Source organism: Devosia sp. FKR38 (assembly GCF_005222805.1).
Classification (GTDB): Bacteria; Pseudomonadota; Alphaproteobacteria; order Rhizobiales; family Devosiaceae; genus Devosia.
In genome coordinates this window covers 720,456-834,022 of the sequence record NZ_STGC01000005.1, presented here as the reverse complement: position 1 = coordinate 834,022, position 113,567 = coordinate 720,456, and the positions used below count along the sequence as shown (strand labels likewise).

The following is a 113,567-nucleotide window of genomic DNA, read 5'->3' as shown; positions in this document are numbered from 1 at the left end:
AATGAGAAGACGCAGATCCGCACCATGCCGGGCGTCGAGCGGCTGAGCATTGACCTGTGCGTCGAAGCAGCCCGCGCGGCACGCGATGCCGGCATTCCGGCGCTGGCGCTGTTTCCCAATACGCCGGACCATCTGCGCAGCGAGAACGGGGCCGAGGCATATAATCCGGACAATCTGATGTGCCGGGCGCTGAGTGCCATCAAGAGCGCCGTGCCTGAGATCGGGCTGATCGCCGATGTGGCGCTGGATGAATACTCCAGCGACGGCCAGGACGGACTGGTGCGCGACGGCGAAATTCTCAACGACGAGACGGTCGAGGTGATGATCAAATCGGCGCTGGCGCAGTCGCGCGCCGGGGCTGACATCATCGCCCCCTCCGACATGATGGACGGGCGCGTGGCCGCCATTCGCACGGCGCTGGATGACACTGGCTTCGAGCAGACACAGATCATGGCCTATGCGGCCAAATATGCGTCCTTCTATTACGGCCCCTTCCGCGAAGCGGTGGGGACCGGCAGCCGCCTCAAGGGCGACAAGCGCACCTATCAGATGGATTATGCCAATTCCGATGAGGCGCTGCGCGAAATCGAGCAGGATATTGCCGAGGGCGCCGACAGCATCATGGTCAAGCCGGGCATGCCCTATCTCGACATCGTCCGTCGCGCGAAAGACAATTTCAACATTCCCATCTACGCCTACCAGGTGAGCGGGGAATACGCGATGATCGAGTTCGCGGCGGCGGCCGGCGCCATCAACCGCCAAGGCGCGATCCTGGAAAGCCTTTATGCCTTCAAGCGGGCCGGCGCCAATGGCGTGCTGACCTATTTCGCGCTGGAAGTGGCGCGGGAGCTGGGGCGCTAGGCCACATTTTTGTAACCGACCTCTTGCACCCGGGCCTGGTCGTGACAATTTCTTGGGCATGGACCAGACCCAGACTGACATCCCTGCCCTGCCCGACCCGCAAACGGCGCCCGAGCTGTTCGAGGGCCTGCTGACGCGGCGCGTCTTTGCCTTCGTGATCGACGTCATCGTGATGAGCATGATGATCGTGGCGTTCTCGCTGGTGGGGCTGATTGCCGGCTTTCTGACCTTCGGGTTGGGCTGGCTGGCGCTGACCGTGGTCGTGCCGGCGAGTATCGTGCTCTATTATGCCGCCACGCTGGGTTCGCCGCGCCGGGCCACGCTGGGCATGCAGGCCATGGATATCGTGCTGACGCCGACGCGCGGGCAGCCGCTTGATGGCTGGATGGCCTTCATCCATGCGGGCGTGTTCTGGATCACCACCTGGATTTCCTGGCCGGTGTCGCTGCTGTTCGCGCTGTTCACGCCGCGCCGGCAGATGATCCATGACCTGATCACCGGCACGCTGATGCTGCGTCGCTCGCCCATGGTGCGGCATTGGAATGCACAGTCCGCGCAGCACCGCAGCGCTTTTTGAGCAATTGCGGCGGCTGGCCGGCAGGCGTACAATGGCCCGGCAGCAGCCAAGGGTCCTTGATGACCGACCAATCGCCTGAGACGACGCAACTCTTTCTGACGGCCTCGATGCCCTGTCCCTACCTGCCCGGGCGGCAGGAGCGGAAGCTTTTCACGCATCTCACCGGGCGCCGCGCGTCGACCCTGCACCATTTGCTGAGCGAGAACGGCTTTCGCCGCAGTCAGAACCTGATCTATCGCCCGGCCTGTGAGGGCTGCAATGCCTGCCAGTCGGTGCGGATCGTGGCCAATGATTTCGTGCCCTCCAAGCGCTTCCGCCGCGTGCTGCGCAACAATGACGATCTGAGCATCGAAGTGCGGCCCACTGCGGCGACTGAAGAGCAATATGCGCTGTTCAAACGCTACCTCGACTCGCGCCACGCCGGCGGCGGCATGACGCAGATGAGCATGATAGACTATGAATATATGGTCGAGGATACGCCGGTGCAGTCCGTGCTGGTGGAGTACCGGCTGCAGCACCATCCCGGCCAGCCGCTGGTGGCCGTGGCGCTGACCGATGTGATGCAGGATGGGCTGTCGATGGTCTATTCCTTCTACGACCCCGACCTGGCCCATCGGAGCCTGGGCACGTTTCTCATTCTCGACCATATCGAGCAGGTTCGTTCGGCGGACCTCGACTATGTCTATCTCGGCTATTGGGTGAAGGATTCGCCCAAGATGGCCTACAAGGCCGAATACCGGCCCCTGGAAGTGCAGCGCGGCCCGCTCGGCTGGTGCCCGCTCTAGGGCGCGCCGCACGGCTGCGACGGACGCCTCAGTTCATCTCGAGATCAAAGACAATCAGGCCATCGACGCCGCCTTCGAGCGCGGCGACAAGGCGCGCGCCGGCGGCCTGGTGGGCGGGATCGACCAGATAGCGGTCGCGCGCGGCGGCGTCGGCCAGGTCCATGATGAAGCCGTCGTTGAAGCCCTTGGACACGCCCTCGGGCGAGACATTGGCGCCGAAATCGGCGCGCAACAGGCCGTCGATCTGGCCCACCAGATCCCCGAGCTGGGCATAGATGCCGGCGCGTTCTTCAGCGGAGACGTCGGCACGGAACTTCACAAAGACGCAGTGGCGGATCATCCGACAAACCTGTTGTTGCGGGGGAAGCCATTGGGGGGCTGGCGGCCGGCGGTGGCGCGATCGGCCAGCCAGTCGGTCAATTCCTCAGTGGGCTTGGTATAGGTGCGGCCCGAACTATCGGTCCAGGTCAGGCCATCGGCGGCATAGAAGGTTTTGAGATCGGAAATCTCGCCATCCTTGTAGCGCTGCAGGCGCACGCCCTTACCGCGGCTCATTTCGGCCAGCTGGGTCAGCGGGAAGACCAGCAGCTTGCGGTTCTGGCCGATGACGGCGACCCGGTCGCCCTGTACTGGGACCAAGAGGCGCGCTTCGTCGGGGGCAGTGACATTGAGGATCTGCTTGCCCTTGCGGGTATTGGCGATCATCTCGTCTTCGCTGACGATGAAGCCATAGCCATTGGACGAGGCAATGATGCGCTTCTGGCCGGGGCGGTAGATGAAGAGATCGACAATGTCCTGTCCCTCTTCCATGTCGACCATGATGCGCACCGGTTCGCCCTGCCCGCGGCCGCCGGGCAGCTTGTCCCCGCCCAGGGTATAGACCTTGCCGCCGGTGGTGAGCATCAGCAGCTTGTCAGTGGTCTCGCATTTGAGCGTCAGCTTGAGCCGGTCGCCGGCCTTGAAGCCCTTGTCATCATTGACGTCGATGGCATGGCCTTTGGGGGCGCGGATCCAGCCCTTTTCGGAGAGGATGATGGTGATGGGCTCGCGCTCGATAAAGGCCTCGGTGACCTCGGAGAGATCGGCATCGGGGGCGGCCTTGAGCTCGGTCCGGCGGCTGCCCAGGGCATGGCGGGTGACGCCATCGGCCTCAAACAGCGGATAGGCCTTTTTGAGCGCCTCGATCTGGGTGCTGATGACGCCCCACTGGCGCTTTTCGGAGGCGAGGAGCGCATCGAGATGGCCCTTCTCGTCGGTGAGGGTCTCGTGCTCCTTGCGCAGTTCCATTTCCTCGAGCTTGCGCAAAGAACGCAGGCGCATGTTGAGAATGGCTTCAGCCTGCACGTCATTGAGCTCGAAGGTGGCCATGAGGCTCGCCTTGGCATCATCCTCCTCGCGGATGATGCGGATCACCTCGTCGAGGTTGAGATAGGCAATGATATAGCCGGCCAGCACGTCTAGGCGATGGGCGATCTGTTCGAGGCGGTGGCGCGAGCGGCGGACCAGCACTTCCTTGCGGTGTTCGAGCCAAGCCTTGAGCACTTGCGGCAGGCCCATGACCTTGGGCACCGCGCCCTTGTCCAGCACGTTCATGTTGAGCGGGAAGCGGGTTTCAAGGTCGCTGACCTTGAACATCTGTTCCATCAGGATGACGGGATCGACGGTGCGGGCGCGCGGCTCGAGCACGAGGCGGATATCGTCCGAGCTTTCGTCGCGCACGTCCTTGAGCAGCGGCAGCTTTTTGGCCAGCAGCAGTTCGGCGATCTTTTCGACCAGGCGCGACTTCTGGATGCCATAGGGAATTTCGGTGACGACGATGAGATAGACGCCGCGGCCGGTTTCCTCGATCTCCCATTTGGCGCGCAGGCGGAAGGAGCCGCGGCCGGTCTCATAGGACTGGGCGATGGAGGATGGCGATTCCACCAGAATGCCGCCGGTGGGGAAGTCGGGGCCCTTGACGTATTGCGTCAGGTCATGGGCGGTCGCCTGCGGATTGACGTTGATCAGGTGCAGGGCCGCGTCGCACAGCTCGGAGACATTGTGCGGCGGGATGGAAGTGGCCATGCCCACGGCAATGCCGGTGGAGCCATTGGCCAGCAGATTGGGGAAGTTGGACGGGAGCACGACGGGCTCTTCGTCTTCCCCGTCATAGGTGGGCTTGAAGTCGATGGCATCCTCGGCGATGCCATCGAGCAGGCGCATGGCCACATCGGTCATGCGGCTTTCGGTGTAACGCATGGCGGCAGCGTTATCGCCGTCGATATTGCCGAAATTGCCCTGGCCATCGACCAGGGGGTAGCGCAGGGCAAAATCCTGCGCCAGGCGGACCAGGGCGTCATAGATCGACTGGTCGCCATGGGGATGGAACTTACCGATGACGTCGCCGACGATGCGGGCGGATTTCTTGTAGCCTTGGCCCGGATCGAGCTTGAGCAGGCGCATGGCGTGGATGATGCGGCGGTGCACGGGCTTGAGCCCGTCGCGAGCATCGGGCAGCGCGCGCTGGGTGATGGTGGACAGGGCATAGGAGAGGTACCGTTCCTCAAGCGCCTGCTTGAGATCGACGACGCGCTGGTCGTCGGCAGGCGGCAAGGTATCGCTGTCGGCCATCGGCGGGCATTCCAAAGAGAACGAATCAGGAAATCAGTATAGCCGCTGGGGATCGCTTGCGGGCGGAGTCAGTTGGTTTTGCACGGGTTTGGGCGTGTCAAAGCGCCGCCTGCGGTGCGGTTTTCATGCGCTGGACGGACCCCGGGGCGGATTTCGCCTCTGGTGAATTCTTGAAGTGAGACGACAACCGCCCCGGAGCGCCGGTTTTTGGAGCCGAACGAGCGGCAGAGGTCGCTCGCCCCTACACTGGCAACTCGCCCGCAAACCTGTGGAGAAGGCGTTCCCCACCCGGCTCACCCCACCACTGTTCGCCTGCAGGCCGCCCGTGCGGGGTGATGGGGTCAGTGTGGCACAGGATTTTGGGGGTGGGGAGAAGGGGGATAAGCCGCGATATCGGGGCTCCCTGTCACCCCTCCCAACCTCCCCTGAAGGGGGAGGGGCCGCTCCGAGGGTGGAGAGGCAAAGGGCACAAGCCCAAACACTGGTCGGACCTCTCAGCGCCGAACGTCACCCTCGGGCTTGACCCGAGGGGCCTTCACTTGACCATCGCTCCGCCAGTGCAGAGCCCTCGGGTCAAGCCCGAGGGTGACGCGCGGTCGGTGAGGTGAAACCGTGCCCCGACACACACGGTGTCATCCCCGCGTAAGCGGGGACCCATCCTGAGATAGCGCCACAGCCGCAAGGTGGACTGTCCGGACCACCTCGCGGCAGGCCCACAATCTCAGGATGGGCCCCGGCTCAAGGCCGGGGTGACACCGTGGGTGGGGAGGGCTTTGCGGTCGTTCTGAGGGGCGGCGTGCTTCGGTCGGTGCCCGCCCGCCTCACTCCTCGCGGCTTAAAACCTCGCTCAGGATTTCGCGGGTCGGCGATGGCTGGAGTTGCCGTGGGCCCCAGACCTGGGTGTCGAGGAAATGACTGGTCAGGCGCAGGGCGTCGGCGATGTCGTGGGGGCTGGCGTTGCCGCGGGCGGTGAGGAAGCTGGGGAGCGGCAGCAGGCGGTCGAGATAGGGCGCGGCGGCAGCGCGGGAGACGGCGCGGCCCGATTTGGGCGAGACATGGGTGAGATCGTCGGTGACGCCGGTGACGGCGCATTGGGTGAGGTCGAGGCCGTAGCCGAGATCGTCCAGCAGCGCCAGCTCGAAGCGGGCCAGGGCGACGCCGTCGGGCGGGCTGTCGATCAGGCGCAGGGCCATGCCGAGCAGGCGATCATGCGGATCGCGCTCGGGCAAGAGGCGCAGGTGTTCGCAGACCAATTGGCTGAGATAGAGCCGCGTGCGATCCTCGATCAGGGCGGCGGCGCGGGCCTCTAGGAGTTCGACGGTGAACATGCCCAACTGGTCTTCAAGGCGGGCGCGCCAGGTGAGCTGGATGGTATTGCCCGGCTGCAGCACGGGCGAGAGCCGCCGTGTCCGTCCGCCACGCACCAGGCCCAAGTGACGCCCCCTGCCCGCCACCATGGCCTCGGCAATCACGCTGGATTCGCCGTGACGCCGGACGCCGATCAGCAGGGCTTCACCGGTCCATTCCATGGCATCAGACCTGTTGCGGCGGGACCGGGTGGCGGCTGGACATCAGTCCTTGCCATGCGGGTATTCCAGCCCCATTTCGCGGTAGCGCTCAGGGTCGTCGCCCCATTTCTCGCGCACCTTGACGAACAGGAACAGGTGGATGGGGACTTCATACATCTCCATCAGCTCCTTGCGGGCTTCCTGGCCGATGGTCTTGATGGTCTGGCCGCCGGCGCCGAGCACGATCTTCTTGTGGCTGTCGCGGGTGACATACACCACCTGGTCGATCTTGTAGGAGCCATCCTTCTGGATCTTGAAGCTCTCGGTTTCGACGGTGCAATTGTAGGGGATCTCGTCATGCACGCGCAGGAAGAGCTTTTCGCGCGTGATCTCGGCGGCGGTGATGGCCATGGTGAGATCGGTGAGGTGATCCTCTGGGAAATGCCAGGGCCCGGGCGGGATGTGCTTGACGCACCAATCCATCAGATCGCCGACGCCATGGCCCTTGAGGGCGGAAATCATGAAAGTGGCTTCAAAGCGCAGGCGCTCATTGAGCGTCTGGCTGAGGGCCAGCAGCGCCTCGTTCTTGATTGTGTCGATCTTGTTCAGGATCAGGATGCGCGGATGATTGATATTGGCCAGGCCCTCGAGGAGCTTGTCGATATCGGGCGTGATGCCGCGCTCGGCGTCGATGATGAAGCCGACGATATCGGCATCGCCTGCCCCGCCCCAGGCGCTATCGACCATGGCGCGATCGAGCCGGCGCTTGGGGGCAAAAATGCCGGGGGTGTCGATGAAGACCACCTGAGCCTTGTCGGTGGTGACCACGCCGCGCACCTGGCTGCGGGTGGTCTGCGCCTTGTGGGTGACGATGGACACCTTGGTGCCGACCAGGGAATTGAGCAGCGTCGACTTGCCGGCATTGGGCGCGCCGACCAGGGCAATGAAGCCACAGGATGTATCGGTCGGCTGGGTGAGATCGATCGGTGTCGTTTCGGTCATGGGGTTCCTGTCAAAGGGCGGGCCACACCTTCTGGGAGATCAGGAACAGTTCGGCGGCCTTGTGTTCGGCGATCTTTTTGGACGGGCCGGTGGCGCTCAACGGTTCGAAATCACCCAGGGTGACGGCGATGGTAAAATTGGGGGCGTGGTCAGGCCCGGTGCGTTCGATCTGGGTATAGGTGGGGGGCTCGAGGCCGCGGGCCTGGGCCCATTCCTGCAGCGTGGTCTTGGCGTCGGCCTTGTTGGCCTGGCCGTCGGCGAGGAATTCCTCGAACATGCGCTCGACGAAGTCATAGGCCTTGCCCATGCCGCCGTCGCAATAGATGGCGCCGATGACCGCTTCGGTGACGTCGCCGAGAATGGCTTCCTTTTCGGCGCCGCCGGTGCGGGCTTCGCTTTCGCCCAGGATCATTTCGGACCCCAGATTGAGCGTGCGGGCGATGATGGCGCAGGTTTCCTTGCGCACCAGGGTATTGAGCGTGCGGCTCAGCTCGCCTTCATTGGCCTTGGGATAGCGGCGATAGAGCATGTCCGCGACGACCAGGCCGAGCACCCGGTCACCCAGGAACTCCAGCCGCTGATAGGAGCGCTCGATGCGCTTGGCCGGGGAGACGGCGCTGGAATGGGTGAGCGCACGATTGAGCAGGTCCGGGTCGGCGAAGCGATAGCCCAGTCGGAACTGCAGTTTTTCGTGATCGCGCGCGCCTCGACTCATCTGTCGATCGTCTGGAACATGCGGTCCCACCGCACATTGGCCGGCCACTGCCAGATCTGCCAGGGCGGAATATTGTCCTTGATGGAGAAGAAGCGGGCCTCGGCCTTGGCGATCAGGTTGATGGCCGGGACATAGCCGACCTGGCTGAGCACGCGGCTATCGGCCGAGCGGTCGCGGTTGTCGCCCATCATGAAATAATGGCCGGCGGGCACCACATATTCGGAGGTGTCGTCGAGCGGGCCGGCGTCGGAGATTTCCTGGATGGTGTGGACAGTGCCCTCGGGGAAGGTCTCGCGATAGACGGTGACGTCGACGGTGCGGCCTTCGCTATCGGTATCCTGGGCCTTACCGATCTCTTCGCGCTCGACCATGGTGCCGTTGATATAGAGGCGCCCGGCCTTCATCTGGATGGTGTCGCCCGGCAGGCCGACGACGCGCTTGATGTACTCGATATTCTGCGGCACGGGGCGGAACACGGCGATGTCGCCGCGATTGGGCTCACGGCCGAAGATGCGGTTGGCGATGGGCAGCTCGAAATCGAGCGCGGTGAAATCGCCATAGCGGCCCAGCGAGAAGGAATGCTTGCCGTAACCCCAGACAAACTTGTTGGCGACGAAATAGTCGCCGATCATCAGGGTCTGCTGCATGGAGGCGGTGGGGATGGAAAACGGCTGGTAGAGAAAGGAGCGCAGCACAATGGCGATGAGCAGGGCTTCGACCACCACGACGATGGTATCGAGCCACTCGCTGGTCGCAGACTTGGGTGCAGGCTTGTCAGCAGGCTGGCTCATGAAATTCCCCGAAATGCTAGCGACGCAGGGTTAGTCCGTTGCGGTCGCCGGGTCAATTGCGTTGCCCGGCGGGCAAAATGGAAAAGGCTAGATGGTTTGTGGCGCCGCGTCGGGCAGCGCCTCGATGATGACGAAGGCCTGGGCCAGGCCCGCATCGTCGGTGATGGTGAGGTGGATGTGGGGCGTGTGGCCGGGCGGCACAAGACGCGCCAGGGCCTTGGCGGCGCCATTGGTCAGCACCATGGTGGGCTTGCCCGAGGGCAGATTGACCACGCCCATGTCGCGCCAATAGACGCCCAAGGAAATGCCGGTGCCCAGGGCCTTCGAACAGGCCTCCTTGGCGGCGAAGCGCTTGGCATAGGAGGCGGCGCGCTGGGCGCGGCGGTCGGACTTGCGGCGCTCGATCTCGGTGAAGCAGCGCTGGGTGAAGCGCTCGCCGTATTTTTCCAGCGTCTGCTCGACGCGATGGATCTGGATGAGGTCCGAGCCCAGGCCGAGGATCACTTGACCCCCTGAATGCCACGGCTGCCGGGCTTGATGGCGGGAATGGCGGCCAGTTCGGGCGGCAGCTGGTCGGCGGGATAGGCGGGAACCTTGAATTCGATGAGGCTCACCAGCGGCACGCCGACATCGGCCTCGCCGCCCGAGCGATCGATCAGGCAGGCGGCGGCCACGACATTGGCGCCGATACGGCGCAGGGCCTCGACGCATTCGCGGATGGAGAGGCCTGTCGAGACAATGTCCTCGACGACAATGACCTGATCGTCCGGGCTGATCTCAAAGCCGCGGCGCAGCTCGAACTGGCCCTCGACGCGTTCGGTATAGAGCGCCGGCAGGCCAAGGTGGCGCGCGGTCTCATAGCCGGGGATGATGCCGCCGATGGCGGGCGAGACGACCTTGGTCACGCCGCCGAAGCCGTCAGCACGGATCTTGTCGGCCAGGGCGCGGCAGAGCTTTTCGGTCTGGGCGGGATACTGGAAGACCTTGGCCTTCTGCAGGAACACCGGCGAGCGCAGGCCCGACGACAGGATGAAATGGCCTTCCAGCATGGCCCCGCAGGCGCGGAAAATGTCGAGGACCTCATCTTTGTTCATCGCTAAACCTCTTGTCGATCTTGCCGTCCCATTCGAGCGTCGAAATCATCGAGGCTTCGCGGATGCCGGCGCGCTGCACGGCGCTCAGGCCCGGACTACGCTTGAGCGTTGCCAGAACATCGGTGAGTTGCGCAAGGTCACGCACCTCGATTTCAAAGATCATCTGGTGAAAGTCGGGCGAAATCATCCGCATCACCAGATTGTTGATGTTGGCGTCGCAGGCAGCGATGGCCGAGGAGATCTGGGCCAGCGAACCGGGCTTGTTGACCGATTCCATGGAAATGACGGTGGGATAGAGCCGGTCTTCCCGCCCGTTGAGGTTCCAGCGCACATCGACCCAAGCGACATCGCTGTCGTGCAAGTCGATCAGCGCATCGGAATGGATGGGATAGACCAGCATGGGGCTGTCGGGCTGCAGAATGCCGACCAGACGATCGCCGGGGACGACGCCCTCCCCTGAGACGGCCACGGGCATGTGGAAATCGAGCTGGGCGAGCGCTGTCTTGGCCCGTGGACCCGAGCGCTGGCCGCCGGGCACGCGGAAGCGGTAGAGGTCGGTCGAGCGCAGGGCGAACCAGCCGTCGGCGGTGTCGGCCACGGGCAGGTCGAGCTTGCGGCGGCGCTTGTTGAGCCCCTTGATGCGTGCCAGTTCGGTGGTCAGCGCCTCGGCGCTGATCTTGCCCTCGCCCACGGCGACCAAGAGGTCACGCCGATTGGCCGAGCCCAGGGCTTCGGCCAGGGCCAGGGCCTCGCTGTCGTCCAGCATGACGCCTTCGCGCTCGAGCAGCATGTTGATGACATGCTCGCCCAGGGCCAGGGTGCGCTGGGCGGCGGCATTGCGCACGGCACGGCGAATGGCGGCGCGGGCCTTGCCGGTGGCGGCAATGCCCAGCCAGTTCATGGGCGGCAGATGGTTCTGGTCGCGGATGATCTCGACTTCGTCGCCGCTGCGCAGCTGGGTGACCAGCGGCAGGATGGCGCCGTTGATCTTGGCGCCCACCGTGGTGTCGCCAATGTCGGTGTGCAGCGCATAGGCGAAATCGATGGGCGTGGCGCCGCGCGGCAGGGCAATCAGGCGCCCGCGCGGGGTGAAGCAGAACACCTGATCCTGAAACAGCTCGAGCTTGGTGTATTCCAGGAAATCCTCGGTGGAGGAATTGCCGGTGGTCAGGTGCGCAATGGTGGAGCGCAGCGAGCCATAGGCCTGGGATTCGTTCTCGATGCGGCTGAGATCAGCCGAAGCGCCGTCCTTATAGAGCGCATGGGCGGCAATGCCGAATTCGGCCACCCGATCCATCTCTTCGGTGCGGATCTGCAGCTCGGCGCGCTGGCGACCGGGGCCGACGATGGTGGTGTGGATGGACTGATAGTCATTGTGCTTGGGGACCGAGATATAGTCCTTGAAGCGTCCGGGCACGACCTTCCACTTGGTGTGGACCACGCCCAGCGTGCGATAGCACTCGGCCAGTGAGCCGACGATGACGCGGAAGCCGATCATGTCGGAGAGCTGTTCGAGGGCAATCGACTTGCGCTCGATCTTGTTGAAGATCGAGAAGGGCGACTTCACCCGCGCCTTGACGCGGGCGGCTATGCCCTCGGTCGCCAGGCGCTCGGTGAGTTCGCTGGATATGGTGGCAATGGTCTCGTGATAGGTGACCTGCATCTCGTCGAGCCGGGCGACGATGGCATTGTAGTGCTCGGGCTGCAGGATGCGGAAGGAAATGTCCTCCAGCTCATTGCGCATATCCTGCATGCCCATGCGGCCGGCGAGCGGTGCATAGATGTCCATGGTTTCCTGGGCAATACGGGTGCGCTTTTCGGGCGGCATATATTGCAGGGTGCGCATGTTGTGGAGGCGATCGGCCAGCTTGACCAAGAGCACGCGCACGTCCTGGCTGATGGCCAAGAGCAGCTTGCGCAGGTTTTCGGCCTGGGCCTCCTCGCGGGACACCAGGTTGAGGCGCTCGATCTTGGTCAGGCCATCGACAATGGCGCCGATCTCGGCGCCGAACAGCTGATCGATCTCGGCGCGGGTGGCGTCGGTGTCCTCGATGGTGTCGTGCAGCAGGCCCACGGCAATGGAGGCGTCATCGAGCTTGAGCTCGGTGAGAATGGCCGCCACTTCGAGGGGGTGGTTGAAATAGGGGTCGCCGGAGGCGCGCTTCTGCGAGCCATGCTTCTGCATGGCGTAGACATAGGCCTTGTTCAACAACTGCTCGTCGACGTTCGGGTTGTAAGCCTGAACGCGTTCGACCAGCTCATACTGACGCATCATGGAAGTGTCGCCGCTCGCTCTAAGTTTTTAGCTTAGCGCATTGAAAGAAAATGGGAAGGGTCGGGGATGGAGGAAGTGACGCCCGGGCTTGCATGCCCCTGCTCCACCCCCGACCAGCGTAATGGCGCTGCTAGCGCGCATGTGTGGCGGGATTGTGCGCAGCCCTGCCTGTGGCTGAGAACAAAACACCCCCGGCGCGGGCCGAGGGTGCAGAATGGATGGTGCCTGCGGAGGACCTGGGCCATTCGAGCTTAGCTCTCATGGCCTAGCCGCCTAAAATCGCTCCACTGGAGCGATTTTGCGCCAGAGCGCCGGCGTCTAGTCGTCGCGACGTTCCGGCGGCGCCAGGCTCTCGATGCCGCGCAGCAGTTCTTCTTCGCTCATGGTGTCGAAGCTGTCGGCATCGTCGCTGCCCGAACCCTCGATCATGGGGGCGGCATGGCTCTCGGGCTCGTCGACTTCGACATATTTCTGCAGCGAATGGATGAGGTCTTCACGCAGATCGTCGGGGGAGATGGCGCCATCGCCAATTTCACGCAGCGCCACGACGGGATTCTTGTCGTTGTCACGCGAGACGGTGATCTGGGCGCCGGACGAGATCATGCGCGCACGATGCGCAGCCATGAGCACGAGATCGAAACGGTTCTCGATCTTTTCAATGCAGTCTTCAACGGTGACGCGGGCCACGGACGTCTCCAAAATTTATGGAATGAGCGCTCCCCATACACGAGCATGACGCTGGGCACAAGGATAGCGTGGGCCACAGCCGGACAAACTGCGGCACAACTTGCCAGAGCCGCGAAAACATGTCATCAAAACGAAATTAAATGATCCTCTGTGGAATTTAAGAACCCCGGACAGTCATTCGTCGCCGACGAGAGACGGGCCCGTTTTGAAGGCTAGAGCATGACAATTGATCCTCGCGAGAAGATCGCGCTGTTTATCGATGGTGCCAATCTCTATGCGGCCTCGAAGGCCATCGGAGTCGACATCGACTATCGGCGCCTGCTGGCGGAGTTCAAATCCCAGGCCTATCTGCTGCGCGCCAATTATTACACGGCGCTAGTGGAAGATCAGGAATATTCCTCGATCCGTCCGCTGATCGACTGGCTCGACTACAATGGCTTTAATGTCGTGACCAAGCCGGCCAAGGAGTTCACCGACGCCGGTGGCCGCCGCAAGATCAAGGGCAATATGGACATTGAGCTGTGCGTCGACGCGCTCGAGCTCGCCCCCTATTACGATCACATGGTGCTGTTTTCGGGCGACGGCGATTTCACTGCGCTGGTGGCGGCGCTGCAGCGGCTGGGCAAGCGGGTGACGGTGGTGTCCACCCTGACCACCTCGACGCCGATGATCTCCGATGACCTGCGGCGCCAGGCTGACTTCTTCCTCGACGTGGCCGACCTGGCCAAGACCGTGGGCCGTCCGCCCAGCACGCGGCCACCCGTGGTGGCCCCTGCCCCCGTTACGGTCGCGGCGGACGAGGACTAGCCCCGCCCACCCTCCTTCATGATGCGGGACTTGTCGCGATTCCAGTCGCGATTGCGCTCGGTTTCGCGCTTGTCATAGTTCTTCTTGCCCTTGCCGACGCCGATGAGCAGCTTGGCAAAGCCCTTGTCGTTGAAGAAGAGCTTGAGCGGCACGATGGTATTGCCGGCGCGGGCGACTTCCTGATCGAGATGGGCCAGCTGCTTGCGCGAGACCAGGAGCTTGCGCGGCCGCTTTTCCTCGTGATTGAAGCGATTGGCCTGCAGATATTCGGGGATATGGGCGTTGATCAGCCACAGCTCGCCCTTTTCGGGCGAGGCATAGGATTCGGTGATCTGCGCCTTGCCCAGACGCAGCGACTTGACCTCGGTGCCGGTCAGCACGATGCCGGCCTCGAGGGTTTCACCGATTTCGTAATCGTAGCGCGAACGGCGGTTTTCAGCCACGAGACCGTGGCTGATCACACCGTTTTTCGCTTTGTCGTTCTTGGGGGCCATGAGGCTTAGATAAGACCTGCGCGCGCCATTGCAATGTTCATGGCGTCTTGGGTGGCGCTGGAGACCGGCACAAGCGGCAGGCGCAGCTCATTGGCGCAGAGGTTGAGCCGGTTGGCGACATATTTTGCCGGCGCCGGATTGGGCTCCATGAACAGGTCCTTGTGCAGATAGACCAGCTTGTCGTTGATCTCGAGCGCCTTGCGGAAGTCGCCGGCGAGCGAAGCCTCCTGCATGTCGGCGCAAAGACGCGGCGCGACATTGGCGGTGACCGAAATGCAGCCATGGCCGCCATGAGCATTAAAGCCCAGGGCCGTGCTGTCATCGCCCGAGAGCAGGATGAAATCGCTGCCCAGGCGGGCCCGCTCCATGCTGGCGCGCTCCATATTGCCGGTGGCATCCTTGACGCCGATGATATTGGCATGGGCATCGCGCAGGCGGGCAATGGTGTCGACGGTGAGATCGACAATGGTGCGGCCGGGCACGCTGTAGAGAATGACCGGAATGCCGATGGCGCTGGCCACGGCGGAGAAATGCTGGAACAGGCCTTCCTGATTGGGCTTGTTGTAATAGGGCACAACCGAAAGCACGGCGTCGGCGCCGGTGTCTTCGGCAAAGCGGGCCAGAGAGACGGCTTCGGCCGTGGAATTGGACCCTGCCCCGGCGATCACCGGAATGCGCTTGTTGGCAACTTCGATGGCGATCTCGACCACGCGGCGATGCTCGTCATGGCTGACAGTGGGGCTTTCGCCCGTGGTGCCAACCGGCACGATGCCATGGGTGCCCTGGCTGATCTGCCAATCGACAAAGCTGGCGAAGGCTTTCTCATCGACCAACCCATTGCGCATGGGAGTGATGAGTGCCGTAATCGATCCTCGCAGCATTTGTCGTCATTTCCTCAAACTGGTCGCCGGGCAGAGGCCCTGGCGAATAACAAGACACGGTCATAGCGCCGTTTTTACGCCCGGCACCATAGTTTTTATCCGATCGCTTCACAACGGCTTGTTCGCGCCGGTCCGCCAAGGCAAAGCCCCAAAGGAGCAGAAATGGCCTTGAGGCGGGCGTGACGCTGACGCTAGATGGAGGCAACACAGGATCACGCGCCTTGGCCCGAGCCCGAACCCTTCCGCCTGACCATGCCGCCTTTGCCGAGCTGCCCATTCAGCGGGTGACGCTGCCGCATGGACTGGCTGCGGCGGTGCATGTGAGCGGGCGGCTGTCGCGGCATCGCCTGCCGGTGGTGTGCCTGCCCGGCTATCAGCGCAACATGAGCGACTTCAGCGGATTTTCCGGCCACTTCAACCATTTGGGCGTGAGCGACTGGCCGGTGGTGCTGATCGACCTGCCGGGGCGTGGCCGGGCCGATGACCGACTGCGCGCCGAGGACTACAGCACGCTGACCGATGCGCAGGATGTGGCGGCAGTGTTGGCGGCGCTGGGCATTGGCCAGGCGGTGATCCTGGGCCAGGGCCAGGGCGGACAGGTGGCCATGGCGCTGGCGGCGGACCATCCGCTGCTGCTGGCGGGAACCGTGCTGGTGGATGCCGGGCCTGTCGCCGATTCCCGCGGAATTGTGCGTTTGCGCAACAATCTGGCGCATGTGGAGAGCCTGCGCGGCGAAAAGACGGTGCGCGCCGGCTTCCGCCGCATGCTGGCCGGGGACTATCCGGGGCTGGCCGAGGACAGACTCGACCTGTTGATGGGTCGCACCCACTACCTGGACAAGCGCGGACGGGCGCGGCCGCTTTATGACCCACGGCTGGTGGCGGCGCTGGCCGAAATCAATTTTGACGATGTGCTGATGGCGCAATGGCCGCTTTATGACGCGCTACGCTGTGCGCCGCTGATGATCCTGCGGACGCAATTGAGCGATCAGGTGCGGCGGGAGACGTTTGACGAAATGGTGCGGCGGCGGCCCGACGCCACGGCGCTGACGATTGCCGGACAGGGCTCGCCGGCCCTGTTCGAGGATACGGACGAGGCCGGGGCGATCGTGCGATTCGTCATGGAGCTCAGCAGCCGCAAGCTGGGGCGCGCGGCTTAGTCCCTAGCCAGAACGCGGTCTGGCGCGGAGAGCAGGCGCTCGGCCTGGGCCACCCATTGCTCGCGGCGAATGCGGCCCTTGAAGGCCAGGCGCGCATCGACCCAATCGATATTGGCCCGGTCCCAGGCGGCAATCTGATCGAGATGATAGATGCCCAAGGCATGCAGCGACGCCTCGATCTTGGGGCCGATGCCCTTGATCTGCTGCAGCTTGTCGGGCGTGCCGCCACGCGGCGCTGACAAAGCCGGCGGGCGCGGATCGGCGGGCGGCGGCGGTGGGGCCGCGATGGGCTGGGGCGGCTCGGGCGGATCATCGGATGCGGCAGCGGCGAGGCGCGCGGCCGGGGTGGGCACACGGCGCGGAGCCGGTTCGGGCACGGGTTCGGGCGGCTGGGGCAGCACGATGCGGGTGCCCTGTGCGGCATGCAGCAGGCGATGGAGGCCATAGCCAAGCGCGCAGCCCAGCACATAGGCGATGAGCACAAGCAGGGCAGTTTCGGCGATGTGGGCGAGATTGGTCATGGCATGATTCAGCGCCCGGGCGGGCTGAAGCTCCGCCAGCCGACCACGGCCCCGATGAGGAGCGCGACCGCCAGATAGGGCCAGTAGTAGCCCAGGAGGAACACGACGCCGGCCCAGCTCATGGTCGGCGTCCTAGCGGCAAATGGGGGTCACGGGGCGGCATTGCTCACCGTGACCACAATGCGGCGGTTGAGGCGTTTGCCGGCGGCCGTGTCATTGTCGGCGATGGGGCGCGATGCGCCATAGCCGACGGCGTAGAGCAGGCCAGGATCAACACCGCGCTCGATCAGGGCGGCGACCACGGCCTCGGCGCGGGCGACCGATAGCGCCAGGTTTTGCTGCGGATCGCCATCGGCATCGGTATGGCCTTCGACATGGATCTGGGCGCGCGGGCAGCCCTTGAGATCGAGCGCCAGTTCATCAAGCGCCAGGCCGGATTCGGCAGAGATCAGCGCCGCACCGGACTGGAACAGGATGGCATTGCGGCCCGAGAAATCGGCCAGAATGCCGACGCAGGCCGCCAGATCTGGCGATGCCGGCGTTTCGGGCACGGGTTCGGTGGCCGCAACGGCGGGCTCTTCCGCGGGCGGCGGAACGGCGATATCGAGCGTCCAGCTGGCTGTGGCATCGGCGGCGATGGCGCTCGCAATGGCCTCATTGGTCACCGGATCGGGCGCCGTGCCGCTGAGGCGCCAGGCGCCGTTGGCAAAGTCGAGCTGGCCGGCGCTGAGGCGCTGCAGCGCCTTGAGGCCGATTTCTGCGCTGGCGAGGAAGCCCTCGGGCGCGCCTTCAGCGAGGCTGACTGCGGCGGCATCGCCCTGGGACAGCGCAGACAATTGCTTAAGGGCGGCGTCATCGGGCAGCTGACCGCTGAGGATGACGGCGCCATCGGCGGAACGGCTGGCCGAGAAGGCATAGGCGGGGTCGACCGCAGGCGGCGTCGGCTCCGTCGGCGGGGTTGCGGGTGTTTCCGCCACGGCGGCTGGTGTTTCGGCGGCCGGTTCGATTGCAGCGGGCTCGGGCGCCACGGCTTCGGCGGCGGCATGGGCCAAAGTCACTTGCCAATCGGCGGCCGGCGTGCGGGCGGTGGCGAGCAGCGCGGTGACGGCGGCGTCTTCGATGCCGGCGGGCAGCGTGCCTTCGATGGACCAACGGGTGCCATCAAAGGCGGCCTTGCCTTCGCTGAGCGGCGCGAGCGCATCGAGCCCTGCGACGACATCGTCAGCAAAGCCGGCGGGCGCCTTGGGATCGACCACGGTCTGGTCGATGGCCCCTGCCCCGGCGCGCACGCTGATGAAGCGCTTGAGCGTATCGGCGGGCACGAGACCAGCCAGGGTCACGACGCCATCGGACGATTTGGTGGCCGACCAGACATAGGGCGCGACCGGCAGGGCCGCCGGCGCTTCAATGGCAATGGTCCAGGCGGCGGTGTCGGTGGTCCTGGAGAGCGCCGCGAGCATGGCATCGCGCGCCTCGGTGGAGGCGGCATTGCCGCTGAGCGACCATGTGGTGCCGTCGAATTCGGCCTTGCCGGTGTCGAGCGCGAGAAGCGCGGTCAGAGCAGCGCGGGCGGTGGCGTCGAAATTTTCGGGTTCGCCGGTGGCGACGGCGAGGCCATCGCTGGCGCCGGCACCGGCCTGACGCAGCAGCGCCTGGCGCATGGCGGGGCTGGGCACTGTGCCGGTGAGGCTGATGCCGGCCGCCGTGCGCGCCGCCGACCAAAGATAGGGCGAGGCGACGGCCAGCACCGGCTCGGGCTCGGCCAGCGCCATAGACCAGCCAGACGCGGCCAGCTTGCGGGCGGCGAAATCGGCTTCGGCGGCGGCCTTGTCAATGGCCGATTTGGGCGTGCCCGTGAAGAGCCAGCCCGAGCCATCAAAGCTGATCTGGCCCTGACTGAGCCATTGCAGCAGGCCCAACCCGGTCTGCACCGTGGCCATGAAATTGGCCGGCTCGCCCGAGGCATAGGTGGTCGTGGCACTGGCGCCGGCCCCGGCAGCCTGGGTCAAAGTGGCCTGAGCCTGCGGATTGGGCACAAGACCGGTCAGGGCGATGGCGCCCGAGGGCTGCTTGATGGCGGCGAACTGATACTTCGCGGCGCGCGGCGGCAGGATGTCGCCCGCCGTCAGGGTCAACCCCTGCGGCGCCTGTTCGGCCACGGTGGCGAGAAGCGCCTGATAGTCCGCGCCGGTATTGGCCGTGCCGGACAGGGTGATGACGTCGCCATTGAGCGCAAAGCGGCCCTCGCTCATGCGATCGAGCACGGAGAGGCCGAAATCAACAGCGGACTGATAGCGCTCGGGGGCGCCGCGACCAAGCTTGAGGAAGCTGACATCAGCGCCAGCATGCGTGGACAGCGCGGTGCGGGTCGCCTCATCGGGGGCGTAGCCGTCAAAAACAATGGTGCCGCCGGGCTGGCGCGTGGCGGAGACCCAATAGTCGGCGATGCGCGGCGGCTCGAGGGTGACGATGGAGCCGGCGGGCGTGACTGCTTCGACCACGGCCTGGGCCACAGCCTCGCTGGGCGGGGCGCCGGTCAGGGTGCTGGTGCCATCCACAATGCTGGCAGAACCATATTCAAGACGTGAAAGCTGCTCGATAAGCGTCTGAGATAGCGATTCAAATCCCTCCGGCGCGCCGGAGCCGAGGGCGAGGCCGGTGGAGACGCTGAGACCCGATGCAGCGGCGGTGCGCAGGCGTTCGGCCTGCTGATCGTCGGGCACATAGCCGGAGATTTCAATGGTCTTGCCGTCCGAAACGGCCTTCCATTCATAGGGCGAAACTAGGGCGGGTTCGATATCGACCTGGCCAAGCGCCGTGCCGGCGGGGGCGCCGGCGCGCATGACGATCAACAGGTCACGATAGTCGCGCACGGATTTGGCGCGGCCGGCGATATTGACGGTGAGGTCTGAGACCTCGATGCGGCCCTGATCGAAATACTGCAGGCGATCGATGGCAAATTCGGCGCCGGCCATCCAGGCCTGGCGGTCGGGCTGGCCGGAACTAAGGACGAGATCGCCCTGCCCCACACCGGCATGGGCCAACAATTGGTCCCGCGTGGTCACATCCGGCACGCCGCCGGACACGGCGATGGTGCCATCAACGATCTTGGCTTCGAAATGATAGGGCGACAGGACCGGCGCCAGCGTCACCGCAGTAGCGACGCTGCGCACACCGGCCAGGCTGGAGAGCTGCGCGACAGCGGAATCGACGCGGGCCTGATCGGTGGTGGTGCCGGCTAGGGACAGGTCGCGCATGTCGACGGACAATTCGGCCCAATCGACACCGGCGCGATCCAGCACCGCGCGGGACTGGGACGCGATATCGTCGGCGATCCGGGACGAGGTCATGGCCAGACAAATGGTGGTGCCACCAAGGACTGTGGCCAGCCCAGGCACGACCCACTTCAGAAGGTCCCTGATCATTGAATATCCAGTGAGAAGTCCGCAACTGCGGCAAAGCTAGAGCATTTCATGCGGCGATGGAACGGAATTTGCCGCGCTAACGGCCTGTTCTCAAACGCATTTTGGAGAGCGATCCGCGCGCAGGGCCATAGGTGGGGTGTTGCCGCAAGAATCAGTGTCGCGCCGAGCGCCCGATTGGCTGCGGCTTTGGGCGTGATCAGGCGCTATGGAGCGCAGCGCTGGAGACAGCGGGCCGGAAGACCAGCCGTAAAAGCAGAAAGGCCCGGCGAGAGCCGGGCCTTTCCGTAGTGGGTCGTAATCCGAGGATTACTGGAAGGCCTTGGCAGCCTTGAAGGTGACCTTGTAGGCACCGTTCTGCTGGACAGTGGCGCCAACCGACGAGGTGAAACCACCGCCAGGAGCCCAAGCCAGGGTTGCGCTGCCGTAGACGTCGGACAGAGCGGGAGCCACGACTGCGATGGTGCGTTCGGTCTTGCCGTACACGCCAACTTCGCCGGTGACCGTGATGGTCTCGGAGAGAGCAGCAACGAGCTGAGCTGCGACCTGGTAGCCAGCGCCCGAACCCGAAACGTCCTGACCGAAGTAACGGCCGCCGAGGTTGACAGACACGCCTTCCGACACCTTGGCGCCGATGGAGCCGCCGAAACCGTAACCGGTCGAGCGGACGCCAGCAGCAGTGGTGCTGCTCAGGACTTCAGCCGAAGCTGCGATCGTGAACATGTCGAAGGTGCCCTGAGCCGACACGAGGCCGTTCAGGTAGCTGGTCTGGTCGCCAGCGAGGGTCGAACCACCGGCAGCCAGAGCGCCGCGGATCTTGAAGGCGTCGAACGTGCCGGTGAAGCCGGCATGGATCGCATAGGTGTCAGCGGCGGTAGCGATACCGTCGAGGATGCCACCAGCAGCGGCGCTGATGTGCGCGGTGACGGTGTCACCCGAGTACTGCAGAACGCCAACCAGGGTGCCGGCTGCGTCGATCTTTTCCAGACCGATCTTGCCACCGATGCCGTTGCCGAAATCGGACTCGAGCTGGATCACATGGCCGCCGGTTGCGGTGAAGGCCTTGTAGTATTCATCCGAACCGATGACGCCCTTGTCTTCCTTGGAAGCGGCGAACAGGCCAGTGAAGTTGAAGGGCTCGTCGTCGCCCTTGTTGAAGATCGAGCCCTTCTTACCAGCGGAAAGAACGGTCGCATCGCCAACCTGCACGTAGGCTTCGTCCATGAAGAACAGGTTGTTCTTCTGGTCGCCAGCAGCGCCCAGGATGCCATTCACGAAGACCGACTTGTTTTCGTTCTTCAGCTTGATCACAGCGCGAGCAGGACCGAAGTCGCTCGAAGCGGTGCCAACGAACTTCAGCCAGGACTCAACCTTCGAGTTCCACTCGTTGGTGCCGCCGGCGACTGTGTCGGGAGCGTCGATGTCCTTGATGACAACAACGCCAGCATTGCCCAGGGGCAGGCTGGAGATGACGGTCTTGCCGTTGAAGTTGCCGAAGTTCATTTCATAGGAAACGGAACCCGAGATCTGCAGGCAGTTGTCGGCAGACGAGATGGTCAGGCCGGACAGGCCCAGGTCGTTGCAGAGGTCCATCGAGGTGAGGACGCCGAGATCGGCAGCGAAGCCCGAAGTCGAGAGACCGGCAGCAGCAACAGAACCGAGGATAAGGCTCTTGAGTTTCATTAGTTGACCTCCAAAGTCAGTCATTCTTGGTGCCGGCAGAGCGGCGGTTTGTCGTAACGCGACCACACTATTCGTGGTGCAGTGTGTTGCCGTCGCGTTGCGACCGACAAACGATCCCATGCATGGATTCGCAAGACCCACTCTACGCATGGGAGAAAAGGACGCAATCGCGCAAAAGCCGTTTTGTCGGGGCCGCAATATGGTTGCCATGCGTATGTTGCAGATTCAGCACACAGATTGAAACCTCTTGTTAACCCGACTGAACAAGCCGTTAAATTTCCCCGATTTCCGGGCTTTTTGGGACCAGTTCAGCGACAGAGTCCATCGCGTCGCCCGCCCCGGCTGCGCGGACGCCTCGCTTCCGAGGCACGGGGGATTGTGCAGATTTTGGGATGGAACTGTGGCGGCCGGCGTGATGCAACTGAACCCGATAGAGGAGTGAAAAGTGATGCATACCAAGGTTGCAGTGGTGACAGGCGGCGGTTCGGGCATTGGTAAGGCGGCCGCCCTGGGCCTGGCGGCAGCGGGCTATCAGGTGGCCATTTGCGGACGGCGGCAGGATGCGCTCGATGCGGTGACCGCTAAGACCGGCGGCTACGGCGCCGCCTGCGACGTGACGCAGCCTGAATCGGTCGCGGCGTTCTTTGAAAGCGTGATGGCGCGCTTTGGCCGGGTGGATGTGGTGTTCAACAATGCCGGCCGCTTTGCGCCGGCGGCGTCGGTGGGGGATCTGGCGGTCGATGTGTGGCGCGAAATGATCGACACCAATCTCAACGGCGCCTTCTATGTGGCGCGCGAGGCCTTCCGCATCATGCGTGACCAGAGCCCCCAGGGTGGACGCATCATCAACAATGGCTCGATCTCGGCGCATGTGCCGCGGCCGCAGGCGGCGTCCTACACCACCTCCAAGCATGCCATCACCGGGCTGACCAAGGCGATCTCGCTCGATGGCCGCCCCTATGGCATTGCCTGCGGACAGATCGATATCGGCAATGCCGCAACCGACATGACCAGCCAGATGAACAGCGGCTCGCTGCAGGCCAATGGCAGCGTGGTGCCAGAGCCGACCTTTGACGTGCGCCATGTGGTGGACGCTCTCGTCTATATGGCCGAGCTGCCGCTGAGCGCGAATGTCCAATTCATGACCGTGATGGCGACGAATATGCCCTACATCGGGCGTGGCTAGGCGCTGAAGACCTGACGGCCGCTGATCCAGGTGGCGCTGACGCGGCGCCTGGAATCGAGGTGGACGAAGCTGGCCAGTGCGCCGGGCTGCAGATGGCCGTGCAGATCGGCAACGCCCATCGCCTGGGCCGGATAGAGCGCTGCCATGCGCAGGGCCTCATCGAGCGCGAGCCCAATGGTGCTGTGCATGAACTCGACGGCGTTGATCATGTCGAGATCTGCGCCGGCCAGCGTGCCGTCGGCCAGGCGCAGGGCGCCATCGGCACGGGTGATGGTGCGGCCATTGAGGGTGAAGCTGGTGAGGTCGGTTCCGGTCTGGGACATGGCATCGGTGACCAGGAAAATGCGCCCCGCGCCCGCCTTGGCGCGCAGAGCCATGCGGATCACGGCGGGATGGACATGAATGCCATCGGCAATCAGGCCGGCATAGACATCGGGGGCGGCCAGCACAGCGCCGACGACGCCAGGCTCGCGATTGCCCAATTGGCTCATGGCATTGAACAGATGCGTCGCCATGGTGGCGCCGGCCTCAAAGGCGGTTGTGGTGACATCAAAGCTGGCGTCGGAATGGCCGATGCTGACCACGATGCCAGCGGCGCGCAGGGCGGCGATCATGGCGGGATCAACGGTTTCGGCGGCGACGGTAACCAGCAGATTGGGCAAATCGGCGCGCGCCGCGATTAGCCGGGCACAATCGTCGGCCTCCATAGGGCGGATGAGCGCGGGGTGATGAGTGCCCTTGCGCGCCTGGGACAGGTGCGGCCCTTCGAGATGGAGGCCAATAAAGCCGGGTACGGCGGCCTCGGCGGCGGCCTTGCCGGCCGCGATGGCAGCAATATTGACCGGCACGGTGTCGGTGATCAGCGTGGGCAGCAGCGCGGTGGTGCCGAACTGGGCATGGGCCGCGCAGATGCTGCGCAGCCCCGAAAGGGTCGGATCATTGTTGAACAGCACACCGCCGCCGCCATTGACCTGGAGGTCAACAAAGCCGGGGACCAGCAGGCCACCATCGAGCGCGATGCGCGTGGCATGGGCCGGCACGCCTGCGGCATGGACAATGCCCGAGACATGGCCGAACTCGGTGAGGAGGGCCGCATCGTCGTGCCAGGCCTGGCCGTCGAAAATGCGCGCCCCGCTGATGGCCTGCAGATCGCTCATACCGTTTCGGTGACCTTCTTGAGGGCCGGCGGCAGATCGGGATTGAAGCCGCGATGGCGCGAGAGCGCTTCGACGAGGCCATAGAAGGAGACGATCAGAGCCAGCGGATCGGTGATCGAATGGCCGGTGGCGGCGAAGGGCAGCGCGCGGGCGGCGCCCGGCAGGCTGCTGGTGAGGAAGCTCAGCGCCCCCTGCCCGGCCAGCTTGTGCGTCATATCGGCCACCGAAGCCTCGGCAGCGTCGCGGGCAGCAAGGCCCAGCACGGGATAGCCGCGGGTCACGATGGCCACCGGGCCGTGCATCACTTCGGCGGCGCTGTAGGACTCGGCCTGGATATTGCAGGTTTCCTTGAACTTGAGCGCGGCTTCGTTGGCGATGGCAAAGCCGGGGCCACGACCGAGGACATAAAGCGCATTGTGGCCGTCGAGAGCGCCGATCATCTCGGACCAGTCGCAATGCACGGCGCGCTCGAGCGCCTCGGGCAGATCATTGACGGCGGCCAGAAGGGCCTTGTCGCCGCTCCAGCGGGCGATGAGCGCGAGGCCCGCCACGACGGAGGCGACAAAGGTCTTGGTGGCGGCAACGCTCTGCTCGGTGCCGGCATGCAGATCGATGGTGAAGTCCGAGGCCTCGGCCAGCGGCGAGCCGGCGGTGTTGGTGATGGCGATCGAGAGGGCACCCGAGCGGCGGGCCGACTGGGCCATGCCGACGATATCGGGCGACTTGCCGGACTGCGACACGGCGATGGCCGCGCCACGGGCCAGCTTGACGTCCTTGCCATAGATGGAGGCAATCGAGGGACCGATGGAGGCCACGGGCAGGCCCAGTGTCAGCTCGGTGGCATATTTAAGATAGGCGCAGGCGTGATCTGACGAGCCGCGGGCGACGGTGGCGACCACCAGCGGATCGCGCTCCCGCAGGGCAGCACCGGCGGCGTCGAGCACCGGGCCGCTCTTATCCAGAAAAGTGGCGATGACGCCGGGGATCTGGTTGATTTCGCGGCGCATATGGGTCTGGTCGGTCACGTCTTGCTACTTCCGGTCGTTGGGGAGTCGCCCAGCCGAAGCTCGGCGACGAAGTCATAGGTGTCGCCCCGATAGATGGAGCGGGTGAATTCGATCACGCGCCCAGACGCGAGATAGGAGGTGCGCTCGATATTGAGCCCGGCCGAGCCGACCGCCACCTGCAGCAGTTGCGCGTCGGCCGCATCGAGATTGGCCGCCCTAATGCGCTGGATGGCGCGGGTCGGGCGATTGCCGGATTTGTCGAGGTGGCGATAGAGCGAATCCTCGATAGCAAGGGGATCGGGCAGAACCTGGGCCGACAGCGACGCACGCTCGATGGCCAGCGGCATGTCGCCGGTGAGGCGCAGGCGCGAGATACGCGCCACATGGTCGCCAGCCGACAGGCCCAGGATCACGGTTTCCTCCGGCGAGGGCAGATAGATGCCGCGATCGAGCCATTCGGCGCGCACAGCCATGCCGCGGCGGGCCATGTCTTCTGTAAAAGAGGTCAGCTGGGACAGGGACTGTTCGACGCGCTGAGTCTGGGGGGCAACGAAAGTGCCCGAGCCATGGCGCTGCACCAGAATGCCATCCTGCACCAGCTGCAGCACGGCCTTGCGCACGGTGACGCGAGAGACATCGACCTTGGCGGCCAGATCGCGTTCGGAGGGGAGCGCATCACCGGCGCCAATATCGCCGCGGTGGATGGCGTCCTCGATCCAGCGTTTTAGTTGCAAGTAGAGCGGGCCGCCCTGGGGCAAGACGACTGGACCGGCGGAAAAGAAACTGTTGGACAGCTCAGTCACTCATTTCCCTCTTGTAACAAACGATCATGGTGACCTGCATATCATCGATCCCCGGGGATCGGGCAAGCGCTGTCCCGCGCAACATAATACCAATAAAATACCATTCACCAAGCGCAAAACCAAGCCCCTGTGGAATTCGTCGCAGCCCATTGAACCGGCTGCATTAAGTGGCGCAGAACGGGGATGGAATGGTCGTCATGCAGGGGGCATTCTGGACAAGTGGTATTTTTTTGGCATTATCGCCATGAGCGGAGACAGGCATGACTGCAGCGCAGACCGAGATGAGACATCCCAGCGCCGCCGGCCTGGACATGCAGACACCGCAAGCGATTCTAGAGGCGCTGGCCACGGCTCAGGCCGATGCAGCGCGGGCCGTGCAATCGGCGGTACCGGAGATTGCCGCTGCTGCCGAACTGGCGGCCAAGGCACTGCAATCGGGTGGCCGGCTGATCTATGCGGCAGCGGGCAGCTCGGGGCTGATGGCGCTGGCCGATGGCGCGGAACTGCCGGGCACCTATGGCATCGGGCGGGACCGCATCGTGGTGCTGCTGGCCGGCGGCCTCGGCCAATTGCCGGGCCTGCCGGGCGGGCCGGAAGATGACGCAGAGGCAGCGCGACGGGAACTGGCCGAGGTGGCTGTGGGCCCCAAGGACTGCGTGATCGCGCTGACGGCCAGCGGCTCGACGCCCTACCCGCTGGCGGCGGTGGAAGCGGGCCGGGCCGCCGGCGCAAAGACCATTGGCATTGCCAACAACCCCAATGTGCCGCTGTTTGCCCTGGTGGATGTGGGCATCTGCCTGCCGACGCCACCAGAGGTGATCGCCGGATCGACCCGCATGGGTGCCGGCACGGCACAGAAGATCACGCTCAACATGCTGTCCACCCTGGTGGCGATCCATCTGGGACATGTGCATGACGGCTATATGGTCAATCTGGTGGCCGATAATCTCAAGCTGCGCGGGCGGGCCCGGCGTATCGTGATGGCTGTGGCCGGGGTGAGCGACGTCGACGCGGAGCGCTGGCTGGGCCTGGCGGATGGCTCGGTCAAGATCGCGGTTCTGCTGGCGCGAGGCGCAAGTGACGCCGCGACGGCCGCGCAGCTGCTGGAGCATGCCGGCGGACGCCTGCGCGTCGCCCTACAGGCGCTGGGCGGTTAGCCCAAGATAGAATTTTCATTTCATTGTGACGATGCGCGGCTGCCGACGTCCGCAGGGCGCCGTGACGCTGGCTCGACGTCGGGCGGCAAGGCTGCCATGCACGCGGCCTGGGCCGCAATGGCGGCCAGCCCGGCAGGCTCCGCGCTAACCAAGTCGCAACAGCTCCGTTACCCATTGGCAGCACTAAGTATTTCATAATTCGCATGTTTTCGGAACACGCCTGCGGATTTCGGCGCGGCCTGACGACCGTCATCCCCGCGACTCAGCGCTGTTACACAACTGTCGCAGAGCTGTGATTTGTACCGCGCAGTCGCCGCAATCCGCGCCGCAGGCTCGCTCATTGAGTGTCGAGAGGGCTGGCGTTTTGCTGATGTTCGGATGCGGTTGACGGAGAATCGATGAAACCCAGGAGCAGGAAATCCTGCTCTTTAGAACATCTGTTCCGTGAACAGATTCAGGGAGATACTGAATGAAACGTCGCGCTTTTCTGATTTCCGCTGGTGGTGTGGCCGCCGGCATGGTCCTGCTGCCGCGCATGTCTTTTGCCGCTGAAGGCAAGATTGACTGGTACACCTCCTCGGACACCAACATTCTGGACTTCTGGACCAATGTGGTCGCTCCCAAGTTCGAGGCCGCCAACCCGGGCCTGAGCATCAACCTGATCGACGCCGGCGACGGCGCTGGCCAGGACGCCATTGCCGATCGCGCGCTGGCTGCCCTGCAGACCAAGACCGATCCGCAGGCCGACTACTTCGAGACCGCCGACCCGATGAGCCCCAAGGGCGCCATGGAAGCCGGCCTCTATGTGAACCTCAAGGACAGCCTGTCGAACTGGTCCAAGGTCAATCCGCTGGCCGTCGAGACCGACTTCGCCGTTCCCTATCGCGGCAGCCAGGTGCTGCTGGCCTATGACACCACCAAGCTGCCCGCAGCCGACGTTCCCAAGACCTGGGCTGACCTGGTCACCTGGATCAAGGCCAACCCCGGCCAGTTCATCTACAACCGTCCCGACAAGGGCGGTTCGGGCGGCAATTTCGTGCGTCGCGCCATCCATGAAGCCAATGGCCGTGACCCGAGCCTGTTCACGCTCGACAACTTCACCCCTGAGTATGCCGAGAAGACCCTGGCTCCGGCCTGGGAAATCCTCAACGACATCGCTCCCTCGCTGTTCGACAACGGCGCCTATACCTCGGGCAACACCCAGTCGGTGCAGCTGCTCGGCCAGTCGGCCGTGACGATGATCCCGGCCTGGTCCGATCAGGCCCTGCAGGGCATCTCCACCGGCGTGCTGCCGGAGACCACTGGCCTTGTCCAGCTGACCGATCTCGCCTTCTCGGGCGGTTTCTCGCGCGGCGTGGTGCTGGCCAATGGCGCCAACAAGGACGCAGCCATCAAGCTGGCCGACTTCGTGCTGACCGAAGAAATCCAGAGCGCGATCATTGTCGAACTGGGCGGCTTCCCCGGCGTGTCGTGGGACAATGTCGCTGAAGACCTGCGCAACAAGTACAAGGACATCGTTCCCTCCACCATCCCGACCTTCCCGGGCGGTGACTGGGGCGCGGCCATCAGCGACGGCTGGTACCGCAGCGTTGCTCCCAACGTCGATCGCAACAGCTGATTATGACCGCTAGACCCGTATCCGGGGTCCAGTCGAGCAGGGGGCTAACCGGCCTCCTGCTTGTTGCTGTGCCTGTACTGCTGTTTGCGTGGATGACCATCTGGCCAATTCTGTCGGGCCTGGCCCGGGCGCTGACGCCCGAACAGGCTGATGGCTCACGGCCCGTCTCCTTCGCCAATTTTGTCACCTTTTTTTCCGATCCCTACAGCCTTGCCAATCTGGGCATTACGCTGTGGACCTGTCTGGTCACGCTGGGCCTGTTGCTGGCGATCTGCATTCCGCTGGCGCTCTATCTGCGCTTCGCGCAGGGGCGGCTGGCCACCTATGTGCAGACCATGGCGATGTTTCCCATGTTCGTGCCCTCGATCATCCTGGCCTTCGCGTTCATCCGCGTGCTGGGACCCAATGGCACTGTCGACCTGCTGCTCAATGCCGTGGGCCTGCCCAAGATCCGCTCGCCCTATCTGACACCCTGGGGGCCGGTAATTGGCCTGGTCTGGGACAATATTCCGCTGACCGTGCTGATCCTGGTGTCCGGGCTCGGTGCGGTATCGAACCAGGCTGTTGAAGCTGCGCGCGACGTCGGTGCCAAGCCGCTGGCGCTGTTCTGGCACATCATCCTGCCGCGCATGTGGACCTCGGTGGCCGTGGTGGTGAGCTTCACCATGCTGGGCCTGTTTGCCTCGTTCACCCTGCCCTATGTGCTGGGTCCGGCTTCGCCCGAAATGATGGGACCGTTCATGCAGCGCACCTTCCGCGACCTGCGCAACCCTGAAATGGCGCTGACGCAGGCGACCGTGACCATGCTGTTCTGCATTGCCTTTGGCCTGTTCTATGTCCGGGCCGTTGCCCGCAACCGGGAGAGCTGACCATGGCTGATCTTGTACTTGCCAAGCCCCGCACGGACTGGGTCGGCATTGGCTTTGCCTTTATCCTGACCGTGGTGATCGTGGTCCCCATGCTGGTCGTGGTGATCTGGTCGGTGTCCAATGTCTGGCGCTTTCCCTCGGTGCTGCCGCAGGAATTCGGCTTCAAGTTCTGGCAGATGACGCTGGCGCGCTCGGATGTGTGGAGTGCGCTGACCATGTCGCTGTCGCTGTCGGCGGTGGTGACGGGCCTGTCGGCGCTGATCTGCCTGCCGGCGGCCTATGCCTTTGCGCGCATGGAGTTCCCGGCGCGCACGCTGCTGTTCTTCTCGTTCCTGGCCGGCCAGGCCTTTCCCAAGTTTGGCCTGTTGGTGGCAATTGCCGCCATTTTCCTCCAGCTCAACCTGATCGCGACCTTCTGGGGCGTGGTGCTGATCCAGCTGGTGGGCACGCTGCTGTTCATGATCTGGATCCCCGTGGCCGCCTTCCAGGCCGTCGACCGGCGCATGGAAGAGGCGGCGCGCGATGCCGGCGCCAAGCCGCTGCGGGTGTTCTGGTCGATCACCCTGCCCCAGGCGGCGCCGACCATTGGTGCGGCGGTGCTGCTGTCGTTCGTGGGCACGTTCTATGAAACCGAGGGCGCCTGGCTGATCGGCGCCCCGCAGATCCGCACCATGCCCGTGTTGATGATCAGCTTCATCAACAACCAGCCGGTGATCCAATATGCAGCCGTGCTGTCGGTGCTGCTGTGGGTCCCCTCCCTGATCGCGCTCGTCTTCACGCGCCGCGTCGTCAATTCGGGCAGCTTTGCCCGCGGCTTTGGAGCCTGATGTCTTATGTCCAATCTGTCGATCTCAAACGTCTCCAAGCTGTTCTCGACGACCCTGGCGGTCGATGATTTCTCGCTCGATGTCGCCGATGGCGAACTGGTCTGCCTGCTCGGCCCCTCGGGCTCGGGCAAATCCACGCTGCTGCGCATGGTGGGCGGCTTTGAAATACCCAGCCAGGGCTCGATCCGCATCGATGGCGAAGAGGTGGTGCATCTGCCGCCCGAAGAGCGCCCGACCGGCATGGTGTTCCAGAGCCATGCACTGTGGACGCATATGAATGTGTTCAACAATCTGGCGTTCGGGCTCAAGCTGCGCCGCATGCCCAAGGCCCAGATCCGCGAAAAGGTCGAGGCCGTGCTCGAGTTGGTCGGCCTGGGCGGCTATGGCACGCGGGCGGTCACCCAGCTGTCGGGCGGGCAGCAGCAGCGCGTGGCGCTGGCGCGTTCGCTGGTGCTGGAACCGAAAATCCTGCTGCTCGACGAGCCTTTTGCGAGTCTGGACCAGCACTTGCGCGAAAGACTTCGCGAAGAAGTGCGTGACATCCAGCAGCGGCTCAAGATCACCACCCTGTTCGTGACGCATGGCCAGGACGAAGCCCTGTCGATGGCCGACCGCATCGTGGTGATGCGCGACGGCAAGACCGAGCAGATCGATCGGCCCGACATTGTCTATCGCGAGCCGCAGACGCCGTTCGTCGCCGGCTTTATCGGCACGATGAACCTGATCGAAGGCGTGGTGCAGAACGGCGTGTTCTCCAAGGCTGGCTACTCGACCCCGGTGCCGGTGGCCGATGGCCCGGCGACCCTGGCCATCCGCCCTGAGGCGCTGGAGCTGACCGTGGCGGGCGAAAATGCCCAGGGCCAGGTGCATCGCGTCACCGACTATGGCACGCATGGCCTGGTCGATCTGGTGCTGCTCGATGGCACGCGCATCAAGGCCATGGTGTCCCATCCGGACCTGTTTGCCGCCGGCCAGGGTGTGTCGCTGGCGCCCAAGGCCATTGCCGCCTATCGCGACAATGTGCTGATCCATCGCGTGGCGCTGGGCAAGGACACGGCCGCGCTTCGGCAGCTGGTCGACGCCTGAGCTTTGGCCGGCCCGCCGGGCCGGCCCCTCCCCCTCTTGCAGGACTATTGCCATGACCGACCCGCTTTTCATCGCCCGTGACGGACACCGCAGCTGGCTCAAATGGCATCGCGGGCGGCGCAAGGCGAGCGACCCGGTGTTCACCGGCGCGCGCATCGTGGAGGCCATGCGGCTGGGCGCCAGCGTCGAGGTCGACCTGGTGCTGACCGCTGACGGCGGCATGGCCGTGCTGCATGACATGACGCTGGACCGCGAGACCACCGGCAGCGGCCCGGTGGCGGCGGCCAGCGACGCCGATATCCGCGCGCTGCATCTGCGCGGCAATGACGGCGCGCCGATTGCCGACCGGGTGATGCTGCTGGAAGATCTGTGCGCGATCATGACCCAGGGCAGCGTGCATCCCGATGCGCTGCTGCAGCTCGACTACAAGCAAGACGAGACGGTGCTGACGCCGGCCGTGCTGGAAAAGTTCGCGCGGGCCACGGCGCCGGTGGCCGGAACAATGATTGCCTCGTCGGGCTCGGCCCAGGCGGTGCGCCTGCTGACAGGCGCGGTTCCGGGCATGCGCAGCGGCTTTGACCCGAGCGACGAAGTCCGGTTCAAGGCGGCCATGGCCAATGGGACGCTGCAGGGCTTTGTCGACGACGCCGTCGCCGCCCTGCCCGGCACGGACATGATTTACCTGTATTGGGAGATCGTGACGCTGGCCGCCGATGCAGGTTTTGACATGGTCGGGGCCTTCCATGCCCATGGCAAGCGCATCGACGCCTGGACCATCCGCGAGGCCAGCGCCGCCACCAAGCCGGCGGTGGAGAAGCTGCTGGCGCTCAAGGTCGATCAGATCACCACCGACGACCCAGAGGGCCTCGTGGCCCTCATGGGGTGACGCAGGCGGCGGGCTTTAGTGCCCGCCGGTCTCTGGATCTTTCTTCGGCACATCCTTGAGCTGCTCGAGCAGATAGGCGTGCGTGGCCTTGTTGGCCACGATCAGCGTGCCGGTGCGCTCATAGACCTCGGGGCCGCGCCCCCACCAATCGGTCACCACGCCACCGGCTTCCTGCACGAACAGGATGCCCGCTGCGGTGTCGACAAAACCGGTTTCCTCGAAATAACCCGTCAGGCGCCCCATGGCGACATAGGCGCAGCTATTGGCAGCGCTGCCGACCACGCGGACCGAGCTGATCGGCGCGCGAATGGCGTCGAGGCGCTGGTAGAAGCCAGGATAGGTGTGCATGCCGGGCGTGGCCATGCCGGTGCCGATGTTGAACATGCCGGGATCGGCCTGCTCGCTGACCTTGAGCTTTTCGCCATTGAGGAAGGCGCCCTGCCCGGCCACGGCGGTGAACATCTCGTCGGCCGGGGGATTGTACAGCACGCCACAGACCGTCTCATTGCCGCGGCGCAGGGCCAGCGAAATGGTGTAGTGCATGCCATTGATGAAATTGGTGGTGCCATCGATCGGGTCGACCAGCCAACGATGCTCGTTGTCATTGTCGACCGGGGCGAATTCCTCGCCGGTGAAGCTGAAATCGGGGTAGCGCTCGAAGAGGAACTTGCGGATGAGCAGCTCGCTCTCCTTGTCCGCCTCGGAGACGAAATCGGCCGGGCCCTTGATGCCGATTTCCAGATCACGAAAGCGGGCGAAATAGCTCTGGGTCAGAGCGCCGGCCTGGCGGGCAACGGCGATCATGTCATCGAGGACGGATTGGTAGTTCATGCTGGCTCCGGGAGGGCGACCCGGCTGATGCGGCAGGTCGTATTGATGGGCCGCTTACACCATGCACCCTGTTACAGGCATGTGACAGGCGGCGGATTTGCGGGGGAGAACCGCGCGTCCGCCGCCTGTGGGATCATTCCTTGGCGGCGCCGGCCATCAGGCCGTTCATCAAGGTCTTCTGCAGGGCGATGAACATCACCAGCATGGGCAGGACGGACAGGACCGAGATGGACAACAGGCGCGGCCAATCGATGCCGAAACGGCCAACGCTATTGGCCAGGGCCAGCTGAACGGTCCATTTCTCCTGCTCGGTGATGATCAGGAAGGGCCAGAGATAGTCGTTCCAGCGATAGACCAGGTTGAAGGCCAGCAGCGTGCCGATGGCCGGCAGGGCCAGCGGGACGATGATGCGCAGCAGGATGCGCCACTCGGGCGTCTTGTCGATGCGGGCGGCCTCGAGCAGGCTGTCCGGAATGGTCAGGATATACTGGCGCATAAGGAACACGCCGCTGGGCGTGGCGGCCGGCGCAATGATCAGGCCCGCCAGCGTGTTGAGCAGGCCGAGGTCGCGCAGCACCAGGAACACCGGGATGAGCACGATCTGCAGCGGCACCATCAGGGCGGACATGATGAGCAGGAAGAAGACCGTATCGCCCTTGAAGCGGAACTTGGCCAGGGCATAGCCGGCCATCACGCTGATGGTGACGGCCAGCACGGCCGAGAGCACGGCCACGATGGCCGAGTTCTGGAAGTAGAGCAGGAAATTGGCGCGGCTGAAGGTGTCGTAATAGCTCTGCAGCGTCGGCGCCTGCGGCCACAGCGAGGGCGGCCACTGGAAGATTTCGGACTGCGACTTCAGCGACGACAGGAACAGCCAGATGGGCGGCAGCGCGAACAGCAGCAGGACGACAGCGATGCCGACATAGCGCCAGGGGGACTGGGTTTGGGTCATGACCGCTTCCTTGCGAACCGCAGCTGCAGAATGGTGAGAACCATCAGGATGACGAAGAGCACGACCGACTGGGCGGCAGCGGCGCCGGCCTGGTTAACGGTGCGGAAGGCCGTCTCGTAGATGTTCTGGATGAGGTAAACCGTGGCGCGGCCAGGGCCGCCGGTGGTGAGCGAGACCACCAGTTCATAGACCTTGAACGCCTCGATGATGCCGAGAACCACGACCACCACGATGGAGGGCTGCAGCAGCGGCACGGTGATGCGCGTGAACTGTCGCCACTTGCTGGTGTTGTCGATGGCGGCGGCCTCATAGAGGTCGTTGGGAATGGCGGTGAGGCCGGCGATGAGCACCATCATGTTGAAGCCCGCGCCGCCCCAGACCCAGACGATGACCACGGCGATCTGCGCCAGCAGCTCATCTTCCAGCCACGGCACGGCGTCGATGCCGAACAGGCTCAGCACATAATTGATCAGGCCGCTGTTGCGCCCGAACAGCCAGGCCCAGATGACGCCCACGATCAGCATGGAGATCATGGACGGGAAAAAGACGATGGTGCGCACAAAGGCGTTGACGCGCGATTGCGGTGCCAGCAGCACGGCCAGCGCCAGCGACACGGCCAGTTGCAGCGGCACGGCGACGACCACAAAGCCGATGGTCTTGAGCAGGGCGACCTGGAAATTCTTGTCGCCCAGCAGATGGGTGTAGTTGTCCAGCCCGATGAAGACGGGATGGGTGCTCTCCACCTGTGGCACCACGACGATGCCACGGGTGAAGAAACTCATCAGGATCCCCTGGAGGAGGGGATAGATGGTGAAGATGAACAGAAGGGCGACCGTCGGGAACAGCAGCAGGTATGGCCAGGCCACACGGCCCAGTCGACCCAGGGACCAACGCTTGGGCGTCGGCTGCGTTTGCGCGGGAGTTGCCATCGGGTCGCCCTCGTTCATTTAGCGGCCAGCCGCGATTGCGGCTTCAGCTGCGGCACGGATACCGGCAACGGCGTCCTTGGTCGTGATCTGACCAACGTAAGCCTGGGTGATGCCAGCCTTGATCGAATCCCAGGTCGCCTGCATTTCCGGCCAGGCCTGGTCGGTGGCAGCATAGCGCGGGCTCAGTTCGAGTTCCTTCTGGAAGGCCACAACGGCCGCCTGAGCGTCGGCGCTGGCGTAGTCGACAGCGGGGGCGTTCTTGTTGGCGGGCAGCAGGCCGAAGGTCTTGGCGTAGACGGCCTGGATTTCCGGCGAGGTCATCCAGTTCACAAAGGCGGTGGACTCTTCCAGGTGCGCGCTGGTGTTGAAGGCGAGCAAATAGTTGCCGCCCACGTTGGACGAGGCCACGGTACCCTTGGGGGTCGGACCGGCAACCCACTTGAACTTGGCGTTGTCGCCGAAGTTGCCGATCTGCCAGCTGCCCGACATATAGGCAACCGCCTGCTGGTTGACGAACATGTCGACCGGGCTGTCCGAGCTCGCGCCAGACCACAGGCCCGGGGGCATGTACTCATTGGCCATGGCAATGAACTGGTCCATGGTCTTTTCCCAGGACGCATCGTCCATGGCCACGGTCAGCGGCTCGTCTTCGGAGAAGACGTGGTTGCCGTACTGGAACTCATAGGTCAGGAAGCGGTGCGCCGAGACGTCCCAGACCAGCGGGAAGCGGACGCCGGCCTTTTCGGCGACTTCCTTGAACTTGGGCAGGGCTTCGTCCCAGGTCCAGCCATCGGCCGGGATCTCGACGCCGGCCTTGGCGAAGGCGTCGGCGTTATAATAGATGCCCACGGCGGTGACATCGAGTGGCGCCGCGATGACCTTGCTGTCGAGCTTGGCGCCATCGGCCCAGCCGGCGACGAACTGGTCGATCCATTCCGGACCATTGACTTCAGCCCAATCGACCAGGAAGGGACGAATGATGGGCGGCATGGACGAGCTCAGCGAGACGTCGGGGAAGCTGCCGGAGGCGGCGAACTGCTGGAACTTGGTGCCCGTGGTCTCGTAGGGCACGATCTGCAGGTCAAACGTGGTGTCGGGATTGGCAGCGGTGTACTGGTCGAGCAGGCCGCGCAGCTTGGCTTCCTGCTCGTCGCCGTCGACATACCACATCAGCTTGAGTTCGGACGCGAAGACCGGCGACAGCATCGCCGTGCTCAGCGCCAGGGCAATGGTGCCCAGCTTCATCAGTTTCATTTGCAGTTCCTCCTAGTGTCCGCAAGCGGACGTTACGTTATCCCTCGTCTGACAGGCCGATGGCATCGCGGTAGCGCACCGCGACATCAGCCGGCAGGCCACTCCATCCCTGGAGCAGCGATCCACGCCCAAAGGGCGGTGAATAGTATTCAATGGCGCCGGCCCAGCCGCTGCTGAGGCAGGCCTGCCACCAGCGCGTCAGGGCATAGCGCGCACCGGGCAGACCCCGGCGCAGGCGCTCTTCGGCATAGACACCGTCCCAATAGGGCCAGTCCGAACCATTGTGATAGCGGAAGGCAAAGGCCGACTTGGCACGGGTGTGCGCCGGCTTCTTGTAGGGCGGGAAGGCGCAGAGCACGCCCCAGTCGCCATAGGGCTGAATGGGGTTATTGCGGCTTTCGAGCTTGGTGGTCGCGGTTTCCAGCGAGGTCAGCGCATGGGCCGTGCTGATGGCGTCGTAGCGCAGCAGCGTCAGGCTATCGAGGGCGAAGTGGTCTTCCACAAAGCCGTCGGTGTTGCGGTATTCGGCGACATGGCCCAGCGCGGGCTGCCAGAGGGCCGCATCGATGGACGCGCGGGCCGTCTTGGCCAGTTCACCAGCCTGCTTGGCCAGATCGGGATCGATGCTGCCGCCCATGGCGACAATGGCGTCGAGCGCGCCGACCCAGAGGCCGAGATTGTAGGAGACCAGGCCCTCGCGGAAGACGTTGTCGGCCCAGTCGCGATCATGATCGGGCTTGCGCGGCAGGCCATCGGGGCCAGACGCCGCGACATAGCGGGCGACGATGGACTTGACGTGGGCCCAGTGGAGGCGGGCCTCGGCGCTGTCGCCGGTGGTGCGCACATAGTCGCCCAGCGTCAGGATGAAGAACAGCGGGCTGTCGAAATGGTCGCTCCACCAATCCTGCGGCCGGGCATGCTCAAGCACGTAAGGATGGGTGGTGCGGCGGAAAATGTCCCAGGCGGCAGACTGGGCGGGCCCGGAGAGAATGATGGCGCTGGGCGCTTCGCCATCGGGCTGGATGCCCTTGGCGAGCAGGCGGATCTGGTCGCGCACGGCCTCGGGCGCCAGGGTCAGCAGCGGCTGCAGCGTCCAGTAGCCATCGCGGTAATAGGTGCGGGCGGGCGAACTATAGCCCTGCCCGGCTGCAAGACCGGCGAAGCTGCCATCGCGCGCCTGGCGCATGGCGGAGAGCGCGGCATGGGTGCCCTGGATGACCATGGAGCGCATCAGGGGATCAGCCTCCGGCAGGCGATCGCAACGGCTCAGATAGGCCTTGGCCTCGGCAACGATGGCATCGACGGACAGGGACAGCGCGGCCTGGGCCTCATCGAGATCAGCGCCGCCGGCGATGACCAGATCATTGCCGCGCTGTTCGATGGCGACGGCCCCCCACTCCAGCACCAGGGTGCGACGGATGCCGCGGCGACTGGACTTGGGCTTGGGCGTGGCGGCATCGGGCGTGTGCCACCAGGCGGCCTTGGTCTTGGCGGCGAGGCGCTGCAACTGGGTGCCGCGAATGACCATGACCGGCAGGGACTGGGCGACATAGACGCCGCCATTGGCGGCCTCGATCAGATTGGGGCCATAGGCAAAAGGCGCGGCCAGCGGCGTGAAGGAGAGCGTGGCAATGGCGCCCACGCCCCAGACGGAGACAGTGATGCGGCCATCAGGCTCGCAATCGGCCTGCAGGCGCGGCGCCATGATGGGCAGCAGCACCGGGGTATCGGTGCCGGCCAGGCCACTGGCGAGGGGCCACATGACATTGCCATGCTCATTATAGGTCATGGACCGGGTCATGCGGCGGCTCCCTTGTCGGCTGTGTCGGCGAAAAAGCTATCGGCCACCAGCGCCGCCCGGGCGAGACGCCGGGCCTGCGCCAGAGCGCCAAGAAGGCCGGCCTTGTCGCCGAGGCGACTGCGCTCGACCGTGCAGGGTGTCGGCACCAGGCGCTTGAGCCAGGCGGCGACCTGTTCAGAGACCCCGGGACGCGCGCCAATACCGCCACCCAGCACGATGACGCCAGGATCAAGCAGGGCCACGACAGCCGCAAGACCGATGGCCAGATCGCGCAGGCTGGCGTCGATGACGGATTTGGCCAGGGCGTCGCCCTTGTCGGCGCTATCGAACAGCGCCCGCACGGTGATGGCGCTGGCGCCGGCAGCCCGGGCACGATGCAGAATGCCGCCGGTGGAGACGACTGCCTCAAAGGACCCGCCGGGATTGGCGGCAATGGCGGCCAGGGGATCGGCGCCAAAAGGCAGAATGCTGATCTCGCCAGCCGCGCCGCTGGCGCCGCGCAGAATGGCCGAATCCACGATCAGGCCCATGCCAATGCCGGTGCCCAGTGCGACAAAGGCCAGCATGCCGGACTGCATCTGGCGGGCGGCATATTCCCCGACGGCGGCGATATTGACGTCGTTTTCGACAAAGACCGGCAGGCCCGTGGCATCACCCAGCGCCTTGGCGAGCGAGACACCGGCCGGGAACGGCACATGAGGGGAGAGGCTGACCGAGCCGTCGGGCGCGACGACGCCGGGCACGCCGACGACGATCTGGGCCACCTGGGCGGGCTTGGCGCCGGCGCGGGCCATCAGGTCATTGACCATATCGACCATCTGGCCAAGCACGCTATCGACGCTGGCGGTTTCGGTGGCGCCGGTGCCTTCGGCAAGCACGGCGCCCTGCGCATCGCCAATGGCGCCATGGAGCTTGGTGCCACCGAGATCGAGGCCGATCACCAGCCCTGCCCGATTGGTCTGGGAGAGCCAGCCGGCCTGCTGCAAGCGGTCGCCGGCCACTTCGGCAAGGCCATGGCGCGCTGCCGCTGGATCGGCAAGCACAGCATCGATGGCGGTGAGCAGGCTGGCAGCGGACAAGATCAGACCTATTTGTTCGTAAGCATGACGAATGAAATGAAATTGTGACAGGCTTGTCAAGCGGCTTCCCGTGTCCCCTCCCCAGGGGCTTTGATTGGGGCTTTGATGGGCGCGCTTGACAGGCCCTCTAAAGGCGTCGAGTTAGGCAGTGTCCAGAACAAATGCACGTGGCTGAAGTGAATCATCGTCTCGTTGCCTCGCCGGTCCTGCGCCAGCTCTCCGTTCGGTCCGTGATGGAGCGGCTGCTGCTCGATGGCGCCACCTCGCGCGCCAGCCTGTCGCGGGCAACGGGCCTGTCCAAGCAGACGATTTCGGAAGTGATGCTGGTGTTGACCGAGCGCGGCTGGGTCAAGGAAAGCGGCATGATCTCGGGCGGCGTCGGCCGAACCGCCGTGCGCTATGAGATCGACGCGACGGCCGGCTTTGCCCTGGGGCTGGATCTGGGCGCCAGCACGCTGCGCGGCGTGCTCGCCGATATTTCGGGCACGGTGGTGGCCCAGCATGAGCTGGCGGCCGATGGCCAGGGCGGGCAATTGCCGGCCCAGGCCAAGCGATTGAAGCAAATCCTGCTCGACGCGGCCAAGGCGCCGGCCGAGCGGCTGCAGGTGGCCACGGTGGCCACCCCCGGCGTGATGAGCCCGCAGGGCCGACTGGACCTGGCGCCCAACCTGCCGGGAATCGGCGAGCTGGATCTGGCCGGGCAATTGCGCAGCGCGCTCGATTGCCAGGTGATGTTCGAGAACGACGTCAATGCGGCGGCGCTGGGCGAATATTGGGAAGCCGGCGAGAATGCCGACAACCATTTCGCCTTTGTCTCGATCGGCACCGGCGTGGGCCTGGGCATTCTGGTCGACGGGCAATTGCTGCGCGGCAGCAGTCTGGCCGCTGGTGAAATCGGCTATCTGCCGCTGGGCGGGGACCCGTTTGCACCCGAGAGCCTGGAACAGGGCGCGCTCGAGACCAGCATTGGCGCCACCGGCATTGTGCAGCGGCATCAGCGTCTGGGCGGCACGGCGCAGACGGTGCGCGCAATATTTGACGCCCTTGAGGCCGGCGACCGCATTGCCGAAGAGACCATCAACGAGACGGCGCGCATTGCGGCGCTGCTGGTGCTGACAGTCACCTCGGTGATCGACCCCGACCGCGTGGTGTTCGGCGGCAATATCGGCGGACGGCCCGAACTGGTGCGGCGCATTGGCGAGTGGATGCCGCGCGTGCAGAAGCGCCCCATTCGCGTCGAGGCCAGCCGGCTGGGGCCGCGCGCCACGGTGCTGGGCGCCGCCGCCATGTCGCTGGGCCAGATGCACAACTCGCTGTTTTCCACACTCGAAGTGCCCGGACGTCTGGGCCTGCCGACGCTGCGGCAGTAGGGATTGCAGCGAAGTCATTCGTTCGTCATATTGACGAATGAAGTGCGGTCGGGCAGATTTCGCCGCCAAAGGACGGGATTTTGGGTCCCGCCACGTTTGCAGGAAGATAGATCATGGCCTCTTTGCAGCTCGATGCGGTGTTCAAGTCATTTGGCGATGCCGAGATCATCAAGGGCGTGGACCTTGAAGTGAAGGACGGCGAATTCGTCGTCTTCGTGGGCCCCTCGGGCTGTGGCAAATCCACCCTGCTCCGCCTGATTGCGGGCCTCGACAAGGTCAGCGGCGGCCATATCCGCATCGGCGGCAATGATGTGCAGGCCCTCTCGCCCGGCGAGCGCGGCATCGCCATGGTGTTCCAGAGCTATGCGCTTTATCCGCACATGACGGTGCGGGAAAACCTGTCGTTCGGCCTGCAGAACTTCAAGCTCTCCAAGGAGGTCATCGAGGCCAAGGTGCTCGAGGCCGTGCGCATGCTGGCCATGGAACCCTATCTGGAGCGCCGCCCGCGTGACCTCTCGGGTGGCCAGCGCCAGCGCGTCGCCATCGGCCGCGCCATTGTGCGGGATCCGCAGGTGTTCCTGTTCGACGAGCCGCTGAGCAACCTCGATGCTGCACTGCGCGTGCAGACGCGCGCCGAAATCACCCGGCTGCACCAGCGGCTGAAGGCCACCATGATCTATGTGACGCATGACCAGGTGGAGGCCATGACCATGGCCGACCGCATTGCCGTGCTCAATGCCGGCAAGCTCGAACAGTTCGGCACGCCCGAAGAGCTGTTCATGCATCCGGCCAACCGGTTTGTGGCGCGCTTCATCGGCTCGCCCAGCATGAATGTGTTCCCGGCAAAGCTCAAATCTGGCGGCGCGACGGCCGAGATCGAAGCCGCCGATTTCGGCACACTGACTCTGCCCGTCGATGCTGGCGACCTGCCCTCTGGCACGGCGCTCGAAATCGGCATCCGGCCGCAGCATCTGCGCCCCACCGAGGGCGCTGGCGCGGCCTATACCGTGTCCTATGCCGAAAGCATCGGCACGGAAACCTATGTCTATGGCAATATGGCCGGCACCAGCGACGAGATCATCCTGCACATTCCGGACCACCGCAAATTCGTGCCCGGCCAGGTAATCAGTGTCGCTGTTGACCCCAGCCTCGTGCATGTGTTCCGCGCCGACACCGGCGTGACCCTGCCGGCACGCCCATGAGCCTGATTGCTGGCAGTTCGGCCCTGCAAACGGCCGAAATCCAGGCCGCCATCGATACGGCTGCAGCCGCCGGTGGCGGTCGCGTGGTGCTGGGCGATGGCGAACATGCCACCGGCGGCCTGCTGCTGCGCAGCGGGGTAGAACTGCATCTGGCCGAGGGCGCCATCCTGCGGCCGGTTGCCGATTATGATGCCTATGCCGACAATGTGGTGACGGTGATCGCCGAAAGCTCCAACCGCGCCATTATCCGCGCCAAGGACGCCCATAACGTCGCCATCACCGGCAAGGGCCGCATCGTGGCGCCGGGCGCCGCCTATATCATCGGCGAGGACGCCAGCGTGGGCACCTATACGCCGGCGCAGTATCGCCCGCGCGTGCTGGTGTTCGAGGGCTGCACCGGCGTGCGGCTCGACGGCATCACGGTGGAAGATTCCCCGATGTGGACGCTGCATCTGGTAGCCTGCACCAATGTGTCGGTGACCCATGTCCGCGTCACCAACAATGAGCGCCTGCCCAATACCGATGGCCTCGTGATCGACAGTTGCAGCAATGTGCTGATCGAACACGTCAGCATTGCCACCGCCGATGACGGCGTGTGCCTCAAGACCTCGCTGCAGGGCCAGACCATCGGCGCCTGCCGCAATGTCACCGTGCGCCATTGCGACGTGGCCAGCCAGAGCTGTGCGCTCAAGCTGGGCACCGAGAGCTTTGGCGATTTCGAGGACATCGTGTTCGAGGATTGCCAGGTGCTGCGCTCCAATCGTGGCCTGGGCGTTTTCTCGCGCGACGGCGGCAAGGTGCGCAATGTGCGCTTCTCGCGCATCACGCTGGACTGCCACGAAACCGCCGACGGCTTCTGGGGCTCGGGCGAGGCGCTGACCATTACGCTCGACGACCGCCGCGCCAGCCGCCCGGCCGGCGCCGTCAGCGGGATCGTCTTTGAGGATATTTCCGGCTCCATGGAAGGCGCCATCAACCTGGTCTCGACCGGCACGGCTGATATCAGCGACGTGCGCATGGCGCGCGTCCACCTCACGCAGGTGCCCGGCAAGCTGGGCACCGGCCGCACCTATGACATGCGCCCCACCTCGGCAGACCTGGCCCCGGCCGCCCATATGGCCGGCCGCGCCAACGCCTGGGTCCGCGGCGCCGACGGCGCCATTGTGGGCCTGGTCCCCTACCCCGGCGGCATGCCCGGCCTCTACGCGCCAGCCATTGCCGGCCTCGTGCTCGACGACGTGGTCATCACCCGCCCGGCCAGCCTGCCCGAAGGCTGGAACGTGGCCGTGGCCGTGACCAGCTAAGGGCTCGTCGGCGACGGCCCAGAGCGATGAAACATACAAATGGCGGCCTTGGTGGCCGCCATTGGTGTTTTGGGGTTACGATTGACGTGCAGACAGCGCTGAATGGCCTGCGGCGTCAGATCGATGCCCAACCCGCTCCAGAAAGCCGGCAACGGCCTGCCCGACGCGATCCGTCAGCATCTCTGTCGGCAAGACACCTTCGGCAGCGGCATTGATCAGCGATCGCGCGATAATCACGCCGGTCACCAGGTCGCTTGGCGCCAGGGCGCCGAACCGGGCCACCAGGCGCTGCGCCGACAGATCGGCAATCTGCTGCGCCATTTCGGCGGCCTCGCTGTCGAGCGCCAGCATGGGCTCAAGCCGCTCGATGGCCAGCGCAAGCCTGGGGCGGGCAAACTGGTGGCCGATCGCCTCGGCAATCATGGCATCGAACGCATCGGCTCCATCGGCCGGAATAGCCTGTAGCCGGCCCAGAAACATTTCGCGTTCGCGCCGGACCAAAGCGACCAGAATGGCCGTCTTGTCCGGATAATATTGGTAGAGCGTGCCGATGCTGACGCCGGCAACCTCGGCCACGCGATTGGTGTTGAGCGCGGCCTCTCCCTGAGCCTCAAGAATGCGAGCCGCCGCCTCGACAATGGCCGCACAGGTGGCCAGCGCGCGCTGCTGCCGCGGGATTTTTCGCTGTTCTGCCGGGGACTTGGCGACCTCTTGCGGCATGGCACGCCTATGCGAGTTGGAAAACCGAGTGATTGCTCGATTATAGGCGTTGTCGCCGCAACAGCAAGCACTGAAAGGCTCCATCCATGGCACAGACTGACAAGAACCAGGCTCTCACCGTGTTCATCCTCGTACGGGCCCTGCCCGCCTGGCTCGCCCTGCCGCACGCCGAACGGCGCAGCATCGGCGCCACTGCGGCTCCGATCGAACCCGATGTCACCTTTCGCCAGTTTGACTGCGAAGCCTTTTCGGCCATGTGTTCCGATATCTGGATGCTCAGCGTGCCCTCCCCCCGCGCGCTCAACCACACCATCGAGCGCCTGCGCGACACGGCGCTGTTCGCCCAGCCCTTTTTCGAGCTGATCGCCATCCTGCCCGCCATCGAGGATGGGTGGCAGACCTACGAGGCGGAGACGCACCATGATTGACGCACGCCCGATCATCGTCACCGGCGCCAGCCGCGGCGTCGGCTACGCCTTGGTGCGCCAATTGCTGGCCCAGGGCACCAGCGTTGTCGGGGTTGCCCGGGAGCGCCCCGACCTTGCCGAGGGGCCGAACTTCCAGTTCGTCTCATGCGACCTGTCCGTCCCCGACGATGTGGCAGCGCTGGTCGCGCGGCTGATCCCCCTGCACCCTAGCGGGCTCATCAACAATGCGGCGCTTCAAACCGAAGCGGATCTCACCCGGTTGGCGCCTGCCGACCTGGCCCGGCTGGTACGGTCAGAGGTCGCTGTCGATCTAGTTGCCCCGCTGATGCTGGCCTATGGGTTGTTCGACACGATTGCCCGCCGTCCGGGCGGTTTCATCTGCAACATCAACAGTGCGCTGGCATTTGCGCCGAAGCTGTCGGCAGGTGCCTATTGCCCGGCAAAGGCGGGGCTCGCCAATGCCACCATCGCCCTGCGCGCACTTGCCCGGAGACAGACAGATTGCCTCGTCAGCCAAGTGGTCTTGCCACTGGTCGACACCGACATGACCGTTGGGCGTGGCAGCGGCAAAATATCGGCCCAGAAGGCTGCATCCGCCATCCTTGACGGCTTGCGCAGGCGCCGCGCGGAAATCTGGGTGGGGCAGGTCCGCATGCTGCGGCTTCTGCAGCGCCTGGCGCCCGGAGCCACCTCCCGCATGCTGCTGGGCGTGCCAGCGCAGACTTCCTCAGTCTAGGAGATGCGGGCGCAACCTGAGACTGCCATGGCCCAAACCAGTGGCGACCGCGACTGCATGTCTCTGCAATGGGGGAAAGTGGCGGAGAGGATGGGATTCGAACCCACGAGACCCTTTTGAGATCTGCGCCCTTAGCAGGGGCGTGCCTTCGGCCACTCGGCCACCTCTCCGTCAGGGCGTGGATAACGGGCATGGGGGGCGATGGCAAGCGGTTTTTGGCCGGAAAGCCTGACTGCCCCCAGCCGGTGTGCGCGGGGGCTGCGCAGCGGGGTTTCGGGCCCTGCCGATGGCTAGGCAGCGCCGGGATTTGACGGCAAGACTGGCGGGAAATGGGCGGGCCCCGAATCGTCGGGGCCGGCGCGGCGGTGCGTGAGGGATTGGCAGCAATGGGTGTGGCGGCAAGGGCTTGGGGGACTTGGTCGACTTGGGGCGCTGTGGCGCTGGTGAGCCTGGGGAGCACAGCGCCGGCGCTGGCGCAGACCGGTATAGAAGGGTTGTGGCGCACGGAGAAGGCCGCGGAGGTGCGCATCGCCCCCTGCCCCGAAGGGCTGTGTGGCACGCTGGCCAAGATCGTGCTGCCGCCCGGCGAGACGCGGGCTGATGGCACGCCGGCGTCGCCGGAGACCTTGACCGATGTGCACAATAGCGACCCGGCGCTGCGCGACCGACCGATGCTGGGGCTGCAGATCGTGACACTCACCGGCGAGAGCAAGCCGGGGGTGTTTGCCGGCACAGTCTATAACCCGCAGGACGGCAAGACCTATGAGGGGTTTGTGGAACTCAAAGGCCCCGACACGCTGCGGCTGAACGGGTGTCTGCTGTTCAACGTGGTGTGCCGGGGCGAAGATTGGGTGCGCGTCGGCCCGTGAGGGCTTAGCGCTGGTTGAACAGCACCTTCTGGGCGTCCTTGTCGGTGGCGAGGTTGGAGCTGGGCGCGTCCTTGCCGACATTGAGGCCCTTGGCGACGCCCGGGCGGGCATTCATGCGGTCGAGCCAGGCGCCGAAGGCGGAGAATTCGTTGCGGTCAATGCCGTAGCGTTCCCAGGACTGGGCCCAGCCGATGCTGGCGATATCGGCGATGGAGAAATCGCCGGCGATATAGTCCTTGCCCTTGAGCTGGTCGTTGAGCACGCGGAACAGGCGATGGGTCTCGTCGCTGTAGCGCTTGATGGCATAGGGGACTTTTTCCGGCGCATAGACGCTGAAGTGATTGTTCTGGCCCAGCATGGGGCCGAAGCCGCCAACCTGCCAGAACAGCCATTCATCGACCTGCACCTGCTTGCGCGGATCGGTGGGATAGAATTGGCCGAACTTGAGGCCGAGATATTTCAGGATCGCGCCGGATTCAAAGATCGAGATCGGCTGACCATCGGGGCCCTCGGGATCGACAATGGCCGGGATCTTGTTGTTGGGCGAAATGGCCAGGAACTCGGGCTTGAACTGGTCGCCCTTGCCGATGTCGATGCGGTGATAGACGTAGGGGACACCGAGCTCTTCGAGCATGATGTGCACCTTCTGCCCATTGGGCGTGGGCAGGGAATAGACGTCTATGGGCTTGGTCTGGGTCGTCATCGCGATTCCAATCACGGTTGCGGTTACGGCCATTATATCGGTGCTTTACGATGATAGGCAAGGCAACCGCGCGGGATTGCCTTGCCTCGTGTGACGCATCTGCGGCACAAATGTTGCGCGCATGCGGCGCAGTTCAGGCGCGCTTGAGCACCATCTGCGGCCGCCCATTGCCGCGCATGGCGGGCGAGACGCCATGCAGGTCCACAGTGGCCACCACGCGCTGGCGCAAGGCAGCGAACATGAAATCGGGCGTCACATTCACCGGTTCGTCGAACATGATGGTGACCGTGCTGTGCTGCATATCGCCCAGCAGCTGCACGCCGATCAGCTTGCCGGTGAAGGGCTGGTCCAGATAGGTGCCGGTGACGCGCTGGCCGACCTGGAAGGCGATGGGCGCCCGGTCGGGCAGCATGGCGCGGGCGGTGTTCCAGTCCCGGAAGCCGTGGGTGCGGGCCACGCGCTCGAGCGCAGCGCCATGGGTGATGGATTCCCCAGCAGCGGCAGTGCTTTCGCGCAGCGCCTTGGCTTCGGACTTCAATGTCTGGACGGATTGGATATCGAGTGAAAACGACATGACAGGACCTCTCATTTGCATGAGGCGACTGTTGCATGGGTGCTCGCATTGCCATGAAGCGCCTCGCAAAGATGAACCTGATCAGTTCGTCTGCTCGGGACTGGACTTCACCGTCGGAATGACTTCCGGCGAGCGGCAGGTGCCAGCAACCGAGGGCGGATATGCGCCTGAAGACCGGCTTTGTCAACGGCACAGCGCGCCGGCCGATCAGCAATGGTGATGGGCGCGATCACACAAATCGGTTGGGCTTGGGCGCCGCAAGCGCGTAAGCAGCAGGCATGCGCGACAGAGCAAGAGCCCGTTGGGGGCCGGCGCGCGGGGAGAGACTATGATCGAAACGCTGTTCCTGCTGCTGGCCGGGCTGGTCGGTGGCGCGCTCAATTCGCTGGCCGGCGGCGGCTCGTTCATCGTGTTCCCGGCGCTGCTGCTGGTCGGCGTGCCGCCGGTGATCGCCAATGCCTCCAACACCTATGCCGCCCTGCCCGGCTATATGAGCGGCGCGTTCGGCTATTGGCATGCCATGGCGGCGCATAAGCATCGCCTGGTGGTCTATGGGCTGGTGGCGGCGGTGTTCGGCTATGTCGGCGCGGAACTGCTGCTGGTGGTGTCCAACGAGCTGTTTAGCCTCGTGGTCCCATGGCTCATGGGTTTTGCGGTGCTGCTGTTTGCCTTTGGCAACAAGATCAATGGCTTTGTGGCGGCACAGGGTGGCGGGCGGCGCGGCATGAAGCTGGCCGGTTCTGCGCTGCTGCTGGCGTTCCTTGCCGCGGTCTGCGTCTATGGCGGGTTCTTCAATGCGGGGCTCGGCATATTGCTGCTGGCGTTCCTCGCCACAGCGGGGCTGACCGATATTCACGCCATGAACGGGCTCAAGCTCTATGTGTCGAGCATTGTGGCGCTGGTGGCGGTGGCGCGCTTTGCAGTCAGCGGCTCCATCGACTGGTATCACGGCTCGATCGCCCTGGTGGGGGTGGTGGTGGGCGGCTTCCTCGCCGCGCGCAATGCCCACCGCATTCCCGCCAAGTGGATCCGCCTCGCCGTGATCGTCTATGGCGTGTTCATGACCGGCTATTTCTTCTGGGGCGCCTATCGCTAGGCCGTATCGGCCCGGCGAATCCACACCGCTGCATCGTGAAACGCTGCGCCGCCAAAGGGCGGCGCGGGCGTGGCATTGGTCAGCGTATTGATGCCCCAGCCGCCGCGATGCGCCTTGTTCTGGTGCAGGCCCTCGGCGATCAGCACGCCGGTGGGCAGGCCCGTGCGGATGCGTGCGGTAAGATCGACCTGGCCGCGACGATTGCCCAGCGTGACGAAATCGCCCTCGGCAATGCCCAGCGTCGCTGCATCATCGGGATGGATGAAGACCGAGGGCGCGCCTTCGCGCTTCTGGCTGCCGGGGGTCTCGTTGAAGCTCGAATTGAGGAAAGCCCGCGCCGGGCTGGTGGCCAAGCGGAAGGGGTGCGTTGCGTCCGTTGCTTCGGTGATGGCCCAATGGTCAGCAAAGCGCGGCATCTCGGCGGGGTCGCAGACCCATTGATATTGCTTGCGATCGGCAGCGCCCTGCCAATCGGGCGCAAAGCGGAAGCGCTTGTCCGGCCAGGCAAAGCCATCGGCAAAGCGGGCCTCGGCATCGGGGCGCTCGCGATCGACAAAGCCGGTGTTTTCGACTTCGTCGAGCGCGGGATAGCCAGAGCGGCGGAAGGTCTCGGCGACAATGTCGCGGTCGCTGGCGTGGAAGCTGGGATCCTCGAGCCCGAGGCGCAGCGCCAGGGCATTGATGACCTCGTGGTTGGAGCGCGTCTCGCCCGGCCGCTCGATGACGGCCGGGCCATAGAGCACGCGGGTGTGGCCGCCACGGGTGTAATAATCATTGTGTTCGAGGAACATGGTGGCCGGCAGCACGATATCGGCCAGCGCGGCCGTTTCGGTCATGAACTGCTCATGCACCACCAGGAACAGGTCTTCGCGGGAGAGACCGGCGCGGGTCAGCGTCTGGTCAGGAGCGACGGAAGCCGGATTGGTGTTCTGCACGATCATTGCCATGACCGGGCCGCCGCCCTTAAGCGCCTTGGCGTCGCCGGTCAGCACCGGGCCGATCTCAGACATGTCGAGCCAGCGCGGATCGCCCTTCTGGCTGGCCGCGCCGGTGATGGCGGATTTGTCGAGCCGCCAGGTGCCCGAATTGGAATGGAAGGCGCCGCCGCCACGGTGCTGCCAGGCGCCAGTCATGGCCGGAATGCAGAGCGCGGCGTGCATGGCCGTGGCGCCATTGCGCTGGCGGGTGAAGCCATAGCCCAGGCGGAAATAGCTGCGCGGCGTGGTGCCGACCAGATGGGCGAATTGGGTGATCTCGGCGACGCTGAGGCCAGTGATCTCGGCGGCCCATTCGGGCGTGCGGCTGGCCAGATGGGCCTCGAAGTCCGGGCTGAAATCGGTGTAGCGGGCCATATAGGCGCGGTCGGCGAGATTGTCGCGCAGCAGGATGTGCATCACGGCCACGGCCAGGGCGCCATCGGTGCCGGGGCGCAGGATAAGGCCGAGATCGGCCTGGGCCATGGTGGCCGTTTCATAGATATCGATGACCACGACCTTGGCGCCACGTTCCTTGCGGGCCCGCATGGCGTGGGTCATGACATTGACCTGGGTATGCACGGCATTGGTGCCCCAGATGACGACACAGTCGCTCTCGGCCATTTGCTCGGGATTAACGCCGCCCAACAGGCCGGTGCCGGCGATGAAGCCGGGCCAGGCCAGGCCGGTGCAGATGGTGTCATACTGGCGGGAATAGCCCTTGGCGGCGCGCAGGCGGTCAATGCCGTCGCGGTGCACATGGCCCATGGTGCCAGCATAGTAATAGGGCCAGATGGCCTCGGCGCCGTGTTCGGCCTCGATGGCGGCAAAGCGTCGCGCGATTTCGTCGAGGGCTTCGTCCCAGCTGATGGGCGCATATTGGCCACTGCCCTTGGGGCCGGTGCGCCGCAGCGGCTGGGTCAGCCGGTCGGGATGATGCACGCGCTCGGCATAGCGGGCGACCTTCTCGCAGATGACGCCCGCCGTATAGGGATCGTCCTTGGCGCCGCGCACACGACCGATGGTGCGGCTATCGATGACATCGACATCGAGCGCGCAGGCGGAGGGACAATCATGCGGGCAGACCGAGCGAACGGTGCGGGAAACAAGCGTGGTGTTCATAGCCGAACGGTAGCTGAGCCGGGCATTGGCCTCAATGCAATTGCAGTGATGTGAGCCATCGCGTTTGGGAATGGGCGGCGTTCATGCTTTGGTTCAGCGGGTGCGAATTTTGAGTCCGCCGCGCCGGCCAAGACTTTGTAATTGAACGGATTTTTTGGCCAGAGCCGACGCCAGGTCCAAGATTGCCAGGGGGTGATCGGCGCTGGACCCGCGGTGGACGGGTTTTTTTGCGTTCGGTTCACCCGAGTGCGAAACCAATCGCACCCGTGTTCCGTAACTGCTTGATGAGCACAAATAATCCACAGAAGCCGCGGTTCTACCGCGTTCCCAAAACCAGTGCCGATAGCAATGCTATCGCGGTGCGCATCTTTGCCGACCGGGCGGGCGTGGTCTGCGTGGTCAGCGCGCCGGTGCCCCAATGGGGACTGCGGGTGTTCACACCCACGCCCATCTCTCCGGACACGGCACTGGAGGCCCTGCCCTATGCGCTGTTTCTGATGGGGTTTCTCAATGCCGAGCGGGTGGAAGTACAATTGGACGCCGATGTCGACTGGCAGGCCGACTGGGGCGAACTGGTCGCGGCGGACGAAACTGCCCCAGCGGCCAGACCATAGAAAAGGGGGCCGAGGCCCCCTTTATGTCGATCAGATCTGCGGCTTGCGCTTGGGCTTGTGATCCTTGACGCGCGGGGCGCCATCGGCAGCCTTGCCGGCCCATTTGGGCTTGCCCTTGTCCTTGCTGACCGGGGCCTTGGTGACCTTGGGCGGACGCGGCTTGTCAAAATCAGCCTTGGGCGGACGCGGGGCGCTGTCCGCAGCCGGGTTCCAGGCACCGGTGGCGGGAGCCTCGAAATCATCAGGGCTCAGTGCAGCCGAGCCATAGCGGGCCTTGCGGTCAGCGCGCTCGGGGCGCGGGGCATTGGGATCGTAGCGTTCCACCGGGCCGGGCGGACGGCGCTGCGAAGGTGGCGGGCCAACGCGGCGCTCGCCGGGACCATCGACCGCCGAGATGGTGACGCCACGCTCGCCGGAGCCGTTCTTTTCAACGCTGCGGGCAAAGGCATCGGCCTTGGGGGCCGCGACTTCAAAGATGGATTCGGTATCGAAGATACGGATCGAGCCAATGGCCGTCTTGGTGACATTGCCGGCCTTGCACAGCATGGGCAGCAGCCAACGCGGCTCGGCCTTGTGCTTGCGACCAACCGAGACCTTGAACCAGGTGCCGCCCTCGAACTTTTCGCGGACGCGCGGATCGCTATCGCCAGCGGCGCCCTGGACCGGGGATTCGGTGACATCCTCTGGCGCTGGACGGGCCGCCAGCTGCTGGCGCAGATAGGCGGCGGCGATGGCCTCGGGGGTGTAGCGGGCCAGCAACTGGCCGACGAACTCGGCCTCTTCCTCGGCCACGGGCAGGGTCAGCGCTTCGGCCGACAGGATGCCTTCGCGGAAGCGGGCATCGATTTCGGCGGCCGAGGGCGGCGACATGGTGGTGACGTCGAGCTTGGCGGTGGCCAGCACGCGCTTGGCGACATTGCGGCGATGCAACGGAGCGATGATGACGCAGGTGCCCTTGCGGCCGGCGCGACCTGTGCGGCCCGAGCGGTGCAGCAGCGTATCGGCATTGGTGGGGAGATCGGCGTGGATGACCAGGTCGAGATTGGGCAGATCGATGCCGCGGGCGGCCACGTCGGTGGCCACGCAGATGCGGGCGCGACCATCGCGCATGGACTGCAGGGCATTGGTGCGCTCGGCCTGGCTCAGTTCGCCCGAGAGCGTGACCACGTCAAAGCCACGGTTGTGCAGCCGGGCGGAGAGGTGTTTGACGCCTTCGCGGGTCGAGGCGAAGACGATGGTGTTGACCGATTCAAAGTAGAGCAGCGTGTTGATGATGGCGTTTTCGCGCTCGGCGGTCGGCACCAGCATGAGCTTGTAGTCGATGTCGGCATGCTGCTCGGTGGCCGAAGTGGCCGCGACGCGCAGGGCATTGCGCTGGAAGGTCTTGGCCAGCTGGGCGATGGGCTTGGGCACGGTGGCCGAGAACATCAGCGTGCGGCGGTCTTCCGGGGCGGCGTCGAGGATGAATTCGAGATCCTCGCGGAAGCCGAGGTCGAGCATTTCATCGGCTTCGTCGAGCACGACGGCGCGCAGGGCCGACATGTCGAGCGCCCCGCGCGTGATGTGATCGCGCAGGCGGCCGGGCGTACCCACGATAATATGGGCGCCGCGTTCCAGGGCGCGGCGTTCGGTGCGGGCATCCATGCCGCCCACGCAGGAGGCGGTCTTGGCGCCGGCATCGGCATAGAGCCAATCGAGCTCGCGCTGCACCTGGAGGGCCAGTTCGCGGGTGGGGGCAATGACCAGGGCCAGCGGGGCGCCGACCTCGGTGAAGCGTTCCGCCTCGCCCAGCAGGGTGGTGGCGATGGCCATGCCGAAGGCAACGGTCTTGCCCGAACCGGTCTGGGCCGAGACCAGCAGGTCACGCCCTGCGGTTTCATCTTCGATAATGGCGGACTGCACAGGCGTCAGCGTCTCATAGCCTTTGGCGGCCAAGGCGCGAGCGAGCGGAGCAGGAATAGTGTCAGGCAGGGACAATGGGATTCTTTCGGGTGGGTGAGAACCCCCACCCTGCCCTCCCCTTGATGGACGGGAGCGCGCGAAGGAGTTCCGGATTTTGGTGCATCATAGCACATACAAGCAAAAAAGGCCGCCCGGCGGGCGGCCTTCGCATTTCAGGGGTGCAGCGGTGTCAGTCCTTGGACTGCTGACGCAGTTCGGCGACCGATTTGCCCTTGTGGCCCCAGTTTTCCAGCGGCACATCCTCGATGACGATATGCGTGGTTTCCGGGTTCTTGCCGAGCACCTTGACCATCACATCCGTAATGCCGGCGATGACGGCGGATTTCTGTTCCGCCGTGGCACCCTCGACAATGCGAACGCTGATGAAAGGCATTAGCCGACCAGTTCAGCGTCGGTGAAGAAGAACTTGATTTCTTCGGCAGCGGTTTCCGGAGCGTCCGAACCGTGCACGGAGTTTTCGCCGATCGAGAGGGCGAATTCCTTGCGGATGGTGCCTTCAGCGGCGTTGGCCGGGTTGGTGGCGCCCATGACTTCGCGGTTCTTCAGGATGGCGTTCTCGCCTTCCAGGACCTGCACGACGACGGGCGAGGCAATCATCTGCTCGACCAGTTCGCCAAAGAAGGGGCGTTCCTTGTGGACCGCGTAGAAGCCTTCGGCCTGGGCGCGGGTCATGTGGATTTTCTTGAGGGCGATCGGGCGCAGACCGGCTTCCTCGAACTTGGCGACGATCTTGCCGATGAGGTTGCGACGGACGGCATCCGGCTTGATGATGGAGAAGGTGCGTTCGAGCGCCATGGGTAGATCCTTGAATGGGTCTGTTGGAAAGGTCGCGCCTTGTAACGGGAGACTGCGACACAGGCAAGACGGCTGAGTGCCGCAATCGCTGGCATGGTTGACCGGGGACAGAGCCAGGGCGAACCCGGGCGTTTTTGACCACGGTTTGGCCGCGACTTTGTGCGGGCATGGCGTGCAGCGGGCGGCAAGCATGCGGGAATGCTGGTTGCCATTGCGCCCGCATGACTTTATCGGAGCACAGAGACTTCTTTTGCAGGGCCCGAACCGGGCTGCCCGGTGTTTCGGGCGCCTGCCCTCTTCCATAGATTGCCGCTCGCCATGCTGACCATCAACAACCTCGTCTATCGCATCCAGGGCCGCGAACTGTTCGAGGACGCCTCGGTGGTGCTGCCGACCGGCTCCAAGACCGGCTTTGTAGGCAAGAACGGCACGGGCAAGACCACGCTGTTCCATCTGATCCAGGGCCATATCAACGCGGATGCGGGCAGTATCGATCTGGTCAAGAAGGCGCGTATCGGCGCGGTGGCGCAGGAAGCGCCGGCCGGCAATGAAAGCGTGCTCGATGTGGTGATGGCCGCCGACAAGGAGCGCACGGCGCTGCTGGCGGAATCGGAAACTGCGACCGACCCCGATCGCATCAGCGAGATCTACACCCGCCTGGCCGATATCGACGCCTATACCGCCGAAGGCCGCGCCTCGGCGATCCTGAAAGGCCTCGGCTTCGAACAGGACCGGCAGAATTCGCCGACCCATGAATTGTCCGGCGGCTGGCGCATGCGCGTGGCGCTGGCCGGCGTGCTGTTCAGCCAGCCCGATCTGCTGCTGCTGGACGAGCCGACCAACTATCTCGATCTCGAAGGCACGCTGTGGCTGGAGAAATATCTGGCAACCTATCCCTATACCGTCTTCATGATCAGCCACGACCGTGACCTGCTCAACAAGTCGGTCAATTCGATCATCCATCTCGAACACAAGAAACTGACCTTCTACAAAGGCAATTACGACACGTTCGAAAATACCCGTCGCATGCAGATGGAGCTCAACAACAAGGGCCGCGACAAGGCACTCGACCAGGTGGCGCATCTGCAGAAGTTCGTCGATCGCTTCAAGGCCAAGGCCTCCAAGGCCCGCCAGGCGCAGTCGCGCATGAAGATGATCGAAAAGCTCAAGCCGCCGGCGGCGATGTTCGACGAATATGCGGCGCCCTTCACCTTCCAGCAGCCCAAGGCCGAGCAGGCGACGCCGATGATCTCGCTGGACGGCGTGTCGGCGGGCTATGGCACCAAGACCATTCTGCGGCAGATCAACATGCGCATCGATCCCGGTGATCGCATCGCGCTGATCGGCGTGAATGGTAACGGCAAGTCGACCTTTGCCAAGCTGTTGGCTGGCGACATCAAGCCGATGGGCGGCAGCTTCAGCAAGGGCAAGAAGCTCGAGATTGCCCATTTCGCCCAGCACCAGATGGACAAGCTCAAGCCGGACTGGACGCCGTTCGAGCATGTGGTGGAGCTGATGCCCACCGACAGCGAGGCGCGTCGCCGCTCGCGGCTGAGCCAGATGGGCCTGACCAAATCGCGCATGGATACGCTGGCCAAGAATTTGAGCGGCGGCGAGCGCGCACGCCTGTTGATGGGCCTGATCACCTTTAGCGGCCCGGGCATGATGATCCTGGACGAGCCGACCAACCATCTGGATATCGACAGCCGCGATGCGCTGGTACATGCGCTCAATGATTATGAAGGCGCCGTGCTGATCATCAGCCACGATCGCCATCTGATCGAGGCGACCTGCGACACGCTGTGGATCGCCGAGAACGGCACCATCCGCGAGCTGGACGAGGATCTGGACAGCTACCAGGCCAGCATCACCTCGAGCAAAGAGGGCAAGGGCGGCACCAAGGCCGAGCGCAAGGCCAACAAGGCCGAAGCTGCAGCCCGTCGGGCCGAGATTGCGCCGATCAAGAGCGCCATCAAGGATGCCGAAGCCAAGATGGCCCGGCTCAAGACCGAGCTGGCCAAGGTCGATGCGCAGCTCGAAGACCCCAAGGTCTATAATGGCAATCCGGAGCGCGTGATCGCCCTGGGCAAGGACAAGGCGCGCTACAGCGCCGAGATCGAGAGCCAAGAAGAAAAATGGCTGGAGCTGAGCGCCCAGCTGGAAGAGGCTGAGAGCGCATGAGCAAACTGACCGCCGAGCAGGTGATCGCGAGCCTGGGGATGCAGCGGCATCCCGAGGGTGGCTGGTATGTGGAGAGCTTTGTCGATCCGCAGACGGTCGATGGCCGCGCCCGCTCGACGGCGATCTACTATCTGCTAGCGCGCGGCGAAGCCTCGCACTGGCACCGCATCGACGCTGTGGAAGTCTGGCACTATTACGCGGGCGACGCCCTTTTGCTGTCGATCTCGGACAGCGTGACCACGGTGGAGCACCGGCTGGGCAGCGACCTTGCCGCCGGCGAGCGGCCGCAGGTGGTGGTGCCGACCATGGGCTGGCAGGCGGCGCGCAGTGCGGGCGAGTGGACGCTGGTGGGCTGCACCGTCGCGCCGGGGTTCCATTTCGCCGGCTTTGAGCTGGCCGCACCGGGCTGGGCGCCGAAAGACGTTTAGCCTGTTTGCGTGCCGACGTTGACAGGGACTGGGCGTTACTCTTGTCTGGTCAGCGATCGGCACGAGAGTAGTTCATGCGTCTGGTTTCCCCATTTCTGCTCGGCTGTGTGCTGGCGATTGCGCTGAGCCTGACGGGGCTGGCGCAGGCGACCGATCTCAGCAAGGCGGACTATCGGGACCAGCGGCGCTTTGCGGCCAACAATAGCCTGTTCGTGCTCTACCATGAGATGGCCCATCTGCTGTTTGACCAGCTCGAGCTGCCGGTGCTGGGCCGCGAAGAAGATGCCGCCGACAATGTGGCCACCTGGACGCTGCTCAACAAGGGTACGGACCGGGCCAACCAGGCGGTGCGCGACGCCGCGCGCGGCTGGTTCCTCTCCGGCATAGCCTATGACAGTGGCGGTGTGGAGAGCGACTATGCCGCCGCCCATGCGCTGGACAAGCAGCGGGCCTATCAGATCGTCTGCCTGATGGTGGGCAAGGATGAACCGACCTTTCGCCCCGTGGCCAATCTCTATGAGCTGCCGGTCGACCGGGTAGAGAGCTGTGCCTGGGACTATGGCATCGTCGACCGCAGCCTGCGCCGGCTGCTCGACCGGGGGCCGGACGCCACGGACCAGCAGACACGGGTGCGAGTGACCTACAAGCCGGCTGGCGGTGCGCTGCGCGAGGCGGCCGATGTGTTCAAGTCCAGCGGCATATTCGACCAGCTTGCCGATGAGCTGCGCCAGCGCTTCCGCCTGCCCCGGCTGGTGCAGCTGAACGCAGAACGCTGCGGCGAGCCCAATGCATTCTATGATCCCGAGACGGTGGAAATCATCTTCTGCTATGAGCTGATGCAGGATTATATGGAGCTATATGCCGCCGAACTGCCCAAGACCGGGGCGACGGAGGGGCAATCGGGGACCGGCAAGCACAAGCCGCCCCGCAACTGAGGGCGTGGCCGCGTGGGGTGGCCGGGTGGAGAGACACAGGATGAAAAGACTGATCGTAGCGGCGACCCTGTTGGGGGCGGCGGCGCTGGGATGTGGGCAGGTCGGTGCGCAGGAGCTGGACGAGCAGCAGATGCAGGATGCGATGACCTTCGCCATGCACGATGCCGTGTTCACGACCTATCACGAGATCGGTCATCTGCTGGTGGGCGAACTGGAGCTGCCCGTGCTGGGCAAGGAAGAGGATGCGGCCGACGCGCTGGCCACCATCCTGCTGCTCAATGATGACGCCGACGAGGACAGCTACAATGTGTTGGTCGACGCAGCCGACGGCTGGTATTTCAACGCGGTGAGATCGACCGGCGCGGGGGTCGACGATTTCTCCTATTACGACGAGCATAGCCTGGACATCCAGCGCGCCTATGCCATGGTCTGCATGATGGTGGGCAAGGACCCCGAAGCCTTTGCCCAGACCGCCGATGCCTATGATCTGGACCAGGACCGGCGCGACGGCTGCGTTTATACCTATGAACAGGCGCTGACATCGTGGGTAAAGCTGCTCGAGCCCCATGAGGTCAAGGACAAGCCCGGCGCCAAGATCACCGTGGTCTATGATGATGCCGGCGATTACGAGGTCTATGCCCAGGAGCTCAAGGACCGGCAAATCCTGGAGCGGGCGGCCGAAATGATCGAAAGCAGCTATGTGCTGCCCCGCCCTATCACCTTCCGCGGCACGCTGTGTGGCGAGGCCAATGCCTATTACAGCACGTCCAATAGCGAATTGACCTATTGCTATGAGTTGGCCGACGACCTGTACGGTCTTTATGTCAACGATATCATGGGCTTGGTGGCCGAGAACGCAAGCGATGATTCCGGAGAACAGGCCAGTGCCGATACCGGCGAACCGCAGCAGCGGCAGGTGTTGGGCAATGGCAAGAAGACCGACCTCAGCGGATCGCTGAAAGACGCCAAGCCGGCTAACTGAAGCCGACGTAGCGGCCGGGCTTGTGATTGGTGGCGATGATCAGATTGAGCACCAGCGCGCCGAGCAGTGAATAGGCGACCCGGTCGAGCGGCAGCACGAAAAGCGCCGCGACCATGATGACGGCATCCACGCCGAGCTGGAAATAGCCGGCGCGGATGCCAAAATTATCCTGCAGGTAGAGCGCCAGGATATTGATGCCGCCCACGCTGGCCTTGTGGCGGAACAGCGAGAGAATGCCCAGACCCATCAGTCCGCCGCCCGCCAGGGCAGCAAAGAGCGGCGCGATGGACGAGATATCGAGCCAGTGCGGGATCTGCGCGGTGAACAGCGACACCAGCGCCACGCACACAATGGTCTTGAGGGCAAAGACCCAGCCCATACGCAGCACGGCCAGCACATAGAACGGCAGGTTGATGGCAAAGAACAGCCACCCGAACGGCAGGCCGGTGGCATATTGCAGCAAGAGGGCCAGGCCCGCACTGCTGCCGGTGGTGAGCGTGGCATGAGCGTAAAAGACAATACCGAGCGAGACCAGCATGGTGCCAATCAGCATGGCGAAGATGTCTTCATCCAGCCGGTGGCGGCTGGGCGTGGCGAGATCGGGCGTCATCCCTTCTTGACCCAGCGCCCCTCGGGCTCCTGCTGCCAATAAGTCAGCTGGCTGGTGCCCCTGAGGGCCTTCCAGGCGAGGCGCGCCTCGGCGACCGCGTCGGGATCATGGCCGGAGAACATATAGACGATGCGCTCATAGCCCTCGGCGGATTGCGGCACGGCGCGATCGACATAGAAGCGGCAGGCGGCGGCATTGGCATTGTCGGTGGTGGTGGTGATCAGCACGGGCTGATGCGCATCGGCCGGGCCGCCATCGAGCCCGTGGGGCAGGAAACTGTCGTCGCGATAGGTCCACAGATGGGCATCGAGCGCCTGGGCGCGCTCGGGCGAGCCAACCTCGACAATCGCCCGCCAGCCGCGCTCCAGCGTCTTTTCGAGCAACTGCGGCAGGACGGCTTCGAGCGGGCGCGGCTCGAGATGATAGAACAGGACATCGGACATAGTGCGACCTTAGCCCTGGTAATAGTCCCTGACCAGCCGATCGAGCAGGGCCACGCCGAAACCGGGGGCCCAGGAGGTGTTGACCTCGGTGTTGGCGGCGCCAAAGGCCGTGCCGGCAATATCGAGATGGGCCCAGGGCGTGTCATTGACGAACCGCTGCAAGAACTGCGCGGCGGTAATCGAGCCTGCCGGGCGGCCGACCGAATTGCGGATATCGGCGAACTTGGACTCGATGAGCTTGTCATAGGCCGGCGACAGCGGCAGGCGCCACAGCTTCTCATTGGCACTGAGGCCGGCGGCCAGCAGGCGCGTCGCCAGTTCGTCATTGTTGGAGAAGAGCCCGGCATGTTCATGGCCCAGGGCGACAACGATGGCGCCGGTGAGCGTGGCCAGGTTGATCATGAACTTGGGCTTGAAGCGATCCTGCGTGTACCAGAGGGCATCGGCGAGCACGAGCCGGCCCTCGGCATCGGTGTTGATGACCTCGATGGTGGTTCCGCTCATGGCCTTGACGATGTCGCCGGGGCGCACTGCGCTGCCCGAGGGCATGTTTTCAACCAGGCCAATGACGCCAACCACATTGACGGGCGCCTTGCGGGTGGCCAGGGCCAGCATGAGACCGGTGACCGCCGCGGCGCCGCCCATGTCGCCCTTCATGTCTTCCATGCTGGCGGCGGGCTTGATGGAGATGCCGCCGGTGTCAAACACCACGCCCTTGCCAACAAAGGCCAGCGGGGCCGCATCGGGATTGCCACCGCGCCATTGCATGACCACCAGCCGCGCCGGGCGATCAGAGCCCTGGGCGACGCAAAGCAGCGAGCCCATGCCGAGCTTTTCGAGCGCCTCGGGCTCGAGAACCTCGACCGTGACACCAAGATTGGACAGCTCAGCCGCGCGGGCAGCGAATTCGACGGGCCCAAGCACATTGGCCGGCTCATTGACGAGATCGCGGGCCAGCAGCGTGCCGTCTACCGTGGCGCCACGGTCGGCGATGGCCAGATCAGCCGCAGCGGGATCGGCAATGCGCAGGGTGATGGTGAGGCTGGGCGGAGCATCGTCGGGACGCGGCGCCTTGTAGCGGTCGAACTTGTAGTGGCGCAGGCGGATGCCGGCAGCCAGCTCGCCGATCGCCTGGGGCGTGGCGCTGGCTTCGTCGATGACGACAGAGACCAGCGTGGCGCGCGTGGCGGCGATCTTGGCGAGCAGCGAACCACCGCGGTCGGTCCAGGCATTGAGCGGGGTATCGGCATTGGGCCGGCCACTGCCGAGCACCAGGACACGAGCGCCGCCGGCGCCGATGATGTCGAGCGACTGGCCCGGGCGGCCGCGGAAGGCACCAGCGGCAGCGGCAACAGTCCAATCGAGCCCGGTCGACGCCCAGACGGGGGCGGCAGCCCCGGTCGGCGCCTGGTCCTCCCCGGCATAGATGACGGTCAGGGCGGCCGACGCGCCGGCAAAAGCGGCGGTGCGGAGATGAAGAGTCTGGGACATCAAAGGGGCCTTGGTGGCGAAGGAAGGTACGGCGCGGGCAATGCCCTTACATTGAGATGTTTAGCCGTCGCGTCAATCCCGCAACAGGCGGGGAAGAAATCCGCAACCAGGGCGCGGCTGGCTTGCCTGGACCGGCGAACTGCACCAATGTCGCGCAACCCCAAGGCCTTATTTGCGGCATCCGGAGACGTTAGTCAGGCAGAATGAAGCGTTTGACGACCTACCTGGCCCGCATGTTCGTCGCCGACGCGATGATTCTGTTCGCGGTGGTGTGTTTCCTGCTGTGGCTGGTGAACTGCCTGCGCTCGTTCGACGTGATTTCGGTCAAGGGTCAGGGCCTGCTGACGCTGGCCTACCAGGGGCTGCTGACGCTGCCGCCGCTGTCGATCTCGTTCTTTTACGTGTGCATCGGCATCGGACTGTCGCGGGCGCTGCAGGCACTGCAGGCCAATCGCGAGCTGCATATCATCCATATCAGCGGCGGGCTGCGCTCGCTGTGGAGCGCCACGGCAGTGGTGGCCGGGGCCGGGGTGATCGGCGTGCTGCTGCTGACCAATTTCATCGAGCCGCTGGCCAATCGCCAGCTCAACCAGCTCAATGCCAGTATTGCTGCCGATCTCGTCAGCTCGACACTCAAACCCAAGCGCTTCACCCAGGTGACGCCGGGCGTGGTGATGCTGATCGGCGGCCGCGAGGGCGATGGCGAGATCACCGAATTCTTCGCCGACGACCGGCGCGACCCCAAGACGCGCCGCACCTATCTGGCCAAGACGGCGCGGGTCTCCACCGATGGCGAGAACTATGTGCTCGAGCTGCGCGACGGCACGCTACAAAATGCCGATCCGAACGGGCGGTTCTCCAAGGTCACTTTCGCGCGCTATGACGTGGGCGTGGACCAGTTCTCCCAGACGGTGGCAGAGTCCGATCCGCTCTACAGCACCGATAGCGTCACGCTGGTGACCGAGGCGCTGGCCAGCGGGGACTGGTCGGCGCGGCGGCTGGAAACGCTGGGCAATCGCGGCGCCGAGGGGCTGCGGGTGATCGGCATATGCCTCCTGGTGCTGGCCATGACCGGCTTCCCCAGCGGGCGGCGGGCCCGGATCAATATCCCGTTCGAGGCGGTGGTGCTGCTGCTGGCGTTCGCCGAGCGGGGGCTGAGCGCCTATAGTCCGTTGGGCCCGGCGACCGGGGCGTTGGTGATGATCGCCGTCGGGGGCGGATCGCTCGCCTATAAGCTGTGGCCGCGACCGGCGCCACTGATGGTGACGGCATGACCCGGATCGACTGGCTGGTGCTCAAGCGCCTGGGGAGCCGCATCGGCGTTACGGTCTTTATCTTTTACGGCATCATCGCGCTGGCGGAATCGCTGGATACCTGGCGTTTCAACTTCGTGGCCGACAATTTCGGCCTGCCCATGGCGGCGCTTATGGTGGCAATGAGCGCGGTGCGCTGGACCATCAAGACCCTGCCGGTGACGGTGCTGATGGGCGCCATCCTGGGGTTCATGGACCTCAAGGCTCGCCATGAGCTGACCGTGATCCAATCGAGCGGCATTTCGATCTGGCGCGTGGTGCGGGCGCCGACCATTGCATTGGCGTTGGTGAGCCTGGTGGTGGCGCTGGGCGGGGAAACCGCCAGCACGCTGATCAACCGTGGGCTCTACCCGACGCCACCGGGCCAGAGCACAATGCAGACGCCCTCAGGCGAAATCTGGCTCGAGCAGCGGAGCGGCGAGACCCATTATGTGATGATGGCGACCGGCATGCAGCCCGGCGGCACCGTGCTGGGCAATGTGACGGTGTTCCGCATCGACGCCAGCACGGAGGACCGCATCGAGGCGCCCGAAGCCCAGCTCAACGACAATGAATGGGTATTTCCCACAGCAACGGTTCGCACGGCCGACGCCCCTGCCCGCACGATCCTGAACTATCGCCTCCCCACCACCTCGAGCGCGGGCGAAATCAGCCTCAAGATGGCCTCGACCGAGGATATGACCTTTTTTGAACTGGCCAAGCTGGTGGGCACCGGGGTGTCCGACCCGCAGATCCGCAGCGCGGCGACCATGCGCATGATCAAGCTTTTGGCCCTGCCGCTCGTGCTGACCGGTTCGCTGTTCATTGCCTTTGCATTTACTGCGGGTTATCGAAGGTCGTCTAATTATGGTCCGGCGGTCCTGTATGGGATTGTGCTGGGCTTTGTTGTGTTCGTGATTACCGAGATGGCCGACCGTGCTGGGTCGACCGGCGTTCTCGATCCCGCGTTTGCAGCAGTTGGACCGGCACTGGTGGCCATCGTGATCGGCCTGACAGTGCTGTTACACAAGGAAGACGGGCGCGCGTGAGAATCAAGCTGTCCAGGGAGTGGATCGGGGGAGTGACCCGCCTGGCAGTTGCCAGTGCGGTGGCGCTGCTCATGGCCGGCGCGAGCCTGCCTGCCGCCCATGGGCAGGGCCTGATCCCCGCGGACTTCTTCAACGCCCCGATCGATCCGGCCTCCCCGGCCGAGATCGAGGCAAACACGCTCAGTTTCGATAATGCCACCAATACGATCACTGCCTCGGGCGATGTGGTGCTCAAGCGCGGCGGCTATACGCTGACCGGGCAGAACCTGGTCTATAACCGTACGAGCAGCGATGCGCGCTTTACCGGCGAAGTGACCATCAAGGACCCCTCGGGCAATCTGACCGAGACCAAAGACCTGACGCTGACCGGCGGGATGAAACAGGCGTTTCTCGATGCCATGACCATCACCACCTATGATGGCGCGCGCATCACCGCCGACAGCACCGATTATGATGCGGCGCTGCAGACACTGCTGATCAATGCCAGCTATGCGCCCTGTGGCGAGTGCATTGACTCCAAAGGCCGCCGCATCGGCTGGTCGATGAAGTCCAAGCGCATTGTCTCCAATTCGGTCGACCACTCGCTGAGCATGGAACAGCCGACGCTGGAGCTGCTCGGAATTCCTGTGGCCTGGCTGCCCTATCTGTGGTTGCCGGACACCAGCAATGAGACGCTGAACCGCATTCCCAAGCCCACCTACGCCTACACGGAAAAGACCGGCCATAGCCTGGCTTTTTCCTCGCTGGTCTATTCGAGCCGCTGGACCGATATCATCCTGACCCCGACGCTGATGAGCCGGCAGGGCCTGCTGGTGGGCGCCGAATGGGTGCAGCGCTTCGAAAAGGGCTCGTTCAGCATCAAGGCCTCCGGGCTCTATCAGCGCGACCAGAGCGCCTTTACGTTCGCCGACGCCAAGCGCGACTGGCGCGGCGCCATCCAGACCAGCGGCACCTTCACGCCGATCGAGGACTGGACCGTCGGCTGGAGCTACACAGCCTTCACCGATGCGGCCTATCTGCCCGACTATACGCGGAACGATGCCAAGGCATCGACCAACCAGGTGTTTGCCACTCATCTGTCGGAAGACACCTATTTCGACGCGCGCATCCAGCACTTCAACCAGCTTGGCAATGTCACGGCCGCCTCGCAGGGCGAGCAGGGACGCACCCTGCCTGCGTTGAGTTTCGAACGCATCAACGAGATCGGCCCTGGCTTGGGCCGGATCGAGATCAGCGGCCGCCTGCTGGGCGTGCAGCGAGACCTGGATTCGGTTGGCCGTTCGCTAACTGATGCGGCTGGCGGCAAGGTGCCCTATACCTTCGGCTATGCCGGCATGAAGCAGCACGCGACCTTCCAGGTCGGCTGGCAGAACCAGTATATTGGTGCTGGTGGCTTTGTCGCCACGCCCTATCTCGGCGGCCGCGCCGACGTGGCCTATTACGATGGCAGCAGCCCCACCCTGCCGGGCGCGACGACGCTATGGAGCGCCACGCCCATCGCCGCCATGGATGTGCGCTTCCCCATGGCCGCCAGCGATGGCAGCACGGTGCATCTGATCGAGCCGATTGCGCAGCTGGTCTATCGCGGCTCGAACACCTCAAAGGTCGGCATCACTAATGACAATGCCCAGAGCTTTGTCTTCGATGACACCAATCTGTTCAGCTACAATCGCTTCTCTGGCACCGACCGGCAGGAGACCGGGCTGCGCGCCAATATCGGCGGCCGCTATCAGGTCAGCTTTGCCGATGACAGCTATTTCGAAATCGTCGCCGGGCAGTCGTTCCAATTGGCGGGCGCCAACGCCTTCTCGCTTACCGATCCGACACAGATGAGTGTCGGCTCGGGGCTCGACCGCGGCGCCTCCTATGCCGTGCTGGGCGCCTATGGCACGGTCAAACCGGGCCTGACCTTCGGCGGCAAGGTACAGGTCGATACCGGCACAGGCAAAGTGATGCGCGGCGGCGCCGGAGCCAATTTTGCGCAGGACGGCTACAGCGCGGGTTTGACCTACAATTTCATCGCTGCAAAACAGGCTGCGGGCATACTGAGCGATCAGCATGAGATCTATGCCGAGGCCGGAGTACCGGTGGCGGAATACTGGACCATATCGGCCTTCAGCTATTGGGACCTGCTCAACAACAGCTGGACCAAGGGCGGGCTGGGCCTGAAGTATGACGACGGCTATCTGATGCTGGGGGCCAATGCCACCAAGTCCAATGCGACTGTGGACGACACCACCATCACGGCGACCTTTGCGATCAAGGCACCAGCCGGGCTCAACCTGGGCTATAGCCGCGCCTTCACGGCCGGACAGTAGCCCGAACCGGATTTTGGCCGCATTGTGTGGGCAATTGACACAATGCGAATACAGCCGCATGAGAGCGGTCAGCAGATTTCAAGGCGGAAAATGACAATGGCGAACGGTGTGTTTGGTCGTGCGGCTGGGGCCCTGATCGTTGGAATGCTGTTGAGCATGGCCGTGGCCATGCCGGCCTTTGCCCAGACCGTGCGCGTGACGGTGAATGGCACCCCCATCACCGACGTACAGATTTCCCAGCGCGTGAAGCTGTTTGCTCTCGAAGGCAATCGCGGCGGCACCAAGGGCGCCACAGAGCAGCTGATCGACGAAGCTGTGCAGATGTCGGAAGCCAAGCGGCTGGGCATCACCGTGTCGAACGCTCAGGTGGATGACGCCTTCCTGCAGATCGCCCGCAATATCAAGCTGAGCGAAGACAAGCTGCGCCAGATGCTTCAGCAGGGCGGCATCAATATGGATACGCTCAAGGATCGGCTGCGCGCCGCCATCGCCTGGAATGCGGTGACCGAAATGGCCGTGATGCCGCAGGTGCAGATTTCGGACCTCGAGCTCGACCAGAAGGCCGCCGGCCAGCTCAAGGACTACCAGAGCTTTGACTATATCCTCAAAGAGATCATCTTTGTGGGCCAGGGCTCGAGTAAACGTACGGGCGACGCCAATCGCTACCGCTCGCGGTTTGCCGGCTGCGACAGCGCAGTGGACGTATCGATGAATTTCACCGATGCGGCTGTGATCGACGTCGGCCGCCGCAATGCCACCCAGCTGCCCGAAGCCATTGCCAAGGAACTGGCGGGCCTGAATGTCGGCGGCATCTCCAAGCCGCGCGTGGTGGAAAATGGCGTGTCGATGCTGGCGATCTGTGAAAAGACCCAGGCGGAAGACCTGACCTTCATCAAGGGCGACCTGCGCGCCGAGCAGGGCAATACGGCCCTGACCGACCAGGTGGCCAAGTATCTTGCCGACCTTCGCAAGTCCGCCAAGATCATCTACAACTAAGACAAGAGGGCCCGCCCGGCGCGGGCCTTAAATCCTGCGATCGTGGAGCTCTGGATGGACAGGCCGCTTGCCATCAGCATGGGCGAACCGGCAGGCGTCGGCCCCGATATCATCATGGCGCTCTATGCGCGGCGGGCCGAACTGGACCTGCCCCCCTTCTGCGTGTTCGGGCATGTCGACTTCCTGCGTGCCCGCGCGCAGCGCTTGGGCCTCGACATCGTCTTTGAGGCGGGCGGGCCGGACAGCACCGCAGACCTGTTCGCACGCGCCCTGCCTGTGCTGCAAGTCGATGGCACCGTAGCCGACCATCCCGGACAGGCCTCGCCGCTATCAGCCCATGCGGTGATCGATTCCATTGCTGCCGGCGTTTCGGCGACGCTGAGTGGCAACTGCCGCGGACTGGTGACCGGGCCGATCCACAAGGGCGCGCTCTACCACGCCGGGTTCAAGCACCCCGGGCACACTGAATTCCTGGCCGAGCTCTGCGCCGCCGGTGGCAAGCCGCCGCTGCCGGTGATGATGCTGGCGCATGGCGGGCTGCGCGCGGTGCCGGTGACCATCCATGTGCCGATCAAGGACGTGCCGGGGCTTTTGACCCGGGCGCTGATCGTGGACACGGTGCGCGTGGTGGCCCATGACCTGCGCCAGCGCTTCGGCATTGCCAATCCGCAGATCGCGGTGGCCGGGCTCAACCCGCATGCGGGCGAAGGCGGCGCCATCGGGCGGGAGGATCTCGAGATCGTCGGGCCCGCCGTGGCGCAGTTGCAGTTCGAGGGGCTGGGCGTAACCGGCCCCCTGCCCGCCGATACGCTGTTCTACCCTACGCACTGGGCCCAGTATGACGCCGTGGTGGCGATGTATCACGACCAGGCGCTGATCCCGATCAAGACCGTGGCCTTTGAGGATGCGGTCAATGTGACGCTGGGCCTGCCTATCGTGCGCACCTCGCCCGACCACGGCACCGCCTTTGACCTGGCCGGCACGGGCCGGGCCTCCCCCAAGAGTTTTCTCGCGGCCATACGCCTGGCCGACGCCATGACAGCGAGCACATGAGCCAAATCGACAATCTGCCGCCGCTGCGCGAAGTCATCGCCGAGCATGGCCTGCGGGCCAAGAAAGAGCTGGGCCAGAACTTCCTGCTCGACCTGAACCTGACGGCGCGTATTGCGCGCGTGGGCGGGTCGCTGGAGGGCGTTCGCGTGATCGAGGTGGGTCCGGGGCCCGGCGGGCTGACACGGGCCCTGCTGGCCGAGGGCGCGCGCGAAGTGATTGCCATCGAGCGCGATGCCCGTGCGCTGCCGGCGCTGGCCCAGATCGCCGACGCCTATCCGGGCCGGCTGACGGTGATCAGCGGCGACGCCATGGAAATGAACTATGCCGCGCTGGCCGAGGGCCCCACGCGCATCATCGCCAACCTGCCCTATAATATCGCCACGCCCCTGCTCACCGGCTGGCTGACGACGCAGCCCTGGCCGCCGTTTTTCGACAGCCTGACGCTGATGTTCCAACGTGAGGTGGCCGAGCGCATCTGTGCCCGGCCCAGCGAGGATCCCTATGGGCGGCTGGGCGTTCTGGCCGGCTGGCGCACCGAGGCGCGCATTGCGTTCAATGTCAGCCGCGAGGCCTTTGTGCCGGCGCCAAATGTCACCTCCTCGGTGGTGCATCTGGTGCCCAAGGCGGTGGACAGCACGGTGGCGGTGCGCGACCTCGAAACCATCACCAAGGTGGCGTTCGGGCAGCGGCGCAAGATGGTGCGGCAGAGCCTGAAGGCCAGCGGCGTGGCCGTGGACGGCCTGTTGGCGGCTGCCGGGATCAAGGGCGATGAACGGGCCGAGGACCTGCCGATCTCGGTGTTCCTGGACATGGCGCGGGCCCTGCCCGGCTTGCGCAAGGCGGCGCAGGGCGGCGCGGACTAGGCTCTCAAAGAGAGTCGATCTGGCTCTGCAAGTCCTTGACGAAGCTGCTCAAATTGAGCTGGCGATCGCGTTCGAGACGGGCCGAGACCAGGATGGAGCGTACCCGCGTCGTGGAGGCCTCAAGGTCTTCATTGACGATGACATAGTCATATTCGTTGAAGTGATCCATCTCGCGGCGGGCGTTCTGCAGGCGCTTCTCGATGGTGCCGACGCTGTCCTGGGCGCGACGCTCCAGACGGGCGCGCAGTTCCTTGATGGACGGCGGCAGGATGAACACGGTGACCATGTCCTTGCGGCTGTTCTTGTACAGCTGCAGCGTGCCCTGGTAGTCGATGTCGAACAGGATGTCGTTGCCGGCAGCGAGCTGTTCTTCGACGCGGGCGCGGGGCGTGCCGTAGAAATTGCCATGCACCTCAGCCGATTCGAGCAGTTCGCCATCCTGCTGCATGCGCCGGAAGGTCGGCACGTCGATGAAGTAATAGTGCTTGCCGTCGACCTCATCGGTGCGGCGGGCGCGCGTGGTGACCGAGACGGACAGCTTGATATTGGGATCGGCGCCGAACAGGGCACGGGAAATCGAGGACTTGCCCGCGCCCGAGGGCGAGGCAATCACCAGCATGACGCCACGACGCTGAAATTCCATCAGCCGATCCTATTCGATGTTCTGAACCTGTTCGCGTAATTGATCGATCGCCGCCTTGAGGTCAAGGCCGATCGCGGTCAGGTTCACCGCATTGGACTTGCTGCACAGGGTGTTGGCTTCGCGGTTGAATTCCTGGGCCAGGAAATCGAGCCGCCGCCCGACAGCGCCACCGCTGGCGATGAGCTGGCGGGCATTGGCGACATGGGCGGTGAGCCGGTCGAGCTCTTCGCGGATATCGGCCTTGGTGGCCAGCAGCAGAGCCTCCTGCGCCAGGCGCTCGGGGGCGATGGTGATGTCGTCGGCCAGTTCGGCAACCTGCTGGCGCAGGCGGGCCTGCACGGCCTCGCGGCTGCGCGAGGGATGGCGGGCGGCGCGCTCGATCAGCCCCTCGATCTCGGCGATGATCTGCAACAGCGTCGCAGCAAGCGTGCTGCCTTCCTGGCGGCGGGCCAGGACGAGATCGACCATGGCCTGGGCGGCGCCATCCATGATGGCGGTGGTCAGCGCCTGTTCGGCCTGGGGCGTCATGGGCGTCTCGCGCTGGTCGAGCACGCCCTTGAGGCCCAGAATGCCCTCGAGCGTCGGCGGTGGCGCGGCGATCCGGCCAGCCAGGCTGGTGATGGCGAGGAGGACCGTGTCGAGCGCCTGCTGATTGATGACCACATTGCCGCCGGCGCCGTCGCGCTCGACGGTGATGGTGCAGTTGATGGCGCCGCGCGAGACCATCTTGCCGATGAGCTGGCGGATCTCGCCCTCGATGGCGTCAAAGCCGGGGCTGAGCCGCGTACGGATGTCGAGGCCCCGGCTATTGACCGACTTGATCTCGCAGACAAAGGCGGCGCCGGGCACTGCACCGGCGATGCGGGCATAGCCGGTCATGCTGGCCAGGGTCTGGCTCACTGCGCAGCCGGGGCGTCACCGGCCTGGGTGGCCTGTTCGTCTTCGAGGGTCTTGCGCGCGGCTTCAGCTTCGCTGGCGACCTTGCGGTATTCGGCGACGTTCTTCTGATGCTCGGCATAGGTCTCGGCGAAGACATGGCCTTCGCTGGGCAGCGCGCCCTTGGCGACGAAGTAGAGATATTTGTGATCGTCCGGATTGGCGACCGCCTTGAGGGCCTCGATGCCGGGATTGGCAATGGGCGTCGGCGGCAGGCCGTCGATCTGGTAGGTGTTATAGGCCGTCTTGCCCTCGATTTCGGAGCGCTTGAGGCCGCGGCCCAGCGTGGTCTGGCCCTTGGTGATACCATAGATGATGGTCGGATCGGACTGCAGGCGCATGCCGGCGCGCAGACGATTGACGAAGACCGCGGCGACCTGCGGCCGCTCGGTGGCGACGCCGGTTTCCTTCTCGACGATGGAGGCGAGCACCAGCAGTTCCTCGGGCGAAGTGATGGGCAGGTCCGTCGCGCGAGCGTCCCAGATGGCGGCCAATTGGGTGGCCATGGCCAGCTGCATCTTGTCGAGCACCGACTGGCGGGTGTCGCCGGGGGTGAAATCATAGCTGCCGGGCAGGATCGAGCCTTCCGGCGGCAAGGCCGCGACGGGGCCGATCAGGTCGGGCGTATCGTCGAGGCGCTGCACCACATCCCAGGAGGTCCAGCCCTCGGGAATGGTCACCGCATAGCGGATGGGATTGCCCTGGCTGAGTTCGGTGAGGATATCGGCCATGCTGGCGCGGGCGGGAATGCGGAAATCGCCCTGCTTGATGCCGGTGGCCTGTTCGAGGGCGCGGCCGCCGAACTGGAACACGAAGCGGTTGCTGATCAGCCCCTGCTCTTCGAGGCGGGCCGAGACCGAGCTGATGCCGGCGCCTGATTCGACGCGGAAGGTGGTTTCCTGCTGCAGCGGGCCGGGGCCATAGAACTGGGAGGCGCCATAGAAGAACAGACCGCCGGCGGCGAGCAGGCCCAGCACCAACAGGCCCAGCAGGCCATTGAGAATGTCAACAAAACCGTTGCGCGAACGGCGGCGTTGGCGCCGTGGCTTGCGATCGTTCATCGTGCTGTTCAACCTCGAGGTCCAGCTGCCTGAGTAGCGCCGGATCGTGTCTGCAAATGGGCGCCTGTGTTGGACAGGTCGCCCGGCATTGTTGGCATGGCCCGGCGCAAAGACAAGAGGCACAGTGCGCGCGGGCGCACTGTGCCTCCTGACAAGCGTGGATAAGTCAGTTGACCTTGCGCATCACCAGGGTGGCATTGGTGCCGCCAAAGCCGAAGCTGTTGGAGAGCGCCACGTTGATCTCTTTCTTGAGCGCCGTCTTGGGCACCAGATTGATCACCGTTTCGACCGACGGATTGTTCAGATTGAGCGTGGGCGGCGCGATGTTGTCGCGCATCGCCAGCAGCGAGAAGATGGCTTCCACCGAACCGGCAGCGCCCAGCAGGTGGCCGACGGCGGACTTGGTGGAGCTCATGGCCACGCCCGATGCGGCATCGCCGAGCATGCGGGTGACCGCGCCCAGTTCGATCTCGTCGCCCAGCGGGGTGGAGGTGCCATGGGCGTTGATATAATCGATGTCGGACGGCGTGATGCCGGCGCGCTTGATGGCGGCCTGCATGCAGCGGAAGCCGCCGTCGCCGTCCTCGGAGGGGGCGGTGATATGATAGGCATCGCCCGACAGGCCATAGCCGATGATTTCGCCATAGATCTTGGCGCCGCGGGCCTTGGCCCGCTCATAGTCTTCGAGCACGACAATGCCGGCGCCTTCGCCCATGACGAAGCCGTCACGGTCGCGATCATAGGGACGGGAGGCGGCTTCGGGGTCATCGTTGAAAGCGGTCGACAGCGCACGGCAGGCGGCAAAGCCGGCGAGAGCCAGGCGATTGACACAGCTTTCGGCGCCACCGGCGACCATCACATCGGCATCGCCCAGGGCAATCAGCCGGGCCGCATCGCCAATGGCATGCGCACCGGTGGAGCAGGCGGTGACGACAGAATGATTGGGGCCCTTGAGGCCAAACCGAATGGAAACATGGCCAGAGGCCAGATTGATCAGGCGGCCCGGGATGAAGAAGGGGCTGATACGGCGCGGCCCTTTTTCATGCAGGGTGATGGACGCATCATAGATGCCCCCGACCCCGCCAATGCCCGAACCGATCAGGACGCCAGTGCGTTCCTGATCTTCCTGAGTCTTGGGCTCTACGCCCGCATCCTGGATAGCCTGGGTTGCCGCCGCCATCGCATAGACGATGAAGGGATCAACCTTGCGCTGTTCCTTGGTGTCCATCCACTCATCGGGATTGTACTTGCCGTCGGCATAGGCGCCGAGCGGCAAGCGATGAGCGATCTGGCAGGCGATATCGTCGACCTGGAAATCATCGATGCGTTTTGCACCACTTTTGCCGGCCAGAATATTGGCCCAAGTGGCTTCAACCCCGCAACCGAGGGGCGTGACGAGGCCCATCCCGGTGACGACTACGCGACGCAATTCCATGGTCAACTATCTCAGCCGGCTATTAGCCGACAGCCTTGGTGAGGAAGGAGACAGCATCGCCGAAAGTCTGGATCGACTCAGCAGCGTCATCGGGAATCTCGACCGAGAATTCTTCTTCGAAGGCCATCACCAGCTCGACCTGGTCGAGAGAGTCAGCGCCCAGATCGTCGATGAAGCTGGCCTTCTCAACAACCTTCTCGGCATCCACATTCAGGTGTTCCACAACGATCTTGCGGACCCGATCAGCGACATCGCTCATAGTTTGACTTCCCTTTTCGAAATCGAGGTTTCGTTTCGCTTCTTATTGGCGCGCTGCCAAATCTTCAAGCACCGTATTGGCCGGGTGATCGCCAATGTATGCGCGCTTTCGGGCGTCTGCAAGGCGATCCGCCATCGGTGCGAACGGCGCCGAGTAGCATACTTGGAACCGGGGCGCCATAAGCCACTGCCCCGGTTTTCAACGGCTTTTGATGGATTTAGATCATTGCCATGCCGCCGTTGACGTTCAGCGTATGCCCCGTGACATAGGCTGCAGCGTCGCTGGCAAGAAAAACCACGCAGGCGGCAACTTCCTGCGCCGTGCCCAGACGGCCGGCCGGAATGGTGGACAGGATCGACTCGCGCTGCTTGTCGTTGAGCTCGTCAGTCATGGCAGAGGCGATAAAGCCGGGCGCAATGGAATTGACCGTGATGTTGCGGCTGGCCACTTCATGGGCCAGGGCCTTGTTCATGCCGATCAGGCCGGCCTTGGAGGCGGCGTAATTGCCCTGCCCCGGATTGCCCATCACGCCCACCACCGAGGAGATGCCGATGATGCGGCCGAAGCGTTGCTTCATCATCGAGCGCAGCACGGCGCGGTTGAGGTGGAAGGCGGCGGTGAGGTTGACGGCGATGACGTCATCCCATTCCTCATCCTTCATGCGCATGAACAGATTATCCCGCGTCATGCCAGCATTGTTGACCAGGATATCGAGACCGCCCATGGCACTCTCGGCGGCGGGGACGAGCTTGTCGACCTCATCAAGCTTGGAGAGGTTGCAGGGGAGAATCGGGCAGTCCTTGCCGATTTCCTTGGCAGTATCTTCAAGCGCACCCACGCGGGTGCCGCTGAGCGCGACGGTGGCGCCGGCGGCGGCCAGGGCCTTGGCGATCTCGCGGCCGATGCCACCGCTTGCGCCGGTGACCAGTGCGCGTTTGCCTGTCAGATCAAACATTTAGTCGTCTCCCATGGAGAAAGTGATTCAAGCTCTTGAGGGCCTGATTCAAGCGGTTAAGCCAGGACCTCAGCAACAAAGGCCTCGATGTCGGCCGGGGTGCCGATGGCCGAGGCGGTGGCGTCGGCATTGATGCGCTTGGCGAGGCCGGTGAGCACCTTGCCGGCGCCCAGCTCGTGCAAATGGGTCACGCCGCCCGGGCCGGTGAGCCAGGCCACGCTCTCGGTCCAGCGCACGACGCCGGTGACCTGCTCGATCAGGCGCAGGCGAATCTCGGCGGGGTCGGAAATCGGGCTGGCCAGCACATTGGCCACCAACGGGGCGGCGGGCGCCTGCATGGCGACATCGGCGAGCGCGGCGGCCATGGCCTCGGCGGCCGGCTGCATCAGCGAGCAATGGAAGGGAGCGCTGACCGGCAGGGGCAGCGCGCGCTTGGCGCCACGCGCCTTGGCGATATCGAGTGCGCGCTCAACGGCGGCGGTGGCCCCGGAGATGACGACCTGGCCGGGTGCATTGTCATTGGCGACTTCGCAGACATCGCCCTCGGCGGCCTCGGCGGCAACGGCGCGGGCAGTGTCGAGATCAAGGCCGAGCAGCGCCGCCATGGCGCCATGGCCAACCGGCACGGCCTTCTGCATGGCCTGGCCGCGCGTCTTGAGCAGGCGGGCGGCATCGGCGACCGAGAAGGTGCCGGCGGCGCAGAGGGCGGAGTATTCGCCCAGCGAATGGCCAGCAACAAAGGCAGCATGATCGGCAATGCGGACGCCGCGGGCTTCGAGCACGCGGATGACCGCCAGGCTCACCGCCATCAGCGCGGGCTGGGCGTTTTCGGTGAGGCGCAGCAGATCGTCGGGGCCCTCGAACATGATGGTCGACAGCTTCTGGCCCAGGGCCTCGTCAACTTCGGCGAAGACGGCGCGGGCTTCGGGAAAGGCCTCTGCGAGATCCTTGCCCATGCCGACGGCCTGGCTCCCCTGCCCGGGAAACGTGAATGCGCGTTTGATCATGATGGCCCTCCAGAGCGTCAGTTAGACAGGCCATGCGGCCACTGTCCAGTTGCGGGGCATTTGTCGAATGGGTGTGGCAGAGTCAAGGCGTGCGGGGCTTTTGCGGCATCAGAGGGCTGCAAAACCGGCCTTTGGGGCGCATTGGGCTTGCCTCGGGCGGGGCTTTGGCCTATAGCGCCGCCAGCAATTCGTTTGGCCGGGGGCTGAACGGAGGGTTTGTCATTGGCAACTCTGACAGATAGGGCTCAGGCCCGGCCTCCCGTGTTCCCGCTCTTTGCAAGACTGCTTTGATGCCCTTTCCGGCTTCAAGGAGGCTCCGCGCCAAGAGATTGCAGTGTTTGAACCACGAAGGAAGGCGCATCAATGGCCCTTTACGAGCATATCTACCTGGCCCGCCAGGACGTTTCCCAGCAGCAGGTGGAAGAGCTGACCGCTGCCCTGACCGAAATTCTCGCTGCCGGCGGCGGCAAGGTCACCAAGAATGAATACTGGGGCCTCAAGGGCCTGTCGTATCGCATTCGCAAGAACCGCAAGGCCCACTACACGCTGATGAACATCGACGCTTCCCCCGCGGCTGTCGCCGAGATGGAACGCCAGATGCGCATCAACGAAGACATCCTGCGCTTCATGACTGTCAGCGTTGACGAACATGAAGAAGGCCCCTCGGCCATGATGCAGAAGCGCGACCGTGACGATGCCCGTCCGGAGCGTGGCAATGATCGTGGTGATCGTGGTGGCTTCGGCGGCGAACGCCGTCCGCGCCGTTTCTAAGACAAGGACCGAAAAGCTATGGCAATCAAAGACCTCACCACCGCCCAGGCCCGCCGTCCGTTCCAGCGTCGCCGCAAGACCTGCCCGTTCTCGGGCGAGGGCGCGCCCAAGATCGACTACAAGGACGTGCGCCTGCTGTCGCGTTACGTTTCCGAGCGCGGCAAGATCGTGCCCAGCCGCATCACCGCCGTGTCGGCGCTGAAGCAGCGTGAACTGGCCCGCGCCATCAAGCGTGCCCGCTTCATCGGCATCATGCCTTACGCTGTCCAGTAAGCTGGATGGTTCGCCTGGCGGGCTTTGTCCGCACAGGCATCAATCGACAGGCCTATTGCCCCCACGGGCAGTAGGCCGCGCCTTAAGGGGCGCACCGCTGGGGTTCTGGATGGTCCGGAACTCCTAACCGTCCAAGAGACGGGACAGCCAAAAGGAATTCTCCCATGAAAGTCATTCTGCTTGAGCGCATCGGCCGCACCGGTTCGATCGGCGACGAAGTTTCGGTCAAGGACGGGTTCGCCCGTAACTTCCTGCTGCCGCAGGGCAAGGCGCTGCGCGCCACCGAAGCCAACCGCAAGAAGTTCGAAGCCGAACGCGCCCATATCGAAAAGCGCAATGAAGACCGCCGCAACGCCGCTGCCGGCATTGCCGAAGGCCTGAACGGCCGCGAAGTGGTGATCATCCGCCAGGCCGGCGAAACCGGCCAGCTCTACGGCTCGGTCGCCTCGCGCGACATCGTCGAGGCCCTGGCTTCGGACGGCTTCACCGTGCAGCGCGCCCAGGTTGACCTGGCCGATCCGATCAAGTCGGTTGGCGTGCACACCGTGTCGCTGAACCTGCATGCCGAAGTGGCCGTGTCGATCACCGTCAACGTTGCCCGCTCGACCGACGAAGCTGCCCGCCAGTCGGCTGGCGAAGATGTCACCGTCACCGTCTATGAAGACGATGTGGAAGGCGATTTCGCTGCCGGCCAGAAGGACGCGCAGCAGGACGACCGTTTCGACGACGAAATCTAAGCCTTCGCCTCAGGCGAATGCGAGAAAGCCGGGCCCAGCGCCCGGCTTTTTTTATTGGCATGGAACGTCTGTCCGATGGCATATTGGGGGTCCGGCGACCAGAGTGTCCTCCCCTGGAGACGTTACCGATGAAGCCCCTGCTGCATATCGCCTGCCTTGCGACCCTGGTGCTGGCAATGCCGACAGCGGAGGCGGCCAAGATCAAGGTTGAGGGGCGCACCATGGTGGAGCGGCTGGACCGCTCGACCCCAGAGGCCGTGGCCAAAACGTTCCTGGATGCCTATGCCAGTTCGGACTATTTCGCGGCCTATTACGCGCTGTCGCTCGATGCGCGCTTGGGGTTCAGCAATGCGCTGAACAGCTTCAACCTGGGCGCGGTCATCCCGGGGGCCACCGCCACCGACATGCCGGGCTCGCGGGTATGGGGCAAGGACCTGCAACCCAACGTGCTGTCGCAGGAGATCCTGGGCGATCCGGCGCTGGGCTTTGACGATCTGATGCTGGCGGCCGAGCGCAATGGCATGCTGCCCTTTGTCATTGGTACGGCCGAGATCGGCGCGCCAACGGCGCTGGCGGATGGGGCGCTGGTCGTGCCGGTGCACAATAGCGGCGGGCAACCCGAAACGCTGGAGCTGCACCTGATCATCATGCCCGACGCCAGCTGGCGGATCGACCGCATCAGCTGGGACGGCTCGGATGCCCCGGCCCGGCCCTGGGGCCTGGCCAACTAGCCGCACCGCCTTCATTGCCAGACCAGACTCATGCCATTGTGCTGCCCCGTTGGCATGCAATGGCCTTGTGTCACATTCCCCGTTGTCCCCATTGTTCACACCGCGCGAAGAGGTCTCCTTAACCCTGACGTTGGTAGTCCAAGACTCACGCCTGAGTCGCGTGGTTAAGGAAGGTTAACGGTTCTAACCGAGGTACCCATGGCAGAGATCGCACGGCTCCACCCCGCAGAAGACAAGTCGTTTCGCCTGGCTCCGCACAATGTGGAAGCCGAGCAGGCGCTGCTGGGCGCCATTCTGCTGAACAATGACGCCTTCTATCGCGTCGCCGATTTCCTCGAGCCGGTGCATTTTTACGAGCCGATCCACCGCGACATCTATGAGCTGGCCGGCAAGATCATCCGGGCCGGCAAATCGGCCGATCCGACCACCATCAAGACCCATTTGCCCGAGCAATTGCTGCCCGACGTCACCATGGCACAGTATCTGGCGCGGCTGGCGGCGGAAGCGACCACGGTGCTGAACGCGGCCGATTATGGCCAGGCGATCTATGACCTCGCCATCCGCCGCAGCCTGATCCTGGTGGGCGAGGAAATGGTGCAGGTCGCCTATGAGTCCGACGTCGAAATGACGCCGAACAAGCAGATCGAGAAGGTGGAAGGCGAGCTGTTCCAGCTGGCCGAAAAGGGCCGCTATGACGGTGGCTTCCTCAACTTTTCCACAGCCCTGAGCGCCTCCATCCAGATGGCGGGCGAGGCCTATCAGCGCGACGGGGGCCTGTCGGGTGTGGCCACGCTGCTCGATGACCTCGACCGGCAGATGGGCGGGTTGCAGCGTTCGGACTTGATCGTGCTGGCCGGGCGCCCCGCCATGGGCAAGACCTCGCTGGCCACCAATATCGCCTTCAACGTCGCCAAATCCTACAAATACGAGGTGACGCCGGACGGGCATCACAAGACCACCAATGGCGGCATCGTCGGCTTTTTCAGCCTCGAAATGAGCTCCGAACAGCTCGCCACGCGTATTCTGGCCGAGCAGGCGGAGATCTCCTCGTCCGACATCCGCCGTGGCCGCATTCACGACAGCCAGTTCTCCAAGCTGGTGGACGTCAGCAATATGATGAGCAAGCTGCCGCTCTATATCGACGACACCGGCGGCATCAGTGTGGCGCAGCTCGCCGCGCGCGCCCGGCGCCTCAAGCGGCAGAAGGGCCTCGATTTCCTCGTCATCGACTATCTGCAACTGCTCAGCGGCTCAAGCAAGGCATCGAGCCAGAACCGCGTGCAGGAGCTGACCGAAATCACCACCACGCTCAAGGCGCTGGCCAAGGAGCTCGAAGTGCCCATCATCGCACTGTCACAGCTCTCCCGTCAGGTGGAAGCGCGCGACGACAAGCACCCGCAACTGGCGGATTTGCGCGAATCGGGCTCTATCGAGCAGGACGCAGACGTGGTGCTGTTCGTGTACCGCGAAGAATACTATCTTAAGAACAAAGAGCCAAAAGAAGGCACGCCGGAACACCTGACCTGGCAAGGCGAAATGGAAAAAGTGCACGGCAAGGCCGAAGTGATCATCGCCAAGCAGCGCCACGGGCCCACGGGCACCGTGCAGCTCAGCTTTGAGGCGCAGTTCACGCGCTTTGGCAATCTGGCGCGAGCCGACTATCTCCCCGAGCGTATGGAATAGGCATGGCCTTGACGTCTGGCCTTGGCGGGCAACTCAGCATTGATCTCGGGGCTCTGGCCCGCAACTGGCGCGCACTCGACAAGGTGAGCGCCGGCGCGCTGACCGGCGCGGTGGTGAAGGCGGATGCCTATGGCACCGGCATCACCATGGCCAGCAAGGCGCTGCATGCGGCCGGGGCGCGCTTCTTCTTCGTGGCGACGCCCGACGAGGGCATGGCGGTGCGCGCCGCCCTGCCCGACGCGCATATCTTCGTGCTCAACGGGCTCTATCCGGGCGCGGCCAATCTCTACATCCGGCAGAACCTGATGCCGGTGATCGCCTCGGTGGCGATGCTGGAGGAATGGCTGGCGAAGTGCCTGGAACGCAACGAGGCCTATCCCTCGGCTTTCCATTTCGACACCGGCATCAATCGCCTGGGCTTCCGCCTCAATGAGGCTGGCTATGTGCGCGAGCGCATCCAGGCGCTGGGCTATGCGCCGCAGATGCTGATGAGCCATCTGGCCTGTGCCGACCAGCCCAATCACGAGAAGAACCGCACCCAGCTGGCGCTGTTCGGCTCGGTGATGGCGCAGTTCCCCGGCATTCCGGCCTCGCTGGCCAATTCGGCGGGCCTGATGACGGGGCGCGACTATCATTTCCAGATGGTGCGCCCGGGCATTGCGCTTTACGGCGGCCGCGCGGTGACGGGGCGCAAGAACCCCATGGCGCCGGTGGTGACGCTGCATGTGCCGATCATCCAGGTCAAGGAAGCGCGCACCGGCGAGACCGTGGGCTACAACGCCAGCTATTCGCTGTCGCGCGACAGTCGCCTGGCCATCGTGGCGCATGGCTATGCCGACGGCTTTTTCCGCTCGCTCTCGGGCAGCAATGCCCGCCCCGGCGGCAAGGTGGCCATCCGCGGCAAGCTCTGCCCTGTGGTGGGCAAGGTGTCGATGGACCAGATCGTGGTCGATATCACCGAACTGGGCCCCAATATCCCCGAGCCCGGCGAAGGCGCCGAAGTGCTGGGCGCCCTGATCGGCGCCGACGACCAGGCCGACGCCGGCGGCACGATTGGCTACGAAGTGCTGACGTCACTCAAGGGGCGCTATAGCCGGAACTATGTCGGGGATGGCAACCTGCCGCAGGGGTGATGGCGGGGGCTGGGTAGATGGTGGCAGCGGACTGAGTTGCTTCTGAATGCAGTCGACGAAATAGACGTTTGCGCCCTAACACGAACATCCCTGACCAGAGAAACGCCGCCTCTATGCGAGGTTAGGATATTTCGGTGGAACGTCTTACCCGTCTGTTGTTGGTGCCGCTGTAAGTTGCGACACTTTTTGGGCGAGGGACCACGATGAGATCAATTACACCGCAACTAACGGTCGATTTGAAAACACACGTTGGGTCAGAAACCGTTGCAAAAGCGCCGCCCTTTCAGATTAGTTCATTCCGAAATTTGGTCGAGCACATTGCCCATCTTTCCTACCTGAACCCCGATCACTTGCTGTTCTACCGCGGACAGAACACCGACTTTCTGAACAAAGCCGCTTCAACAACTATCTATCCCGGCATCTATAGAAGCGAGAACAGCTCGAAAGATGAACTGCGACACCGTTTCGCTCTTCTGGAACAGGCTGGGAAAGAACTCGTCAAACGTTGGGCCGCCAGCAAGCTCGAGGGCCTGCGCGACATTCGGCAAAAAACCTATGTGCAGTGGAGCATATTGCAGCACTATGGTGTACTCGAAACACCACTACTCGACATTACACACTCCTTGCGCGTTGCATGCTCTTTCGCCCAGCATGACTCGGCTTCAGATCACTCCATCGTCTATGTACTGGGAATGCCGCAGGTTACCAACCGAATATCAGTCAACTCTGAAGATGATCTGGTGAATGTACGCCTACTCAGCATCTGCCCACCCTCGGCGTTGCGTCCGCATTTCCAGGAAGGATTTCTGGCAGGTACTACAGATGTCACATGGGACTTCGACAGCAAGACGGACTTAGACTTCCGGAACCGACTGATAGCTAAGTTCTCCATCCCTGCTGGAACTGGCTTCTGGGGTCGAGGGTTCAATAGTATCCCCAAGCAGTCGCTCTACCCGGCCAAGGACAAAGTTCGCGAACTGTGCATTGGTTTGCGAGAGAGCCTAAAGTCCGAGCTGCAACCTGGCGATCTAGGTGAATTCATGAAAGCGTGGACGGATTTGGAGGCCTACATATTCGAACAGGCGAGGGATATTTCGATCCGAAGCATCTCTGGGCGCAGTCTGCAGCTTCGAGAAGCCATAGAGATCCTGGTGGGCAAAGGGCACGTTAGCCCCGATATAGCCTCACAGTTGCAGGCCTTGCGGCACTACCGAAACCTAATAGTTCACTCCCCGTCTAGGGTTGATCCTCAATCAACGACTATGGCGATAAGTACGGCCCGTCAAATACTTGGGCAATTGCGTTCCGGCCGGGCGACCATGTGACCGATTGGGTTTCCGGCCCGACGCACTGAATATGCCGTTGTTACATGATGCGCGTAGGTCGAGAACCGTGACGTACACCCGCGGCGTAGTTGCCTTGCTTTTGCGCAAGAACCAAACTTTGCCGTCGGTCCGTATCGACATGCTCCGTCCCCCAAAACTTCTTGGTTCCCTTTTTGTTCTTGATCCTCATCTGATGCTCCAGTACACAGGGCTCTGACCCCAAATGCGAGTATCCGGATTGGCCAAATCCCGTTCGAGTTTTGTCTGCCAGGCCTGTGGTGCGGTCACGACGCGTTGGCAGGGGCGGTGTGATGCCTGTGGGGACTGGAACACCATTGTCGAGGAAATGACCGATTCTGGCGTCGGGGCCGGGCCGAAATCGGCCAAGGCCAATGGGCGGCCGGCCAATCTGGTGCCGCTGTCGGGCGAGACCGAGAGCGCAGCGCGCGTGGTGACCGGGATTGCCGAGCTGGACAGGGTGACCGGCGGCGGGTTCGTCAAGGGTTCGGCGCTGCTGGTGGGCGGCGACCCCGGCATCGGCAAATCGACGCTGCTGTTGCAATCGGCGGCGGCGCTGGCGAACCTGGGCAAGCGGGTGGTCTATGTCTCGGGCGAGGAGGCGGTGGCGCAGGTGCGGCTGCGGGCGCAGCGGCTGGGCCTGGGCGAAGCCGCGGTGCTGCTGGCGGCCGAGACCAATGTCGAGATCATTCTGGCGACGCTGGAGAACGGCCCTGCCCCCGATCTCGTCATCATCGATTCCATCCAGACGCTGTGGACCGACCGGGTGGACAGCGCGCCGGGCACAGTGACCCAGGTGCGCACCTCGGCGCAGGCGCTGACGCGCTTTGCCAAAAAGAGCGGCGCGGCCGTGGTGCTCGTCGGCCATGTGACCAAGGACGGGCAGATTGCCGGGCCACGCGTGGTCGAGCACATGGTGGACGCCGTGCTCTATTTCGAGGGCGACACCAGCCACACGTTCCGCATTTTGCGCGGCGTGAAGAATCGCTATGGCGCTACCGACGAGATCGGCGTGTTCGCCATGACCGAGCTGGGGCTCGAACAGGTGGGCAATCCGTCCGCGCTGTTCCTTGACCAGCGCGACGAGGGCGCGGCGGGCTCGGCGGTGTTTGCCGGCATCGAAGGGACGCGGCCGATTCTGATCGAAATCCAGGCGCTAGTCTCCCCCTCCCCGCTGGGCACGCCGCGCCGGGCCGTGGTGGGCTGGGACAGTTCGCGGCTCTCCATGGTGGTGGCGGTGCTCGAAACGCGCTGCGGGGTGCGCATCGGCGCCAATGACATCTATCTCAATGTGGCGGGCGGGCTCAAAATCAACGAGCCGGCGGCCGACCTCGCCGTGGCGGCGGCGCTGATCTCCTCGCTCACCAATTCGCCGCTGCCCTCGGATTCGGTCTATTTCGGGGAAATCTCGCTGGCCGGTGGCGTGCGCCCGGTGGTGCATGGCGCATTGCGATTGCGCGAGGCGCAAAAGCTGGGGTTCAAGTCGGTGTCGACCGGCCGGCTGGGCTCGGCGGACCGCAACAGCGGGCTGGATGTGTCGGAATATTCAACGCTGTCAGAGCTTGTGGCGCGGATTGCCGCGGCGGGGACACCGCCCGAGCCGGAGCGCGAGAGCTGGTAACCCCGACAGTGGCGCAGCGCACAGGCCAATGGTTTGTGGGCACATCACGCCCGGGTGTCCCGGCAGGTCTTGGCAGCGGCGCGCAAAGCCGATAAACGAACCGCAACAGGGCTCGGGCAGCGCCTGTGCGGCTAATGGAGCTTGGCGAACAATATGCTGACAGCGTTTGACGTTGGTGTTGGTGTGCTGGTGCTGATTTCGGCAATTCTGGCAACGGCACGTGGACTGACCCGCGAAGTGCTGTCTCTGGCCACCTGGGCCGGTTCTGCGGCCATCGCGATCTATATGTGGCAGTATCACCCCGAAATCGCGCGCGGCTATATTGCCGAGCAGCTGGTGGCCGATATCTCGACCGTGGTGGTGAGCTTCATCGTCGCGCTGATCGTGCTGCACCTGCTCACCATGCGCATTGCCGATTTCGTGGTCGACAGCCGCGTCGGCCCGATCGACCGCACGCTGGGCTTTGTGTTCGGCGTGCTGCGCGGCGTGCTGATCGCCATTGTCATCACCATTTTCGGCACCTGGCTGCTGCCGACCAATCTGCCCGCCTGGGCTGCGCAGTCGCAGACGCTGCCGCATCTGAAGGCCATGGGCAATACGCTGATCACCATGCTGCCGCCCGAACTCGAGACCCAGGTCAACGAGATCCTCAAGGGTGGCAAGGACATCACCGATGACACCTCGGGCGGCCCGGCCGCCGCGGTGGAAGAAGGCACTGACGCCACCGAAGACGGCAGCATCGACCCGGCGGCGGCGACCACGCCGGCTGCCGTTGCCCCCACGACCGTGACGACCCCGGCTGCCGTGCCGGCGACGACCGCCAACTAGGCGAGCGCAGACGCGGCGTTCGCGACAACCCTGCCCTCCGGGACAGGCGGTGGTCGCGGTCCCGAAATTGGGCTAGATGCAGGACCACCGGCCCTGCATCGGACGTTCCGCCCGGCAGGCGCAAGCGCTGCCGCAGGGGACGAGCATTGGTATGGAGAGCGTCTTGAACCATCCGAGCGACGACAGTTTTGATCTCGACGGCGACACACTGCATGAAGAGTGCGGTGTGTTTGGCATTCTGGGGCATAGTGATGCGGCCACGCTGACCGCCCTGGGGCTGCATGCGCTGCAGCATCGCGGGCAGGAAGCCGCCGGCATCGTCAGCTTCGATGGCCGCCAGTTCCATACCGAAAAGCGCATGGGCCTGGTGGGCGACCACTATACGGACCCGGCCCTATTGGCCAAGCTCCCCGGTTCGATCTCGATCGGCCACACCCGCTATTCGACGACAGGCGAAGTGGCGCTGCGCAATGTGCAGCCGCTGTTTGCCGAGCTGGAAGATGGTGGCATCGCCATTGCCCACAATGGCAATTTCACCAATGGGCTGACGCTGCGTCGCCAGATCATCGCCACCGGCGCCATCTGCCAGTCGACCTCGGACACCGAGGTAGTGCTGCACCTGGTGGCCCGCTCGCGCCACAGCTCGACCACCGACCGCTTCATCGACGCCATCCGCCAGATGGAAGGCGGCTATGCAATGTTGGCTATGACGCGCACCAAGCTGATCGCGGCGCGCGACCCCATCGGCATCCGCCCGCTGGTAATGGGTGAGCTGGATGGCAAGCCGATCTTCTGCTCGGAAACCTGTGCGCTCGACATCATCGGCGCCAAATATATCCGCGACGTGGAAAACGGCGAAGTCATCATCTGCGAGATCCAGCCCGATGGCTCGATCACCATCGAGGCGCGCAAGCCGGCCCGCAATCAGCCCGAGCGCCCGTGCCTGTTTGAATATGTCTATTTCGCGCGGCCGGATTCGGTGGTTTCGGGCCGCAGCGTCTATGTGGCGCGCAAGCGCATGGGCATCAACCTGGCCAAGGAAGCCCCGGTTGAGGCTGATGTGGTGGTGCCGGTGCCCGATGGCGGCACGCCGGCAGCCATCGGCTTTGCGCAGGCCAGCGGCATTCCGTTCGAGCTGGGCATTATCCGCAACCATTATGTCGGCCGCACTTTCATCGAGCCGACGCAGTCGATCCGCGCCTTTGGCGTCAAGCTCAAGCATTCGGCCAACCGCGCCGAGATCGCCGGCAAGCGCGTGGTGCTGATCGATGATTCCATCGTGCGCGGCACGACCTCGATCAAGATCGTGCAGATGATGCGCGAGGCCGGCGCCACCGAAGTGCATATCCGCGTGGCCAGCCCGATGATCTATTACTCGGACTACTACGGCATCGACACGCCGGACCCGGAAAAGCTGCTGGCCAACCAGCATGCCGACCTCGCCTCGATGTGCAAATATATCGGTGCCGATTCCCTGGCGTTCCTGTCGATCGATGGGCTCTATGACGCCGTGGGCGGCGAGAAGCGCAATGCGCAGGCGCCGCAGTTCACCGACCACTATTTCACCGGTGACTATCCGACGCAGTTGACGGACCTCAATGGCCGCAGCAAGAACGACCACAAGCAAATTTCCATGCTGAAAGAGGCCGGTTAATGGCTCAGAATAAGGACCTTGCCGGCAAGGTCATCCTCGTTACGGGCGCATCGCGCGGTCTTGGCTATGCGAGTGCCCGCGAGGCAGCGCGCCGTGGCGCCCATGTGGTGGCCGTGGCCCGCACCGTGGGCGGGCTGGAAGAGCTGGACGACGAAATCCAGGACCTGGGCTCGTCAGCGACGCTTGTGCCGCTGGACCTGCGCGATGGCGACGCCATCGACCGGCTGGGTGCGGCCATTTTCGAGCGCTGGGGCGCCTTGGATGGGCTGATCGCCAATGCCGGGCAGCTGGGCGTGCTCAGCCCGCTGGCGCATGTGAAGCCGGAAGATTTCGACAAGGTGATGGCGGTCAATGTGACGGCCAATTATCGCCTGCTGCGCTCGACCGACCTGCTGCTGCGCCAGGCGCAGGCGGGTCGCGCGGTGTTTGTGTCCTCGTCCTCGGCGCGCTCGGCGCGGCCGTTCTGGGGGCTCTATGCCGCCAGCAAGGCGGCGCTGGACGCCATGGTCAAGTCCTATGCGGGCGAGCTGGAGCAATCCAAGGTCAAGGCCAATGTGTTCTATCCCGGCGCGGTGCGCACGGCGATGCGGGCCAAGGCCATGCCCGGGGAGGACCCGGCAACGCTGCCGTCGCCCGCCGATGTGGCGCCAAAGCTGGTGGACATGCTGAGCCCGTCGCTCAAGGAGAGCGGTAAGCTGTTCGACTTCACCACCGGCGCGTTCGGCGAGATCTAGGCGCATAGCATGGTAATCTTGCGGGCATACCGGCCGGACGATCTGGATGCGCTTTATGACATCTGCCTGACCACGGCCGACGCCGGCAAGGATGCCAGCGCCGACTATTCGGACCCGCAGCTGGTGGGCCACATCTATGCCGCGCCCTATGGCGTGGTAGAGCCCGAACGGGTGATCCTGGCCGAGGATGAGATGGGCGTGGCCGGCTATATCGTGGGCACGTTCGATACGCCCGCCTTTGCGGCCAAGCTGGAACAGCAGTGGTGGCCGGCGCTGCGCGCGCGCTATGCCGCCCCCTCCCCCGACTGGACGGCAGCGGACCGGCAGCGGGTGGCCGGCATCAAGGCACCCGAAGTGCATCCAGCCGATCTGGTGGCGACCTATCCGGCGCATATTCACATGAACCTGCGGGCGCGGCTGCGCGGCCAGGGCGTTGGCACGCAATTGCTGCAGCGCTGGGTCGCCGAGGCGCGGGCGGCGGGCGTGCCAGGCATCCACCTGGGCGCCAGCACGGCCAATACCGGCGGCGTGGCCTTCTGGACGCGCAGCGGCTTTGGGCCGCTGATCGACACGGGCCGGTCAGTGTGGATGGGCATGACGCTCTAGCCCGCCAGCGGCGAGCACACGGCCCGCAAGCCGTGTGCCAGGGTTGCTGTCAGCCGGCGGTGTCGCCCAGCCGGGTCATCATGATCTTGTCGATGCGGCGGCCGTCGAGGTCGACCACTTCAAATTTCCAGCCATTGTGTTCAAAGGTCTCGCCCTCCGCCGGGAGGCGGTTGATGATGGAGAGCACATAGCCGGCGACCGTCTCGTATTTGGCGTCGCGCGGAATGGTGACCTTGAGCTTGTCGCCGAACTCATCGACCGGCATCCAGCCGGCGACCAGCCACGAGCCGTCTTCGCGGCGTACCAGGGCCGGATCGTCGCCAGTCTCTTCCTGGAAGACGCCGGTGATGACCTCAAGAATATCGGCCGAGGTAACGATGCCTTCGAAATGGCCGTATTCGTCGACCACCAGGGCCATGTGCACGGTGGAATTGCGGATAGCACGCACCACATCGAGCGCCTCGGCATGATCCATGACCACGGGCACCGGCTGGACAAATTTACGCAGCTCGAGCGGCAGGCCATTGGCGAAGACGCCGATGATGTCCTTGATGGCAACGACGCCAATGATGGAATCAGCATCGCCGTCCTGCACCAACAGGCGCGAGCGGCTGGTGCTGAGAATAGTGCGGCGGATTTCGTCGCTGTCGTCGGAGAGATCGAGCACGTCGACGTCCAGCCGCGGCGTCATCAGGCCACGGGCCGAGCGGTCGGCCAGGCGCATGACGCCCGAGATCATGGAATGCTCATCGGATTCGATCACGCCGGCCGAGGTGGCCTCGGCGATGATGGTCTTGACCTCTTCCTCGGTGACTGTCTCTTCGGACTGGCCGGCCTGCCCCAAGAGGGCCAGCACGGCCTTGCCGGAGACATCGAGGATCCAGACGATGGGCGAGCCGATGGTGGCGACCAGCTTCATGGCCGGCGCGACGCGGGCGGCGACGCCTTCGGCATCGCGCAGGGCAATCTGCTTGGGCACCAGTTCGCCCAGGATCAGCGAGATATAGGTGATGCCCACCACGACAACGCCGACGCCCAGCACATCGGCGACATTGCTGGCGACGCCGACGTCGCGCAGCCAGTCGGAGAGGCGCAGGCCCAGGGTGGCGCCGGAGAAGGCGCCCGAGAGAATGCCGACCAGGGTGATGCCGATCTGCACGGAGGAGAGGAACTTGCCGGGGTCTTCAGCCAGGGTGATGGCCATGGCGGCGCCACGGTTGCCCTGATCGGCCATGGTGCGCAGACGGGCCGGACGGGCGGAGACGACTGCCAGCTCCGACATTGCCAACAGGCCGTTGACGATGGTCAGAACGACGACGATCAAAAGTTCAATAAACAAAGCGGTTTCAATACATGCGGCCCCGCACTCAGCATCGGGTCGCTTCAGCGCGTGCAATATAGGGGCAAACCCATGGCGCGCGCCATGGGTCCACCAAATTAGTCGCAGCCAGGGCGATCAGCCCAGGCGGCGCTTGCTCGGATCGTCATAGGGATTGCTGCTGCCGCCGCGCACCCAGAGCCGGATGGGCGTGCCCTTGATGTTGAAGGCTTCGCGCAGGCCATTGACCAGATAGCGCTGGTAGGATGTGGGCAACACATCGGGGCGCGAGGCAAACAGGATGAAGCTGGGCGGCCGCGTCTTGGCCTGCGTCATATAGCGCAGCTTGAGACGGCGACCCGAGACGGCCGGTGGCGGATGTCCATCGACCATGCCGGAGAGCCAGCGATTGAGCCGGGCGGTGGAGACATGGGAGTTCCACGAGCGCTCGATGGCAAAGATGGCATCCATGAGCTTGTCGATATTCTTGCCGGTCAGGCCAGACAGGGTCACCAGCGGCACGCCGCGCAGCTGCGGCAGCAGGCGCTCGCAGGCCTCGCGCAGATGGGCCAAAGCGGCATTCTTGTCCTCAATGAGGTCCCATTTGTTGACGGCGATCACCAGGGCGCGGCCCTCGCGCTCGACCAGATCGGCCAGTGCCAGATCCTGCTTTTCAAAGGGCACGGTGGCGTCGAGCATCAGCACGACGACTTCGGCATATTGGATGGAGCGCAGGCTATCGCCCACGGCCAGCTTCTCGAGCTTTTCGGTGACGCGCGAGCGGCGGCGGATGCCGGCGGTGTCGACCAGGTTGATGACGCGGCCTTCCCATTCCCAGGGGACCAGGATGGAATCGCGGGTGATGCCGGCCTCAGGGCCGACCAGCACGCGCTCTTCGCCCACCATGCGGTTGATCAGCGTGGACTTGCCAGCATTGGGCCGGCCGACGATGGCGACGTTGAGGTAGCGATTGGGGTTCCAGCGCAGGGTGGCTTCGTCGCCCTCGCCTTCGAGCATGTCCTCGGTGATGTCGACATCGACCGCGGGCAGTTCATCGATATCGGGCACGTCCTCCTGCTCGGCTTCCTTGGCGGCAGCAGCGCGGTCGATGGCTTCCGAGACGATGGAATAGAGATCGGCCAGGCCCAGGCCATGCTCAGCCGACAGGGCAATAGCTTCGCCGAAGCCGAGCTTGAAGGCTTCCACGAGGCCCGCTTCGGCGGCGCCGCTCTCGGCCTTGTTGCCGACCAGATGCACGGTCTTGCCGGCCTTGCGCAGCACCTGGGCAAAGCGCTGATCGAGCGGGACCACGCCGGCACGGGCGTCGATCATGAACAGGATGACATCGGCTTCGCGGATGGCCAGCTCGGTCTGCTGGCGCATGCGGTCTTCGAGGCTGCCATCGGTGACATCCTCATAGCCGGCGGTATCGAGCAGGCGGAAGGTCAGATCGGCGATACGGCCCTCGGCCTCGCGCCGGTCGCGCGTGACACCGGGGGTGTCATCGACCAGCGCGATCTTGCGGCCGACCAGCCGGTTGAACAGCGTGGACTTGCCGACATTGGGGCGACCGACAATAGCGACGGTGACGGTCATGCGTGTGTGTTCCGATCAGGCGAAAGGGAGCGGCCGCTACTGCGCGGCAGGCTCGGAAGACGGCGTTGCGGCGGGGGCCGCGGATGGGGTGGTGGCAGGTGCAGGCTCGGCAGCCGGGGCAGCTTCGGCAGCGGGCGCGGGTTCGGTGGCGCCAGGGGCGGCCAGAACCGGACCGGTGCCGGACGGCGTTGCATCCTGAACGATCTCGTCGATGACGCTGGCTGCAGCATCCGCATTGACGGTCTTGGCGCCAGCGCCTTCCGACACGAGCTGGGCGAGATAGTAGCCCATGCGGGTGCGGGTGCTGCTCTGGGTCATGGCATCGTCAATGACGGACTGGAAGCTGGCCTGGGCAGCCGGCAGATCGCCGGCCTTGTACTGGGCCAGGCCCATGATCTCGCGCGCGGCATTGCGCAGCGGGCTGCCTTCGGCGGCAACACTGCCGACGCGGCTTTCGACATCGGCCAATGTGCCGGTATCGATCAAAAGATTGCCGGCCAGCACCAGGGCCAGCTCGCGCATATGGGCATTGGACTGGCTGTTGGCCAGAACATCGTAAGCGGCGACGGCCTCGGCGGCCTTGCCATCCTTGGCGAGCAGACCGGCCTTGCGGAATTCGGCCAGGGTCGGGTAATTGCCGGTGCCATTGGCGATCAGCGTATCGAGCTGGGCGGTGGCCGCCGGCAGATCGCCACCATCGGCCAGATCGAAGGCGGCATAGAGCTCATCGGAGGACTGGGCCGCATTGGTGGAATTGTACCAGGTCCAGCCTTCGTTGACGGCAACGATGGCCACAACGCCCACGGCAGCGCCGATGACATAGGGCGCGAAGCGACGCCACAAGTTGCGCATGCGGTCGCTGCGCAGCTCTTCATCCACTTCGCGGAAAATATTGTCCTGCGCCATAGCCTGCCTAAAGATCGCGTTCGAATTGGGCGCACGTTTAGCACGCTGCCGGGGGATTGCAAATTGATGTGCGCGGTTGTCACATAGGCCCAGCGTGGCGCAGGCTGAAATCGATATTAATGTAAACGGCAAATAGAAATTCCACCAACCAAGACCCTACCCTACCATTGACTGTATCGCGCACAGAAGATGAGGACATTGATTTGGCCAGGATCGTATTTTTTCTGTTGAGCCTGATGGTCTTGGTCGCGCCGGCGGCGGCTGCAGAGATCGATATCGTGGTCGATGTGTCACAACAGACCATGACCGTGACTGTCGATGGGGTGCGCGAATACCAATGGGACGTGTCCACCGGCAAGAAGGGCTATCGCACGCCGAAAGGCAGCTACCAGCCAACGCGCATGCATCGGGAGTATTACTCGCGCAAATATGACAATGCGCCGATGCCCTATTCGATCTTCTTCCGGGGCGGCTATGCCATCCATGGCACCAGCCATGTCTCGGCATTGGGCTCGCCCGCATCCCATGGATGCGTGCGGCTCCAGACCAGCAATGCCAAGGTGCTCTATAACCTGGTGCGCGAGCACGGCAGAGACAACACCAGCATCCGCATCAAGGCCTGACGGCGATAGCGAGTGGGATCATTCCCACTCGATGGTGCCGGGGGGCTTGCTGGTCACGTCGTAGACGACGCGGTTGATGCCGCGGACTTCGTTGATGATACGGGTCGCCGTCTTGCCCAGGAAGTTCATGTCGAACTGGTAGAAATCGGCGGTCATGCCATCGACCGAGGTCACGGCGCGCAGGGCGCAGACGAACTCATAGGTGCGGCCATCGCCCATGACACCGACGGTCTGCACCGGCAGCAGCACGGCGAAGGCCTGCCAGATCTTGTCATATTGGCCGGACTTGCGGATCTCATCGAGATAGATGGCGTCGGCCTGGCGCAGGATGTCGAGCTTTTCGGGCGTGATGCCGCCCGGGCAGCGGATGGCGAGGCCCGGCCCCGGGAAGGGGTGGCGGCCAATGAAGCTCTCGGGCAGGCCCAGTTCGCGGCCGAGCACGCGGACTTCGTCCTTGAACAGCTCGCGCAGTGGCTCGACCAGCGCCATGTTCATACGCTCGGGCAGGCCACCAACATTGTGGTGGCTCTTGATGGTGACCGAGGGGCCGCCGGTGAAGGACACCGATTCAATGACGTCGGGATAGAGCGTGCCCTGGGCGAGGAAGCGCGCGCCGCCGAGCTTTTTGGCCTCGGCCTCGAAAGTTTCGATGAACAGGCGCCCGATGATCTTGCGCTTGGTTTCGGGATCGGACTGGCCGTCCAGCTCGCGCAGGAAGACCTCGGAGGCATCCACATGCACCAGCGGGATATTGTACTGATCGCGGAACATGGAGACGACCTGTTCGCTCTCATTGAGGCGCATCAGGCCGTGGTCGACATAGATGCAGGTGAGCTGATCGCCAATGGCCTCGTGGATGAGCACGGCAGCCACCGAGGAATCGACGCCACCGGAGAGGCCGCAGATGACGCGCTCCTTGCCGACCTGGGCGCGGATCTTGTCGATCATCTTGCTGCGATAGGCGGCCATGTTCCAGTCGGACTTGAGCCCGACGATGTTGTGCACGAAATTGGCCAAGAGCTTCCCGCCATCGGGCGTGTGCACCACTTCGGGGTGGAACATGGTGGTGTAGCGCTTCTTGGACTCATCGCCGGCAATGGCGAAGGGCGCATTGGGCGAGGTTGCCATGACCGTAAAGCCCTCGGGCAATTCGGTGACGCGATCGCCATGGCTCATCCAGACAGGATATTTGCCGCCGACCGACCAGATGCCCTCGTAGAGCGCGCTGGGCTGCAGCACTTCAACGTCGGCGCGACCGAATTCGCGATGATGACCACCCTCGACCTTGCCACCGAGCTGCAGGCAGAACGTCTGCTGGCCATAGCAGATGGCCAGAATCGGCAGGCCGGAGTCGATGATCTCCTGCGGCGCCCGGGGGCTGCCAGGCTCGGTGACCGATGCAGGGCCACCCGAAAAAATCACGCCCTTGGGCCGCATGCTGGCAAAAGCCGCCGCTGCGCTCTGGAAGGGATGGATTTCACAATAGACGCCGGTCTCGCGAATTCGGCGCGCAATCAGCTGCGTGACTTGCGATCCGAAGTCGACGATGAGAATGGTGTCGGTGCGGGAAGTATTGTCTGGGTGCTGCATGGCGAGGCTTTAGCCAGAGTACGCGGATTCCGCAAGCGGGGCGTTGGAGGAACGCCCATGCAGAAATGGGAGGAATGATGCAGAACCCGCCGGGTCGACTGCTGGGTGCGGACTTCGTGCGCGCCAGTGCCTGCTTTATCGTGCTGTTTCACCATCTGACGCAGAAGATCGACTTCCGCACGCCGCTGGGGGACCCCGACATTGCCCAGGCGCTGGCCAATGGCGGCACTTTTGGCGTGGGGATTTTCTTTGTGCTCAGCGGGTTCCTCCTGGCACGGCCGTTCTGGCAGGCGCTGGACCGCGGCGCGCCCCTGCCCTCGCTCAGGATCTATGCGCTACGGCGAGCGGCGCGCATCCTGCCCGGCTATTGGCTGGCGCTGTCGGTGACCTTTGTCCTGTCGATCTTTGTCTGGCGTGCCCAGCCCGACGGCTGGCTGTGGCTGCGCTATCTGTCGGGGCTGCTGCTGGTCAGCGACTGGCACTGGCTGACGCTGTTTCCGGTCGAGGTGAACGGGCCGCTGTGGTCGATCAGCTTTGAGGTGACCTCCTATGTGCTGCTGCCGATCGGCTTTGTGGCGCTATTCGCCTTTGGCCGCCGCCTGCCCGCCTGGGCGAGCCGGTTGACGTTCCTTGCTGTCATCGGTCTCGCCCTGCTGGCGCATATGGCATTCAGTAACTGGGTCGTGGTCGATCCCCATCGCAAAGGCTGGGAATATGGCATGCAGGGCGGTGCCAAGGTCTGGATGCCCTGGTTCAACCCCTTTGGCTTTTTCGCCATGTTCGCGGTCGGCGCGCTGGCTGGCGGCGTACAGGTAATGCTAGCGCGGTTTCGGCACTGGGTGATGGATGTGATCTGCCTGGGGGCGCTGGTCGTGGTGGGCCACTACATGTTCACCCAGGCCTATGCCGAGGCCGGGGAACTCTATGGCTGGCTGCGCGTGCCCTATCGTTTTCCGATGATGCACGCGCTGATCGGGCTGGTGCTGGCGACGGGGCCATCCACCGTGCTGGCGGGGCGTCTGCTGGACAATGGCGTGGTCCGCTTTCTGGCGCAGATCTCGTTCGGCATCTACATCTACCACACCATCGTCATCGAGCTGATCCAGACCTATTGGGTGCCCGATCTGGTCTATGGGGGGATGAGCGACACAGGGCTGTGGCTGGGCGCAGCAGCGGCGACGGTGGTCATTACCAGTGTGCTGGCGAGCCTGTCCTATCGCTTGATGGAAGCGCCGGTGATCGCCTGGGCGCGGCGGCTGGAGGATCAGCCCCCTGCCCGCGCGGTGCCGCAGCCGGCTAGTTGAGAATGGCGATGGCCAGGTTCAGGTAACCGGCAAAGCTGACCCAGGCGAGATAGGGCACAAAGAGCCAAGGCGCGAGAGGATCGTGTTTGCGGCTGGTGACGATGAAGCCGACGATGGCCAGCCACATCAGGATGAGAATGGCAAAGGCGGCCCAGGGCATCTGGGCCAGGAACCAGACCGGCGACCAGGCCCAGTTGAGCAGCATCTGGGCGCCCCAGAACGTGATGGCGCGGCTCGAGCGATCGCGCAGCCAGACGCGCCAGCCCGCGATGGCGATAAGCACGTAAAGCGTGCTCCACACAGGACCAAACACCCAGTTGGGCGGATTGAGCGGCGGCTTGGTCAGACCCTCGTACCAGGCGCCGGGCAACGACTGGGTGCCGATGAGGCCGCCGACGGCGATCACCAGGACCAGAAAGGCCACCAGGGTCAGCCAGGTGCCAGGAGCGCGGTAGTTGATGGCGGCGGGACTGGACATAGTGGGCAACCGGGCTGGTGCAGGTGCCACTTATACGCAGCAAGCGCCCCGACAGTTCACCGCGCTATTCGGTGAGGATGCAGTCGGCCAGGGCGATCGTCATCTGGCCAGGTGCGCCTTCCTTGGGCGTGAAATCCAGCGTGACGCTGGTTTCGTCGGCTGACCAGCCGGCGGTCAGTTCATGGAACAGGGGAACGGTTTCGGCGCGCTGCGGGGGGCAACCGCTACGGATGTGGCTGCCGTCGGGCTGGGTGACATCGAGCACGGTGACGCGGTTGCAACCGGCGGGACTGCAGAGTTCGGCCATGTCGAGCGACTTGGTGCCCGAGGGCGAGACCAGCAGATGGCGGGTATCGGGGCCGGGAATGGAGAACCACACCGCCGCCATGGCGCCGACGATGAGCAGCACGGCCGCAACGATGAAGATACGGATGGTGATGACGGTGGACTGATTGTCCGGCGGCGGCGGGGTGATGGTCATCAGGCGCGGCGCAGCAAAGTGACGTAGAAACCATCGGTGCCGGTGAGGCGCGGCGTGAGACTGATGCCGCCACCGGCGGTGACGACGCCTTCGGGCGCAGGGCTGCCGAAGGTTGTCTGCCAGAGCGCGGCAGCGTCCACCGGGGCAAAGCCGGGATGGGCGGCGCGGAAGGCGGCGACCTGATCGTCATTCTCCTCGGGGAGGATGGAGCAGGTGATATAGACCAGCGTGCCGCCGGACTTGAGGTAGCGCTGGCCCTCCGCGAGGATGGCGGCCTGTTCGGCCACGCGCTGGGCGATCAGCTCGGGCGTCAGCTTCCACTTGGTGTCGGGGCGGCGGCGCCAGGTGCCGGTGCCGGTGCAAGGCGCGTCGATGACGACGCGGTCCATCTTGCCGACCAGATCATCGAGGGCGTCGGGCTGGGGTGCGCGGACCTGCACATTGCGGGCGCCATTGCGCTTGAGCCGATCATAGATCGGCGCGAGGCGTGAGCGGTCGCTGTCATAGGCAAAGATCTGGCCCTTGTTGTCCATGGCCGCGGCCAGGGCCAGCGTCTTGCCGCCGGCGCCGGCGCAAAGATCGAGGAGTTGTTCGCCGGGCCGGGCGCCAGCAAGCGCGGCGACGATCTGGCTGCCCTGGTCCTGCACCTCGAACCAGCCTTTCAGATAGCCCTCGTCGGTGGTGACATTGGGGGTGCGGGAATCGCCGGAACCGGCGGGCATGGTGACGCCGAGCGGGGCGATGGCGGTGGGCTGCGGATCAAAGCGGGCGAGCGACTTGAGCACGCGGTCGCGCTGGGACTTCAGGCTATTGGTGCGCAGATCGAGCGAGGGCCGACCGGACATCGCCTCGCCCTCGGCGATCCAGCTGTCGCCGAAGGCGCGCTGCAGCGAGGGGGCGACAAAGGCGGGGACATCGGCGCGGGTGGCGCCATCGACATCCTCGCCCAGCGTTCTCGCCATGCGGGCGATTTCCTCTGATGTCGGCGGGGTGGGCGCGTGGCTGTCGGCAGCAAAGCTGTCGGCCAGGGCCTGGGGGTCATTGCCCCAGTCGCGGGCGGCAACCGCCAGGATCAGGGCGCGCGGGCTATCCTCGCCCATGATGGCGGCATGGGAAGCGCGGCGGCGCAGCGCGTCATAGACCAGATTGCCGATGGCGGCGCGGTCCCCTGCCCCGGCGAAGCGATTGTTGAGCCCCCAGGCCTTGAGCGCCTCCGACACCGGGCGCTTGCGGGTTTCGACATCGGTGAGAACATCGATGGCGGCAGACAGTCGGCCGGGAAGGCGCATGGGGCAAGCTCAGCTGAGGAGGAGGCGAAGTACGACCAATAGCCAGAGGATGGCGAGCACCGCAAGGCCGGCGGTGTAAACAGCAAAGCGGTAGTGGACCTTGTTGAGCGCCACGTGGATATAGGCGTGGCCATAGCGGAGGGCGACAAAGACCAGCGCCAGCAGGGCCTCGAGCCAGGCGGCGCCACCCGACCACAGGGCCAATAGGCTCACCACATAGAACAGCACCGGCAGCTGGAACTGATTGTCAAAGCTGTTGGACAGCAGCTGGGCGCGCTCGGGATACTGCGCCCGACTGAGCGCAGCATCCTTGGGGGAAATGGCCCCCGACATGACCAGCGGCACGCGGATGCGGCCCATCATCACCAGGATCAGCATGGCGAGAAGTGCCTGGGCGGCCATGGCCAGGATGAGCAGTTCTTCGACCGGGGTCATGGCGCGCGCTCCTTTGGGGAATTTCAGGCTTTGGTTGAGAGTCTGATACGCGCGGCAAGAGCTTGTGGATGAATCACTTTTTTGGTGGGCCGGCCCGTCGCCACCTCTCGCTGGAAGGGCGACGACGGGTGGATGGGACTACCGCCCGCTGCGGTAGTTGGGGGCTTCGCGGGTGATAGTGACGTCGTGGACGTGGCTTTCGCTGAGGGCGGCGCCGGAGATTTTGACGAAGACCGAATTGTCGCGGAAGTCCTTGAGGTTATGCGCGCCGGTGTAGCCCATGGAGGCGCGGAGACCGCCGGCGAGTTGGTGCAGCACGGCGCCGGCAGCACCCTTATAGGGCACCTGGCCTTCGATGCCCTCGGGCACCAGCTTCATCTGGTCGCGCACGTCCTGCTGGAAATAGCGGTCGGCCGAGCCCGAGCCCATGGCGCCCACTGAGCCCATGCCGCGGTAGGATTTGTAGGAGCGACCCTGGTAGAGATAGACCTCGCCGGGGCTTTCGTCGGTGCCAGCCAGGAGCGAGCCGACCATGACGCAGGAGGCGCCACCGGCCAGAGCCTTGGCCATGTCACCGGAGAACTTGATGCCGCCGTCGGCAATCACCGGAATGCCATGGCGAGCGCCCTCTTCGGCACAGGCCATGACGGCAGCGAGCTGCGGCACACCGACGCCGGCGACGATGCGGGTGGTGCAGATCGAGCCCGGGCCAATACCCACCTTGATGGAATCAGCGCCGGCATCGATCAGCGCCTTGGTGGCCTCGGCCGTCGCCACATTGCCAGCCACGATGCGCACGCCATTGCTCTCGCGCTTGACGCGCTCGACGGCCTCGGCAACGCGCACCGAATGGCCATGGGCGGTATCGATGACCAGCAGGTCGACGCCGGCATCGATGAGCTGCAGCGAACGCTCAAAGCCCTGATCGCCGACGGTGGAGGCCGCGGCGACGCGCAGGCGCCCCTGATCGTCCTTGACGGCATGGGGATTGAGCTGGGCCTTTTCGATGTCCTTGACGGTGATCAGGCCGGTGCAGCGATAGTCGGCATCGACCACCAGCAGCTTTTCGATGCGGTGCTTGTGCAGCAGAACCTTGGCTTCGTCCTTGGAGACCCCGTCGCGCACGGTGACGAGGTGTTCATGCGTCATCAGTTCGCGAATGGGCTGGGCCGGATGGGAGGCAAAGCGCACGTCGCGGTTGGTAAGGATGCCGACGAGCTTGCCGACTGCCCGGCCACCCTTGCCGCCGTTCTCCACCACCGGAATGCCGGAAATGCGGTTGGCCTGCATCAGGGACAGAGCATCGGCCAGTGTGGCATCGGGACCGATGGTAATGGGATTGATGACCATGCCGCTTTCGAACGACTTGACCATGCGGACCTGCTCGGCCTGCTGCTCGGCGGTGAGGTTCTTGTGGATGACGCCCATGCCACCGGCCTGGGCCATGGCGATGGCCATGGCGCTCTCGGTGACGGTGTCCATAGCCGAGGACAGGATGGGAAGATTGAGCGCTATGTCCTTGGTGACATAGGTGGAAATATCGGTTTCGGTGGGCAGGATGTCCGAACGCGCCGGCTGCAGCAGCACGTCGTCGAAGGTCAGCGCATAATCGCCGGTTGCAGAGGTAATAATCTTCGCCAAGGCCAGACCCTTCCGGACTTCTGAATGAGATCAGAGATGGTGGATAAAGAACCCGGCACGGAGAACGGTGCGGGTTCAGGTTGGCATGGGTCATTAGCACCGGCCTTGGCGCTTGCATAGGGGGCCAACGCAGGTTGGCCATGCGCATTGAGCGCGGCCAAATCAGGGCCTGTTCCGCGGGGGACAGCGTCATGGTGCAGACGGGGGCAATGTCGGTTCACAACCAGCGCCAAGCGCCAGACCGTGAAAGGCAAAGACCATGTTCGCCCATCTCTCAAGCTTCTTCCGCAGCCGCAAAATCCTGCCCCGGATGATCCTGGGCGCCATCGGGGCCGTGGCGGCACTGGCGATCATCAAGGTCGTTGAAACGCGGGCCGAAGAGCTGCCGCCCGGCGGTGTCGACGCCGCGCTGCACAGCCTGTCGCCCGACCTGTTTGGCGTGCTGTCGCAGAGCTTTGCGCCTGAGTACGAGGTGTTCAAGACCGCAGTCGCCCGCGACATCCAGATCGGCGGCGACCTGAGGACCACCACCACGCGGACGCTGATGGCACTGCGAACGCAGTATTCCCCCCATATTGCCCAGGCCGATGACGCGTCGCTGGCGGCGTTGGCGACCAATATGATGGACTATTATCAGGCCATAAACGACATCGAGGGCCCGGACGTTTGCGCGCGCTATGTCACCGAAGGCCCTGTGGCGTTTGCCGGGACCGATATCGAGACCCGCCACAGCCAGGGGGCAATGACGCATTTGGCCACCATGCTGCAAACGGCGCGCAATGGACTCGATCATCCGGTGACACGCCGGGCGGCGACCGATGCGGAATGGCAGGCGGTGGCCAGCAAGAGCCTGACGCTGGGCGCGACAGCCGAAGGGTTCTCGGCCATGGCGCAGGGGATTGCCGACCCGGGCGTGTGCCCGAGCTTGGTGGCGTTCCTCGAGGCCACGCAGGGCGATGAAGCGGCCGCTCTGGTGCGCGCCGAGATCTTGACGCTCCTCGCCACGGGGGAATGAGCGGGGTCACAAAAGCGCGCCAGACAACAGGAATTGTCTTTTCACAGTCAAACGCGACCCCCATAGTGATGGCGGTCGCGTTCGCGGCTTGACGATTCCTCCCCGGTTTTGCCCTCGTGATCCGCGTCACACCCCTCATCCTGGCGGTCGCCCTGTTCATGGAACAGATGGATTCGACCGTGATCGCCACGTCGCTGCCGGCGATTGCTGCCGACATCGGGGCGGAGCCGATTGCGCTCAAACTGGCGCTGACGGCCTATTTTGTGGCGCTGGCCATTTTCATCCCGATCAGCGGCTGGATGGCCGACCGCTTTGGCGCCAAGACTGTGTTCCGGGCGGCCATTGCGGTGTTCATGCTGGGCTCGCTGGCCTGTTCCTTTTCGTTTTCGCTCGAAAGCTTCGTGCTGAGCCGGTTCCTGCAGGGCATTGGCTCGTCGATGATGACGCCGGTGGGTCGGCTGTTGCTGGTGCGCTCGACGCCGCGCAATGAGCTGGTGTCGGCCATGGCCTGGCTGACCGTGCCGGCGCTGCTGGGGCCGCTGACCGGGCCGCTGATCGGCGGGTTCCTGACCACCTATCTCAGCTGGCACTGGATCTTCTGGATCAACATCCCCATCGGCATTGCCGGCATTATCCTGGTCGGCATCTTTCTCAATGTGCCCGATGTGGCGACGCAGCGGCGCATCGATGTGCGCGGCTTTCTCATTGCCGCCGTGGCCTTCTCTGGCACGGTGTTTGGCCTGTCGGTGGTGAGCCTGCCCGCCCTGCCGATCCAGATCGGCTACAGCACGCTGGCGATCGGGGTGCTGGCCGGGGTGCTGTATTTCTGGCATGCGCGGCGCACCGAGCATCCGCTGCTCGATCCGGCGCTGTTCCGACACCGGTTGTTCCGCGCCACCATCATTGGCGGCTCGTTCTTTCGCATCGGAGTGGGTGCGGTGCCATTCCTGCTGCCGCTGATGCTGCAATTGGGGTTCGGGCTGACGCCGTTCCAATCGGGCGCCATCACCTTTGTCTCGGCCATCGGGGCGATCACCAGCAAGTTCCTGGCCGAATTCATCTATGCCCGCTTCGGCTTTCCACGCTCGCTGGGCTTTGCCTCCTTTTTCGGTGGTGCGCTGATCGCTGCGCAGGGGCTGTTCAATGTGGAGACCCCTGCCCCGATCATCATGGCGGTGCTGCTGATTGGGGGCGTGCTGCGCTCGGTGTTCTTCACTGGCAGCAATGCGCTGGGCTACGCCGATATCAGCGATGAAGAGGCCAGCCAGGCCACGGCCATCGTGGCGGTGGGCCAGCAGCTGAGCGTGGCCTTTGGCGTCGCGGTCGCAGGCGCCATCCTCGAAATGAGCACGCAGCTGCGCGGCTCGGCGCTGGCGCTGATCGATTTCCAGATCGCCTTTTTCGTGGTCGGCGGGGTCAGCGCGCTGGCCGGGCTGATCTATTGGCGGCTGCCAGCCGATGCGGGCAGCGATGTCTCCGGCCATCGGGCCGTGGCCGAGGCAAAGGAGTAGCCCATGCACGGCCGGTCGATCGCCAATTCCCGCATCACGCCGCTGATCCTGGCGACGGCGCTGTTCATGGAAAACATGGACTCCACCGTCATCGCCACCTCGCTGGCTGCGATTGCGCGCGACATCGGCACGGACCCCATTTCGCTGAAACTGGCGCTGACGGCCTATCTGGTGGCGCTGGCCATCTTCATCCCGATCTCGAGCTGGATGGCGGACCGCTTTGGCGCGCGCAATGTGTTCCGCGTGGCGATGGGCGTGTTCGTTTTGGGCTCGATCGCCTGCGCGTTCTCCAACTCGCTGCTGGCCTTTGTGGCGGCGCGGTTCCTCCAGGGCATGGGCGGTGCGCTGATGACGCCGGTGGCGCGGCTGGTGCTGGTGCGCTCGACGCCGCGGCACGATCTGGTCAATGCCATGGCCTGGCTGACCATTCCGGGGCTGGTGGGGCCCATCGTGGGCCCGCCATTCGGCGGGTTTCTGACCACCTATTTTTCCTGGCACTGGATCTTCCTGATCAATGTGCCCATCGGTGTGCTGGGCATTGCGCTGGTCAGCCGCTTCCTGCCCGAGTCGGTGCGGCACAAGACCGGGACCATGGATTTCAAGGGCTTTGCCCTGGCCGGGCCGGCCTTTGCGCTGTTCGCCTTCGGCACGGCGGTGATCAGCCTGCCGGCGCTGCCGCCCGTGGTGGGCGTCCTGGCGACAGCGCTGGGCATTGCCATGGCCTTTGCCTATGCGCGGCATGCCTTGGCCATCGAGCATCCGCTGTTCGACCTGCGGCTGCTGCGCTTTCCGTTCTTTCGCAGTGCGGTGGTGGCGGGCACCTTCTTCCGGCTCGGCCAGGGGGCGACGCCGTTCCTGTTTCCACTGATGCTGCAGCTCAGCTTTGGCTATACGCCGTTTGAATCGGGCATGATCACCTTTGCCGGGGCCATCGGCGCCATCATCGCGAAATTCGTGGCCAATATGCTGTTCTTGCGCATGGGCTTCCGCGCGGCGCTGACGCTGTCGACGGCGATATCGGCGGCGGGGCTCCTGGCCATGGGGCTCTACACACCGGACACGGCAGTGGCGCTGATCGTGGCGATCCTGGTGTTCGTGGGCTTCTGGCAGTCGATCTTCTGGACCGGCAGCAATGCCTTTGTGTTCGCCGATATCGAGGACAAGGACGCCGGCCAGGCCAATGTGATCGGCCAGGTGTCAACGCAGCTGTCGATTGCCCTGGGCGTGGCGCTGGGCGGCGGCATGCTGGAGGCCAGCCAGGCGCTGCGCGGCGGCGAGCTGGTGCTGGGCGACTTCCACTTCGCCTTCTTCGTTCTGGCCGCAGTATGCCTGATCTCGACGGTGATGTTCTATCGCCTGCCCAAGAACGCCGGGCACCAGCTCACCCATGCCCAAGGGGGCGACGGCGGGCACTGAGTGGCGCAGCGGCGCCCACACAGCACAAGCGTCGACTCAAAACGCGTCTAGCGGTCGTATTCGCCTTCGCCGGGGACGGTGTCGTTGCTGCCCTTGAAGCCTTTGGCAATCAGATAGGCTTCGGCCGAATCCTGGCGGCTGGAGGGCGGCTTGGCGTGGAAGGTGCTCTTGAAGTGGCGCTTGAGCATGTGCAGCAGCTCATGCTCGGTGCCGCCCTGGAACACCTTGGCGACAAAGGTGCCGCCGGGCGAGAGCACGTCGAGAGCAAACGCCGCCGCGACTTCGATGAGCTGGACGATGCGCAGATGGTCGGTGGGGCGATGGCCGGTGGTGGGCCAGGCCATGTCGCTCATCACCAGATCGGCCTTCTTGCCGCCCATGGCCTCGATGAGCATGGCGGGGGCGTCGTCCTCGGTGAAATCCTTGCGCAGCAGGATGACGCCGGGGATGGGGTCCATTTCGAGATAGTCGATGCCCACGATCAGCGGATTGGCCTCGGTGGAGCCGATGGCCCGTGCGGCCACCTGCGACCAGCCGCCGGGCGCGGCACCCAGATCGACAATGCGCATGCCCTGGCGGAACAGATGGTGCTTTTCGTCCATCTCCTTGATCTTGAAGGCCGCGCGCGAGCGATAGCCTTCCGAGCGGGCCCGGGCGACATAGGGATCGTTGAGCTGGCGTTCGAGCCATTTGGTCGAGCTGACCTTGCGGCCCTTGGCGGATTTGACGCGGATCTTGAGATCCTTGTCGGACTTGCGTCCGCCGGTACCGAGAGCTTTATCCACCATTGGCGTTTCTCCGAGGATAGCGCGAGGCGCGCGACCGGGTCCGGTCGGCATCCATCAGCGAAATGAGTATGCCTTCACGCAGGCCACGATCGGCAACCCGCACGCGGTCCGTCGGCCATTCGCGGCGGATGGCCTCGAAAATGGCGCAGCCGGGCAGCACGAGGTCGGCACGGTCGCGACCGATGCAGGCATGGGCCACGCGGCGATCATAGGGCATGCCGAGCAGGATTTTCATGGTGGCGTCGACTTCGGCGCGCTTCATCCACAGGCCATCGACCTTCTGGCGCTCATAGCGCTCAAGGCCCAGGTGCAATCCAGCCAGGGTGGTGACCGTGCCGGAGGTGCCGATGAGGTGGACCGCGTGGTTGGCAATCATCTGGCGCAGCTTTTCGCGGCCGCGGAACTGGCGCAGATGCTCGCTGACATAGGCCACCATGGCCTCAAAGACCTCTGGGGTGACATCGACGCCGCCGAATTTTTCGGCAATGGACACCACGCCCACCGGCAGCGACTGCCAGGAGCGGATGGAGGCGGGCATGCGGCCCTGCGACTTGGGGCGGCCGCCGCGGAAATCGAGCCAGGCCAGTTCGGACGAGCCGCCGCCGATGTCGAACATCAGCGCGCCAGCGGCATTGGTGTCGATGAGATCGGCGCAGCCGGTGACGGCCAGCTCGGCCTCGGTGCGGCGATCGACGATCTCCAGATCAAGCCCGATCTCGTCCTTGACGCGGTCCAGGAAGGCCGGGCCGTTCTCGGCGACGCGGCAGGCCTCGGTGGCGATCAGGCGCATGCGGGCGGGCTGATGCTCGCGCAGCTTGTTGCGGCACTGGCGCAGCGCCTCGAAAGTGCGCTCCATGGCCGCTTCGCCCAGGCGCCCGGTGACCGAGACGCCTTCGCCCAGGCGGACGATGCGGGTGAAGCCATCGAGCACGCGGAAGCCATGATCATGCGGACGGGCGATGAGCAGGCGGCAATTGTTGGTGCCCAGATCGAGCGCAGCATAAAGCGGCCCACGATGACGGCGAGTCGGATTAGGGGCGGCAGCTGTCCGCTTTTCCGCGACGGGCATGGCCTCCCGGGGCCCTGCCCTCCCAGCCTGGCCTGGGCCAGAACGGGAGCGAAGTGCCGAGTCATCGCCTGGCGACAAATCGGCGGCGGACCGATCGGAATCGGTCACATTGGTCTCCTGTGTGCGCGGTCGCTGCACCCGGATAAGGCCGGTAGCGCCCTGCGCAACTTTTTGCGTGTCGGAACCAACGGTAGTGCATGGGGCTCCTGAGCGCAATGACATGGTTGGCAGGACACCCATGATGCGGCGTCGCGACTGCGCAGTCCTGTGGCAGTTCACCAAACTGCCGCAGAGATAGGCAGCCCGCCGCATCAATGTGCGGACGTGGCGGCGTAACGCTTTGTGTGATCTGCAGAGAACGCCAGCAGTGCTCTGATTTAGCTGGGTTTTCTTCGCCGATGGCGGCTGGCACGCTTCGTGCATTGCAATTGGCATCGGGTCCCGGGTGGGATTCCCAGACATTTCGGCGTCCAGCGTTGGGCGCTCATCACGGCAAAGCTGCCAACTGCTTGCACTCTGGTGGAACCACCAGAGCGCTCCAGTTGGCAGCTTTTTTGTTTTGCGCCGCCCAAAAGGAGAAGGCACATGAGCGAAAAACTTGTCATCGTCGGCAACGGCATGGCACCGGGGCGGATGCTGGAGCATCTGTTCGAAGCCGCGCCAGGGCGGTTCGCGGTGACCATTTTCAATGCCGAGCCGCGGGTGAACTACAACCGGCTGATGCTCTCGCCGGTGCTGTCGGGCGAGAAGACCTATGAGGAGATCATCACCCATGACGACGCCTGGTATGCCGACCATGGCGTGACGCTGCACAAGGCCGCGCCGGTGACGCTGATCGACAGGGTGGCCAAGCGTGTCGTGTCCAGCAACGGCATTGTCGCCGATTATGACCGGCTGGTGATCGCCACCGGGTCGAGCCCCTTCATTCCGCCGGTGCCGGGGCATCAGCTGCCGGGCGTGGTCACCTATCGTGACCTCGACGACGTGGACAAGATGCTGGCACCGGGGCCGGGCAGCAAGGTGGTGGTGATCGGCGGCGGGCTGCTGGGCCTCGAAGCTGCCGCCGGGCTCAAGATGCGTGGCATGGAGGTGACGGTGCTGCATCTGGGGCCGACGCTGATGGAGCGCCAGCTCGATCCGGCGGCGGGATATCTGCTCGAGCGCGCCTTTGCGGAGCGCGGCGTGACGGTCATTACCCAGGCCAATACCCAGCGTGTGGTCGGCGAGGATCGCGTCACCGGCGTCGAGTTGAGCGACGGCACAGTGATCGATTGTTCCATGGTGGTGATGGCGGTGGGCATTCGGCCCGCAACGGGCCTGGCCAAGGCGGCGGGGCTGGCGGTGAACCGCGGCATTGTGGTGGACGACCAGATGCGCACCGAGGACCCCGATGTGTTCGCGCTGGGCGAATGCGCCGAGCATCGCGGCACCTGCTACGGCCTGGTTGCGCCGCTCTATGAGATGGCGCAGGTGCTGGCGCAGACGCTAGCCGATGCACCAGCGGTCTATGGCGGTTCGGTGACCTCGACCAAGCTGAAGGTGACCGGGATCGACCTGTTCTCGGCCGGCGACTTCGGCGAGGCCGAGGACCGCGAAGAGATCGTGCTGCGCGACGCCAGCGCTGGCATCTACAAGCGGCTGGTACTCAAGGACCACCGCATCATCGGCGCGGTGCTCTATGGCGAGACCAGCGACGGACCCTGGTATTTTGACATGTTGCGACGAGGGGTGGACACGCGCGAGATGCGCGACACGCTGATCTTTGGCCAGGCCTATCAGGGGGGCACCCCACTGGACCCTATGGCGGCCGTTGCAGCCTTGCCGGATGAGGCAGAGATCTGTGGCTGCAACGGCGTATGCAAGGGCAAGATCACCGGGGCGATCACCGGCAAGGGCCTGACCGGGCTCGATGGCGTACGCGCCCATACCAAGGCCTCAGCCTCGTGCGGCTCGTGCACGCATCTGGTGGAGCAGTTGCTGCATCTGACGCTGGGCGAGAGCTACAATCCGGCGGCGGTACAGCCGATGTGCGCCTGCACCGACTATGGCCATGATGACGTGCGCCGGTTGATCATCGCCAAGGGCCTAAAATCCATTCCGGCCGTGATGCAGGAGCTGGAGTGGAAGACCAGCTGCGGCTGCGCTAAGTGCCGGCCGGCGCTCAACTACTATCTCGTGGCCGACTGGCCGGGCGAATATGCGGACGACGGGCAAAGCCGCTTCATCAATGAGCGGGTGCACGCCAATATCCAGAAGGACGGCACCTATTCGGTGGTGCCACGCATGTGGGGCGGCATGACAAGCCCCAAGGAACTCCGTGCCATTGCCGATGTGGCTGACAAATTTGCCATTCCGGCGGTGAAGGTGACGGGCGGGCAGCGCATCGACCTGCTAGGGGTACGCAAGGAAGACCTGCTGGGCGTCTGGGCCGACCTCAATGCGGCAGGCATGGTGTCGGGCGCGGCCTATGCCAAGGGGCTGCGGACCGTCAAGACCTGCGTTGGTTCGGACTGGTGCCGCTTCGGCACCCAGGATTCCACCGGCTTCGGGATCAGGCTGGAAAAGTTCATGTGGGGCGCCTGGACGCCGGCCAAGGTCAAGCTGGCGGTGTCGGGCTGTCCGCGCAATTGCGCCGAGGCGACGTGCAAAGACATCGGGGTGATCTGCGTGGATAGCGGCTATGACATCCATTTTGCCGGGGCGGCGGGGCTGGACATCAAGGGCACCGAGCTCTTGTGCCATGCCGACAGCGAGGACGAGGCGCTCGAGATCATCGTGGCGCTGACCCAGCTCTATCGCGAACAGGGGCGCTATCTCGAACGCATCTACAAATGGGCCAAGCGCGTGGGCACGCCCTCCATCCTGGCCAATGTTGTTACGGACCGCAGCAAGCGCCGTCACTATTTCGAGCGCTTCGTCTACGCGCAGACCTTTGCCCAGGTGGACCCCTGGGAGGAGCGGGTGAACGGCAAGGACGCGCATGAATTTGCCGCCATGGCTGAACTCACCATGCTGGCGGCCGAATGATGGAGCAGGCAATGAGCAATGACTGGATCGACATCGGCGAGATCGACGCCATTCCGCGCCGCGGCGCGCGCTGCGTCACCACGCCTGAGGGCAGGATCGCGGTATTCCGCACGCAGCAGGACCAGATCTATGCGCTGGAAAACCGCTGCCCGCACAAGAACGGCCCGCTGAGCGAAGGCATTGTACATGGCGCCTCGGTGACTTGCCCGTTGCACAATTGGGTATTTGACCTCGCCACCGGCGAGGCCATGGGCGCCGATGTGGGCCAGGTACGCAGCTATCTGGTGCGCATCGAGGATGGGCGCATCCTGATGGCACTGACCCAGGCGATGGTTGCGGCGCAATAGCACCCGCGATCAGGGCAGATCGAGCGTGCCGGTAACGCTGCGCTGCTCGAAGGCGCTGAGACGGACGGTGAGGATCACCGTCCAGCTCCCACCGAACGGCAACGTCAAGCCATTGACCTGCCAAGTGCTATCGGCGCCGATGGCGGTCTGCGCCATGGGCTCGATGCCGCGCTCGGGCTGGGACAGCGCGAGCTGGACGCCCTGGACGGCAAGCGGGGCCATATCGGCATCCATGAGGTCGATGGTGATGCTGGCCGGACCGGCCTGACCGGGGGAAATGCTGAGCATGGCCATGAGCCTGTCGTCCATGACATGGGCGAAGATGGGCTCTGCGACCGTGGCGGCGACGGCGAGGGCACGCGGCGGCGGGGTGAAGCGCCAGCCGGCGACGAGGCCGAGTATGAGGGTGACCAGGACGATTTCGGCCAGGATGCTGCAGCGCAGGCGGCGGCGCATGGCGGCTTCACCGGCCAGGGCCGGAGCGGTAAGCCGGCGGCGGTTGTAGAGCGCCAGGCCAAAAACCAATAGAAGAAGCAACAGCTTGGCGGCTAAGATGACCCCGTAGGGCGAGAGCCAGGCCGACCCGGGCTGGCCGAGTTGCACTGTGGCGAGCGTGATGCCGGACAGAATGATGGCGGCGACGGCCATGGGAATGGCGCGGGAGAAGCGGCGCAGCGCGGCGTCGGCGGCGTCACTGTTGGTGGCGAGCAGCATGGCCAGCGGGATGAGCGCGCCGAGCCAGAACAGAATGCCGGCGACATGCAGAAAAACTGCTGGCCGTGTAAGCACTTGTGGCGCGGCAGCGCTGGCATGACCGCTGAGGGCCAGGGCGAGCGGGGCCAGGATGGCCGAGAGGATGATGAGTGCTGCCCCTGCCTGATTTCTGTGCCTAAGTCCAAGTAAAGACAGGAGAAAAGCCAGAGCGAGGACACAGGCGGTGATGCCGTAGCTGGTGCCCAATGAAGTGGCCCAGACGGGGGGTGACAGGGCGGCGGTGAGGGGTTGGCCGAGGGCATCGAGGCCCTGCAGGGACAGCGTGAGCACAGCGGCACAAAAGCCAATGAGAACAAAGACTTGAGCGATGGCGATGGCGCGCGGCGGCAGGGGGGCGACGCGGCCGAAGGCGGCGGTGCCGATGCCAAAGGCCAGGGCGAGGAAGAGCGCGGCCTTGCCGGCCCAGAACAGTGGAGCGACCAGGGGATCGCCGCTCGGCGCGGCCTGGGTCTGGGTGACGGCGCCGATGGAGAAAACCATTGATGCACCAATGGGATGACCATCGATTGAGGCGGCACGCCAACTGAGAAGATAGCTGCCATCAGCCAAGTCCTGCGGCAGCACAATGGTGAGTTTTTCGCCGCCAGAGGTGGCGGACAGCAGGTCGATCGCGGTGCCGTCGGGCGCGATGAGCGCCATAGCGAGAGGGGTGACAGGCTCGTTGAAATGGAGGCGCAGTTCGCCCGGATTGGTCAGCAAGATGCTATCTGCAACCGGCTCACTTTCCAGCAGCTGTGCATGCGCCCATGCCGGAGCGCACAGAACGAGCAAAAAAAGCCAGGCAAAGCCGAGCGCGCTCCCGACACGACGCCAAAGATGAGCCATCCCCCGCCCCCTTTTTGGTGGAGAAAGGGGGCGCAGCCTAGTTGCAACCGGAGTGTTGCAACCGGGGTTGCAACTCGAGTGCTGCAACCGGAGCCACGCCCCGCAGGTGTTAGTGGTGGGCTTCGCCTTCGACGAGCGTCAGGCTGGGCGCGGGCATTTCAGCGGTTTCCGAGCCAGTGACGTCGATCCAGGCTTCCTCGCCATTGGCGCATTGCTGGATGGAGGGGAAGTAGAACTTGCCGGGTTCCAGCGTGCCGGCGAAGGTGCCGCGGAAGACGAACTCGTCATAGAATTCGTTGGGCAGATTGCCTTCGGACCAGACGATCTCCTTGACGCCTTCAGTCACGGTGGTGCCGTGGTTGTCATAGCTGCCGGTGTAGGGGCCGGTGACGGTTTCGAGCTTCCAGCCAGCCTTGGGCATCGGCTTGACGTTGAAGAAGCCCTCGGGGATCTGGATGCGAACGGTGTTGGTGGCTTCGGTGCCGCAGCCGTGCGGAACGCGGAGCACGGCCTTGTAGGTGGAGCCGATCTTGGCTTCCTGCACCTCAAGGGTGGCATGGGCGAAGGTCGGCAGGGACAGGGCGGCAAGAGTTGCGACGGCGACGGCCGCGCGAACGAAAGTGCGGATCATGATGATCTCCAGTGATGAAATGGGTCTGAATGGGCACGGTTGTGCCCGGAGGAATCAGACCGTCACTGGCGGGGCGCGGGGCTGGGCCGAATGCTGCGCGACCGGACCGGGGTGCGGCGCGAACAGGCTGGCATAGGTGACCGGATCGCTGGCGCGGAGGATGGCGACGGGAGTGACAGCGGCCAGAACCGGAATGACCTGGTTATTGGCGATACCGGCGACAGCGCATTGCACGGTGCCGGGCAGACGGTTGCCGGATTCGTCGCTGGCCAGGGCCTGACAGACTGGCCAGGTGGCCTGGGACTGGTAGCCGAGCTGGGCGAGATCGCGCTGCAGGCCGGCGGCCTGATGCAGCGGGGCCAGCAGCGTCAAGACATAGATGGCCAACACCGCGATTGCGGCGCCGAACTCCCTGGCGATGCCCCGTGACCGAAATGGCATGAAATGTCTCCGAGTGCGGAGGTATCGCGGCGCAGCATGCCGCTCAAGCCCCCAAATGGCTGGAGCGGTTGCGGGGCGGCAAAATGTTGCGGGAAAACGCAACCGGCGCCATGGCCCCTGCCCCGCCGCCGCCAGCAAGCCGGGCGCTGGGATTCGGCGCTGATCGAAAACATGCCGAACCGGCATGATTGATTGGATCAAGCGGCTATGTGCCGCAGTGACGCGAAATGAGCGTGAATTCGTTTTTCTTTCAGGGACTTAAGTCAGAATTTCTATCGAGGTGCGTCACCGTGCGTTCTGGCCTTTCCTGCCGGGCAAAACCATGTTGCACTCAATCAAGCCGGCCCCGGCCGGAACAGCAGATAGGATCAGCCATGACCTTTGGCCTGACGGCGGAAATTCTGGCGCGCATTCAGTTCGCGTTTACGGTGTCGTTCCACTTCATTTTTCCGGCCTTTTCCATCGGCACGGCCAGTTTCCTGGCGGTGTTGAATGGGCTGTGGCTGTGGAAACGCGACCCGGCCTATCTCAAGCTCTTCGAATACTGGAAGACCATCTTTGCGGTGACTTTCGGCATGGGCGTCGTGTCTGGCATTGTCATGAGCTACCAGTTCGGCACCAATTGGTCGGTGTTCTCAGACAAGGCCGGCGCGGTGATCGGGCCGCTGATGGGCTATGAGGTGCTGACGGCCTTCTTCCTTGAAGCGGGGTTCCTGGGCATTGCGCTGTTCGGACGCAAGCGCGTCGGCGATGGGTTGCATATGGTGGCCGTGGCCATGGTGGCGATCGGCACGATCATTTCGGCGACCTGGATCACCTCGGCCAATAGCTGGATGCAGACCCCGGCGGGCTACGGCATTGACGCCAATGGCATCTTCTATCCGGAAGACTGGTGGGCGATCATCTTCAACCCCTCCTTCCCCTATCGCCTGACCCACACGGTGCTGGCGGCTTTCCTGACGACGGCCTTTGCGGTGGGCGCGGTGGGCGCCTGGCACCTGCTCAAGGACAATAGCAACCGGCAGGCGCGCATCATGTTCTCGATGGCCATGTGGATGGCCGCCATCGTAACGCCGATCCAGATCCTGGCCGGCGATGCGCATGGGCTCAACACGCTGGAGCACCAGCCGGCCAAGGTGGCGGCCATGGAGGGGCACTATGAGTCCCATCCGGATGGGGCGCCGCTGATCCTGTTCGGCATTCCGGACGACAAGAATCAGACCATGCATTATTCGGTCGAGATCCCCAAGCTGAGCTCGCTGATCCTCAAGCACGACCTCAATGCACCGCTGCAGGGGCTCGATGCCTTCCCGCCGGAAGACCGGCCGCCGGCCATGATCCCCTTCTTCACCTTCCGCATCATGGTGGGCATTGGCTTTGCCATGCTGGGCATCGGGCTGTGGTCGCTGTGGGCGCGCTATCGCAAGACGCTCTACACCAACAAGTGGCTGCTGCGTGCGGCGCTGCCGATGGGCGGCTCGGGTTTCGTGGCCGTGCTGGCCGGCTGGTACACCACCGAAGTGGGGCGGCAGCCGTTCACCGTCTATGGCCTGCTGCGCACGGCTGACAGCCTGTCGCCGGTGGATGCACCGGCCGTGGGCGCCTCGCTGCTGGCGTTCATCATCGTCTATTTCGTCGTGTTCGGAGCGGGCGTGTTCTACCTGTTCCGGCTGTTCCGGCGGCCACCGATCGATATCGAGGATCATGAGCTGGACAAGGGGCCGACCCGCGCTGCGGGCGTGGTGCCGGGCCTGGCCCAGGAAGAAACGCTGGGAGGCCCGAATGCCCATTGATCTGCCAACCATCTGGGCCGGAATCATCGCCTTTGCGGTGCTCGCCTATGTCATTCTCGACGGCTTCGACCTGGGCGTGGGCATTCTGTTCCCGTTCTTTCCGGACAAGCACGACCGCGATCTGATGACCAATTCCATCGCCCCCGTCTGGGACGGCAACGAGACCTGGCTGGTGCTGGGCGGCGGCGGGCTGATGGCCGTATTCCCGGTGGTCTATGCCACCGTGCTGCCTGCGCTCTATATGCCGATCATCCTGATGCTGCTGGGGCTGATCTTCCGCGGCGTGGCGTTTGAATTCCGCCACCGCACCATCCGCGGCTCGCGCTGGTGGGACGTGGGCTTCTGGATCGGCTCGACCATTGCCGCCTTCACCCAGGGCATTGCGGTGGGTGCGCTGGTGCAGGGCATTCAGATCGAGAACCGCGCCTATGCTGGGGACTGGTGGGACTGGCTGACGCCGTTCACCGTGCTGACCGGCGCGGCCGTGGTGGTGGGCTATGCCCTGCTGGGCGCGACGTGGCTGAACCTGAAAACCTCGGGCCCCTTGCAGGCCCAGGCGCGCAAGCTGGCGATCTATGCCGGCGGCGGCACGCTGGCGCTGATCGGCGTGGTGAGCCTGTGGAGCCCGTTCATCCGGGAAATCTACTTCGAGCGCTGGTTTGGCTGGCCGACGGCCTTCTTCTCGGCCTTCGTGCCGGTGATGCTGGCCGGCTGCGCACTGGCGCTGTGGCATGGGCTGACGACGGACAAGCATCTGCAGCCGTTCCTGGCCGCGCTGGGCCTGTTCGTGCTGAGCTTTGTTGGCCTGGGGATCAGCTTTTACCCCTATATCGTTCCGGGGGCGCTGACGATCGCGGAAGCCGCGGCGCCGGAAAGCACGCTCAAATTCCTGCTGGTGGGCGCCGTGGTGCTGGTGCCGGTGATCCTGGCCTATACCGGCTATGCCTATTGGGTGTTCCGCGGCAAGATCGACCCCGAGGAGGGGTATCACTGATGCCACAGCAAGGGCGGATGGCGCGCTTTGGCTGGTTCATCGGCCTGTGGCTGGCCGGGGTGCTCGCGGTCGGCATGGTCGGGCTGGTGATCAAGCTGATGCTGGCAAACTAGCGCGCGATGCCGGATGCGACGTGACGGTCGCTGTGGCAGCCGGAAGGGAGGCTTCAGTGGACAGTTCGACGCCCCCCTCCCTCAATCCCTCACCTCAAGAGGGAGGGAGGACGACTGATGGATTTGTGGCCTAGGGTCTCGGCGGATTGTTGGTCGCGGCGAAATCCATCGCCCTGACGGACTCCGAATGTGCTGGGTGGCCTCCCCTCCCCCTTGAGGGGAGGGGTTGGGGGTGGGGGTCCATCAGTGGACAGCTCGACGACCCCCTCCCTCGGTCCCTCCCCTCAAGGGGGAGGGAAGGACGACTGATGGTTTGGTGGCCTAGGA

The 113,567-nt window shown here is 64.4% G+C and carries 106 protein-coding genes and 1 tRNA gene (1 of these 107 only partly in view); 51 read left to right on the top strand and 56 right to left on the bottom strand.

Going from position 1 to position 113,567, the window contains the following annotated elements; all coding sequences use genetic code 11:
• The 3 genes in view from hemB to E8M79_RS09045 are tightly spaced (at most 59 nt apart) and all read left to right on the top strand, a layout consistent with a single transcriptional unit that may run on beyond the window.
• Positions 1-861, top strand: partial view of a porphobilinogen synthase gene (hemB, locus tag E8M79_RS09055; protein ID WP_137151595.1) — the 3' portion only. Its footprint begins 156 nt before the window's first position; 861 of the gene's 1,017 nt are visible here — the last part of the coding sequence; its start codon lies off the left edge, out of view; it ends in the stop codon at positions 859-861.
• A gap of 58 nt (positions 862-919) precedes the next feature.
• A complete protein-coding gene (locus E8M79_RS09050; RefSeq protein WP_137151594.1) occupies positions 920-1,438 on the top strand; it encodes an RDD family protein in 519 nt (172 codons plus the stop codon).
• Between the two features lie 59 nt (positions 1,439-1,497).
• Positions 1,498-2,223: an arginyltransferase gene (locus E8M79_RS09045; RefSeq protein ID WP_137151593.1), complete on the top strand. Its 726-nt coding sequence runs from the start codon at positions 1,498-1,500 to the stop codon at positions 2,221-2,223.
• Positions 2,224-2,251: 28 nt separating this feature from the next.
• Here the strand turns inward: E8M79_RS09045 and E8M79_RS09040 are convergent, their stop codons facing one another.
• From E8M79_RS09040 to rpoZ, 10 genes are all read right to left on the bottom strand, one after another.
• Positions 2,252-2,563: a Dabb family protein gene (locus tag E8M79_RS09040; protein WP_137151592.1), complete on the bottom strand. Its 312-nt coding sequence runs from the start codon at positions 2,561-2,563 to the stop codon at positions 2,252-2,254.
• Positions 2,560-4,833: a DNA topoisomerase IV subunit A gene (gene parC / locus E8M79_RS09035; RefSeq protein WP_137151591.1), complete on the bottom strand. Its 2,274-nt coding sequence runs from the start codon at positions 4,831-4,833 to the stop codon at positions 2,560-2,562. Before parC ends, E8M79_RS09040 begins: the two co-directional genes overlap by 4 nt.
• 821 nt (positions 4,834-5,654) lie before the next feature.
• Positions 5,655-6,362 carry a DNA repair protein RecO gene (gene recO, locus E8M79_RS09030; RefSeq protein ID WP_137151590.1) on the bottom strand — a complete coding sequence of 236 codons (708 nt, stop codon included), beginning with the start codon at positions 6,360-6,362 and terminating at the stop codon, positions 5,655-5,657.
• A 42-nt stretch (positions 6,363-6,404) separates the two neighbouring features.
• The gene (gene era, locus E8M79_RS09025) at positions 6,405-7,343 is read right to left on the bottom strand and encodes a GTPase Era (RefSeq protein WP_137151589.1); all 939 of its coding nucleotides are present in this window, start codon (positions 7,341-7,343) and stop codon (positions 6,405-6,407) included.
• A gap of 10 nt (positions 7,344-7,353) precedes the next feature.
• The gene (gene rnc, locus E8M79_RS09020; protein WP_137151588.1) at positions 7,354-8,058 is read right to left on the bottom strand and encodes a ribonuclease III; all 705 of its coding nucleotides are present in this window, start codon (positions 8,056-8,058) and stop codon (positions 7,354-7,356) included.
• Positions 8,055-8,849, bottom strand: coding sequence for a signal peptidase I (lepB, locus tag E8M79_RS09015; protein WP_137151587.1), 795 nt, complete (start codon positions 8,847-8,849; stop codon positions 8,055-8,057). The genes rnc and lepB overlap by 4 nt, the downstream gene beginning before the upstream one ends.
• Before the next feature lie 87 nt (positions 8,850-8,936).
• Positions 8,937-9,353, bottom strand: coding sequence for a holo-ACP synthase (gene acpS, locus E8M79_RS09010; RefSeq protein WP_137151586.1), 417 nt, complete (start codon positions 9,351-9,353; stop codon positions 8,937-8,939).
• Complete coding sequence (pyrE, locus tag E8M79_RS09005; protein ID WP_137151585.1) at positions 9,350-9,943, bottom strand: orotate phosphoribosyltransferase; 594 nt, start codon at positions 9,941-9,943, stop codon at positions 9,350-9,352. Before pyrE ends, acpS begins: the two co-directional genes overlap by 4 nt.
• A complete protein-coding gene (locus tag E8M79_RS09000) occupies positions 9,930-12,218 on the bottom strand; it encodes a bifunctional (p)ppGpp synthetase/guanosine-3',5'-bis(diphosphate) 3'-pyrophosphohydrolase (protein WP_137151584.1) in 2,289 nt (762 codons plus the stop codon). The genes pyrE and E8M79_RS09000 overlap by 14 nt, the downstream gene beginning before the upstream one ends.
• A 318-nt stretch (positions 12,219-12,536) precedes the next feature.
• The gene (gene rpoZ / locus E8M79_RS08995) at positions 12,537-12,905 is read right to left on the bottom strand and encodes a DNA-directed RNA polymerase subunit omega (protein ID WP_137151583.1); all 369 of its coding nucleotides are present in this window, start codon (positions 12,903-12,905) and stop codon (positions 12,537-12,539) included.
• Between the two features lie 219 nt (positions 12,906-13,124).
• Here rpoZ and E8M79_RS08990 point away from each other — a divergent pair, with 219 nt between their 5' ends.
• Complete coding sequence (locus E8M79_RS08990) at positions 13,125-13,712, top strand: NYN domain-containing protein (RefSeq protein WP_137151582.1); 588 nt, start codon at positions 13,125-13,127, stop codon at positions 13,710-13,712.
• Here the strand turns inward: E8M79_RS08990 and smpB are convergent.
• Both smpB and dapA read right to left on the bottom strand, forming a co-directional pair.
• Positions 13,709-14,206 carry an SsrA-binding protein SmpB gene (gene smpB / locus E8M79_RS08985; protein ID WP_137151581.1) on the bottom strand — a complete coding sequence of 166 codons (498 nt, stop codon included), beginning with the start codon at positions 14,204-14,206 and terminating at the stop codon, positions 13,709-13,711. The two genes, E8M79_RS08990 and smpB, sit on opposite strands and share 4 nt — an antisense overlap.
• 5 nt (positions 14,207-14,211) lie before the next feature.
• Positions 14,212-15,087 carry a 4-hydroxy-tetrahydrodipicolinate synthase gene (gene dapA, locus E8M79_RS08980; RefSeq protein ID WP_137151580.1) on the bottom strand — a complete coding sequence of 292 codons (876 nt, stop codon included), beginning with the start codon at positions 15,085-15,087 and terminating at the stop codon, positions 14,212-14,214.
• A gap of 221 nt (positions 15,088-15,308) precedes the next feature.
• On the opposite strand from dapA, the gene E8M79_RS08975 reads away from it, so the two are divergent.
• The gene (locus tag E8M79_RS08975) at positions 15,309-16,247 is read left to right on the top strand and encodes an alpha/beta hydrolase (protein ID WP_137151579.1); all 939 of its coding nucleotides are present in this window, start codon (positions 15,309-15,311) and stop codon (positions 16,245-16,247) included.
• On the opposite strand, the gene E8M79_RS08970 is transcribed toward E8M79_RS08975, so the two are convergent.
• From E8M79_RS08970 to E8M79_RS08960, 3 genes are all read right to left on the bottom strand, one after another.
• Positions 16,244-16,768, bottom strand: coding sequence for an NADH:ubiquinone oxidoreductase (locus E8M79_RS08970; protein ID WP_137151578.1), 525 nt, complete (start codon positions 16,766-16,768; stop codon positions 16,244-16,246). The two genes, E8M79_RS08975 and E8M79_RS08970, sit on opposite strands and share 4 nt — an antisense overlap.
• A 149-nt stretch (positions 16,769-16,917) precedes the next feature.
• The gene (locus tag E8M79_RS08965) at positions 16,918-20,193 is read right to left on the bottom strand and encodes an OmpA family protein (RefSeq protein ID WP_137151577.1); all 3,276 of its coding nucleotides are present in this window, start codon (positions 20,191-20,193) and stop codon (positions 16,918-16,920) included.
• A gap of 306 nt (positions 20,194-20,499) precedes the next feature.
• A complete protein-coding gene (locus tag E8M79_RS08960; protein ID WP_137151576.1) occupies positions 20,500-21,873 on the bottom strand; it encodes a hypothetical protein in 1,374 nt (457 codons plus the stop codon).
• 448 nt (positions 21,874-22,321) lie between these two features.
• On the opposite strand from E8M79_RS08960, the gene E8M79_RS08955 reads away from it, so the two are divergent.
• Positions 22,322-23,059 carry an SDR family oxidoreductase gene (locus E8M79_RS08955; RefSeq protein WP_137153319.1) on the top strand — a complete coding sequence of 246 codons (738 nt, stop codon included), beginning with the start codon at positions 22,322-22,324 and terminating at the stop codon, positions 23,057-23,059.
• On the opposite strand, the gene nagA is transcribed toward E8M79_RS08955, so the two are convergent.
• Genes nagA through E8M79_RS08940 form a run of 3 tightly spaced genes read right to left on the bottom strand, consistent with a single transcriptional unit; the run spans position 23,056 to position 26,026 of the window.
• Complete coding sequence (gene nagA, locus E8M79_RS08950) at positions 23,056-24,216, bottom strand: N-acetylglucosamine-6-phosphate deacetylase (RefSeq protein ID WP_137151575.1); 1,161 nt, start codon at positions 24,214-24,216, stop codon at positions 23,056-23,058. The genes E8M79_RS08955 and nagA overlap by 4 nt on opposite strands.
• On the bottom strand, positions 24,213-25,223 hold the full coding sequence (locus tag E8M79_RS08945; RefSeq protein WP_137153318.1) for an SIS domain-containing protein: 1,011 nt from the start codon (positions 25,221-25,223) through the stop codon (positions 24,213-24,215). Before E8M79_RS08945 ends, nagA begins: the two co-directional genes overlap by 4 nt.
• A gap of 14 nt (positions 25,224-25,237) precedes the next feature.
• Positions 25,238-26,026 (bottom strand): GntR family transcriptional regulator, encoded by a 789-nt coding sequence (locus E8M79_RS08940; RefSeq protein WP_248304952.1) that lies wholly within the window; start codon positions 26,024-26,026, stop codon positions 25,238-25,240.
• A gap of 260 nt (positions 26,027-26,286) precedes the next feature.
• Between E8M79_RS08940 and E8M79_RS08935 the strand changes: the two genes are divergently transcribed.
• From E8M79_RS08935 to E8M79_RS08910, 6 genes are all read left to right on the top strand, one after another.
• Positions 26,287-27,183, top strand: coding sequence for an N-acetylmuramic acid 6-phosphate etherase (locus tag E8M79_RS08935; protein ID WP_137151574.1), 897 nt, complete (start codon positions 26,287-26,289; stop codon positions 27,181-27,183).
• Between the two features lie 469 nt (positions 27,184-27,652).
• On the top strand, positions 27,653-28,801 hold the full coding sequence (locus E8M79_RS08930; protein WP_137151573.1) for an extracellular solute-binding protein: 1,149 nt from the start codon (positions 27,653-27,655) through the stop codon (positions 28,799-28,801).
• 2 nt (positions 28,802-28,803) lie between these two features.
• On the top strand, positions 28,804-29,670 hold the full coding sequence (locus tag E8M79_RS08925) for an ABC transporter permease subunit (protein ID WP_137151572.1): 867 nt from the start codon (positions 28,804-28,806) through the stop codon (positions 29,668-29,670).
• Between the two features lie 2 nt (positions 29,671-29,672).
• On the top strand, positions 29,673-30,497 hold the full coding sequence (locus tag E8M79_RS08920; protein WP_137151571.1) for an ABC transporter permease subunit: 825 nt from the start codon (positions 29,673-29,675) through the stop codon (positions 30,495-30,497).
• A gap of 6 nt (positions 30,498-30,503) precedes the next feature.
• Positions 30,504-31,583 (top strand): ABC transporter ATP-binding protein, encoded by a 1,080-nt coding sequence (locus tag E8M79_RS08915; RefSeq protein WP_137151570.1) that lies wholly within the window; start codon positions 30,504-30,506, stop codon positions 31,581-31,583.
• 52 nt (positions 31,584-31,635) lie between these two features.
• On the top strand, positions 31,636-32,469 hold the full coding sequence (locus tag E8M79_RS08910; protein WP_137151569.1) for a glycerophosphodiester phosphodiesterase family protein: 834 nt from the start codon (positions 31,636-31,638) through the stop codon (positions 32,467-32,469).
• 15 nt (positions 32,470-32,484) lie between these two features.
• On the opposite strand, the gene E8M79_RS08905 is transcribed toward E8M79_RS08910, so the two are convergent.
• The 6 genes from E8M79_RS08905 to E8M79_RS08880 form a co-directional block, all read right to left on the bottom strand.
• The gene (locus E8M79_RS08905; RefSeq protein ID WP_137151568.1) at positions 32,485-33,300 is read right to left on the bottom strand and encodes an inositol monophosphatase; all 816 of its coding nucleotides are present in this window, start codon (positions 33,298-33,300) and stop codon (positions 32,485-32,487) included.
• Positions 33,301-33,433: 133 nt separating this feature from the next.
• Entirely contained in the window at positions 33,434-34,252 is an 819-nt protein-coding gene (locus E8M79_RS08900) for a carbohydrate ABC transporter permease (protein ID WP_137151567.1), read from the bottom strand.
• The gene (locus tag E8M79_RS08895; RefSeq protein WP_137151566.1) at positions 34,249-35,181 is read right to left on the bottom strand and encodes a sugar ABC transporter permease; all 933 of its coding nucleotides are present in this window, start codon (positions 35,179-35,181) and stop codon (positions 34,249-34,251) included. Before E8M79_RS08895 ends, E8M79_RS08900 begins: the two co-directional genes overlap by 4 nt.
• A gap of 18 nt (positions 35,182-35,199) precedes the next feature.
• A complete protein-coding gene (locus E8M79_RS08890) occupies positions 35,200-36,435 on the bottom strand; it encodes an extracellular solute-binding protein (RefSeq protein ID WP_137151565.1) in 1,236 nt (411 codons plus the stop codon).
• Positions 36,436-36,472: 37 nt separating this feature from the next.
• Entirely contained in the window at positions 36,473-38,197 is a 1,725-nt protein-coding gene (locus E8M79_RS08885) for a glycogen debranching protein (protein ID WP_137153316.1), read from the bottom strand.
• Between the two features lie 35 nt (positions 38,198-38,232).
• Positions 38,233-39,315 (bottom strand): ROK family protein, encoded by a 1,083-nt coding sequence (locus E8M79_RS08880; RefSeq protein ID WP_171015797.1) that lies wholly within the window; start codon positions 39,313-39,315, stop codon positions 38,233-38,235.
• Positions 39,316-39,482: 167 nt separating this feature from the next.
• Between E8M79_RS08880 and E8M79_RS08875 the strand changes: the two genes are divergently transcribed.
• From E8M79_RS08875 to E8M79_RS08865, 3 genes are all read left to right on the top strand, one after another.
• Entirely contained in the window at positions 39,483-40,685 is a 1,203-nt protein-coding gene (locus tag E8M79_RS08875; RefSeq protein WP_171015796.1) for an ROK family protein, read from the top strand.
• Between the two features lie 113 nt (positions 40,686-40,798).
• Positions 40,799-41,887 (top strand): sn-glycerol-3-phosphate ABC transporter ATP-binding protein UgpC, encoded by a 1,089-nt coding sequence (gene ugpC / locus E8M79_RS08870; protein ID WP_137151562.1) that lies wholly within the window; start codon positions 40,799-40,801, stop codon positions 41,885-41,887.
• Positions 41,884-43,191: a glycoside hydrolase family 28 protein gene (locus tag E8M79_RS08865; RefSeq protein WP_137151561.1), complete on the top strand. Its 1,308-nt coding sequence runs from the start codon at positions 41,884-41,886 to the stop codon at positions 43,189-43,191. Before ugpC ends, E8M79_RS08865 begins: the two co-directional genes overlap by 4 nt.
• A 75-nt stretch (positions 43,192-43,266) precedes the next feature.
• Here E8M79_RS08865 and E8M79_RS08860 read toward each other — a convergent pair whose 3' ends face one another.
• Complete coding sequence (locus E8M79_RS08860; RefSeq protein WP_171015795.1) at positions 43,267-43,911, bottom strand: TetR/AcrR family transcriptional regulator; 645 nt, start codon at positions 43,909-43,911, stop codon at positions 43,267-43,269.
• Positions 43,912-43,997: 86 nt separating this feature from the next.
• On the opposite strand from E8M79_RS08860, the gene E8M79_RS08855 reads away from it, so the two are divergent.
• The gene (locus E8M79_RS08855; protein WP_137151559.1) at positions 43,998-44,339 is read left to right on the top strand and encodes a darcynin family protein; all 342 of its coding nucleotides are present in this window, start codon (positions 43,998-44,000) and stop codon (positions 44,337-44,339) included.
• Positions 44,332-45,075: an SDR family NAD(P)-dependent oxidoreductase gene (locus tag E8M79_RS08850; RefSeq protein WP_171015794.1), complete on the top strand. Its 744-nt coding sequence runs from the start codon at positions 44,332-44,334 to the stop codon at positions 45,073-45,075. The genes E8M79_RS08855 and E8M79_RS08850 overlap by 8 nt, the downstream gene beginning before the upstream one ends.
• A gap of 79 nt (positions 45,076-45,154) precedes the next feature.
• Here E8M79_RS08850 and E8M79_RS08845 read toward each other — a convergent pair.
• Positions 45,155-45,245, bottom strand: a tRNA-Ser gene (locus E8M79_RS08845).
• A 273-nt stretch (positions 45,246-45,518) separates the two neighbouring features.
• Here E8M79_RS08845 and E8M79_RS08840 point away from each other — a divergent pair.
• Complete coding sequence (locus E8M79_RS08840) at positions 45,519-45,944, top strand: DUF2147 domain-containing protein (RefSeq protein WP_171015793.1); 426 nt, start codon at positions 45,519-45,521, stop codon at positions 45,942-45,944.
• 4 nt (positions 45,945-45,948) lie between these two features.
• Here the strand turns inward: E8M79_RS08840 and E8M79_RS08835 are convergent, their stop codons facing one another.
• The gene (locus E8M79_RS08835; RefSeq protein ID WP_137151556.1) at positions 45,949-46,647 is read right to left on the bottom strand and encodes a glutathione S-transferase N-terminal domain-containing protein; all 699 of its coding nucleotides are present in this window, start codon (positions 46,645-46,647) and stop codon (positions 45,949-45,951) included.
• A 133-nt stretch (positions 46,648-46,780) separates the two neighbouring features.
• Positions 46,781-47,221, bottom strand: a complete 441-nt coding sequence (locus E8M79_RS08830; RefSeq protein WP_137151555.1) for a glyoxalase superfamily protein — start codon at positions 47,219-47,221, stop codon at positions 46,781-46,783.
• A gap of 328 nt (positions 47,222-47,549) precedes the next feature.
• Here E8M79_RS08830 and E8M79_RS08825 point away from each other — a divergent pair, with 328 nt between their 5' ends.
• Positions 47,550-48,317, top strand: coding sequence for a sulfite exporter TauE/SafE family protein (locus tag E8M79_RS08825; RefSeq protein WP_137151554.1), 768 nt, complete (start codon positions 47,550-47,552; stop codon positions 48,315-48,317).
• Here E8M79_RS08825 and E8M79_RS08820 read toward each other — a convergent pair.
• The gene (locus E8M79_RS08820; protein ID WP_137151553.1) at positions 48,314-50,413 is read right to left on the bottom strand and encodes a molybdopterin-dependent oxidoreductase; all 2,100 of its coding nucleotides are present in this window, start codon (positions 50,411-50,413) and stop codon (positions 48,314-48,316) included. The two genes, E8M79_RS08825 and E8M79_RS08820, sit on opposite strands and share 4 nt — an antisense overlap.
• 284 nt (positions 50,414-50,697) lie before the next feature.
• Here E8M79_RS08820 and E8M79_RS08815 point away from each other — a divergent pair, with 284 nt between their 5' ends.
• On the top strand, positions 50,698-51,027 hold the full coding sequence (locus tag E8M79_RS08815) for a hypothetical protein (protein ID WP_137151552.1): 330 nt from the start codon (positions 50,698-50,700) through the stop codon (positions 51,025-51,027).
• A 30-nt stretch (positions 51,028-51,057) separates the two neighbouring features.
• On the opposite strand, the gene E8M79_RS08810 is transcribed toward E8M79_RS08815, so the two are convergent.
• The 3 genes from E8M79_RS08810 to ndk form a co-directional block, all read right to left on the bottom strand.
• Positions 51,058-53,004 carry a DEAD/DEAH box helicase gene (locus tag E8M79_RS08810; RefSeq protein WP_137151551.1) on the bottom strand — a complete coding sequence of 649 codons (1,947 nt, stop codon included), beginning with the start codon at positions 53,002-53,004 and terminating at the stop codon, positions 51,058-51,060.
• 154 nt (positions 53,005-53,158) lie between these two features.
• Entirely contained in the window at positions 53,159-53,362 is a 204-nt protein-coding gene (locus tag E8M79_RS08805; protein WP_137151550.1) for a 4-oxalocrotonate tautomerase family protein, read from the bottom strand.
• The gene (gene ndk, locus E8M79_RS08800; protein WP_137151549.1) at positions 53,362-53,784 is read right to left on the bottom strand and encodes a nucleoside-diphosphate kinase; all 423 of its coding nucleotides are present in this window, start codon (positions 53,782-53,784) and stop codon (positions 53,362-53,364) included. Before ndk ends, E8M79_RS08805 begins: the two co-directional genes overlap by 1 nt.
• A gap of 318 nt (positions 53,785-54,102) precedes the next feature.
• Between ndk and E8M79_RS08795 the strand changes: the two genes are divergently transcribed.
• The 4 genes from E8M79_RS08795 to E8M79_RS08780 all read left to right on the top strand — a co-directional run bounded on the left by E8M79_RS08795 (position 54,103) and on the right by E8M79_RS08780 (position 58,310).
• The gene (locus E8M79_RS08795; protein WP_137151548.1) at positions 54,103-55,965 is read left to right on the top strand and encodes an ABC-F family ATP-binding cassette domain-containing protein; all 1,863 of its coding nucleotides are present in this window, start codon (positions 54,103-54,105) and stop codon (positions 55,963-55,965) included.
• Complete coding sequence (locus E8M79_RS08790) at positions 55,962-56,393, top strand: cupin domain-containing protein (protein WP_137151547.1); 432 nt, start codon at positions 55,962-55,964, stop codon at positions 56,391-56,393. Before E8M79_RS08795 ends, E8M79_RS08790 begins: the two co-directional genes overlap by 4 nt.
• 74 nt (positions 56,394-56,467) lie before the next feature.
• Complete coding sequence (locus E8M79_RS08785; RefSeq protein ID WP_137151546.1) at positions 56,468-57,328, top strand: DUF4344 domain-containing metallopeptidase; 861 nt, start codon at positions 56,468-56,470, stop codon at positions 57,326-57,328.
• A 40-nt stretch (positions 57,329-57,368) separates the two neighbouring features.
• A complete protein-coding gene (locus tag E8M79_RS08780) occupies positions 57,369-58,310 on the top strand; it encodes a DUF4344 domain-containing metallopeptidase (RefSeq protein ID WP_171015792.1) in 942 nt (313 codons plus the stop codon).
• Here the strand turns inward: E8M79_RS08780 and E8M79_RS08775 are convergent.
• From E8M79_RS08775 to E8M79_RS08765, 3 genes are read right to left on the bottom strand one after another with little or no spacing between them, the layout of a single operon-like run.
• Positions 58,303-58,920, bottom strand: a complete 618-nt coding sequence (locus E8M79_RS08775) for a YitT family protein (protein WP_137151544.1) — start codon at positions 58,918-58,920, stop codon at positions 58,303-58,305. The two genes, E8M79_RS08780 and E8M79_RS08775, sit on opposite strands and share 8 nt — an antisense overlap.
• Positions 58,917-59,363, bottom strand: coding sequence for a DNA polymerase III subunit chi (locus tag E8M79_RS08770; RefSeq protein WP_137151543.1), 447 nt, complete (start codon positions 59,361-59,363; stop codon positions 58,917-58,919). The genes E8M79_RS08775 and E8M79_RS08770 overlap by 4 nt, the downstream gene beginning before the upstream one ends.
• Before the next feature lie 9 nt (positions 59,364-59,372).
• Positions 59,373-60,854 carry a leucyl aminopeptidase gene (locus E8M79_RS08765; RefSeq protein ID WP_137151542.1) on the bottom strand — a complete coding sequence of 494 codons (1,482 nt, stop codon included), beginning with the start codon at positions 60,852-60,854 and terminating at the stop codon, positions 59,373-59,375.
• A gap of 203 nt (positions 60,855-61,057) precedes the next feature.
• Between E8M79_RS08765 and E8M79_RS08760 the strand changes: the two genes are divergently transcribed.
• The 6 genes from E8M79_RS08760 to rsmA all read left to right on the top strand — a co-directional run bounded on the left by E8M79_RS08760 (position 61,058) and on the right by rsmA (position 68,425).
• Positions 61,058-62,128: an LptF/LptG family permease gene (locus E8M79_RS08760; protein ID WP_137151541.1), complete on the top strand. Its 1,071-nt coding sequence runs from the start codon at positions 61,058-61,060 to the stop codon at positions 62,126-62,128.
• A complete protein-coding gene (locus E8M79_RS08755; protein WP_137151540.1) occupies positions 62,125-63,195 on the top strand; it encodes an LptF/LptG family permease in 1,071 nt (356 codons plus the stop codon). Before E8M79_RS08760 ends, E8M79_RS08755 begins: the two co-directional genes overlap by 4 nt.
• Positions 63,196-63,227: 32 nt before the next feature.
• Entirely contained in the window at positions 63,228-65,513 is a 2,286-nt protein-coding gene (gene lptD / locus E8M79_RS08750) for an LPS assembly protein LptD (RefSeq protein ID WP_137151539.1), read from the top strand.
• Positions 65,514-65,609: 96 nt separating this feature from the next.
• Complete coding sequence (locus E8M79_RS08745; protein WP_171015791.1) at positions 65,610-66,509, top strand: SurA N-terminal domain-containing protein; 900 nt, start codon at positions 65,610-65,612, stop codon at positions 66,507-66,509.
• A gap of 54 nt (positions 66,510-66,563) precedes the next feature.
• A complete protein-coding gene (pdxA, locus tag E8M79_RS08740; RefSeq protein WP_137151537.1) occupies positions 66,564-67,562 on the top strand; it encodes a 4-hydroxythreonine-4-phosphate dehydrogenase PdxA in 999 nt (332 codons plus the stop codon).
• Complete coding sequence (rsmA, locus tag E8M79_RS08735) at positions 67,559-68,425, top strand: 16S rRNA (adenine(1518)-N(6)/adenine(1519)-N(6))-dimethyltransferase RsmA (RefSeq protein ID WP_137151536.1); 867 nt, start codon at positions 67,559-67,561, stop codon at positions 68,423-68,425. The genes pdxA and rsmA overlap by 4 nt, the downstream gene beginning before the upstream one ends.
• Positions 68,426-68,429: 4 nt before the next feature.
• Here the strand turns inward: rsmA and gmk are convergent, their stop codons facing one another.
• The 7 genes from gmk to fabD all read right to left on the bottom strand — a co-directional run bounded on the left by gmk (position 68,430) and on the right by fabD (position 74,718).
• A complete protein-coding gene (gene gmk / locus E8M79_RS08730) occupies positions 68,430-69,068 on the bottom strand; it encodes a guanylate kinase (RefSeq protein ID WP_248304951.1) in 639 nt (212 codons plus the stop codon).
• Between the two features lie 9 nt (positions 69,069-69,077).
• Complete coding sequence (locus E8M79_RS08725; protein ID WP_248304950.1) at positions 69,078-69,968, bottom strand: YicC/YloC family endoribonuclease; 891 nt, start codon at positions 69,966-69,968, stop codon at positions 69,078-69,080.
• Positions 69,965-71,065, bottom strand: a complete 1,101-nt coding sequence (gene mltG, locus E8M79_RS08720) for an endolytic transglycosylase MltG (protein WP_137151535.1) — start codon at positions 71,063-71,065, stop codon at positions 69,965-69,967. The genes E8M79_RS08725 and mltG overlap by 4 nt, the downstream gene beginning before the upstream one ends.
• A 166-nt stretch (positions 71,066-71,231) precedes the next feature.
• Positions 71,232-72,494: a beta-ketoacyl-ACP synthase II gene (gene fabF / locus E8M79_RS08715; RefSeq protein WP_137153313.1), complete on the bottom strand. Its 1,263-nt coding sequence runs from the start codon at positions 72,492-72,494 to the stop codon at positions 71,232-71,234.
• A gap of 28 nt (positions 72,495-72,522) precedes the next feature.
• A complete protein-coding gene (locus E8M79_RS08710; protein ID WP_035100440.1) occupies positions 72,523-72,759 on the bottom strand; it encodes an acyl carrier protein in 237 nt (78 codons plus the stop codon).
• A gap of 217 nt (positions 72,760-72,976) precedes the next feature.
• Positions 72,977-73,714 carry a 3-oxoacyl-[acyl-carrier-protein] reductase gene (fabG, locus tag E8M79_RS08705; RefSeq protein ID WP_137151534.1) on the bottom strand — a complete coding sequence of 246 codons (738 nt, stop codon included), beginning with the start codon at positions 73,712-73,714 and terminating at the stop codon, positions 72,977-72,979.
• Positions 73,715-73,770: 56 nt separating this feature from the next.
• On the bottom strand, positions 73,771-74,718 hold the full coding sequence (gene fabD / locus E8M79_RS08700; RefSeq protein ID WP_137153312.1) for an ACP S-malonyltransferase: 948 nt from the start codon (positions 74,716-74,718) through the stop codon (positions 73,771-73,773).
• Positions 74,719-75,084: 366 nt separating this feature from the next.
• Between fabD and rpsF the strand changes: the two genes are divergently transcribed.
• The 12 genes from rpsF (at position 75,085) to E8M79_RS08640 (ending at position 86,835) form a co-directional block, all read left to right on the top strand.
• Positions 75,085-75,492, top strand: coding sequence for a 30S ribosomal protein S6 (gene rpsF / locus E8M79_RS08695; RefSeq protein ID WP_137151533.1), 408 nt, complete (start codon positions 75,085-75,087; stop codon positions 75,490-75,492).
• Between the two features lie 18 nt (positions 75,493-75,510).
• Complete coding sequence (rpsR, locus tag E8M79_RS08690; protein ID WP_035100429.1) at positions 75,511-75,765, top strand: 30S ribosomal protein S18; 255 nt, start codon at positions 75,511-75,513, stop codon at positions 75,763-75,765.
• A gap of 164 nt (positions 75,766-75,929) precedes the next feature.
• Positions 75,930-76,502 (top strand): 50S ribosomal protein L9, encoded by a 573-nt coding sequence (gene rplI, locus E8M79_RS08685; protein WP_137151532.1) that lies wholly within the window; start codon positions 75,930-75,932, stop codon positions 76,500-76,502.
• A 128-nt stretch (positions 76,503-76,630) separates the two neighbouring features.
• Entirely contained in the window at positions 76,631-77,233 is a 603-nt protein-coding gene (locus E8M79_RS08680) for a hypothetical protein (RefSeq protein ID WP_137151531.1), read from the top strand.
• Between the two features lie 198 nt (positions 77,234-77,431).
• The gene (locus E8M79_RS08675) at positions 77,432-78,916 is read left to right on the top strand and encodes a replicative DNA helicase (protein WP_137151530.1); all 1,485 of its coding nucleotides are present in this window, start codon (positions 77,432-77,434) and stop codon (positions 78,914-78,916) included.
• Between the two features lie 2 nt (positions 78,917-78,918).
• Positions 78,919-80,049 (top strand): alanine racemase, encoded by a 1,131-nt coding sequence (gene alr, locus E8M79_RS08670; RefSeq protein ID WP_137151529.1) that lies wholly within the window; start codon positions 78,919-78,921, stop codon positions 80,047-80,049.
• A 203-nt stretch (positions 80,050-80,252) separates the two neighbouring features.
• On the top strand, positions 80,253-81,374 hold the full coding sequence (locus E8M79_RS08665) for an FRG domain-containing protein (RefSeq protein ID WP_137151528.1): 1,122 nt from the start codon (positions 80,253-80,255) through the stop codon (positions 81,372-81,374).
• A gap of 238 nt (positions 81,375-81,612) precedes the next feature.
• Positions 81,613-83,013, top strand: a complete 1,401-nt coding sequence (radA, locus tag E8M79_RS08660) for a DNA repair protein RadA (protein WP_137151527.1) — start codon at positions 81,613-81,615, stop codon at positions 83,011-83,013.
• Positions 83,014-83,166: 153 nt separating this feature from the next.
• The gene (locus E8M79_RS08655) at positions 83,167-83,841 is read left to right on the top strand and encodes a CvpA family protein (protein WP_137151526.1); all 675 of its coding nucleotides are present in this window, start codon (positions 83,167-83,169) and stop codon (positions 83,839-83,841) included.
• 163 nt (positions 83,842-84,004) lie between these two features.
• Positions 84,005-85,495 (top strand): amidophosphoribosyltransferase, encoded by a 1,491-nt coding sequence (gene purF / locus E8M79_RS08650; protein ID WP_248304949.1) that lies wholly within the window; start codon positions 84,005-84,007, stop codon positions 85,493-85,495.
• Positions 85,495-86,229, top strand: a complete 735-nt coding sequence (locus E8M79_RS08645; RefSeq protein WP_137151524.1) for an SDR family NAD(P)-dependent oxidoreductase — start codon at positions 85,495-85,497, stop codon at positions 86,227-86,229. Before purF ends, E8M79_RS08645 begins: the two co-directional genes overlap by 1 nt.
• A 9-nt stretch (positions 86,230-86,238) precedes the next feature.
• Positions 86,239-86,835: a GNAT family N-acetyltransferase gene (locus E8M79_RS08640; RefSeq protein WP_137151523.1), complete on the top strand. Its 597-nt coding sequence runs from the start codon at positions 86,239-86,241 to the stop codon at positions 86,833-86,835.
• A 49-nt stretch (positions 86,836-86,884) separates the two neighbouring features.
• On the opposite strand, the gene E8M79_RS08635 is transcribed toward E8M79_RS08640, so the two are convergent.
• From E8M79_RS08635 to E8M79_RS08625, 3 genes are all read right to left on the bottom strand, one after another.
• The gene (locus E8M79_RS08635) at positions 86,885-88,159 is read right to left on the bottom strand and encodes a hemolysin family protein (RefSeq protein ID WP_171015932.1); all 1,275 of its coding nucleotides are present in this window, start codon (positions 88,157-88,159) and stop codon (positions 86,885-86,887) included.
• 132 nt (positions 88,160-88,291) lie between these two features.
• Positions 88,292-89,749 carry a ribosome biogenesis GTPase Der gene (gene der, locus E8M79_RS08630; RefSeq protein WP_137151521.1) on the bottom strand — a complete coding sequence of 486 codons (1,458 nt, stop codon included), beginning with the start codon at positions 89,747-89,749 and terminating at the stop codon, positions 88,292-88,294.
• Between the two features lie 36 nt (positions 89,750-89,785).
• On the bottom strand, positions 89,786-90,655 hold the full coding sequence (locus E8M79_RS08625) for a tetratricopeptide repeat protein (RefSeq protein WP_137151520.1): 870 nt from the start codon (positions 90,653-90,655) through the stop codon (positions 89,786-89,788).
• A 203-nt stretch (positions 90,656-90,858) separates the two neighbouring features.
• Between E8M79_RS08625 and E8M79_RS08620 the strand changes: the two genes are divergently transcribed.
• Positions 90,859-91,278 carry a L,D-transpeptidase gene (locus E8M79_RS08620; RefSeq protein ID WP_248304948.1) on the top strand — a complete coding sequence of 140 codons (420 nt, stop codon included), beginning with the start codon at positions 90,859-90,861 and terminating at the stop codon, positions 91,276-91,278.
• Between the two features lie 18 nt (positions 91,279-91,296).
• Here the strand turns inward: E8M79_RS08620 and guaA are convergent, their stop codons facing one another.
• Positions 91,297-92,868: a glutamine-hydrolyzing GMP synthase gene (gene guaA / locus E8M79_RS08615; RefSeq protein ID WP_137151519.1), complete on the bottom strand. Its 1,572-nt coding sequence runs from the start codon at positions 92,866-92,868 to the stop codon at positions 91,297-91,299.
• Positions 92,869-92,945: 77 nt separating this feature from the next.
• Here guaA and E8M79_RS08610 point away from each other — a divergent pair, with 77 nt between their 5' ends.
• Positions 92,946-94,172 carry an acyltransferase gene (locus E8M79_RS08610; RefSeq protein WP_171015790.1) on the top strand — a complete coding sequence of 409 codons (1,227 nt, stop codon included), beginning with the start codon at positions 92,946-92,948 and terminating at the stop codon, positions 94,170-94,172.
• On the opposite strand, the gene E8M79_RS08605 is transcribed toward E8M79_RS08610, so the two are convergent.
• The 5 genes from E8M79_RS08605 to guaB form a co-directional block, all read right to left on the bottom strand.
• Entirely contained in the window at positions 94,165-94,650 is a 486-nt protein-coding gene (locus tag E8M79_RS08605; protein ID WP_137151517.1) for a TspO/MBR family protein, read from the bottom strand. The two genes, E8M79_RS08610 and E8M79_RS08605, sit on opposite strands and share 8 nt — an antisense overlap.
• Before the next feature lie 64 nt (positions 94,651-94,714).
• Positions 94,715-95,131 (bottom strand): hypothetical protein, encoded by a 417-nt coding sequence (locus E8M79_RS08600; RefSeq protein ID WP_137151516.1) that lies wholly within the window; start codon positions 95,129-95,131, stop codon positions 94,715-94,717.
• Positions 95,131-96,420, bottom strand: coding sequence for an RsmB/NOP family class I SAM-dependent RNA methyltransferase (locus E8M79_RS08595; protein WP_137151515.1), 1,290 nt, complete (start codon positions 96,418-96,420; stop codon positions 95,131-95,133). The genes E8M79_RS08600 and E8M79_RS08595 overlap by 1 nt, the downstream gene beginning before the upstream one ends.
• 9 nt (positions 96,421-96,429) lie before the next feature.
• Entirely contained in the window at positions 96,430-96,855 is a 426-nt protein-coding gene (locus E8M79_RS08590; RefSeq protein WP_137151514.1) for an MAPEG family protein, read from the bottom strand.
• Positions 96,856-96,993: 138 nt separating this feature from the next.
• Positions 96,994-98,496 carry an IMP dehydrogenase gene (guaB, locus tag E8M79_RS08585; protein ID WP_137151513.1) on the bottom strand — a complete coding sequence of 501 codons (1,503 nt, stop codon included), beginning with the start codon at positions 98,494-98,496 and terminating at the stop codon, positions 96,994-96,996.
• 259 nt (positions 98,497-98,755) lie between these two features.
• Here guaB and E8M79_RS08580 point away from each other — a divergent pair, with 259 nt between their 5' ends.
• The 3 genes from E8M79_RS08580 to E8M79_RS08570 all read left to right on the top strand — a co-directional run bounded on the left by E8M79_RS08580 (position 98,756) and on the right by E8M79_RS08570 (position 102,438).
• Positions 98,756-99,511: a hypothetical protein gene (locus E8M79_RS08580; RefSeq protein ID WP_137151512.1), complete on the top strand. Its 756-nt coding sequence runs from the start codon at positions 98,756-98,758 to the stop codon at positions 99,509-99,511.
• 116 nt (positions 99,512-99,627) lie between these two features.
• Positions 99,628-101,022 (top strand): MFS transporter, encoded by a 1,395-nt coding sequence (locus E8M79_RS08575; RefSeq protein WP_137151511.1) that lies wholly within the window; start codon positions 99,628-99,630, stop codon positions 101,020-101,022.
• Between the two features lie 3 nt (positions 101,023-101,025).
• A complete protein-coding gene (locus E8M79_RS08570) occupies positions 101,026-102,438 on the top strand; it encodes an MFS transporter (RefSeq protein WP_137151510.1) in 1,413 nt (470 codons plus the stop codon).
• 47 nt (positions 102,439-102,485) lie between these two features.
• Here E8M79_RS08570 and E8M79_RS08565 read toward each other — a convergent pair whose 3' ends face one another.
• Together E8M79_RS08565 and E8M79_RS08560 are read right to left on the bottom strand one after the other, a co-directional pair.
• A complete protein-coding gene (locus E8M79_RS08565; protein ID WP_137151509.1) occupies positions 102,486-103,226 on the bottom strand; it encodes an RlmE family RNA methyltransferase in 741 nt (246 codons plus the stop codon).
• Positions 103,216-104,295 carry a Ppx/GppA phosphatase family protein gene (locus tag E8M79_RS08560; RefSeq protein ID WP_349236039.1) on the bottom strand — a complete coding sequence of 360 codons (1,080 nt, stop codon included), beginning with the start codon at positions 104,293-104,295 and terminating at the stop codon, positions 103,216-103,218. Before E8M79_RS08560 ends, E8M79_RS08565 begins: the two co-directional genes overlap by 11 nt.
• 585 nt (positions 104,296-104,880) lie before the next feature.
• On the opposite strand from E8M79_RS08560, the gene nirB reads away from it, so the two are divergent.
• Positions 104,881-107,322, top strand: a complete 2,442-nt coding sequence (nirB, locus tag E8M79_RS08555; protein ID WP_137151507.1) for a nitrite reductase large subunit NirB — start codon at positions 104,881-104,883, stop codon at positions 107,320-107,322.
• Between the two features lie 11 nt (positions 107,323-107,333).
• Positions 107,334-107,669 carry a nitrite reductase small subunit NirD gene (gene nirD / locus E8M79_RS08550; RefSeq protein ID WP_137151506.1) on the top strand — a complete coding sequence of 112 codons (336 nt, stop codon included), beginning with the start codon at positions 107,334-107,336 and terminating at the stop codon, positions 107,667-107,669.
• 9 nt (positions 107,670-107,678) lie between these two features.
• Here nirD and E8M79_RS08545 read toward each other — a convergent pair whose 3' ends face one another.
• The 3 genes from E8M79_RS08545 to E8M79_RS08535 form a co-directional block, all read right to left on the bottom strand.
• Positions 107,679-109,268 carry a CopD family protein gene (locus E8M79_RS08545; protein ID WP_137151505.1) on the bottom strand — a complete coding sequence of 530 codons (1,590 nt, stop codon included), beginning with the start codon at positions 109,266-109,268 and terminating at the stop codon, positions 107,679-107,681.
• A gap of 109 nt (positions 109,269-109,377) precedes the next feature.
• Positions 109,378-109,899, bottom strand: coding sequence for a DUF1775 domain-containing protein (locus E8M79_RS08540; RefSeq protein WP_137151504.1), 522 nt, complete (start codon positions 109,897-109,899; stop codon positions 109,378-109,380).
• Positions 109,900-109,953: 54 nt separating this feature from the next.
• Positions 109,954-110,340, bottom strand: a complete 387-nt coding sequence (locus E8M79_RS08535) for a hypothetical protein (protein ID WP_137151503.1) — start codon at positions 110,338-110,340, stop codon at positions 109,954-109,956.
• 374 nt (positions 110,341-110,714) lie between these two features.
• Between E8M79_RS08535 and E8M79_RS08530 the strand changes: the two genes are divergently transcribed.
• Together E8M79_RS08530 and cydB are read left to right on the top strand one after the other, a co-directional pair.
• Positions 110,715-112,133, top strand: coding sequence for a cytochrome ubiquinol oxidase subunit I (locus E8M79_RS08530; RefSeq protein ID WP_137151502.1), 1,419 nt, complete (start codon positions 110,715-110,717; stop codon positions 112,131-112,133).
• Entirely contained in the window at positions 112,123-113,127 is a 1,005-nt protein-coding gene (gene cydB / locus E8M79_RS08525; RefSeq protein WP_137151501.1) for a cytochrome d ubiquinol oxidase subunit II, read from the top strand. The genes E8M79_RS08530 and cydB overlap by 11 nt, the downstream gene beginning before the upstream one ends.
• Positions 113,128-113,567 lie beyond the last annotated feature (440 nt).

Excerpts from the sequence above, each read along its gene's own strand:
- E8M79_RS09050 (WP_137151594.1), top strand. The coding sequence starts at position 920 with ATGGACCAGACCCAGACTGACATCCCTGCCCTGCCCGACCCGCAAACG.
- E8M79_RS09045 (WP_137151593.1), top strand. The coding sequence starts at position 1,498 with ATGACCGACCAATCGCCTGAGACGACGCAACTCTTTCTGACGGCCTCG.
- E8M79_RS09040 (WP_137151592.1), bottom strand. The coding sequence starts at position 2,563 with ATGATCCGCCACTGCGTCTTTGTGAAGTTCCGTGCCGACGTCTCCGCT.
- parC (WP_137151591.1), bottom strand. The coding sequence starts at position 4,833 with ATGGCCGACAGCGATACCTTGCCGCCTGCCGACGACCAGCGCGTCGTC.
- recO (WP_137151590.1), bottom strand. The coding sequence starts at position 6,362 with ATGGAATGGACCGGTGAAGCCCTGCTGATCGGCGTCCGGCGTCACGGC.
- era (WP_137151589.1), bottom strand. The coding sequence starts at position 7,343 with ATGACCGAAACGACACCGATCGATCTCACCCAGCCGACCGATACATCC.
- rnc (WP_137151588.1), bottom strand. The coding sequence starts at position 8,058 with ATGAGTCGAGGCGCGCGCGATCACGAAAAACTGCAGTTCCGACTGGGC.
- lepB (WP_137151587.1), bottom strand. The coding sequence starts at position 8,849 with ATGAGCCAGCCTGCTGACAAGCCTGCACCCAAGTCTGCGACCAGCGAG.
- pyrE (WP_137151585.1), bottom strand. The coding sequence starts at position 9,943 with ATGAACAAAGATGAGGTCCTCGACATTTTCCGCGCCTGCGGGGCCATG.
- E8M79_RS09000 (WP_137151584.1), bottom strand. The coding sequence starts at position 12,218 with ATGATGCGTCAGTATGAGCTGGTCGAACGCGTTCAGGCTTACAACCCG.
- E8M79_RS08990 (WP_137151582.1), top strand. The coding sequence starts at position 13,125 with ATGACAATTGATCCTCGCGAGAAGATCGCGCTGTTTATCGATGGTGCC.
- smpB (WP_137151581.1), bottom strand. The coding sequence starts at position 14,206 with ATGGCCCCCAAGAACGACAAAGCGAAAAACGGTGTGATCAGCCACGGT.
- dapA (WP_137151580.1), bottom strand. The coding sequence starts at position 15,087 with ATGCTGCGAGGATCGATTACGGCACTCATCACTCCCATGCGCAATGGG.
- E8M79_RS08970 (WP_137151578.1), bottom strand. The coding sequence starts at position 16,768 with ATGACCAATCTCGCCCACATCGCCGAAACTGCCCTGCTTGTGCTCATC.
- E8M79_RS08965 (WP_137151577.1), bottom strand. The coding sequence starts at position 20,193 with ATGATCAGGGACCTTCTGAAGTGGGTCGTGCCTGGGCTGGCCACAGTC.
- E8M79_RS08960 (WP_137151576.1), bottom strand. The coding sequence starts at position 21,873 with ATGAAACTCAAGAGCCTTATCCTCGGTTCTGTTGCTGCTGCCGGTCTC.
- E8M79_RS08955 (WP_137153319.1), top strand. The coding sequence starts at position 22,322 with ATGCATACCAAGGTTGCAGTGGTGACAGGCGGCGGTTCGGGCATTGGT.
- nagA (WP_137151575.1), bottom strand. The coding sequence starts at position 24,216 with ATGAGCGATCTGCAGGCCATCAGCGGGGCGCGCATTTTCGACGGCCAG.
- E8M79_RS08945 (WP_137153318.1), bottom strand. The coding sequence starts at position 25,223 with ATGCGCCGCGAAATCAACCAGATCCCCGGCGTCATCGCCACTTTTCTG.
- E8M79_RS08935 (WP_137151574.1), top strand. The coding sequence starts at position 26,287 with ATGACTGCAGCGCAGACCGAGATGAGACATCCCAGCGCCGCCGGCCTG.
- E8M79_RS08930 (WP_137151573.1), top strand. The coding sequence starts at position 27,653 with ATGAAACGTCGCGCTTTTCTGATTTCCGCTGGTGGTGTGGCCGCCGGC.
- E8M79_RS08925 (WP_137151572.1), top strand. The coding sequence starts at position 28,804 with ATGACCGCTAGACCCGTATCCGGGGTCCAGTCGAGCAGGGGGCTAACC.
- E8M79_RS08920 (WP_137151571.1), top strand. The coding sequence starts at position 29,673 with ATGGCTGATCTTGTACTTGCCAAGCCCCGCACGGACTGGGTCGGCATT.
- E8M79_RS08915 (WP_137151570.1), top strand. The coding sequence starts at position 30,504 with ATGTCCAATCTGTCGATCTCAAACGTCTCCAAGCTGTTCTCGACGACC.
- E8M79_RS08910 (WP_137151569.1), top strand. The coding sequence starts at position 31,636 with ATGACCGACCCGCTTTTCATCGCCCGTGACGGACACCGCAGCTGGCTC.
- E8M79_RS08905 (WP_137151568.1), bottom strand. The coding sequence starts at position 33,300 with ATGAACTACCAATCCGTCCTCGATGACATGATCGCCGTTGCCCGCCAG.
- E8M79_RS08900 (WP_137151567.1), bottom strand. The coding sequence starts at position 34,252 with ATGACCCAAACCCAGTCCCCCTGGCGCTATGTCGGCATCGCTGTCGTC.
- E8M79_RS08895 (WP_137151566.1), bottom strand. The coding sequence starts at position 35,181 with ATGGCAACTCCCGCGCAAACGCAGCCGACGCCCAAGCGTTGGTCCCTG.
- E8M79_RS08890 (WP_137151565.1), bottom strand. The coding sequence starts at position 36,435 with ATGAAACTGATGAAGCTGGGCACCATTGCCCTGGCGCTGAGCACGGCG.
- E8M79_RS08885 (WP_137153316.1), bottom strand. The coding sequence starts at position 38,197 with ATGTGGCCCCTCGCCAGTGGCCTGGCCGGCACCGATACCCCGGTGCTG.
- ugpC (WP_137151562.1), top strand. The coding sequence starts at position 40,799 with ATGGCCTCTTTGCAGCTCGATGCGGTGTTCAAGTCATTTGGCGATGCC.
- E8M79_RS08865 (WP_137151561.1), top strand. The coding sequence starts at position 41,884 with ATGAGCCTGATTGCTGGCAGTTCGGCCCTGCAAACGGCCGAAATCCAG.
- E8M79_RS08860 (WP_171015795.1), bottom strand. The coding sequence starts at position 43,911 with ATGCCGCAAGAGGTCGCCAAGTCCCCGGCAGAACAGCGAAAAATCCCG.
- E8M79_RS08855 (WP_137151559.1), top strand. The coding sequence starts at position 43,998 with ATGGCACAGACTGACAAGAACCAGGCTCTCACCGTGTTCATCCTCGTA.
- E8M79_RS08850 (WP_171015794.1), top strand. The coding sequence starts at position 44,332 with ATGATTGACGCACGCCCGATCATCGTCACCGGCGCCAGCCGCGGCGTC.
- E8M79_RS08835 (WP_137151556.1), bottom strand. The coding sequence starts at position 46,647 with ATGACGACCCAGACCAAGCCCATAGACGTCTATTCCCTGCCCACGCCC.
- E8M79_RS08830 (WP_137151555.1), bottom strand. The coding sequence starts at position 47,221 with ATGTCGTTTTCACTCGATATCCAATCCGTCCAGACATTGAAGTCCGAA.
- E8M79_RS08825 (WP_137151554.1), top strand. The coding sequence starts at position 47,550 with ATGATCGAAACGCTGTTCCTGCTGCTGGCCGGGCTGGTCGGTGGCGCG.
- E8M79_RS08820 (WP_137151553.1), bottom strand. The coding sequence starts at position 50,413 with ATGAACACCACGCTTGTTTCCCGCACCGTTCGCTCGGTCTGCCCGCAT.
- E8M79_RS08815 (WP_137151552.1), top strand. The coding sequence starts at position 50,698 with ATGAGCACAAATAATCCACAGAAGCCGCGGTTCTACCGCGTTCCCAAA.
- E8M79_RS08805 (WP_137151550.1), bottom strand. The coding sequence starts at position 53,362 with ATGCCTTTCATCAGCGTTCGCATTGTCGAGGGTGCCACGGCGGAACAG.
- ndk (WP_137151549.1), bottom strand. The coding sequence starts at position 53,784 with ATGGCGCTCGAACGCACCTTCTCCATCATCAAGCCGGATGCCGTCCGT.
- E8M79_RS08795 (WP_137151548.1), top strand. The coding sequence starts at position 54,103 with ATGCTGACCATCAACAACCTCGTCTATCGCATCCAGGGCCGCGAACTG.
- E8M79_RS08790 (WP_137151547.1), top strand. The coding sequence starts at position 55,962 with ATGAGCAAACTGACCGCCGAGCAGGTGATCGCGAGCCTGGGGATGCAG.
- E8M79_RS08785 (WP_137151546.1), top strand. The coding sequence starts at position 56,468 with ATGCGTCTGGTTTCCCCATTTCTGCTCGGCTGTGTGCTGGCGATTGCG.
- E8M79_RS08780 (WP_171015792.1), top strand. The coding sequence starts at position 57,369 with ATGAAAAGACTGATCGTAGCGGCGACCCTGTTGGGGGCGGCGGCGCTG.
- E8M79_RS08775 (WP_137151544.1), bottom strand. The coding sequence starts at position 58,920 with ATGACGCCCGATCTCGCCACGCCCAGCCGCCACCGGCTGGATGAAGAC.
- E8M79_RS08770 (WP_137151543.1), bottom strand. The coding sequence starts at position 59,363 with ATGTCCGATGTCCTGTTCTATCATCTCGAGCCGCGCCCGCTCGAAGCC.
- E8M79_RS08765 (WP_137151542.1), bottom strand. The coding sequence starts at position 60,854 with ATGTCCCAGACTCTTCATCTCCGCACCGCCGCTTTTGCCGGCGCGTCG.
- E8M79_RS08760 (WP_137151541.1), top strand. The coding sequence starts at position 61,058 with ATGAAGCGTTTGACGACCTACCTGGCCCGCATGTTCGTCGCCGACGCG.
- E8M79_RS08755 (WP_137151540.1), top strand. The coding sequence starts at position 62,125 with ATGACCCGGATCGACTGGCTGGTGCTCAAGCGCCTGGGGAGCCGCATC.
- E8M79_RS08745 (WP_171015791.1), top strand. The coding sequence starts at position 65,610 with ATGGCGAACGGTGTGTTTGGTCGTGCGGCTGGGGCCCTGATCGTTGGA.
- pdxA (WP_137151537.1), top strand. The coding sequence starts at position 66,564 with ATGGACAGGCCGCTTGCCATCAGCATGGGCGAACCGGCAGGCGTCGGC.
- rsmA (WP_137151536.1), top strand. The coding sequence starts at position 67,559 with ATGAGCCAAATCGACAATCTGCCGCCGCTGCGCGAAGTCATCGCCGAG.
- gmk (WP_248304951.1), bottom strand. The coding sequence starts at position 69,068 with ATGGAATTTCAGCGTCGTGGCGTCATGCTGGTGATTGCCTCGCCCTCG.
- mltG (WP_137151535.1), bottom strand. The coding sequence starts at position 71,065 with ATGAACGATCGCAAGCCACGGCGCCAACGCCGCCGTTCGCGCAACGGT.
- E8M79_RS08710 (WP_035100440.1), bottom strand. The coding sequence starts at position 72,759 with ATGAGCGATGTCGCTGATCGGGTCCGCAAGATCGTTGTGGAACACCTG.
- fabG (WP_137151534.1), bottom strand. The coding sequence starts at position 73,714 with ATGTTTGATCTGACAGGCAAACGCGCACTGGTCACCGGCGCAAGCGGT.
- rpsF (WP_137151533.1), top strand. The coding sequence starts at position 75,085 with ATGGCCCTTTACGAGCATATCTACCTGGCCCGCCAGGACGTTTCCCAG.
- rpsR (WP_035100429.1), top strand. The coding sequence starts at position 75,511 with ATGGCAATCAAAGACCTCACCACCGCCCAGGCCCGCCGTCCGTTCCAG.
- rplI (WP_137151532.1), top strand. The coding sequence starts at position 75,930 with ATGAAAGTCATTCTGCTTGAGCGCATCGGCCGCACCGGTTCGATCGGC.
- E8M79_RS08680 (WP_137151531.1), top strand. The coding sequence starts at position 76,631 with ATGAAGCCCCTGCTGCATATCGCCTGCCTTGCGACCCTGGTGCTGGCA.
- E8M79_RS08675 (WP_137151530.1), top strand. The coding sequence starts at position 77,432 with ATGGCAGAGATCGCACGGCTCCACCCCGCAGAAGACAAGTCGTTTCGC.
- alr (WP_137151529.1), top strand. The coding sequence starts at position 78,919 with ATGGCCTTGACGTCTGGCCTTGGCGGGCAACTCAGCATTGATCTCGGG.
- E8M79_RS08665 (WP_137151528.1), top strand. The coding sequence starts at position 80,253 with ATGAGATCAATTACACCGCAACTAACGGTCGATTTGAAAACACACGTT.
- E8M79_RS08655 (WP_137151526.1), top strand. The coding sequence starts at position 83,167 with ATGCTGACAGCGTTTGACGTTGGTGTTGGTGTGCTGGTGCTGATTTCG.
- E8M79_RS08645 (WP_137151524.1), top strand. The coding sequence starts at position 85,495 with ATGGCTCAGAATAAGGACCTTGCCGGCAAGGTCATCCTCGTTACGGGC.
- E8M79_RS08640 (WP_137151523.1), top strand. The coding sequence starts at position 86,239 with ATGGTAATCTTGCGGGCATACCGGCCGGACGATCTGGATGCGCTTTAT.
- der (WP_137151521.1), bottom strand. The coding sequence starts at position 89,749 with ATGACCGTCACCGTCGCTATTGTCGGTCGCCCCAATGTCGGCAAGTCC.
- E8M79_RS08625 (WP_137151520.1), bottom strand. The coding sequence starts at position 90,655 with ATGGCGCAGGACAATATTTTCCGCGAAGTGGATGAAGAGCTGCGCAGC.
- guaA (WP_137151519.1), bottom strand. The coding sequence starts at position 92,868 with ATGCAGCACCCAGACAATACTTCCCGCACCGACACCATTCTCATCGTC.
- E8M79_RS08610 (WP_171015790.1), top strand. The coding sequence starts at position 92,946 with ATGCAGAACCCGCCGGGTCGACTGCTGGGTGCGGACTTCGTGCGCGCC.
- E8M79_RS08605 (WP_137151517.1), bottom strand. The coding sequence starts at position 94,650 with ATGTCCAGTCCCGCCGCCATCAACTACCGCGCTCCTGGCACCTGGCTG.
- E8M79_RS08600 (WP_137151516.1), bottom strand. The coding sequence starts at position 95,131 with ATGACCATCACCCCGCCGCCGCCGGACAATCAGTCCACCGTCATCACC.
- E8M79_RS08595 (WP_137151515.1), bottom strand. The coding sequence starts at position 96,420 with ATGCGCCTTCCCGGCCGACTGTCTGCCGCCATCGATGTTCTCACCGAT.
- E8M79_RS08590 (WP_137151514.1), bottom strand. The coding sequence starts at position 96,855 with ATGACCCCGGTCGAAGAACTGCTCATCCTGGCCATGGCCGCCCAGGCA.
- E8M79_RS08580 (WP_137151512.1), top strand. The coding sequence starts at position 98,756 with ATGTTCGCCCATCTCTCAAGCTTCTTCCGCAGCCGCAAAATCCTGCCC.
- E8M79_RS08570 (WP_137151510.1), top strand. The coding sequence starts at position 101,026 with ATGCACGGCCGGTCGATCGCCAATTCCCGCATCACGCCGCTGATCCTG.
- E8M79_RS08565 (WP_137151509.1), bottom strand. The coding sequence starts at position 103,226 with ATGGTGGATAAAGCTCTCGGTACCGGCGGACGCAAGTCCGACAAGGAT.
- E8M79_RS08560 (WP_349236039.1), bottom strand. The coding sequence starts at position 104,295 with ATGCCCGTCGCGGAAAAGCGGACAGCTGCCGCCCCTAATCCGACTCGC.
- nirB (WP_137151507.1), top strand. The coding sequence starts at position 104,881 with ATGAGCGAAAAACTTGTCATCGTCGGCAACGGCATGGCACCGGGGCGG.
- nirD (WP_137151506.1), top strand. The coding sequence starts at position 107,334 with ATGAGCAATGACTGGATCGACATCGGCGAGATCGACGCCATTCCGCGC.
- E8M79_RS08545 (WP_137151505.1), bottom strand. The coding sequence starts at position 109,268 with ATGGCTCATCTTTGGCGTCGTGTCGGGAGCGCGCTCGGCTTTGCCTGG.
- E8M79_RS08540 (WP_137151504.1), bottom strand. The coding sequence starts at position 109,899 with ATGATCCGCACTTTCGTTCGCGCGGCCGTCGCCGTCGCAACTCTTGCC.
- E8M79_RS08535 (WP_137151503.1), bottom strand. The coding sequence starts at position 110,340 with ATGCCATTTCGGTCACGGGGCATCGCCAGGGAGTTCGGCGCCGCAATC.
- E8M79_RS08530 (WP_137151502.1), top strand. The coding sequence starts at position 110,715 with ATGACCTTTGGCCTGACGGCGGAAATTCTGGCGCGCATTCAGTTCGCG.
- cydB (WP_137151501.1), top strand. The coding sequence starts at position 112,123 with ATGCCCATTGATCTGCCAACCATCTGGGCCGGAATCATCGCCTTTGCG.